Below are 110,554 nucleotides of genomic sequence, written 5' to 3'. Positions count from 1 at the left end.
CGCAATTGCTCGACGCTCTCGGGTGGGATGCTCGGATCGAGGTCGCCGTAGTGGCCGAGCCATGGGACCTGCAGTTGCGCAGCGAGTTCGGTGCCTGCGGCAATCCCATCCCATCGGGCTTCTGCAACGCCGCCACCGTAGTACGTGACAGCGGAATCGACGAGGGGTACGGCGGCACACCACAGGGATGCGCTGCCGCCCATGCAGAATCCGAGGGAGCCGACTTTCTCTGCTCCCTCGGATCGGCTGTAGTCGACGGCGGCACGTACGTCGTGGCCGATGCTTGTGCTGTCGAGTGCCATGAGCGCATCCTTCGCGGACGGGAAGTCGGTGAAGGAGGTCTGTGCGCCGCGGTGGTAGAGATGCGGGGCGACGGCAAGGTAGCCGGCATCGGCGAGACGCTCGAGGATGCTCTCGATGTGCTTGTTCACGCCCCACGCTTCTTGGAGAACCACCACCGCATGCTTCGGTTCTCCTGGCGAATCCGGTCGGCTGACGGTCAGCGGCACGTCGTGTGTGGTCGTCGTGAAAGTTCCCATATCCAGACTGTAGGCGAGCCCAGACTGTAGACGGACCGTCGAACTAGACTTGTCAAATGTTGAGTTCCGCCGTACAGCCGATCATCTTGGGCGGTTGGCCGACGCCCGTCGAACCTCTGGCGCGTTGCGCGCAGGCACTCGGATTGGGGCCGGAAGACCTGTGGATCAAACGTGACGACGTCACCGGCCTGGGCGGTGGCGGCAACAAGATCCGAAAGCTGCAGTACACCTGCGCTCAGGCTTTGGCCGTCGGCGCGACGACTCTGATCACTACCGGTGCACCGCAAAGCAATCACGCTCGATTGACTGCATCCGCAGCAGCCCGTTTGGGATTGCGTTGTGTGCTGGTGCTCGGTGGTGCCGAGCCGGAATCCGCGCAGGGAAATCTCGTTCTGGATGCACTCGCGGGCGCTGAGATCGTCTGGGCCGGTGGGGACACGGCATCCGCGGTCGGCGCCGCGGCGCAGGCCGTTGCTGACTCGTGCGGAGTTCCTTTTGTCATTCCCTTCGGTGGTACCAGCGCGGTGGCCGCGCAGGGTTACGTCGACTGCGCACGCGAGATCGAGCAGCAACTCTCCGGCGTCGATCGCGTCGTGGTTGCACTCGGATCGGGTGGAACGATGGCAGGCCTTGTCGCGCATCTGGGCGTCGACAGAGTTGTGGGCGTCGACGTCGGGGCTGTTGCCGACCCGGTGTCGACTGTCGCTGGGTTGTTGGACGAGATGCCTGGTCCGACCGTGCGAGCCGCAGATCTTCAGATCCTGCGAAACCAAGTTGGACAAGGATATTCGACGCTCACGGAAGCATCAGCCGGCGCGATCCGATGTTTGGCTCGTACTGAGGGCATCTTCCTCGACCCGACGTACACCGGCCGAGCCTTTGCGGGATTGATCCAACTCGTGAAGGACAAAGCCATCACGGCGGGATCAAAAACGGTCTTCCTGCACACCGGTGGGTTGCCTGGCCTGTTCGGACATCCCGAACTGTCGACGCTGCGGTGAGCGAGCAGATCGACTACCCGCTCAGCAGTCCGCTCGACGAACTGTCCGAGTGGCATCGCGTAATGCGACCGCTGCGCGTCAGTGCCGACGGGTATCTGCGTTTGGCGACCAATCGGCTGTCAGTCGACTCCGACTACACGTGGGAGATGCACCGCCACAGCGATCACGAATTGCTGTGGGCGATCGACGGTGTTCTCGAGGTCCGTACTCCGGAGACTGTGTACACGGTGCCGAGCGGGGTCAGTCTGTGGATCCCGTCCTATGTTCCCCACGAGGTGACGGCGCGTAGCGGCACAGAATTGTCGTGTACGTGGTTGGTGGCATCCGATGTGACCGGGTTGGATCGTGTGGTGGCCTTGTCCACCCCTCCGCTGCTCGAACAAGTACTCGATCACCTCACCCGAGACGACTTGACGGACGCGGCGCGTCGGCGAGCCGAGGCGTTTGCCATCGACCTCGTCGAACCCGTTCCGCGACTGATTTTCGATGTGCCGCTGCCGACGACGCCGTGGCTTCGGCAGATCGCAGATCAGTTGGTTGCCAGCCCGGCCGACACCCGATCGGTCGAGGAGTGGGCCACCGACGCGAAGGTCAGTACGAGGACTCTCACACGACGGTTTCCGGCCGAAACCGGATTGACCTTCTCGGAATGGCGTATGCGACTGCGGGCTCATCATGCGATGCAACTTCTGGCACTCGGTCGAAGCATCTCGTTTGTGGCGCGGAAGACGGGTTTTCGTTCCGAAAGCGCGTTCGGTGCGGCTTTTCGTCGAACGATGGGCGTGACGCCGGGGGAGTTTGCAAGCCTGATCGATCATCCGCGCGCGCCAATGACCGATTGGCTACAGGACTAGTCCGAACAGCGACTCTAAGTGCCTCGATCGGACTTGTGCCGTGCCGCAGAATGAACTTAGGGTTGGCTAAACAATCACCCTGTAGGAGTTCTGCGTGCGCGCAATTCGATCATTTTCTTTCGGTTCCAGAGTCATCGCAGCGGCGGCGGTTGCCGTCGTAGGTGCGATGGTGGTGACCGGCTGTTCCTCGTCGTCGGCCGACTCCGAGCAGACGGACGTCCGGACCGTCGCGTCGGCGTACGGGGACATCGAGGTGCCGGTTTCACCTGAGCGCGTCGTCGCCGCGTCGTACGACACTCCTTGGCAGCTCATGTCTCTCGGAGTGAAACCGGCTGCTGTGCAGGACTACGGCAAGTGGATCAGTGAATTCACGCCGGAGCAGCAGGCCTTCGTCGACGGGCTCCCGACCATCGGGCCTTTCGGGGAAATGAACTTCGAAGCGATCGCTGCGGCGGATCCCGACATCATTGTCGGCGACGCCGACGAGGTGGACCAAGCGGCGTTCGACCGTCTGTCCGGCATTGCACCCACCGTCATCGTCAAGGGAGAGAGCCGAGGCGACTGGAAGAAGATCACCACCGAGCTTGCTGAGGCAATTGGCAAGACCGACGTGCTCGAGTCGACGCGGACTGCTTACGAAGAGAATCTCGAACGTGTCCGTGGCGAGTACGCCGACGTGATCGCGACCAACAAGTGGATTCACATTTCACTCGGAGACGCGCCCGGCGCATTCTCGGTTCAGCAGCCCACCGGTGCGATCGGCAATTTGGTGGTCAACGAACTCGGATTGGCGTACGGGCCCGGTGTTCCGACCAATTACACCGATGCCGGATACGCGTCCTATCCGATGGAGCAGTTGGCCGACATCCTGAACGGCGTGACGGTCGTGCTGTATCCGCTGAACGCGGACGGGTCGACCAGTGCGGCGGTTCAGGCGGTCCTCGACGACAACCTCTTCACGAGGCTGCCGGCGGCGCAGGCCGGGCACGTCTTCGGATTGCAGTCGAGCGTCACAGACTTCGTGACCGCGAACGGTTGGCTGAACGAAGTGAAAACGAAGGTGTTTGCAACGCTCTGACGCTTGCTCACCTTTTCACTGCGTGCCCGCAACTGACCAGTTGAGGGCGCGCAGTCTTTTTGGTCGCCACTACGAGCGGAAATCCTGTCCTCTGCTTATGATTTCTGTCACTGCCGGTTACCGTTACTTCGACGAGGGCGACGCGGTTCGACCTTGCCTTGGCAGGGATCATCGATCCTCGGCGACGTGCGGAGGTGGTCGCCATCCCCGCAGATCCGTGGGGTATTTTGTCCGTATCTACTGTCGGGGTGAGCAGTGATGTGCGGGGGAGTTTCTGGTGAGTACAAGCGCTCGTGCCGTCTTTCGAGCAGGGCGCTCTGGATTTCGGGACCATACCCGTCCGGGCATTAGTTCTGGTTTGCTGAGCGTGAACGGTGCGTGGGGCGAATCGTTCGAGGGGACGAAAGGCGAGATCGGCGAATGACAGCGACTTCCGACGCACGGCGTACCGAATCGAACGCTGTCCAGAACACCGACTCGCCGTCCGGCGAAAATCCGCGCTGGCGCGACCGCAAGAGGTACCTGTGGCCGCTCGGATTGCTGATTCCACTCAGCCCGTTCATCTCCTGGTTTCTCGTCGACAACCTTCGTCTCGGATTGTTCTGGGCGACCGGCGCGTGGCTACTGGTCATCGTCATCCCGATCATCGACATGCTGGCCGGTGAAGACGGCGAAAGTCCGCCGGACGATGCGATCCCACGACTGCAGAAGGACCGCTACTACCGCTGGTGCACTTACGCGTTCCTCCCCTTGCAATACGCCGGTCTGGTCTTCGCCTGCTGGTGCTGGATCAACGCTCCGATGGGAATCGCGGAGAAGATCGCGATGTCGTTCACGGTGGGCGTCGTCGCCGGCGTCGGTATCAACGCGGCCCACGAGCTCGGCCACAAGAGCGAGAAGATCGAACAGTGGCTCGCGAAAGTGGCGCTTGCGCAATCTCTCTACGGGCACTTCTACGTGGAACACAATTTCGGCCACCATGTGCGTGTAGCTACTCCGCAGGACCCGGCCAGCTCACGGTTCGGTGAGAGCTTCTGGAGGTTCTTGCCACGAAGCGTGTTCGGCGGGCTGCGTTCGGCATGGCGCATCGAGAGCGCTCGACTCCAGAGGAAAGGCAAACGAACCTGGAGCTTCGAGAACAATATTCTCAACGCTTGGGCGATGAGTGTTGTCCTCTTCGCGACGCTGATCGGTATCTTCGGTTGGGAGGTCGCGCCCTGGCTCCTGCTGCAGGCAGTTGCCGGATTCACCTTCCTCGAAGCCGCGAACTACCTCGAGCATTACGGCCTGCTGCGTGGCAAGCGTGCCGACGGCTCGTACGTTCGCTGCAGCCCCGCTGACAGTTGGAACAGCGATCACGTCGTGAGCAATCTGTTTCTCTACCAACTGCAGCGGCACAGCGATCACCACGCCAACCCGAAGCTGCGGTACCAAAGTCTGCGTAGCGCGGCCGAAGCGCCGCAACTTCCGGCCGGCTACGCAGTGATGATCGTGATCGCGTGGATTCCACCGCTGTGGCGCCGGGTGATGGATCAGAGATTGTTGGACTACTACGACGGCGACACAGAACGAATCAACGTCGGCTGATCCGCATCCCTCTCTGAACTGTTCGGAGTTGCCGTCTCAGCGACCGTCGTCCCACACGGTGTTGCCGCTTGCAGTCGTCGACGGGTAGTCCTGGACGGCGTCCCAATGCTCGACGATTTTGCCGTTCTCGTCGAATCGGAAGATGTCCATCGAGCCGCTGCCGGCCGTTCCCTCACCGGACGAAGCGAAGGTCTGAACAAAGACGAAGTCGCCCTCGGCTACCGTCCGTGGAAACTTGGTGGCCTTGTCTTCGGTAACGGGTTCGATCCCGGCCAGTGCGGTGACAAATGCGTCCTTGCCGTCAGCGAACGAGGGGTTGTGCTGCGTGTAGGTCGGACCGACCAGCTGGTCGGCAGCCTCGGCGGCTTTGCCTTCGTTGAAGGCGAGCTGCAGGAACGTCAACGCGTTGGCCGTGTTGCGCTCCAAGACTTCTGACGACTTGGACGGCGACGAGGTGGGTCCGTCGAACATCGTGTTCGGATTCGCGGACGTTTCCGGCACGTCTTGAATGGCATCCCAGTGTTCGACGATCTTGCCGTTGTCGACGCGGAAGATGTCGAATACCGCCTGGCCGCGGTCGCCGGGTGCAGACGTGGTGTGGGACTGGAGGGCAACCAGATCGCCCTCGGCGAAAACGCGAGTGATCTCGGCATGCAATCCGGGTGTGGCCTCGACGTAACCGCCTATGCCGCTGACAAATCCGGCTGCCCCATCGGCGGCGGTGGGGTTGTGCTGGATGTAGACGTCGCCAAGGTACCGGTCGGCGGCTTGCTGAACCTGACGGCCGTTGAACGCCAGTTCGTAGAAGTCCGTGACGACGGTCTTGTTGGATTCGAGTTGATCGCCCTGTTCGGCAACAACGCTCGTGGACGTCGTAGAACTGCTGGGCGTTGCGGATTCCGCGTCGTTGGAGCACGCGGTGAGCAGGAGTGCGGCGGCAGCGGGAACAGTCATCCAGGCTGCGCGCCTACGAAGGTTGCTCATATTCAGTGTGCGACGGTGAAACGCTGGCGACGGTGGGCCGGAGTCTCGATCTCGTCGACAAAAGCGTGTGCGTAGTCTTCGCCCGCGATGGCGGAGTTGCCCTCGGCGTCCGTCAGGAGAATGTCGCCACCCAACTGGAACGATCCCTTCGGGGCGACGCCGGCATGGGCACCGAACGCAGCGGCCGGGCTCACGTAGAACCAGTCGACATTGCTGTCGGTCGCGCGGAGCGCATCGAGGACGTCGGCGTGAGCGAGTGCCTCACCCTTGTATGCGTCCGGGAAGTCGGGGGTGTCGACGACGCGTGGCCCACCCTCGGAGACCAACAGGCTGCCGGCGCCACCGACTACGGCAATGCGAGCACCGTTGCGTGCGGCGGCATCTGCGAGGGGAGTGACGGCGTCGAGCAGGCGCTTGCCGTCGATCTCGCGAGCGGGGATGGCAACGACAACGACGTCGTTGTCTGCTGTGATCTGCTCCACGATCGTGTTGTCGTGAACAGAACCCTGCACGACATTCGTGTCGGTTCCGGACTGCGCGCTGCGAGCGACGACGGTTACCTCGTGGCCGCGTGAAGCGGCTTCTTTCGCGATTGCGCTTCCTGCAAAACCGTTTCCACCGAATACTGCGATCTTCGACATGGGGTGTGCCTTTCCTTGATGTCGTCGTTGTGCTTGTAGTAGTAAATTTATTCACCCCGAGGTGCATTGTCTCGGTCAGATGCGGGCATTCCTTGGTGAAAAACAGACATCATGATGACGATGGGCCGACTGCTTCGGGTCGACGTCGCGAACCGTAGGGTTGGTACATGACTCTCACCGCCGACAACAATGCAGGTCCAGTGGCAATCGAGCGCTCGGACGTCGAAGCTGCGCGGACTCGTATCGCAGGACTGGCGCGGCGTACTCCGATCTTTCGCTCTGCGCTACCGACGCCACAGGGTGAGGTACCGGTTCTGTTCAAGCTCGAGTACCTCCAGCACGGCGGTTCCTTCAAAGTGCGCGGCAGTCTCAATGCAGTGGAACGAGCGGTCGCCGACGGCACCATGCCCGATGCCGGCGTGGTGATCGCGTCTGGCGGCAACGCTGCAATCGGGGCCGCGTGGGCAGCGCGGCGACGAGGACTCACCTGCACAGTGGTGGTGCCGGAGACAGCGCCTGATGCCAAGGTGAAGGCTCTCGGAGAGTTGGGTGCAACCGTTCACAAGGTAGGCGACCGGTATGCACTCGCTGCTGCCGCTGCGGCGGACATCGCACGCACCAGCGGTGCGCTCGAACTGCATGCCTACGACCTGCCCGACATCGTCAGTGGGGCCGGCACCATCGCTCTCGAGATCGAAGACGACGCATCCGGACCGATCACGTATTGCGTTGCAGTCGGCGGCGGCGGATTGGTCTCTGGAATCGTCGCGGCGGCTCGTCCCGAAGATCACGTGGTAGCCGTCGAGCCGACCGGGGCTGCCACCTTGCGCACCTCGCTCGATGCGGGGCGTCCGGTGGATATCGAAGTAAACAGTATCGCCGGAGACTCGTTGGGGGCTACACGAATTGGTGCCATCGCCTGGGAGACACTGCATGAGAGTTCGGTAGACAGTGTTGTGGTCGAAGATGATTCGATCCGGCAAGCGCGGGCATTCCTGTGGCGGGAGTTCCGGATTCTGGTGGAGTTGGGAACCGCGGCAGCATTGGCTCCGGTTCTGAACGGAACGGTGTCGCCGCCGTCCGACGGTGAACTGTGCGTGGTTCTATGCGGAGCCAACACACATCCGACCGACCTGTAATTTCAGCGTATTTGTATGCCTGCGTGTGAGAAAGTCGCAGGTGGGTACCTCTCGCAGTATGAGTACCAGCAGCATTATCTGGATAATTGTTGCCGTGGTCGTGGTGATAGCGATCGTGGCCGCACTCCTGTGGGTGGCGCGAAACAGGCGTGACGAGCGTCGTCACATCGAGGCAGAACAGATCCGCGAAGACGTCGCAGACAAGTCACTGCAAGTAGGCGAGCGCGAGGCGCGGGCAGAAGAGACAGCAGCCAAAGCGCGCATGGTGCAGGCAGAGGCCGACGCCAAAGCGGCGGAAGCGTCTGCGCTGCAACATCATGCAGCGCAGCATCGGAAAGAGGCGACGAGTTCTCGCGAGGAACTGAACCAGCAACGAGATCATGCAGACACGATCGACCCCAAGGTTCCCAACCCCGAAGAACCGCGGTCGACGCCGGATCAGAACCCTCGAAACCCTTGATCTCGAAACACTTGATGCAGGCGTTCGAGGGAAGCGTCTGCCCGTATATGGTTCGACGATCATGATGAATAAAGAATCGTCACCGCACGACCAGAAGAGCGTCGCGTCCACGGCGGCTGACGTCGCACAGAACAATGTCTTCGAGCGCTTTGCCCGTGCCGGATTCGTCGTCAGCGGTGTGGTTCATCTGCTGATCGGATATATCGCGATCCGCCTTGCTCTCGGTGGATCCGGGTCTGCGGACCAATCGGGTGCGATGGCCGAGTTGGCAGGAAAGCCAGGGGGTGTCTTCGCTCTGTGGGTCGGCGTCGTGGCCTTCCTTGCCATGGCGTTGTGGAGATTGGCCGAAGCTGCGTTGGGAAGCTCGTCGTCGCCGTCCTCTGACGACAAGAAGAAAGAGTTCTTCGACCGCGCAAAGGCTCTGGGCATTTCGCTCGTCTATTTCGGTTTTGCGTTCACTGCATTCGGATTCGCCCGCGGTAGCGGGAAGTCCAGCAGCGGTCAGAGTGCGGGGATCACGGCGCGTTTGATGGAGAACACGCTTGGAACTATCGCATTGGTGATCGGCGGGATCGCGATCATCGCCGTTGGTGTGTACCACGTGTACAAGGGCGCGAGCCAGAACTTCCTCGATGATCTGAAAGGCACACCCAGCAACTTCGTGCGCCGACTCGGAACCGTCGGGTACGTCGCCAAGGGCTTGGCCATCGCTGCAGTCGGCATTCTGGTTCTTCTTGCGGTCAACAGTTCCGAACCCGGCAAGTCCTCCGGACTCGACGGAGCGTTCAAGACGCTGGGCGCGCAGCCGTACGGAGTGGCGCTGCTGATCCTTGCCGGATTGGGCATCATCACCTACGGGCTCTACTGCTTCGTGATGGCACGCTCGACGAAGATGTAGCGCCCGTAGGTAAGTGGGTCTATCCGAATGACCCGGTCTGGAAGCCGACGTCGCTGCCCGACGAACTTCCCGTCGAGCTACCGAATATCGGTCGTCTCGGAACCAGATCATGCATCAGGTTCACGGCTGCAGGGTCGATCATCGCCGCATTTCCACCGTTCGCCAGAATCGTGATCGACCAGCCGCTGTCGGGAACCAGCAGGGTGATGCAGTTGGATCCCGAGCTGTCTCCGTTTTTCTTGGCGAACCGTTGTGGGAAGTTCGGCGTCGGGGGTTGGAGCTGCCACGCCATTCCCATTCCGAATGCAGGATTCTCCGGAGCTTGCGTGTCGATCTGCTCGAGCATCGAGGTCAGGACTGGTTTGAGCGGGTTGTTTCCGTAGCCGAGAGTTGTTGCAGCCCAGATCGACATGTCCTCGGCGGTGCTGACCAGCCCACCCCCGCCTGCGATCGCACCCGTGTTGTTCCACAGAGGCGCTCGTGTGCCGTCGAGGTAGTACGGAACGGCAAGGTCGGTTGCTTTGGTCTCGATCACGGTACCCATCATCCCGAGCGGGTCGGTGATTTCGCGGGCGACTGCCGCCGCGAATGGTGGCTTCTCTTGTCCCGGAATGATTTTGTCGGCCATGAGTGTGCCGAGCAGTCCGAACCCGAAGTCCGAGTACAGCCAGTGGCTACCGGGGGCGAACTCCAAGGCGCCGGCGTCTTGGAGTCCTTTCCAGAGCATATTTCTGGTGTACTTCGCCTTCTCGTCCGTGCACGATCGTGTGGGATCGGCACACCCCGCCGAAAGATTGGGCGGGTCGTCGCTCAGGCCGGAACGGTGGGTGACCAGTTGGCGAAGCGTGATCTCCTCGCCGCCGATGCCTTTCGGCAGCGGGTTGCCATCCGAATACTTGCTCGCCAGGTCGTCCAGTCCGACTTCTCCCCGAGAGATCAGTTTCGCCAGTAGTGAAGCGGTGAAGGTCTTGGTCTCCGAGGCGATCTCGAATTGCGTTCGTGGAGTGACTCTCACGCCGTTTTCGACGTCGGCCTGGCCGTAGTGGTACGTAGTGGTGACACTCGCCTTGCGGTTCTTCTCATCCGGTTTGACGATAGCGAAGGCAAGGCCGGGAACGCCGCTGTTCAGCAGTGTCTCTGCGACGCGTTGCACCGCTTGGGCTTCAGCAGGATCGCCGACCCGCGAACCTGGATTGGGTGCCGTGGGGCCGGCGGCGCCGGCGGTCGAGGAGGTCGCGAGGGTTATGACCGCGGTTGCCGCCAGCCCTGCAACGCTGATGAACTGCCGTCGTGACGTCCGGGCGGACCCTCGATCCTGGTTATCCATTGTTTGCACATTACAACCAAAGTTGACTGGTTTGACTGTTTTGTCGGAATTGCCAAGGTGTGGTCCTTAGACGATGGTTTTGCTAAATCACGCCGCCGTTGACGTAGATGACCTGGCCATTGACCCAACGAGCTGGGCCGGCGAGAAACGCGACAGCCTCCGCGATGTCCATCGGTGTGCCGAGGCGTTCCAGGGGAGCCAGCTTGGACAGGTTCTCCACTGTAGCTTCGTCTTTCCCGTCAAGGAACAGATCGGTGGCCGTGGGGCCTGGGGCTACGGCGTTGACCGTGATATCGCGTCCCCGTAGCTCTTTCGCGAGAACCAGAGTGATCGCGTCGACAGCACCTTTGGTGGCGGCGTACGCGGCATAAGTCGGAAATGCCAGCTTCTTCACGGAGGTGGAGAAATTGATGATCGCACCACCGCGCCGGACACGTCTGGCTGCCTGCTGGTCGACCACGAAGGTCCCTCGGACGTTGGTCCGATGCATCCGATCGAAATCGTCGAAGTTCAGTTCTGCGACGGTGGAGAGAATCATGATTCCGGCCGCATGGACGACGACGTCGATGCCCCCGAACTCCTCCTCGACCGTATCGAACAGGGCCGCGACTTCACCTTCGTCGGCGACGTCCGCATGCACCGCTATGGCGCGACCGCCCGCAGCGACGACGGCGTCAGCTGTTTCCTGGGCGCGTTGAATGTTTCCTGAATAGTGCACGGCGACAGCCATTCCGTCGGCGGCGAGCTTCTCTGCAGTCGCTCGCCCGATGCCGCCGGAAGCGCCAGTGACGATGGCGACGCGGGTGGTGGTGTCAGTCATGATGTAACTCCTGAACTGGTTTCGGTTGCATCGGACAGCTTGCGAAGCCACTCTCGTAGTAGGCCGACTTCGTTGGCGGAGAGAGAAGTTGAATCTGCGGCGGCCAGTTGGGCGTCGAGAGTAGATGCAACTCTGTTGAGTGAGGTTTCCGGGTGGGCGACGGATTCGTCGATGATGGACGCGAAGATTCCGTCGCGAACTCGCTGTGACAGCGTCGGATCGGGGTACTGTTCCGGCCTGACGACGAGCATCAGAGCGACGCCCGCATTGGCGGACATCACCATCTGCGTAGCCACGTCGACCGATACAGTCAGAACACCTGCCGCAGCGCATCGTTCGAGAACGGATCGAAGTAGTGCCTGGGCCTGCAGAGCGGTGTCGGCACTCTGGGCGGAAGGTGAGTGCATCAGTCGGTAATGAGCGGGATGTGCGAGCGCGAAGGCTGTATGCGCATCCCAGCCGGCCCGTAGATCGGCGACGGGGTCATCGGAAGGTGTCGCAGCGCGTTTGCCTTCGAGGTATTCGGAGAATCCTGCCTCGACGACGGCTGCGAGCAGTCCGTCCTTGTCGCCGAACTGACGGTAGAGCGCGGGGGCGCCGACGCCGGCCATCTCGCACACGGCGCGGGTGGATATGTCGCCGTTGGGGGAGGTGTTGAGCAGCTCGGTTGCCGCGGCCAGAATCTTTGCTCTCGAGCTCATAAAAACAACGCTAACACAACTATGTAATCGTTGCTATCGCCGGTTTGGTCGTGCGAACGAACTACAGACACAGGCGCCAGAACTTGATCAGATGAGTGAGCCGGTCCGGCCACGGTTCTGTGTGGAGTGACGGCTAGAGCCGTTCTGTTCTCACACTCTGAACGAAGGAATCCTGGTGATCGACTCGGAAACTACTGTTGCGCAGAATAATTCGCATTTCGGTTATCTGGGGTGGATTCTGCGGGTCATCAGTGTCGTGGCGTGCGTTGCGGTTGCAACGGTCGTTGTCTCGCTGACGCTCGGGCCGCCATTCGCGCGGGCCTGGGCACAGTGGGTTGCTCGTCATCTAGGTGGGGACTTCGAGACGGGAGTCGTTGTCGGATTTGTGACTGGGCTTCTGGGCACCGCTGTGACTTTGTTTGCAGCGCTGATGAGTTCGTTGGCGTGGCGGCGACGCGGTGGCCCGGCATTGTCGCTTGGTGTCGGTGCCATTGCCATGCTTGCCGTTATTCCTGGCGCAGTGAATTTGAGTATCGCGGTCGGTGCAGCAGGATCCGGTGTGAGGGCGGCGGGGAGGATCCTCGACGTCGACGGGCCGGCGTTTCGTGGAGCCTGGATAGCCGGATCTGTGGCGGGGCTGTTGCTGTATATGGCCGCGGCGCTGCTGTTAGGGAGGAGCCTTCGTTCGACGTTCGGGCCTGTCAGGCAGGTGGCGGCACCGCTCCCTGGGGTGGTCGGCGGCACGAATGCCTTGGCCATCGTCGCACTTGTACTTGGAATCTTCGGTGGAGTTCTTGCTATTCCAGTGGGCCATGTGTCGTTGAACCAGATTCGCCGTTCCGGCGAAAGTGGGCGCGGATTGGCAGTGGCCGGACTCGTTCTCGGCTATCTGTCCCTGGTCGTCGTCGTAGGTGTCGTATTCGTGGCTGTGTCCGCGGCCTATCGATAATTTGGGTCGCGCGTCAGAGTTGGGTGGGCTGGAGTGGCTCGATGTCGGAGGTGCGAGGTCCGAACAGGCCCATAGCCCGGGTGCGAATGGACGGTAGTGCTTCGTGGATGCTCCCGCCGAGGCGGTGGAGAGAGTTGAACGAGCGTGATTCCCAAACCGGAAACTCTCCGTCGGTGTCGCGTGATGCTGTGTCCCACAGGAGGGCGTCACCGTTTTCGCTCCATCCGAAAACCTGCAGCGAGTCGGGGAGTGACCAATCGCCGTCGGGTTCGATCATCCAATCGAACTCGTCATCCTGTCCTTCTCTGTAGACCGAATGAAGATGGGCGGTGAGGTTGCGGGCGCGCCCTTGCCAGCCGTCGGCAAATCCGGGAAGGACGGGCGGATAGATGAGCCAGAGTCCGAAGGTCCGCGCCCAACCTGCGTGCCTGATGAATGCGCGATATGAATCGGGGAAGCCCTGCCGGTCGGGAAATCGATAGGAATCCATAAGGGCAAAATCGATATGCGCGAGCGTCGGTCGGCCGTCTACCGTCAGCGCGTTGGTTCCCTGTGCAAACACACCCTCAACGCTAGCAATAGGGGATACCGTGCCGCCCTTTCCGGTTATCGAAGCACGCCGGAATGGGTCACCGAGGCGTTTGCTCGGTGACCTCCGGGTTCAGAGTCGTGTGGTGGAGCGGCGGGGTTTCCGGTCGGGGTCGATGCCCGGTGGTGGGATGAACCAGGGCAGGTGATCGGTGCCCATTCGGATTTCCCATTGTCCGGTGAATCCGGGTTTTCGGTGCATCAGGGTGTGGTGGGTTCGGCAGAGCAGGACCAGGTTGTCCATGACGGTTGGTCCTCCTTTGGCCCAGTGTTTGATGTGGTGGGCGTCGGTCCAGGCGGGGACGCAGTCGCAGCCGGGGAAGGCGCACCCTTTGTCGCGGGCGATCAGGGCGGTGCGTTGTGCCGCGGTGACAAGCCTTTTGAGTGGGGTGACGTCGAGTGGGGCACCGTTTCCGTCGAGGAGGACGCTGGACAGCATGCAGTCGCAGGCGATCATGCGGGTGCGGCCGACGCTCAGTGGTCCCATCCAGGGCATGTGGCCGACATCGAGATCTTGTTTGTCGAGATCGTGAAAGTCGAGATCGAGCATACCGGGATCGTCGTCCTCGGAGGGGACAGGTGTTGAGCCATCACCCGTTGTGGCGCATTCACGGTGGTGGGCCAGGTCTTTGGCGTTGATGTGCACGTTCAGGTGTGGGCGTTGGCCGCCGTCGATGCCGGTGGCAGCGTTGTCGAGGTAGCGTCGGATGAGTTCTGCCATGGCGTCTGCGTTGCGTGTGGCGGCGGGTCGTTTGTCGGGTGTGCCGTCTTCGGCGGGGGTGGGCATGGAGAGGTTGGAGAGGGCGGAGAGAAGCATTTCGCCGGTCACTCCGTCGAAATCGCCTCGGACGGCGACTCTTCCGTTGAGGGTGGGGGAGATGCGCAGTTCGTTGCGGTCGGTGTCTTCGCTTGGTGGTGGGTCGTCGGATTCGAACATGTGCTCGAGGACGCTGATGGCGTAGCGCAGTTTGACGGTGGTTGCTTCGGTTCCCGATGCTGCGGCGAGGAGTGTGTCGCGGCAGTACGGTAGTGCGGCGTCGGGCATTGCCTTGGGTGGGGATTCGCAGAACGCCACGATCAGTGCTGCGTGCTCGAAAGTGAGGTCACCGGCATCGAATTGGTCTTCGATCTCGGGAAACGACCGTAGCGCTTTTCCCAGGGCTGCGATTCTTCTGCCGGTGGAGATCTGCAGCATGGTGTGGTTCGCGAGCCATTGTCCGGTGCCGCGGTAGCAGAGTACTTGTTCGTCCGGGTTCAACGTCAGGGTGTCGACAGCGGCGACTCGAATGGCTTCCAGGCGAAGGATTTCCGCTGACGCGGTGATGGCGATCTCGCGGACGTCGCTGGGGTGAAGCCGCCACAATCGTCCGCGCACACCCACGGCGGAGTTGTTGACCACGTCGGTGACAGCATCTTCGGTGATGTTGATCGTCATGAGAACCCCCCGTTCCACCTCCCATCATACTCGAACATACTTTCGAGTCAAGGGCTTTTTCGAGAAGGTGAGGTGGGCCCGGCCGTCGTGATTCTATTGTTCGAGAACAGGTTCCGTCGCTACTCGACTCGTTGGAGGAAGGGGCGAGGCCAGGCGCCGAGTGCGAGAACGGCGAGGATCGTCTGGACTAGTCCGGTGGTGAAGAAGATGCCCTGCAGTGGCGACCAGGCGAGAACGATGGCGATCTCGACGAAGATCCAGATCATCATGGTCAGGCCGGCGGCCGCGTGCAGGCCCCACGTCAGACGGAACCTGTTGTGCTGAGCGAAGAGCGCGGCGGCCTGGATGCCTCCGACGACAACGCCGAGGAGGATTCCGGGCCAGAAATATGAAGGGAAGACGGTTCCCTCGATCCACTCAGGAGGCAGGCCCATCCCGCCGCCGATCGTCAGGCCCGCCATTCCTACGAGCGCAGAGAGCAGGTTTAGCCACGCGATGGCGGACAGACCGATCCGGAGACCCCGTGGAGGGAGCGATGTGGACGTCATGCCTGACAACGATAGAGAGGGTCAGTCGAGCCCGTCCATGTTCCTGCGCGTTGCCGCGCTGGCAGCGTCGGCATCACCCGCGACGATGGCTTCCACTAGATCTCGGTGGGCAGCGGCTTCGTCGTCGATCGATTCGGGGTCCCGCGCCGCGACGTCGGTGATCACGTCGAGGGCCGAGTTGCGGAGCGTTTCGATGAATGAATCGAACACCATCGACAACACGCTGTTGTGCGCAGCATTCACCACGGCGCGATGTAGTTCCATGTCAGCGTCGACAAATTCTGTTGGTGTCGAAGCATTTTCACGGGCTTCGAGTGCTGCCTGTAACAGATCGACGTCGGCGGAAGTCCGGCGCATGGCAGCCAGGCGGCCCGCTTCCACTTCCAGGAGTCTGCGTACTTCGTAGACTTCGCGGCGGTCCGAGCGTTTGAGTTCTCGCTCGAGTTCTGTGACCGGTGTCGAGGACATGACGTAGGTGCCGGACCCTTGATGCGAGTAGAGCTGGCCCGACGCAATCAGTGCGCGAACTGCCTCTCTGCCGGTCGAACGCCCGACTCCGAGGAGTGTGCTCAGATCCTGCTCGTTCGGGATTTTGGTCCCGACCGGCCACTCGCCGTCGCCGATGAGGCGCGCAAGTTCGTCCGCGGCTTTCTGTACCAGCGACTGCTGCTTGATCTGGCGCACTGCCATGTGACTGCTCCTGACTGACTCGGTGAACCGCAATGGAGCGGCTCACCGAGTAATACTTCATGTCCTCCGATGAATCTTCAGACTACGGGGCCGTCTTATGGTTTATCGAAGGGCGATGACGTCCAGTTCGCGCTCCGTCTCGTCTTCCGGGTCGAGGCGTCGATCGCGCAACGTGAATGCGATGACGGCGCCGACGAACAGCACTGCAGTTGTCGCCCCGATCGCCATGCGCGGTCCGAAGTGATCTGCCAGGTAGCCGAACAGCGGAGATGCGATGCCTCCCACGGACATCGCGAGTCCGAGCGTCACCCCACTTGCTGTGCCGGGGCGATTCGGTAGGTAGTCCTGCGCCAATGTCACCTGTGGCGCGAAGGGCAGGAACATAGCAAATCCGAGACAGACGATTCCCAATTCGGCAACTGCAACGTTCGGAGCGGCAGCGAGCAGCGCCAGTGAAGGTACCGCAAGCAGGTAGCCGAGTCGGATGGATGCGCGTCGACCACGACGGTCCGCGAGGACTCCTCCCAGTAGCGTTCCGGCCGCTCCTGCCAATGTGAAGGAGGACAACACGATTGCAGCGCTCGAGGACGATCCGTTCAGTGCGTTGAGCACGAACGGTGAGACCAACGACAGTGTGGTCACGTACGGAATTGACCAACAGACCGTTACCAGCACGAGTCGTGTGAACGAGCGCCAATCGTCTGACACGGGACCGTTCGCTGCCAGTTGCGCACTCAACGACTGGGCTGACTCGGCCGCACCCGTGTTGGCCGATCGCGACTGGGCGACCATCCACCAAATAGCCGCCACCACTGCAGGAACTGCGAGTAGATAGCCGCCGGACAAACCGAGTGAGCCAACCACGAGCGTGACAAACGGTGGCGCCAGCGAGGCGCCCAACGTACCGCCCACGGAGAACACGCTCATGGCTTTCTGTGAATGACCTCCAGCCGCGCGTGCCAAATTTGTGGCGGGAGGATGGTATGCGGCGATGCCGATGCCGGCCAGGGCAATTGCCAGCCAAGTGACGATGTAGGTGGTGCTCATCGCTGCCACGACAATGCCTGCTGCGGCCGTCACAAAACCTGTGGGTACCAGCCAGTTTCGGCTCTTTCGATCGACCAGCATGCCGAATGCAGGTTGCACGACACTGGATAGTCCGGTCGCGGCGAGCGTGATTCCGGCGACCGCGGAATAGGAATATCCGCGTTCGAGCATCATGAACGGCAACAGCGCAGGCACAGCCCCCTGGTACAGATCGTTCACGACGTGTGTGCCGGTGAGAAATGCAACTTGCCCCTTCTTCATCTCCTTGGGCATCCCTTCGTTCAGGTCTTCAAGTCCTCAGGTCCTCTGAGGACTTGAAAGCTATCACGAACCCGCGGGCGCACGGTTGCGTTGGAGACCTGGATCTCATTCGAGACGACTGACTAACTCTCAGCAGTCGCGGCGTTGCGGGCGGCGAGTTGCGCGAAAGCGTGGGTAAGTTCTGCCGGGCCGACGACATCGATGTCGGTGTCGAATCGGTTGAAGGAGGCTGCCAGCGCCGTCCAAGACCATGATCCGGCTTCGAGACTGCACTGCTCGGGGCCAAGATCTTCGACGATGCCGTCCCCGACAAAGGGAAGAACATAACTGGCTGGTCGATGGAGAACGACCTTGCCATGGCACGGCCAATTGTTGATATGTTCCGATCCTTTGAAGCGCGCGGACACGTATTCGCTGACGTCGCCGCCGGGGATTTCCTTCGGCGTGAACCGGGGACCGTTCGGGGTGCGTGGGGTGATGCGATCGGCGCGGAAGATTCGCCAGTCGTCTCGCGCGAGATCCCACGCGACGAGGTACCAGCGACGCTTGGAGGTCACCAGATGATGCGGCTCCACTCGGCGCGGGGGTGTTATTTCGCTGTTGTCGGTTGAGTGGTCGTTCGAGTAATCGAAGCGGAACACCTCGCGACCGCGGACTGCAGCGGAAATCGCTACGAGCACCTCAGGGGACACGGAGTCTGCGTCGCCGGAACGGGCCGAAATCGTGGTGAAACTGAGCGCGTCGAGGCGATGGCGCAGACGCGACGGCATCACTTGCCGCACAGTGGTCAACGCTCGAACCGCATCCTCTTCGATACCGACGCCGGTCAGCGTCGCCGCCTGCAGCGCAACTGCCAGTGCGATGACCTGATCGTCGTCGAACAGCAGGGGTGGCAGCTCGCTGCCGGCGTCGAGTCGGTATCCGCCGTCCGGGCCCATGGTCGCCGCAATGCGGTAACCCATCTCCCTGAGCCGGTCGATATCGCGGCGGACCGTGCGATGGCTGATGTCGAGCCGCTCGGCGAGTAGAGCGCCCGGCCAGTCGCGTCTCGTCTGCAAGAGGGACAGCAGATTCAAGAGTCGAGTGGTGGTCGCCATGCGGTGAGACTACGACGAGTCTAGGACGAAAACAGTCCTATACGGCTGTGAGAGTCGACGTTGTCAGGGAAAACCCGAGCGACGTTCGTACCAGGAGCAGACATGAGCATCAAGACAACGACCCACCTCAACTTCCGCGGAGACGCCCGCGCGGCTCTGGAGTTCTACCAGTCCGTCTTCGGTGGCCAGGTCACGATCGCAACCTACGGCGACTTCGGGATGCCCAAGGAGGTGCCCGGCGCTGAGAACGTCGTGTTCGGCCAGGTGGAGACAGAGGACGGCTTCTGTGTGATGGCATACGACATCCCTGGACAGTCGGGCGGCTCGGCCGGCAACGCAGGCTCGACACACCGCGAGAACGGCACCACGATCACCGACCAACCGTTCTTCGTCTCGGTTCGCGGCGAAACCCTCGAAGAGGTGCAGAACTACTGGGCCAAACTCTCTGCTGGTGCATCGATCATCGAGGGTCTTGCCGCGGCGGCGTGGAGCCCCGGTTTCGGCATGCTCACCGATGCGTTCGGGGTGACGTGGATCCTCGACGTCGCTGCCGGCGAAAACCCGGCCTGATCATTCAGACGACAAAGCCGCTGGCACCGAAAGGTGTCCAGCGGCTCCAGCGCGTCGGTGCCCGTCTTGCGCCTCTCGGCAAGCGGCCACTCGAAGTGGCAATTCTGGGGTGGTACCCGGGGCAAAGAACCGAACACCGACACCATCTCCAACGAACCTCCACACGGAGTTATTCCATGCTGACTTGTGCCGCGGTCAATCGTGGTCCTGCTCATTGCTCAGCTCCAGCAGAGCTGGCGACAACGGCTTCGATTCTCTGAGGCGCGCGTCGTAGCACCTCGAGGACTGCCTGGGTATGAGATTCCCTGGTCAGTAGGCGAAGCACGAGAACGGCTCAGGCCCTCATCTCGGTGTGAGATGGGGGCCTGAGGTGAGGATCTGAATCAGCCGGTGACACCGGTCAATTCGTTGGGGGCGTGATCGAGAGTGGTCTCGGTCAGGATGCTGCCGTCCTCGAGGTCGACTGCGATCAGCTTCTTCGACGCTGGGTCGGTGACGTAAGCGGTGTGATCTTCTACGAAGAGCGCGGGCCTGGGCTCTTGCCATTTGGTGGGCTCGGTCCATGCGTCTATGACGGCGATCTTCTTGGTGACGACGCCGGTGTTCGGGTCGATGACGTGGATGGCGCCGTCGGTGCCGAGCACCAGTGCCTCTCCGTGTGGTCCGCGGCCGAGTGAGCGGAAGGTGTAGCTGGTGCCGAGGTCGACGAGCTTGAGTTCGGACGTCGTCGTGTTGGTCAGCGAGACCCGTTGCGGACGTTCGAGTTCGGCGTCCTTGTCGGTCTTGTAATCACCCAGCACGATGTCCGACTCCTCCGAGCCTGCCTGATTTCCGATGCGGCCGTACGCATCCGGGCTCTGGACCTTGGTGATCGCTCCGTTCTTGTACACGAGCAACCCGTCCTGGCAGCCCAGCACGATGGCTTCGCCGGCAGCGACTGCTTCGCCGTGGACACCGGGGCACTGTTCGTTGCGCAGGATTTCCCGGCGGTCGGCATCGAGGATGGCAATGCCGTTGCGGGACTCCGAATTTCCGATGGTCGTCAACAGGCTGCCATCGGCAAGTGCGACCGCAACGCCGTGATGGGGTTCTGGCGTGGTGTACGTCTCGACGCGGGGTTGGCGTTTTGCCAACTGCGCCGGATCGAAGATCTCGACGAGTCCCGAGCCGTCGTTGAAGAGAACGGTTTTTCCGGCATGGCGTACAACGTGTCCGGGTTCGTTGGCTGCGAACTCGACCTCGGACATCGCGGGATCGGCTGTGTAGTAATGAGAATGATCACCGTGAGCCGAAGACCACGTGCCGGTGTCGAGCACCTTGAATGCTTCGCCGGCAGAGATCATGACGTGGCGACCGTCGCCGGCCGGGTTGAGTCGGGTGAAGCCGTCGATCTCGGTCTCGCCGACCACGTCGAGGGAAGTTGCATCCAGCACCAGGACGCCGCCGTCGTACGACACGGCGAGACGTGGTGTTGCCGAGGCCTGTTCGGTTGGTGCGGCCGACGTCGTGGTCGTGGTTTCGGACTGGGCGGAGTCCTTGTTGTCGGACGAGCAACCCGTAACGAGGGCGAGTGAGAGGCCTACTGATGTGGCAAGGGTGAGGCGCCGCGACATGCGGGTGTTGAGGTGCATGGGTATAGATCTACTGCTTAATGTAAATGATTGTCAAAGTCGAGTATGCGAATATTCGCATGTCAGGTGTAGTCGGCTCGTTCGAGCATGCGCGAGGCGATGACCCCGAAGACGAGTCCCCAGAAAGCGGCTCCGATATTGAGTAGTTCGATGTCGGAGATCGTCACGAGGAACGCGATCAAAGCGCCGAAGGTGAATTTCCCGCCGAATGCGGTCACGAAGGCTCCCTGTAAGGCCTTGAGCATGGCCAGACCACCCAGAGTGACGATGAATGCCGTCGGAGTTCCCAACATCATCGCGACGAAAGTCGGGGCGAACAGTCCGAAGACGACGGCGAGTAAGCCGCAGAAGATTCCGGCGGTGTATTGGCGTGTCCGCTCTCCCGACGCCGTGAGCAATGCGTTCGTCGGCCCGGTCAGGCACGTCGAGACACAACCCACCGCCGCGTTCACGAGAGAGAACACACCGCAGGCAACCGTTGCTGCCCCGATCGGCGGTTGATGACCCGCTGCGCGGAGGACTGCGATTCCTTGGCCGTTCTGCACGACGACGACTGTGATCGCCAGCGGTACAACCAGTTCGATCATCGCCTGCCAAGACCAGGTTGGCGTGGTCAGCATCGGATGCGCCAGCCACTCGTGCGCGTCGCCGGCGGAGTTGAATCTTCCGGCCGCGAGTATCACGACCACGCCGACGATCAACGCGCCGAGAACCGGCGGAACGAATCTTCCCAGCTTGGCGAACACGCTCAGAGCGACAAAGGTGGCGATCATCGGCAGAGCGATCACCGCGTCGTGGGCAGGCGCTTCGACCAAATCCGTTCCGAAATGAAGGAAAACGCCTGCCACCATTGCCATTACGATGGGCAAGGGTAATGCGGCCATGATCGGTGTGACCCACCCTGTCAATCCCAACAGCAAGATCAGGGCGCCGGTCGCGAAGAACGCTCCGAGCACTTGCTCCCACGGCAGATGCTCCAACGACGCTCCGACGACAACGGTTCCGGGAATCGTCCAGAAGAAGGCCAGCGGCTGCCGGTACAGCCAGGAAGCCGTGATGGTGAGAATTCCGTTGACGAAGAAGGCACCGAAAAGCCAAGAGGCCAATTGAGCTTGACTCAGTCCACCCGCCAACCCCGCAGCGAGAATGACCGCCACCGGCCCGGTGGCCGAGAAGACGATGCCGATGATTCCGTTGGCAATGGACGTTCCGCCGAAGTCGCGCAAGACCCGCTTCGGGCCGTAGAGCGGTTGGGGGAGTGGCTCGGTGACGACGCGAACGGGCGCGGTCGTCGTAGTGTCCGGCATGTTCTCAGTTCTCCTGATGCGGATCCGAAAGCCCTCGGTCGCGGAACAAAGCCGCGAGTTCGCTCCGTGATCGCAGTCCGAGTTTCGCGTACGCGCGCGTGAGGTGATATTGAATGGTCTTGACGGAGAGGAACAATTCGCCGGCAGCTTCCTTGTTGGACTTGCCCGCTGCGACAAGGTCGGCGACGGCTCGTTCTTGCGGGGTCAGGTCGGTGATTCCCTTCTCCGTCCGCGAGAGGTTCAACCCGCCCGCGCGGAGTTCGCGCTCGCAGCGCTCGACGTAAGTAGCGGCGCCCAACGAGTGATACAGCTCGCGGGCGGCGCGGAGGACGACGTCGGCCTCCGCGCGTTTCCCGGCCCGGCGGAGAGTTTGGCCGTAGGCAAAATTGATTCGGGCTCGGTCGTAGGGGAGCGGCAGCGTCTCGATGCCGAGTAGTGCAGCATCGAAACTTTCTCTTGCCGAGTCGAGTTCGCCCCGTGCGCCGTGGATCCGGCCGCGAACGTAGCCGAGACGTGCCGCAGCTGAGCGGTGCTCCCGACGTCGTGCGGTCTGCTCGTGTGGTTGCAGAAAGGCGTCGGCATCATCAGCTCGCCCGACCATGACCAATGCATTGGCGTAGAGATCGACCCACGGCCAGAAGCCCGGCTCGTCGAGCCATTGTTGCGCCTTGCTCGAGGTGAGCGGAGCCAGCGCCACCAGAACTTCGGCGTAGTCGGCGGCGGCCTCGGCGACCTGGGCCCTGGCGAGAAGTGCAGGAACATACATGATTTCGTAGGCGTGAATGCCGGCGTACGCACGTCGCACATGGTCACGGGCCAGTTCCCAGTTGCCGCGCAGAGCGTGAATCTGTGCTCCCGACCAGTGGACCAACGGCCGGATGATCTCGATCTCGAACCGATCCACCTCGGCACCGGCGCCCTCGACGGTCGAGAGCGCTTCGTCCCAGGCGCCGAGAGCGAATTGAGTGCGGGCGAGCCAGGCCTGTGCCCACAGTGAGATTCTTGCCGAACCACTGGAAAACTCTGTGGACACCGCACTTTCGAGGTCGCGTCTGGCGGACTCCGGGTGGTCCAACGCAAGCTCGAGCCATCCGCGTCCCATCTGGAAGCGCTGTGCTTGGGCTCCGGGGCGGACACGATCGGAGAGTTCGGCGTATGCCGCGAGCGCATTCTCGGTTCTTCCGGTAGCACCGAGCCCGAGACCCTTGATCGCTTCGGACTCCACTGCTGCGGGATCAGAAGGGCCCACCAATTCGACTGCGCGGTCAACCCACTCGACGAGCGCCGTGCCATCGAGCCGAGCCAGAGAATGCAGGACCATTCGTTGGGCGATCATCGCAGCGATGCCTGGCTCACGATCCACGCTGCAGCTGTCCCACGCTCTGGTCAGAAGATCGGCGGCCTCGGTCGGTCGCCCTCTATGGATGGCGAGGTAGCCGAGGACGGCGTCGCGGAGAGGCCCGCGCGAAATACTCTCGATCTCCGGCACGAAGACCATGGCGCGGGGGATGTCACCCGATCCGGTCAGCGCGTCGACTCCGCGGAGCAGTCGGTCCTCGTGTTCGGTTCGGGCCGTGGTGAGACGGCTTGCCGTGACCATGGCGTCGGCGACTTCCGACCACGCGCCGTCGGATGCTCGTAGTGATGCGTACGCAACGAGTTCGGCGGCGAGGTCCTCGTCATGGGTGGTGCTGGCAGCGGCAAGGTGGAAAAGCCGTTCACCTTCTCCCCAAGCGATCTCGGCTGCGCGTGTGTGCAGCAGATGCAAGTGCGCGGGTCCCAACGCCCCGCGCACTGCGGCCGTGACCATCGTGCTGCTCAGTGACACCTCGGTGCTGCCGTGCTGCTCGTGGACAGAAAGGAGGCCGCTGGCGAAGGCGCTGTCCAAGGCGCCGACCACGTCGTCGATTTCGGCTAGCTGAGCAAGATGCGACAACGTCGTGCTGCGCCCGACAACTGCTGCGGCTTCGATCAACGTTCGTGCTCCCGCCGAACACGTAGCGAGGGCGGCGGCGATCGATACTGCACGATGGCGAGGGACGGGCAAAGTTCGGTGCCACTGGGTCCAATAGGTAGGTGGCAGCTCGTCGAGAAGCGAGACGATGTCGAGTGTGTTGCCCGCGGTGAAGTCCTGAAGGGCAAGCGCGACGCCGGAGCTGAGGTCGATTCCGCTTCGCATGCGCGCGATGTCGATGATGACGGGTGCGTCGATCGGGCTGATGTGCAATCGCGTCGACCAGTGCAGGTCGAGAATCTGCCTGACATCCTCGCGCAGGAACGGCGTTTCCTCGGCGACGAGGACGAACAGCAGTGGTGCCGTTCGGCCTCGATGGAGGGCGGAGGTGATTGCCTGAAGCGAGCTGACATCGCTGTGATGGGCATCGTCGACGACGATCAGGGTCAGTTGCTCCGCTGCGTCGACGATCTCGTGTGCAACGGCGACCGGGTCCGAGTTGGAAACCGGACGTTCGAGTAGTTGATCGATCACTCCGAAGGCAGTGTTCGATTCCCACTCCAGCCCACGAGCGCGGCGGAGCGTATGAGCGGAAGAGATTTCGGCGAACCGGTCGACGAGAGTGGACTTACCGCTACCGGCATCGCCCTCGACCAGCACGAGAGTCGGCACTCCTGTCTCTGCCGCGGCCAAGGCTCGGCCGAGAACGGCGAGCTCGCGTTCTCGGCCGAGCAACAGGTCACGAAGTGTCACCCGACTACCGTAACGCCGGGCTCACCACGGGTTTCCTTTTCGGCACGGTCTCCATCGGATCGAAGTGCAGTGGCACCCAGGTCGGGTGCTTGCTTCGGCACGAAGAAGGTGACGATGGCGCCCAGCACCGCGATGCCGGCGAAGACGTAGAACGCCGATTCGGAACTGATTCCGGCGCTGATCAAACTTCCGCCGATCAGTGGCCCGAATATCCCGCCCAGACGTCCGAATCCGGCGCACCACGCGACACCTGCAGCCCGAGCGGCCGTCGAATAGTAGTTGGACACGAATCCGTAGATCAGAACCTGAGTACCGATGGTTCCGACACCCGCGATGGCAACGGAGGCGAGGAGTACGGGAAGCGGGAACCCGAATGTGAACAGGAGCAGGGCGAGTGCGGCCAGGCCGAAGGTGGTTGCGACAACCCGCTGTGGACCGGTGACGTCCGCGATCTTGGAGGCGAGAAGTCCACCGATGATGGCACCGCCGTTGAGTACCAACAGGAACGAGAGCGAACCCTTCGCGTTGTATCCCGCGTTTTCCATGATCTTGGGCAGCCAGGTGTTCAGTCCGTAGGTCAGGAGGAGGCCGGCGAAGCTCATGAGGCCGAGAAGCGCGGTGCCCCAGACATATTGTCTGCTCGCCAACGCTCGGAAGCCGACCTTCTCAGCTACGGCGTCGTTGGGTCGATCTGTACCGGCAGGCAATGGAATTCCGGTTTTCGAGGAAATGGCGCGAGCTTCCTCGACACGTCCGCGAGCAATCAGCCACGCGGGAGACTCGGGCAGTTTGAACCAGGCGAGTGGGAACAGGAACACCAATGGCAGCGCGCCGATGAGGAACAGTCCACGCCATCCGATGGAATCACGGAGAACGATCGCCAGGACGGAAGCCATGACGCCACCGGCCGGGACACCGCTGTAGACGATGGCGTTGAACAGATTGCGGCGTCCCGGCGGCGCGAACTCGGCAATCATGGCTCCGGCGGTGGCGACAAGCCCACCGACACCGATGCCGGTGAAGAACCGCAGCAGACCGAAAGTGGTGATGCTGGTGGCGAACGCTGCCAGTGCCATTCCGACCGAGAACCAGATGATGTTGACCAGCATCATCTTTCGGCGACCGAAGTGATCGCCGATCGCTCCACACGTCAGTGCGCCGACCATCACTCCGACGAGTGCATACGAACCCAACGCGCCGGCCTGAGATGCGGTCAAGGTGCCGATATGGCTGGGGTCGTCCATGAGTACGGGCAGGATCGTGCCGTACACGACCAGGTCGTATCCGTCGAACAGAATGGCAATGGCGGCGATGGTGACCACCCACAACACTGACGAGCGATGGCGGGCACTGGCCCAGGAACCACGTTCGATCGAGGACATGGCGAATCTCCGTTCGAGAGATCAGGAATCGGGGGAGGCTGGATTCAGCCGAGGTCGCCACCGGCGACGGGCAGAACCGTTCCGGTGACATACGAAGCCTCTTCGGAGGCAAGGAAAGTGATAGCAGCAGCCTGTTCGTCCAGGGTGCCGTAACGCTTGAGTAGCGACGAGTCGACGGTCTGGTCGACGATCTGCTGGTACCAGGCCTTCTCCTCGTCGGTCTCGGCACCCGGCCCGCGTGCCACGACGCGTGGTGGCGCCTCGGTTCCGCCGGGAGCGGTTGCCACGACGCGTATTCCGTACTGCGCGACTTCCATCGCCAGTGCAGCGGTGATCGCGCTGACCCCGCCCTTGGCCGCCGCGTAAGGAACACGGTTGACACCGCGGGTGGCGACCGAGGAGACGTTGACGATGGTGCCGCTCGCCTGCTCGATCAGATGGGGCAGTACGGCGCGACACGTCCAGAGCGTGGGGAACAGTGATCGTGTGACCTCGGCTTGTATCTGCTGCGGCGTGTAGTGCTCGTAGGGTTTGGCCCAAATGGTCCCACCGACGTTGTTGATCAGGACGTCGATGCGTCCGAAGCGCTCCAATGCGGAATCTATTGCATTCTGGGCACCTTCGAACGTCTCGAGGTCCGCGGTCACCGAATGGGAACGCTCCAGCGGTGTCGCGATGTCGTGAACCAGTTCAGCTCGATCCACAAGCGCGACGGAACCACCTTCTGCGGAAACTCTTTCGGCAACGCTGCGCCCGATCCCCTGAGCCGCTCCGGTGACGACCACGACCCGGTCGTCGAACCGGCCGGCGAAGAATCTCGTGCTCACGACGCCACACTTTCCCGAGCGTCAGTGATGGCGCGGTGCATCGTCGACTTGGCGTGTTCGCTGTGCTGGACGATCAGATCACGGGCCGCGGCGCGATCATTCTGCTCGAATGCACTCACGATACGTGAGTGATCCTCCGCGACATGTTCGTCCACCCAATCGGCGGTGCGGAGCACTCGGTTCATCAGTTGTGTGACCTCGAGACGGTGGTATGCCTGCAGCAGCACTTCGTTTCCGGTGCAGCGGAAGAGGAAGTCGTGGAACAGGGCATTGGTTTCGGTGAATGCCGCTGCGTCCGTGAAGTGATCGCGGTCGATGGAAGCAGCCGAGTTCTCCGCCAGAATGCGGTACTCCGTCAACTGTGCCGGAGTGAGGCGGCCGATCGTGAGTTCCATTGCTCCGAGTTCGAGGGCCATCCGAGCGTCGAACTGTGCGTCCGACTCCGTGACCGGCAGATGTTCTTCACCGATCTCGTACGTGCCGGCAGCTGATTCTTCGGCCGAGGCTGCCGGTGAATCAGCCGGTGCTGCCGCATTGTTGAACTTTTCGAAGTAGAAGTTCGTGGGTGTGATCGATACGTCCTTGAAGTGCAGACGTACGGCTTCGACCATCGGCGGCGGGCCGCACAGGTAGACGTCTACGTTGCCGTCGTCGAGGTGATCGGGCTCGATCAAGCCCGTGACATAGCCCTTGTTCGGTGCTGTGCTGTCGGGATCGGATACGCAGTAGTCGAAGGTGAACTGGGGTAGAGACTCCGCGTAGTCGTGCAGTTTGTCGAGTTCGACGAGATCGGTGTCGGAGCTGACGCCGTAGACCAGATGGACGGGCCGAGTGGAGCTTTCGGTACGAATCTTCTCCAGTATGGAGAGCAGCGGGGCCAAGCCGGTTCCACCGGCAAGCAGTAGGGCTCTCCGTTGACCTGACCGGAGGAAGAAGCTACCCATCGGTCCGGTCAATTCGAGAGTGTCGCCTACCTGCGCACGCTGACTGAGATACTCGGACATCAGACCACCCGGGGTGATCTTGACCAGGAACGACGCCGACGCGACCTCAGGGCCGGAGCTGAACGAGTACGACCGCGTCGCTTCGGTTCCGGGAACGAGGATGTTCACGTACTGACCGGGGAGGAAGACCAGATCTGCGCGGTTGTCGACTGCGACGGTGAAACCCACCGTGGAATCCGAATGGCGAATGATCTCGGTGATGGTGGACGTGTACGAACCGGCAGTGGTCTTGGCGACCGCCGACGTGGTGGGAATCTGCAGCACGAGATCAGATTCCGGCACCATCTGGCACGGAAGGCAGTATCCCTGCTCGGCCTCGTCGTCCGTCAGGGCCTCCTCGATGTAGTCGCCGGCGTCGAAAGTACCTGACTCACAGAGTGATTTGCAGGTGCCGCAAGCTCCGTCGCGGCAGTCGAGCGGAATGTTGATTCGTGCGCGGTACGACGCGTCCGCGACGGTCTCGTCGGTGTTGCATTCGACGAAGCGGGTTATGCCGTCTTCGAAACTCAGGGCTACTTGAAAGGTCGGCGCAGCTTGAATGCTCATGGGAAACAGCTCGATTCGAAGGGAAGTCGTGTCAGAAGTGGTAGATGTCGACCACGTGATGGATGTAGTCGTTCTTGAGGACTACCTTCTTCTTCATGATCAACGGCTGCTCGCCCGCGAAGTCGATCGTGTAGTGCGAGGTGCCGAAGTAGGTATCGACTGTGTTGTAGCGGAAGTACAGCGTGAACCAATTGAAGCGGACGTCGACGACGAAGCCGCGTTCTTCGATCACTTCCACGTTGGTGATGTTGTGACCGGTGCGGGGCTCGGGAAGGCTTGTCGCGCTGGAACGGTCAGTCCTGATTCGGAACACGCGGTCCTCGATACCGCCGCGATTCGGGTAGTAGATCAGGGAGATCTCTGCGGCCGGGTCCGTGGTCAGCTCGCCGTCGTCCGCCCATGCGGGCATCCAGTACTCGGAATCGGGGTGGTAGCACTCGATCCACTTCTCGAACTCGCGATCGTCCAGATAGCGAGCCTCACGGTAGAGAAACTGCTGCACTGTTTCGAGGGCGACGGCATTGGTGGTGGTGACAGTCATGATGATGGTCCTCAGATGGTCCGGTTGGAAGCGGCTTGCTCGGCATCTACGGCCGCAAGCATGGCGTCGCGCCAGTACCCGTGCTGAATGGGATACAAGCCTTCGTCCTCGGTCTTGGCTCCGCTCGAGAGCACACGATTCATGCCGAGATCCTTCGCGACGTCGTTCGGACCGGGAATCTGGTGTGTGACGCCACGGCTGAGGTCGTTCCACGGGGCGCCGGCTGCCTGGTAGGTCTTCTGGCAGGAACGGAACTCTTCGAGATCGTCCGGGGTGGCCATACCGCTGGCATTGAAGAAGTCCTCGTACTGACGGATGCGGTTGCTGCGCGCTTCGGCGCTCTCTCCCTTGGGCGCGATGCAGTAGATGGTGACTTCGGTCTGGTCCACGGAGATCGGACGGAAGTGCCGGATCTGGCTGCTGAACTGATCCATGAGGTAGACGTTCGGATACAGGCAGAGGTTTCTCGACGCACCGACCATGAATTCGGCCTTCTTGGAACCGAACTGAGCCTCCAGTTCTGCTTTGCGTTCGAACAGGGGTCGGTCCTCGGGATTGCCCCACCACATCCAGAGCAGGAGGTGGCCGTAGTCGTAGGAGAAGTATCCACCGCCCTGCTTCCCCCAGGTGCCGGCGTCCATGGCTTTGGTCTCGTTGGACGATTCACCGGCGGTGCGGCGAGCGGTGGTAGCGGCGTAGTTCCAGTGCGTCGAAGACACGTGGTAGCCGTCGGCACCGTTCTCGGTCTGCAACTTCCAGTTGCCGTCGTAGGTGTAGGTGGATGCACCGCGCAGAACTTCGAGTCCGTCAGGTGACTGATCGACGATCATGTCGATGACCTTCGTGGTGTCACCGAGGTGCTCTTCGAGTGGCAGCACGTCGGGGTTGAGGCTGCCGAAGAGGAAGCCGCGATAGTTCTCGAACCGCGCCACCCTGGTCAGGTCGTGTGAGCCGTCTTTGTTGAACTGCTCCGGATAGCCACCGGTGCGAGCGTCCTTGGCCTTGAGGAGTTTTCCGCTGTTGTTGAAGGTCCAGCCGTGGAACGGGCAGGTGAAGGTGGTTCGGTTGTCGGTCTTACGGCGACAGAGCATCGCACCGCGGTGGCTGCATGCGTTGATCAGCGCACCCAATTCGCCGTCCTTGTTGCGGGTGATCACGATGGGCTGACGGCCCATGTAGGTGGTGAAGTAGTCGCCGACGTTCGGGATCTGGCTCTCGTGCGCGAGGTAGATCCAATTGCCTTCGAAGATGTGCGTCATCTCGAGTTCGAACAGTTGCTCGTCCGTGAAGACGCTGCGCCGCACCTGGTAGCGGCCGGTCTCCGGGTCCTCGACGAGCGCGTCGTCGAGGGCGGCGCGGATGTTCGCGAACTGGTCGGTGCCGCGGGCAGCATCCAACATATCCGTCATGGGTGTCCTCCAGATAAGAGTGGGCGCCTACCGAGAAAGCCGAGGGCTGTCGGACCAAATCGGTGGGACCCGCTTTCCGGACGGGGCTGCGTCCGGTACTGAATTCACCTTGACATCGTGTGTCTCGGGTCACACTAGGCAATTGCCTAGTCCTGACCAAGGGTGCAGTGTTCGTCGAATTCTGCTGATGGGCCATGCCTGCTGAAGACGACGAGCAGGGCGGACTCGACATCGCGAGTCCGCCCTACCTGCCGAGGGGATTACCGGTTCTTGAAGAACGAGACGTCGTCGTTGCCGATGAGGTCAGGGACCGTCCAGCCGTCGAGGTCGTATTCACTCAAGCACTGCTCGGCCAGTCCCTTCATGGAACTTGCGTGTCCACGATTCTGGGCTGCGAACAGCAGTTCGGCTTTGACGTTCTCGTGATTGCCGGAGTAGTTGCGCTCGTAGAGTTCGTGTCGGCCGCCGAACTCGGTCCCGATCGAATCCCACAGCGCCTTCATGACTTTCACGCGGTCGACGGCGGTGATGCCGTCGGAACCGCGAACGTACTTGTCGAGGTACGGACGCACGTCCGGGCTCTTGAAGTCGAGTGAACTCGAAGGCAGGTAGATCAAGCCCGACGCGACGTCCTGTTCGATGATCTCCTTGATCCGCGGGTACCCCTGGATCATGAACATTCGATAGGTGAGGCCGTACTCGAGCTTCGGGATCACCGAATCGCCGACCCACTGTTCGGGATCGCGTGCCATCGATTCGGTCAACGACCAGAAGAGGTTTCGCCACCCGATCACCTCACCGACACGGGTCTGGACTCCGCGGAAGCCGCCGGCGCCGGTGGCTTCGAGTGCCTTCATCAACAGTCCGGCGATGAAGTCGAGCTTGACGGCCAGGCGAGTGCAGCCCTGAAAGGTGAAGCGCGGCAGGAAGCCTGATTGAGGGAAGAATGCGTTGATCCGGTCGACGTCGCCGTACATGAAGACGTTTTCCCACGGAACCAACACCTTGTCGAAGACGAAGATGGTGTCGTTCTCGTCCATGCGACTCGACAGCGGATAATCGAACGGACTGCCCATCACCGCAGCATGTTCGGTGTACGAGGTGCGGCAGATCAGCTTCACACCCGGCGCGTCCATCGGTACCGTGCAGATCAGGGCGAACTGCTTCTTCTTGATCGGCAGACCGTAGTGAGCGATGAAGTTGTAGTTCGTGATCGCCGATCCGGTGGCGACCACTTTGGCGCCGCTGACGATCAAACCTGCGTCGGTTTCCTTCTCCACCTTCATGAAGACGTCACCGACCTCGTCCGGTGGAAGTTGGCGATCCACCGGGGGATTGATGATCGCGTGGTTCCAGTACAGAACTTTCTCCTGCGATTCGCGGTACCAGCGTTCGGCGTTGTCCTGGAACGGTGCGTACAACTCCTTGTTGGCGTGGAGGGTGCCCAGGAAACTCGCCTTGTAGTCGGGGGAACGGCCCATCCAGCCGTAGGTCATACGAGCCCACGTCGCTATGGCATCGCGTTCCTTGAGCAGATCGGCCGACGACGTCGGAGTGCGGAAGAACGGCATGGTGACACCGCCGTTGCCCGTGTCCGTCGGAACGGTCAAGGCGTCCACGTGCTCGCCCGTATGCAGAGCGTCGTACAGCCTCGCGGTCATGCGGATCGGATTCCGGAACGCGGGGTGCGTCGTGACGTCCTTGACGCGATCACCGTGAAGCCAGATCTCGCGGCCGTCCTGCAGGCTCGAGATGTACTCGTCACCGGTCATCGGTCGGGTGGCGAAGTTCTTCGTACGGTTGGCTTCGCAGTCGGCGGCCGGATTGACCTGTGGCGCTCCGGAATCTGCGGGATCGACGCCGGTGGGAGGAATTTCGGTGGTCGTCATGGCAAAGCCTTTCAGATCGTTTGGGGTGCGGGCTGAAGATGAATCGGGGTGAACGAAGTGGTGGCGTCGAACCAGCCGCTGTGGGGGTCGTCCTGACTTCCGTTCCAGACTGTGGTCGACGAGGTAGCGCCTAGATCGTGAAAAGTGCTTCGGTAGAACAGAAGCGGATCCTTGCCACTCGACTGAGCGTCGACGATCTCGCCGATGAAGATGATGTGGTCACCGCCGTCGTACTCCCTCCACGGGACGCACGAGATGGTTGCTGCGGCGCCGTCGAGCAGGGGAGCGGTCGGTCCGTCGATCCACCTCGGTTCGGTGCGCTGCGGTCGGCCGGCAAAATGCATGGCCGTGTCCACTTGGTCGGAGGCAAGGATGTTGACCGCAAACGGCGCGTTGCCGAGGTAGCCGCACGCCTTGGACTTGCGAGTCATCGTGATCTGGCACAGCCGTGGTTCCAGGGAAATGGCCGTGAATGCGGTGACCGTGGCTCCGTGTGGTTGACCGTCGGCATTGGTACAGGTGATGACGGTGACGCCGCTCGCGAATTGACCGAAGATTCCTCGAAGCTGATTTTGTTCCATGACCGGACCTCCTTGTCGGATGGCGGTTGAGTGAGAGTGCCGCGAAGTGCGGGAGGGAAGTAGTGGGCGACTCGCGCCGGGAGTGAAGACGAACGTACGGCGGGCGCAGGCTTCGGTCGATCCGTACAGCGCGGTGGCTATCCGGATTGCGCACCCGATCGCGGCCCGTACCCGTTTTCTCTTGGAAGTGACCGGGGACACAGTGTTCAATGATGTTCAGCGCCCTTGCTCGGCAATGTGGCTGGTCACGGGTTTGGAAGGTGAAGAAGGACGATGGTCGACTCCATGATCGGTACAGCTCCCCGCGACTGGGACGAGGCGTGTCATGCGGTTTCGGACGCCTACTTTCCGCACACGCTGACGCCGTTGTCTCGGCATGCGGCCAGTGGAGTCGGGGTGTGCACCACCGAGTTGGGACCGCTGAGGATCGCTCATATTCGGTGGGGAGCAGACGTCGCCGTCGAATCCGATCATCCCGGTGCCTATGGGGTGAACATCCCGCTCTCGGGCGAGCTCGAGTCGGTGTTCGCGGGCTCGCACGTGCTCTCGACGCAGGGTGTTGCGACGGTATGTCCACCCGACATCACGACAAGAATTACGCGGTGGAGTGCGGACTGCGAGATCGTCGGAGTCCGGATGGACCGTCAGTACCTCGACCGTGAGATGGAAAAGGTTCTCGGTCGACCCGGAATGCACTTGCCTGATCAGGTGGATCTTCGGGGGGACGACGGAGCCAGATGGCTGAAATTTGTTCGCTCACTGTCGGATCAGATACTCGGCCCGGTCGGCGTGCTGCACAACGAACTGGTGGCAGGTCAGCTCTCCGGCGCCGTGGTCACGGCATTCGTCCTTGCCGCAATGCCCGAAAGCGAGGACGCGGTGCGACACGCCAGGCCACGCATCGTCAAGCGGGTGCTCGACGAGATGCACGACGACCCGGCCCGCGTGTGGACCGCAGCCGAGATGGCGGAGGTGGCGGGCGTCAGCGTACGGAGATTGCAGGAGGGATTTCGGCAGTACGTGGGCCGGAGTCCGTCGGAATGCCTGCTCGACATCCGTCTCGAGCGGGTCCATGCAGATCTGGTGGATGCCGACGACTCGACGACGGTCACCGATGTCGCTGTGAGATGGGGTTTCACGCACACCGGACGGTTCGCGTCGTCGTTTCGGCGTAAGTACGGATTGCTGCCTTCCGAGGTGTTGAGGCGCTAGCTTCGGTACCCCATGTCCGCGCTGAGTTGGTTCGCCTTTTCGACGAGGAAAGGCGCGACGTCGGCGCGGAAAGCTTCCGGGGATGTTCGTCCGGCCGAGGTCGAACACGCTGTCACTCCGACGACGCTTCCACCGGCGTCGCGGACGGGAGCAGCGAGGGAAATCAGGCCGTCTTCCAGTTCCTCCGATGTGAGCGCGTATCCCTGTTCGCGCACCACCCGGAGGGCGGTATGGAATGTGCCTTCGTCGGTGATCGTGGTGGGTGTGAGGGCGTCGAACGTGGAGTTCGCGATGACGTTGTCGACGATTTCGGTTGGCGCCCAGGCTAGCAGGGCTCGACCCATGGAGGTGGCATATGCAGGCACTCGGGTGCCGACGCTGACGTTGATGCTCATGATCCGCCGGACGGGTACACGCGCGGCGTAGACCACGTCGACACCGTCGAGCACCCCGAGCGACGCCGACTCGTGGGTGTGTTCTGCGATCTCCAACAGACGAGGGAGCGCCGCCTCCGTCAAGGCATGTGATGCCGAGAAGTGCTGCCCGATGCTCAGAACGCGTGGGGTGAGCGACCACCGACTGTTGTTGCCGGTGACGTATCCGAGCTTCTGCAGCGTGAGGAGGATGCGCCGGACCGCTGGGCGGGAGAGACCCGTTTCGGCGGCAAGATCGGCGAGCGACGGGTTGGGGTTCTTCTCGTCGAAGGCCGTCAGCACAGCAAATCCACGCTCGATGCTCTGGATGTAATCGCGATCGTTCTCGCTCACGGAATGGCCTTTCATCTGCGGGTATGCCCGATCGGCGCCTTCGAAGGTTGACAAACCTTGTGACTGGGCGCACAGTACAAGCGTACGCACAGCGTAACAGATGTACGCAGCGCGTACAACCCAAACTTGGGGAGCCGACGCAGCCCAGCAGTACGGCACCCACCCGGTAACAACCACATACGGCCCCGAGGAGGACCACATGACCACTTCCGAGAGCCCCACCGCAGTAGGTTCGGGTACTGCCGCCACCGACAAGTTCCTCCAGGAACGAGTCAGCGCGGACACCCCGCCCGAACGCGTCTCGGCCATCGCCAAGGACGTGCTCGAGGCACTCGCAGGCGTCATCGACAAGCACGGCATCACCTACCCCGAGTACCGCGTCCTCAAGCAGTGGCTCATCGACATCGGCCAGTTCGGCGAGTGGCCCCTGTGGCTGGACGTCTTCCTCGAGCACAACGTCGAGGAGGTCGCGTACCGCGGTCAGCACGGCACCAAGGGAAGCATCGAGGGCCCGTACTACGTTGCCGATGCCAAGACGTTGCCTGCCAAGTGTGAACTTCCGATGCGTGACAACGAGGTTGGATCGAAGCTGGTCTTCGAGGGCCAGGTTCGCGATCTCGACGGCAAGGGGTTGGGCGGTGCAACCGTCGAACTCTGGCACGCGGACGACGAGGGCTACTACTCCCATTTCGCGCCGCACATCCCCGACGGCAACCTCCGCGGAACGATCGTCGCCGACGACGAGGGACGCTTCGAGATCACCACGATTCAGCCTGCGCCGTACCAGATCCCGACCGACGGCCCCACCGGCTGGTTCATCGAGAAGGCCGGCTGGCACCCGTGGCGTCCGGCTCACCTGCACCTCATGGTGAAGGCTCCCGGTAAGCGCACCATCACCACCCAGCTCTATTTCAAGGATGGAGAGTGGATCGAGAACGACGTGGCAACGGCGACGAAGCCCGAACTGATTCTCGATCCGAAGCCAGGTGCCGACGGAACCAACCGGGTCACATACGACTTCGTGCTCGATCCGGCCTGATCCACAACTGCTCTGAAGAAAGTGATTTGATGACAGACCTGTCGATCGTCTCCATCGAGACGACCATCCTCGACGTTCCGCTGGTTCGCCCCCACAAGTTCGCCACCACGTCGATGACGGCGCAGCCGTTGTTGCTGGTCGCGATTCGCACCTCCGACGGGGTGATCGGATACGGCGAAGGAGTCGTTCCGGGCGGGCCGTGGTGGGGTGGCGAATCGGTGGAGACGATGCAGGTCATCATCGAGAAGTACATCGCTCCCGTGGTGGTCGGCAGGCGCGTGGATCACATCACCGCGATCATGGCCGACATCGAAAAAGTTGTTGCCAATGCACGATTCGCGAAGGCCGCCGTCGACGTGGCGTTGCACGACGCCTGGGCGCGTAGCCTGGGAGTCCCCGTGCACACGCTCCTCGGCGGGGCTTTCCGCGAGAGTGTCGACGTCACGTGGGCACTGGGTGCTGCGCCGGCGGACGAGATCATCGAAGAAGCTCACGAAAAGCTCGAATCCCGGCTCAATTTCAGCTTCAAACTGAAAATGGGAGCACTCGATCCGGCGGTCGACGTCGCGCGCATCGTCAGCATCGCGCAGGCGCTGGACGGCCACGCCGGAGTCCGTGTCGACGTCAACGCACGGTGGGATCGCTTCACTGCCCTGCGGTACTTGCCGCAACTCGCCGAGGGTGGAGTCGAACTGATCGAACAACCCACTCCGGCAGACCAAATCGAGGTCCTCGCCGAACTCAGTGGGCTTCTACCGATTCCGATCATGGCCGACGAGAGTGTGCAGACCCCACACGACGCTCTGGAAATCGCCCGCCGGAGCGCCGCCGATGTCATCGCCCTCAAGACCACCAAATGTGGTGGCCTCCAGCGCAGCCGCGACATCGTCGCGATTGCCAAGGCCGCCGGTATCGCGTGCCACGGTGCGACGTCCATCGAAGGCCCGATCGGCACGGCCGCTTCGTTGCACTTCGCGTGCGCCGAGCCCGGAATCAACTTCGGAACAGAGCTTTTCGGCCCACTGCTCTTCAGTGAAGAGTTGCTTCAGGAACCCCTGAAGTATTCCGAGGGTCAGTTGCACCTCCCCGCCGGACCTGGCCTGGGAGTCGAACTGAACATGGACGCCGTCAAGACCTGGACCAGGAACTAGAGGATAGAAGAACATGGCACTCTTTCACGTTCGGATGGACGTCGATATTCCGCGCGACCTGGATCCGGAAGTACGCGCCGATACCGTCGCAACGGAGAAGGCGTACTCGCAAGACCTTCAGCGACAGGGAAAGTGGGTGCATCTGTGGCGAATTGTGGGACAGTTCAGCAACATCAGCATCTTCGATGTCGAGTCGGCTGACGAACTCCATGAGATTCTCTGGAAACTGCCCCTGTTCCCGTACATGACCATCGAGGTCATGCCGTTGACGCAGCACGGATCTTCGATCAAGTAGCCCGCCATGTCTGCCGTGTCTGCCACGCCTCCGAGCCTGCCGGAATCTGTGCAGCAGTGGCACTGCGAGATGTCGGAGACCTTCGGTGGCCTGTGCCCCGAGAGTTTCGTCGATGCCGCGCCTGTCGGTACGGTCAGCGGCGTAAGTCTCGGGGACGTAGGCGCTTTCGACATCTCCGGTTCACCGCAGATACTGCGGCGGAGCGCACGCGCAGCAAAGCGACACGGTAGTGATCTGCTCAAGATCTGCACGGTCCGAACCGGGAGCGCGATACTGCGCCAATCGGACCGCGAGTTGACGGCCCCGCCCGGCGCGATGATTCTCTACGACGTCGAGCATTCGTACGCGCTGCGTTTCGACGGTCACTGGTCGTGCACCGTCATGACCCTACCGCGCAGTGCGGTGAGTCTGACCGAGCGAGAACTGAATTGCGCGCTCGAGCGCACCCACGACGGTCGGCGTGGGTCCGGTGCATTGCTGGAAAATTTCATCTCGGGCGCTGTTGCATCCCAGGTCGACGGCAGCGCAGCCGGGCTTCTCGGAGATGCTGGAGTCAATCTCGCTTCGGCAGTTCTGATGCAAGGATCTGCGCCCGCGACACCCGGACGTGCGACGCGAGAGGAGATCTTGCGATATGCGCTTCGGAATCTCGACTCACCAGACCTCTCGGTCGCGTCGATCGCCGGTGCGTTGCACCTGTCGCCGCGAACCGTTCAGCGTCACTTCGGTGACGGGGATCTGACCCTCAGTGCGCTGATTCGCCGCGAACGGTTGATCCGCGTACGCCGCGATCTCACCGACGTCTCACTGCGGGATCATTCGATCTCCATCCTGGCCGCACGATGGTGTTTCCATGACGCACCAGCGTTTTCGCGTGCGTTCAAAGCGGAATTCGGTGCGGCGCCGTCGGAAGTACGTAACTCGCCTGATCCGAACGCCCGCGAACGTCACTGATCTGTCGCATCCGAACAACAAACGTGTCCGATCACGACAACTGGGAGCCCGAATACCGGGGCAGAGTGTGTTTCAGATCGCTTTTTCAGGCTCGCGAAGAGCTCAGGTCCACGAACAGCGAGGACCGCAGCGAAAGCTACGAATCGAGGAAAGCATGACGAATCTGCTCGCTCATCAGCAATGGCACGGAAAGATTTTCGACGGCCAATGGATCGACGGAGGCGGTGACACCGTCGAGTCGCTCGAACCGGCTACCGGCGAGGTGCTCGGGGTGATCGGCACGGCGACTGCTGCGGATATCGATCGAGCGGCACACATCGCGTCGGCCGCGCAGCCGGCGTGGGCGGCGACGATCGGGCAGGCTCGCGCTTCGGTGATCCGTAAGGCAGCGCAGATTTTGGAAGCCGAGCGAGCCGAGGTGGAGCGCTGGTTGATCCGTGAAGGTGGTTCCGTACCAGGGAAAGCCGCATTCGAAGTTGATCTTGTCATCTCCGAACTGTGGGAAGCCTCGGCACTGCCGACACAGCCGTTCGGGCACCTTCTGCCCGCCAGCCAGGAGGGGCGCACGAGCATCGGTCGCCGGGTGCCCCTGGGTGTGGTCGGCGTGATCAGCCCGTGGAATTTCCCGCTTCTCCTCGCCATGCGCGCTGTCGCCCCCGCCTTGGCGCTCGGAAATGGCGTCGTTCTCAAGCCGGATGTTCAAACCGCGATCAGCGGGGGTGCGGTCATCGCGGAATTGTTCACGTCCGCAGGTCTTCCCGAAGGCCTCCTGCATGTGCTCGCCGGTGACGCGGAACCTGGTCAGGCATTGTGCGAGAGCCCGAGCATCGCGATGGTGTCCTTCACGGGTTCGACCGCCGTCGGCCGTCAGGTCGGGGCAACTGCCGGTCGCACGCTCAAGCGTGTCTCGCTGGAACTGGGTGGGAACAATGCGCTGATCGTCCTCGACGACGCAGACCTGGATGCCGCGAGCTCGGCGGGCGCGTGGGGTTCGTTCCTGCATCAGGGGCAGGTCTGCATGACCGCAGGCCGCCACATCGTGTTGGAATCGGTCGCCGATCAGTACCTGGACCTGCTGGCCAAGCGCGCAGCGGTCCTGCCGGTCGGGGATCCCAATACAGGCGACGTCGCTCTCGGACCGCTCATCAACGCGCGGCAGATTGCGAACGTCGATCGAATCGTCCAGGGCACCAAGGCGGCCGGCGCCGAAATCCGCGCCGGTGGAACATACGAAGGGCTCTTCTATCAGCCGACCGTCCTGGCCGGAGTCACCTCGGACATGCCCGCGTTCCGTGAAGAAATCTTCGGGCCCGTGGCGCCCGTCGTGATCGTCAAGGACGAAGACGAGGCAGTCAGGTCGGCCAATGACAGCGAATACGGTCTGGTTGCTGCCATTCAAACAGGATCGGTTGAACGCGGCGAGCGGATCGCGGACCGACTGCGTACCGGCATCGTGCACATCAACGATCAGACTTTGAACAACGATGCCTATGCACCATTCGGTGGCACGGGTGCCTCCGGAAACGGCGCGAGATTCGGAACTCAAAGCAGTTGGGACGAATTCACCACCTGGCAGTGGCGAACCAGCCGGCCAGCGGCGCAGACCTTCCCCTTCTGAAGTCGAAAGGTACTCCGATGCACACCATCTCGGCTCACGATCTTCCCATCGTGTTGCAGGACGGCGAATTCGAATTGCGGATGCGAGAAGAAGGCGACATGATCGTCAACTTCGTCAAAATTCCTGCTGGTGCAGACTTCGCCGAACCGTTCGCACAATTGGAAGGCGGGCGCTGTCAATGTCCGCACTACGGATACGTCTTGAAAGGAAGGATCTACACAGATTCCGAAGCAGGTCGGCAAACCTACGATGCCGGCGACGTGTTCTACTGGGCACCCGGTCACGTTCCCGGAGCGATCGACGACTCGGAGTATGTCGACTTTGCTCCCAAGGCTGAATTCCTCGAACTGATCGACGGAGTGCGTAAGGCGATGGGCGGCTGAGCTGTTCGGCCGCCACCGAGGTCAGCGTATTCCGTCGCGACGTAGTGCGACGGACACTGCGGCAGAGCGGGTATCGACGCCGAGCTTGGCGTAGATGTGCCCAAGATGGGTTTTCACCGTCGCTTCGCTGATGAAGAGTGCCTTACCCAGCTCGCGGTTGGTCATCCCCTCGGCGAGCAGGCTGAGCAGTTCGGACTCACGGGCGGTGAGCGCTTCCTGCGGGCGCTGCATCTGCTGGACAAGACGAGAGGCCACAGTGGGAGAGAGAACGCTGCGCCCGGCTACCGCGCCGCGCACCGCGCCGAAGATCTCGTCAGGAGTCGAGTCCTTGAGTAGGTAACCGATGGCACCGGCGTCCACGGCCCGCACGACGTCGGCGTCGGTGTCATACGTCGTGAAAACCAGTACGGGAACATCGACACCGTCGCTTCGCAGGCGTTTGATCGCTTCTGCACCGTGCATGCCGGTGCCCATGTCCAGATCCATCATCACCAGATCCGGTGAGGCCGACGGTATCGCCGTGGCCGCCTCCTCGCCGGACGATGCTTCGCCTACTACTTCGACGTCCGGCTGAGTGTTCAGCAGCGCTCTCAGCCCGGCTCGCACGACCAGATGATCGTCGACGAGGAACACGCGAATGGTGGTGGTCACCGGATCCTCCGTTCGAGAGGGAACTGGGCCGCGACGACGGTGCCGTCTCCCGGTGCACTTTCCACGGTGAACGATCCGCCGAGCTGTGCGACGCGGCTTCGCATCGCACGCAGGCCGTATCCACCGTACCGAGAATGGTCGGCGAGCTTTCCCGGATCGAAGCCGACGCCGTCGTCGAAGATGTCTACGGAGACGGAGTGGTCGAGATACGTGATCGTCACGCCCGCCGTTTCGGCGCGAGCGTGGCGGGCGATGTTGGAGGACGCGCTCGAGACCACTCGCACGACGGCATGAGCTACGTCCGAGGGCAAGATGACGGCTTCACCGACGGTGCGGATCCGAACGGCCGGGACGAACTGGCGGGCGGCGGCCACGACCAAGGCGTCGAAGTCGCCCGTACCGCCCTTGGTCGGCGCCAGATCGTGGACGAGGTCGCGACTCTGCATCAAGCTGGTTCGGATGTTCTCTGCTGCGGCATCGACATCGGCTCGAGACGGCGAACCCGTTGTATTCCACGTTTGTTCGGCTGCCTCGAGCCGTAGAAGGGCGCTCGCCAGTCCCTGGGTAACGGTGTCGTGGATTTCGCGCGCGAGGCGCTCTCGCTCAGCGGCAACGCCGGCAGCGCGTTCGGTATCTGCCAATGCAGATTGCGCTTCTGCTACCTGACGCAGAAGCCGAAGGCGTTCTCGGGCATCTCGTTCCATCTGCCCGTACGCGGCCGCGACCAGTGCCGCGGTGCACAGCGGCCCGAGAAGTGTCACCAATTCGGCACGACCGGTGACCCGGTAGAACGCGATACCGGCGAGGACGCCCAGGATCCCGACGAGGGGGTAGGCGATCTTGCTCGGATACAGACGAATGCAAAGGAAGAGAACGGGAAACGCACACCACGCGAAACTCGGGGCAAGCCAGACCAGCGCTGCCCATGCGCTCAGTACCGGCCACATCCACAGCCGTTGGCGAACCACATCTCGCGAGGACACCGTGGCCATGACGGCGTAGAGCAGGGCGAGGACCACGGCCAGGACGAGTACCACCCCGAACCGACCGCTGGTCCCGTGGACTGTGACGTACCGAACTCCCGATGTAGACAGCAGTACGAAGAACGACGCGTGGATCGCATACGCCAACGGGCCGCGTAGGCCGCGTTCGGCGTCGGCGTTCATGGCTCCGTTACTCATCCCTCGAATGTTACGGAGGGCGCCAGGCCGTCGTATCAACCATTCGGATGATATCCGGGTAGCTGTAGGGGGCACGGTTCGTCACCCGAGCGCCCGATGTGCGCACCCGCACCCGGACGCGACGCTGTAGTGGACGGTTTCGAATCATTCGACTGAAAGTGTGCCCGATATGAACCACCGCATTTACACACGACTTCCCCGTACGCTCGCTGTCGCCGTTCCGGTTGTCGCAATCCTTGCCAGCGCCGCGTGCTCGACCACCGAAACACCGGTGGCGAACGCATCGAGCACGACGTCGATTTCTGCTACGCAGCAGCCTGCTGCGACCGGCGATTCGGCGATTGTCACTCAGAATCGACTCAGTGCCGACGCAGCAGTGAAGGCTGCTGGTGCGGCCCTGGCGAAATGCCGCGCCGACGGTCTCGGCTTCGTCACCGTCTCCGTCGTAGACCGTGCGGGAAATGTCATCGCCATGGTGCGCGGCGACAACGCAGCCCAGCACACGGTGGAAGCCTCACGCGAGAAGGCATACACCTCTGCAGCTTTCGGAGCCGACACCAGTGACCTCTCGCAGCGTACCAAAGGCGAAGGATCAACCATCGCCGACCTTCCCGGCACTCTCTTCCTTGCAGGTGGAGTCACATTGAAGGCTGGAGCCGGGTCGATCGCCGGTATCGGTGTCGGTGGCGCTCCAGACGGAATGCAGGACCAAGCGTGTGCTGCCGCAGGTCGTGATGCGATCGCTTCGTCACTCGGCTGAGTGAGCGCATTCAGCGTGCTTCGTGAATTGTGCTTTTCGCCACCTGGATTCGCTCGGCACGACAGTTGTCCGATTGTTGCGATGACCTCGACTTTGTAACACCGGAGCCCCCGGAAAGGGACAAACACGTCGACAGTGGAACCGACGATGCACTTACCGAAGCGAGTTTCTTGATGCGCAGTTTCGGGGAAAGACACAACCTTGCAGAGAATCAGATTCACGTTGCCCGAACGCAATACACGGCGGGTGCGGGTGCTCGTAGCGGCGTTGTTGTCGATATTCCTGCTCGGCGGTATGTTCGGTCCGACCGCTGCGAGTGCTACTCCGGCGCGCTCGGCGCCATGGGGTGGGTACGACGAGTTGTGGGTCCCGTCTTCGATGGGAAACATCAAGGTTCAGGTGCAGTGGGCCGCGCGCGGTGGCAACGCCGCGTTGTACCTGCTCGACGGTCTTCGCGCGCAAAACGACAGAAATGCTTGGAGTTTCGAAACGAACGCACTCGATCAGTACCGCAATGACAACATCACGTTGGTGATGCCGGTCGGCGGTGAGTCGAGTTTCTACACGGATTGGTACGCGCCGTCCAATTTCAACGCTCAGCCGATAACGTACAGGTGGGAAACGTTCCTCACCCGCGAGCTTCCGGACTTCCTTGCAGGGTATGGCGTTTCACCAACCAACAATGCGATCATCGGGTTGTCGATGGGCGGCAGTGCCGCGTTGAACCTGGCGGGGCATCATCGGGATCAGTTCAAGTTCGCCGGCTCGCTGTCCGGCTACATCAATATCTCGGGTCCGGGTATGCGTGAAGCGATCCGCGTAGCCATGTTCGACGCCGGCCGGTACAACGTCGATTCGATGTGGGGCCCGCCGTGGTCATCCGGATGGCTTCGCAACGACCCGTTCGTCAACGCGGAATCGCTTCGCGGACTGTCGATGTACATTTCGTCGTCCAACGGCATCCCGGGACCGTACGATCATCCCTCTGCGCCGATCGATTACTTCCACACGGCGACGGGTATGGGGCTCGAGGCGCTCTCGTGGGTGCACGCGCGTGCATTCGAAATTCGCCTGAAATCCTTGGGAATCCCAGCGACGTACAGCTTTCCGCCCGCCGGAATTCACTCGTGGCCGTATTGGTCTGCTGAATTGTGGATGGCCAGAGGACAAATCCTCGACACCATGAACGCCTGGTGAAGCTGTAGTGAGGATCTCTCCGGACTTGCTCTCGATCGAAAGTCCGGAGAGAACTCGCTCAGAAGGCGATGATTCCACGGAGGTTGCGACCGGCATGCATGTCGGCGAAACCGTCGTTGATCTGGTCGAGGGTGTACCGGTTGGTGATCAGTCCTTCGAGTTCGAGCTTGCCGCTGGTGTAGAGATCGATCATCCAGGGAATGTCGGCGGTGGGATTGGATGCACCGAACAGGGATCCCTGAATTCTCTTCTGGTACAGCGTGAGTTCCATCAGGCTCACGGGAATTCCGACGTCCGTCATCTTCCCGAGGCCGGTGACCACGCAGGTTCCTGCCTTGCGGATCGACGAGAATGCCTGCGCGACATGTTCTCCGGTGGTCACGCCGACGGTGACGATGGCCGAATCCGCGCCCTGGCCGTTGGTGAACGAGTGCGCTATGTCGGTGGCTTCCTCCATGGTGGCCACGGCGTGGGTGGCGCCCAACTTCAATGCACTGTCGCGCTTGAACGCAACCGGATCCACCGCGATCACGTGGGCGGCGCCGGCATGCGAGGCGCCCTGCACCGCGTTGATTCCGATTCCGCCGACGCCCATGACGATGACAGTCTGCCCGGGATACACCTGAGCGGAGTTGACCGCGGCGCCCCAACCGGTTCCGACGCCGCAGCCGAGCAGACACAAAGCGTCGAGTGGCAGGTGCTTGTCGACTTTCACAGCCGAGAGAGTGCTGACCGTGGTGTATTCACTGAAGGTGGACAGGCCGCAGGTTTGTGCGACGGGCTGACCGTCGAGAGACATTCTGTAACTCGAGGTTTCGCCGGGTCTGCTGCCAGTCATGATGGCGGCGCCGTTGTCGCAGAGGTTCTGGATTCCGCTTGCACACCAACGGCAACGGCCGCAGGCGGCGAGGAACGAGAACACGACATGATCGCCCTCGGACCATCCTTCCGTGTTCGGCCCGACCTCGACGACGATTCCGGCGCCTTCGTGTCCGCCGCAGATGGGGTAGCGGCCGACTCCGTGGTCGCCGCTGGCGATGTGATCGTCCGAGTGGCACAGGCCTGAGGCGACCATTTTGACAGTGAGTTCGCCGCTGCGGGGTGAATCGAGTTCGAGATCGACCACCTCGTATGTGCCTGGTGCTTGGCGAATGACGGCTCCACGAGTGCGCAAGGTATCTCCTGAGGTAAGAGTTGTTCTTCGGCTTCCTCAGTTGTCTACTCGAGAGTTCAGGACGGGCTCGAGGCCTATCTCACTGATCGGACGTTTCGTATCTTTCAGACTCGTCCGGGGTGCGTCCCAAGATGGCGAGTTGCAGTTCGGTGAGCAGTCGCGTATCCGGCTCGTCCAACGAAATGCCCATGATCTGTTCAGCGCGCCGAATGCGGTAGCGCAGCGTGTTCGGATGTACTTTCAGAGACGAGGCGGCCTTCTTCACATCCCCGAAAGCTGTCAGGTAGGCCGTGAGCGTGAACTGCATGTCAGAGGTGTTCTTGTCGTCGTAGGAGACGAGTCTGTCGATACGAGGGTCTCGCAATCGCTCGTGATCAGCAACGAGGTCGAGTATCTCGCCCAGCAACACCGCGGTGCGTGACGCCGCGAGTGTGGTGACCTTCGAGGTTTCGTGATCATCGGTGGTATCGAGCACGCGGTCCACTTCTCGACGCGCCTCGGGTACGCCGTGCAATCGCGCGATCGGGACCGCGACGGCGGCGCGCACGCTGATGCCCGCACGGGCCTCGACTACTCGCACGGTGTCGTAAGCCCAGTCGCTGATCGCGACCTCGTGTTCGGCCTGAGGAAACAGCACGTAGATCCGGTTGTCGATGATCGTTGTGACCGCGTCGCTGCGGAATGCGCTGGCGCGCAGGCGCAAGGCGTTGGTGATTCGATCGAGATTCGATCCGGGCGCGAGTGATGTCGCAAATCCGATGACCGCAGACGGTCCGTCGGTGTTGATGCCGAAGGAGCCGGCCAGCGAGTGCATGTCGACTCCGCCGGAGCGAACGCCGAACAGCCTTTGCAATTGGGCATTCTCGCGGCTGGAGGCGTCCAAGGTTCGCATGAGAATGCGTGCGGCGACTGCCGCTGCACCCCGCAATACCGCTTGGGCGTCGTCGGAAAGAGGTTCAGAGGCGCGCTGCACCCAGATGCTGCCGAGATTGTGTTGGTGTGCAACAGAACCCGTCGGCGCTGACAGGTCCGGGCGGGTGATGCTCACAGCCAACCTGTGCGCGGCTCCGATGCTCGGCTCGGAGGGCAGACTGATGACCTCGTCCGATCGCCTGAGATGCTCGAACACGCCTCTGCGCTCTATCCATTCGGTGTATTCGATCGGCCACTCCCGGCCCAGTATGGAGAGCTGACGGAGTTCGTCTTCACCTTCGTGAGCAGCTGAATATGCGATGACATGGAGTGCCGTGTCGTCGATCGTCACGAGTCCGCCGGTCAATTCGGCGATCGTCTCCGAGAGCGCGAACAGATCCGAATCGCCACCGGCCACAGCTCCTGAGACGGCCCGCGAACGGTACATGCTCTGTGTCAGAAGTCGTTGTACGAGTGAATAGACGTGTCCGGAACTAGCCTGCGGATGTACCGCGGCCACTGCGATTCCGATGTTGCGTGCGGCGGTGAGAAGCGTTGTCGCCGCGCGCGCATTCTTGACGAGCAAGAGCTTCGGACGACGCCTCGCCGGCCTGCCTTCGAACTTTCGCAGCCACTGCGTCAACGTCGATTCGGGAACTCCCACGGGAAGGTAAATGTCGGAGATCGCACCACGGCTGTCGGTGCCGTCGATATCGGAGGACTCGACGAGGGCGATCGAACGGATTTCGACATCGAGTCCGTCCGGGCTTTCCAGAAGTTCGATCACGGACTTGTCCGTGGAATGCATGAGGGCGCCGAGGGTGGTGCCGACACTCGGCCCGTTATTCCTCGGACCTGTCGACGCTTGCGGGAGGGCTACAGAAAGTGGCTGCACATTTGCTCCTCGGCCAGTGGGTCACTACAGGCTAACCCCGACAGACGAAATGCAGAATAAGGAAATAGGGGACAAATTTATTCGTCGGGCATGGTGATGCCGAGTTCCTGCACCTTTTCGGCGACTGCCTCTGGAAAAACGTTCTTGAACAGATAAAGGTCTTGTCCGATCACCCAACCAGGTGCCAAAGCCGTCGCATATCGTTCGAAGTATCCGAGTTGTTTACCGAAAAGAACCAATTCCTCGGGACTCGCAACGCCCCACTGCTTGCCCAACTGAATCAGTGCCATGATCAATTCACTGAGCTTGAGTTCACCCAGGTCACGGCCGAGAATCGGGGCCAGGGCCGTTGCGACCTGCATACCGAGCTGATCGTCGTCGACCTCGTAGTCGGTTGCATATCCCAAGGATCGAATTCCGCGGGCGACACGGGCGAAATCACCGTCGATGAGGGTGGCTCGGAACATGTCGGAAAGGATGGATCTCCAGGTCTCGGGAAGGACGCCGACGATGCCGAAGTCGAGCATCGCTATCCGGCCGTCGTCGAGGACCCACAAATTTCCCGCGTGGACATCTCCGTGGAACGGACCGTGAACGATGACTGATTCGAGCCAGACCTTCACTCCGCGCCGGATCAGCATGCGGGCTTCGTCGATGCCGTCCGGACCGGCGACGAACCGATCCAGTGGAACGCCGCGCATGCGTTCCATACAGATGACGCGGGGACCACAGTAGTCCCAGTACACCTCCGGTGTCGTGACTCCTTTGTTGTCACCGAATGCGCTGATGTTGTTCCGGAATGTGGTCTGCCGGTCGGCCTCGACCGCGCTGTTCAATTCCGTCATCGTGGCGTTGTGCAGATCGCGAATGATGGCGGTGGCATTGGCAATTCGAAGGAACTCGACAAATTTCTCGAGGATGTTCGCGCCCCAGTACGCCGCCCGCAGGTCGATCAGCATCCGCGCATAGATGTCCGGACGCTGGATCTTGATGACGGCCTCGCGGCCATCGTGCAGAACGCACGCGTGTACCTGCGCTACCGATGCGGCCGCGAGAGGTACGTCGTCGAATTTCGCGAACAGGTCGTCTACGGAGTAACCGAGGTCCTTCTGCACGACGCTTCTGGCCTGCTCGGCCGGGAAAGACGGAACATCGTCGAGGCAGCGTAGGCATGCATTGGCGACGGGGGCCGGGAACAGGCCGGACGACGACGCGACCAGTTGGCCGAGCTTGACGAAGGTGGGCCCCAGCGCGATGAAGCCGTCGACCATCCCGTCGGAAGCAGCGTCTGCCCAGGTGCGGCCACGCTTGCGGAAAGGCCACACGATCAGTGCCAGCATGATCGACGTGGACAACACGACGGCGATGATCGCGGAACGCCACAACTGGGCGAGGCCGAAGCGTTCGAGGTCCGGCATGCGGACTTCGAGGGCAGTGGCGGGCACTCCTGACGAGTACGGCCCGACAGGTCGCGTTGGATCCAGCACAGCTCTCCCTCGTTCAACGAGCGCATCCAGCATTTTGCCGTGAGATCACTTACGCGACCCCTTCCGTTAGTCAGTATGCCAAGTCACACATAACTGCCGGAACCGCCTACGCATTCAGCCTACGATCGGTGAATGCGTGAGCACTTGATCCCGATCGGCGAGGTTGCAAAATCGTTCGGAATCGCGGCGTCGACCTTGCGGTATTACGAGGACGAAGGACTGCTGTCCGCGCGGTCGCGAACTGGCGGCAAACGCTGGTACGGGCAGCGTGAGCTGCGACGGCTGGCATTGATCCGGATGTACACCGAGACGGGAATGTCCTTGGAGCAGGTGCGGTCCTTCATCGAAACCGACACCACGTCCGAGCAGTTCTCCACGGTTCTCGCAGATCAAGTGTCGACGCTCGAGGCGCAGATATCCGCAGCCAACCGAGCGAAACTGATACTCGAGCATCACCTGACGTGTCGGCAAGAGCGTCCGATGCAGTGCCCGTGGTTGCTCGAGCAGCTCGACATTCGTGTCGAAGCGGCGCTTGACTTCAAGTTCACTTGAACCTTCATAGTTAGGGCGCACTTACCGCCCTACCTGGAGGTTGACCATGTCGGCACGACGATGGCTGCCGCTCATCGCCGCATGCATCGGAACTTTCCTGTTACTGACGTACGCCACGATCACAACGATCGCGGTGCCGGCCATCGCAGTCGGTTTGGACGGCAGTACGGGCGCGATGTCATGGGTCGTCGACGCCTACACGCTGGCTCTTGCCGCGCTTCTTGTGGGCATGGGCGCACTCGGCGATGCGTGGGGACGCAAACGCCTCTACATCTGCGGACTGGTCGTGTTCCTGGTTGCAACGGCCGTGTGCGCGATTGCTCCGGACGTCACGGTTCTGGTCGTTGCTCGCGGCGCGCAAGGAATTGCCGGTGCGGCGATGTTCGCGACACTCCTGCCTCTGCTCGGCGAGGCATATTCGGGCCGCGATCGGCACGTGGCTTTTGCCGCGTGGGGTGCCGTCGCTGGATTGGCGGCGGGAATCGGCAACGTTGCAGGAGGGCTGCTGACGCAGTTCTTCGACTGGCGTGCGGTCTTCTATTTCGGAATCCCCGTGGCCGCAGTGGCGCTCGCAATGGCTGTGTTCTGTTTCGCCGACAGTGAGCGCGGCGACGACAACATCGACTGGGCCGGAATCGTTTTGTTCACCCTCGCTGCCGTTGCCGCGGTTCTCGGCGTGACGTGGGGCGGCGACATCGGGTGGGCTTCGTCGTCGACAGCTCTTGCCTTCCTGATCGCAATCGGTGCGCTGACGGCGTTTGTGTGCTGGCAGCGTCGAGGCAGCAGTCCGATGCTCGATCCGGCATTGTTCCGATCCCTGAAATTCGACGGCGTCCTCGTCGCTGCTTTCGGGTACTACCTCGCGGCCTACGGCCCGCTCGTAGTCCTTTCACTGTGGCTGCAGAACGGGCTGGAACTGTCGGCATCGGCGGCCGCACTCGTGCTCTCGATTCAACCGCTCGCTTTTGTCTTCGTATCGGCCTTGTGTGGATCACGGCTTCAGCGCGTCGACCTTCGACTGTCGCTCGGATTCGGGACGATCCTTTGCGGAATCGGTTGCGTGGCCATGCTGTACGTTCTCGCCGAGCCGGTCTGGCCCGCACTGATCGCCGGGCTGATTCTGACCGGTGTCGGTTCGGCGATGGTGTCGCCGGTGCTGCCGGGTGCCGCGATGTCGGACGCCCCGGCAGAGCGCGCCGGGACGGCTTCGGCAACAGCCAACTCGTCGCGTCAATTCGGGCTTGCCGTCGGAATTGCGTTGTGCGGCTCGCTCTTCGTCGGTCCGGACGAGTTCGCCTTGCTGTGGCCGTTGGTCTTCTGTGCCGGCGTCGGAATGCTCACGGGTTTGGTGTCGATCCTTCTCTTTTCTCGTTCGTCAACTCCTGAAACAGTTCAACCAATCGCCGAAAGGGCACACACATGACCACGCTGTTCACTCCACGACCGCACCGGCGTATCGAGATGGACTGGAATCGCCGCAGGTTCCTCGGCGCTGCAGCAGGATTGGCTGCTGCGCTGGCAGCGGCCGGTTGCTCGCGTTCGGACGCAGACGCCGGGGGCGAAGGCGACGCAGGCTGGTCCTTCACCGACGATCGCGACAATCTGATCGAATTGGATTCACCACCAAGGACATTTGTCACCTACACCGGTATCGCGGGTGCTCTGTGGGATTACGGACTGGTGCCTGTCGGAGTTTTCGGGGCACTGACACGATCGCCGGGATCAACGGACACCAGCATCTCCGGCAATTTGGATTTCGCGAAGACCGACATGGTCGGGCAGCTCTGGGGACAAGTGGAACTCGAGAAGATCGCTTCGCTGGAGCCGGACGTCGTCATAGTCCCTCAGCTGCGTGGTTCGGCACTACTCGACGAGGCGAACTTGGATGCGGTGAAAGGCTTGTCGACAGTACTGTTCGTGGAAACGGCAGCAGGAACCATCGACCGAACCGTGCAAGAGATCGTGGAACTCGCCGTGGAACTCGGGGCGGACCAGGATATGGAGGCTCAGCGAAAAGAATACGACGCTGCGCGTGCACGGATCTCCGAAGTTGCTTCTTCGCTGAATAATTCACAGGTTTTGTTCGCGTCCGCAGATCCGGACACGATTCGTGTCAGTCGTTCGGGATTCCCGATCCTTGCAGATCTGGCGGGATTGGGCCTTGCCGTCGTCGATCCGGCCGCGGGATCGTCGGTCTACGTCGAGAAACTGGCTTGGGAGATGGCGGACCACTATCCGGCCGACATGATCTTCCTCGACGATCGCCCGTCCAGTTTGCAACTGGATACGCTCGGAACCAATCCTGCGTGGTCCAACTTGCCCGCGGTGAAGGCGGGGAAGATCGGGACCTGGAATCCGGAACCCGTGCTCAGTTATGCCGGGATCGCCCGTACGTACAACGATCTGGCTGACCAGCTGCTGGCATTCTCACATTCCTGACCGCCGCGTCGTCTACGACGTATGGACCTCTTCACCGCTCTGTCTGCTCGTGTTGAATCCCTCGATTGGCCTGCGCTGATCGAGGGAATCGACTCCAGTGGGTGTGCCCAGACGACGCCGATACTCGACGAGTCGGAATGTCGCGAAATTGCTTCCTGGTACTCGGAGGTCGACCGGTTCCGGAGCACCGTCGACATGGCTCGATACCGTTTCGGCCAAGGGGAGTACCGGTACTTCGGTGATCCCGTACCGGAGCCGATCACGGCTATGCGATCCGCCTTCTACCGACACCTCCTGCCCGTGGCGCGGGAGTGGGCGTTCAAGCTGGGCGAGGGTGCACCGTGGCCGGATTCTTTCGAAGAATGGATCGATCAGTGTCACGACGCCGGTCAGAATCGCCCTACCCCGATCCTTCTGTCCTACGGACCTGGTGACTGGAATGCATTGCATCGGGACTTGTACGGAGAGTTGCTGTTTCCCTTGCAAGTCGTGATCGGGCTCGACAGACCTCGCATCGACCACGTCGGCGGCGAGTTCTTGCTCGTGGAACAGCGGCCGCGCGCCCAGTCGAAAGGGACGGTGACAGTTCTCGGGCAAGGTCACGCTTTGATCTTCACCACGCGGGATCGACCGGTGCAGAGTTCTCGTGGGTGGTCGAGAGCCCCTGTGCGACATGGTGTCAGCGTGGTGCACTCGGGTACGCGTCGAACATTGGGATTGGTGCTTCACGATGCCGAGTAAGACGTACATTCTCCGCGACGCTCGCAACAAACCCTACGAGAGTTCGACGCCCGGTGTGCTTGGCGGGCACCGGAAAACGAAGATCTACGGGCGACTCGACTGTCGAGGGGCCGCGCAGGCAATCGCGCGTGGCGGGTATGTCGCCAGTCGGGTGTTCTTCGCGGACGAGCCGACCGCGATTGCGGCCGGCTATCGCCCCTGTGCCGTCTGCATGCCCGAAGGTTACGCAGCCTGGAAGGCAGTTGCTACGCGCCGAAGCGGTCGCGGTACTCCTTCGGAATGAGCGGCTTGTCGCCGCGGACCTTCAGCTGCTGGACAGCCCAGGTATTGCCGTCCGGGTCGGCGAATCCGAAGAAGGTGCCCCCGTCACGCTCGTCGAAGACGGTGACCTCACTGGCATCGACGCCGCGGCCGATGAGCTCTTGGCGAGCCGCTGCAGCGTCGGCCACGACCAACTGCAATCCCTTCAACGAACCAGGGGTCATCTCGGTCTGCGACGGCAGGTTCCCGATGACGATCGAGCAGCCCGAACCACGCGGAGTGAGCTGGGCGACCGTCATGTGTTCGTTGACGGTGTGGTGGTCGAGATCGAAACCGACCTTGTCACGGTAGAACTCGATGGAGCGGTCGAGGTCACTGACGGGAACGATGACTACTTCGAGGGTCCAGTCCATGAAACTGCCTTTCGCTGAGGAGGTTCGGGCAAACAGGTGGTCAGAGTTGCGCGACGATCTTGTCCAGGCGTTCGTAACCTTCGGTGACGCCGAGCTCCATATTGCTCTCGATCATTCCGTCTCGCGCTTCGAGGCTCGGATATACGGAATGGCCGGAGAGGCGGGTGCGTCCGTTGCCCAGATCCTCGAACGTGATCGATTCGATGCTGACGACGTCGGGAAATCCCTCGTATTCGAAGGTCTGGATGGCAAAGTCGTTCTCGCGAACGACGTGAAATACACCGTTGAACCGGAACTCTTCGCCCTCGGGGTTGCGATGGACGTACTTGTATCGACCGCCGCTCACGAACTCGTATTCGTCGATCTCCATCTCGTATCCGTTGGGGCCGAGCCACTGCTTGACCAGATCGGGATTCGAATGAGCTGCGAAGACGGCACTGACGGGTGCGTCGAATTCGCGGGTGATGTCGATGTACGGCACGCCCTCAGGAGCCGTGATGGTGACGGGATTGGTGGTAGCCATGGCTAAGTCTCCTTCTGTGTGGTGCTGAGTAGGTGATCGAGCTTGCGGAACTGTTGTTCGTGGATCAGTCGATAGCGGTCGATCCAGGCGGTCAAAGCCTCGAGAGTTGCGGCGTTGAGATGTACCGGCCGCCTCTGGGCTTCGCGGCTGCGAGTGACCAAACCCGCGGCTTCGAGTACCTGAATATGTTTGGAGATGGCCTGTTTCGTGATCTCGAACGGCTCGGCCAACTCGTTGACCGTTTGGGGGCCGGAGCTCAGGCGGGCGATGATCCGCCGTCGTACCGGGTCGGCAAGCGCCATGAACGCTTTGTCGAGACGCTCGTCTGCCCCTGGATCCACGATCACTTGTCAACCATCTCCTTTATCAACCAACCTGTTGATTACGGTACGAGCCCATGCCGAGGGTGTCAATGCTTCGAAACCGATTAGCGTGGAAACCATGAACGCTCTGATTCCTCGGCCACGATTGGAAGTGGCGCCGGGGGCGATCCTCGTTCCGGATTGGCTCAGCGTCGAACAGCAACGCTTCTTGGTGGCCGAGTGCCGACGGTGGGCGACCGCACCCGTACCGATGCGCTCCGCTGTTGTCCCTGGTGGGCACAAGATGTCGGTGCAAACAGTCTGTCTCGGTTGGCATTGGCAGCCGTACAAGTACACGCGCACCGCCGACGACGTGAACGGTGCGCCTGTCGCAGCGGTGCCTGACTGGCTCGTCGACCTCGGCCGGGCCGCAGTTGCCGCTGCCTATGATGATCCGACTGCGGGGGAGCGGTACACGCCGGACACCGCGCTGATCAATTTCTACGACGAGGGCGCTCGGATGGGCATGCACCAGGACAAGGACGAGCGCTGCGACGCTCCCGTCGTCTCACTGAGCGTCGGGCAGAGTTGTGTCTTTCGATTCGGGAATTCCGAGAACCGGAACAAGCCGTACACCGACGTCGAACTCCATTCGGGTGATCTCTTCGTCTTCGGTGGAGAGTCTCGGTTCGCATATCACGGAGTGCCGAAAGTTATTGCGGGAAGTGCAAGTCCCGACATAGGTCTGCCGTCCGGGCGGCTGAACATCACCCTGCGGGATACCGGAATGTCGTGACTGTCTCACCCCTGCTGTGCCACTGGTGCAGCAGGGTCGAAGTCTGCGCTCGAAGGTCCGTCCCCGACCATCTCGATCAACTCGGTCGACGGTGGAGTTGGCAGCGTGCGCCAGCGCTCTCGTTCGAGGTTGTGGGGTTGTGTCTCGTTCAAGCCCTCATTATCGACTTCCGGCTCCGATCCACCAGTCGGGGATGGGCCGGGTGCAATTCGGTAGGCCGTTGAGGGAGCCCCGCTGTCTCGTCGACATCCTCGGACCTCAGCACGTCGACGACAGCTCGGGTCGCGTCACGGGTCTGGGGAGGTTGGTGGGTGGATTCGAGGCGACCGTGATTCGCTTATCCCAGTGTCTTGTTGCGGCCGGCGAGGGAGCCGAAGACGAGTTGCACGGCCAACAGCACCAGCAACGCGATCAGAGGAGTCGTCCAGGAATCGACGGCGTCGTGCAGTGCACCGAAAACGAGGGGACCGGTGGCGGCCAGAAGGTATCCGACGGACTGTGCCATACCCGAGAGTGCCGCTGCTTGACCGTGATTGACAGTGCGTATTGCGAAGAAGGACAAGGCAATGACAATCGATCCGCCGATGCCGATGCCGAGGAATGCATTCCACAGCAGGGCCCAGGAGGGGAGGAGGAGTTGGCCGAGAACTGCCACTGCGGCGACCGACACCAGCCCGAGGACGGCTCCTCTCTGATCCTTGGGCAGTTTGTGCAGGAGCACTGCTGTGAGGAGGCTGCCGACGATCGAGAATATTTGCATGATGCCTTGATGCAGTCCGGCGGTAGCCGCGGTAGTGCCGTGTGATTCTTCAATGGTGGGCCACCATGTCAGAACGGTGTAGAAGAAGAGAGATTGGACGCCCATGAATATTGTGATCTGCCACCCGAGTGCTGAGCGCCAGGGGGAGCGATGGCCGCCTGGATGGGGATCCAAAGCCGCAGCGTGATCGTGTTTCGGAAGCGTGCGTCGGCGAAGTTGGGGAAGGAAAACCCCAAATCCTATGAGAGCCATAGCAGCCCAGATTCCGAATGCGATCCGCCAACCGTGATCGGTGAGACCGGCGATCGGCACGGCAAGTCCGGATGCGGTTGCGGCGACGGCTGCAGAGACCGCCGAGAAGATGCCGGTCAAACGGCCGGCTTCGGTCGGGAAGTCTCGTTTGAGGAGCGCCGGCAGTAGAACGTTCATTGTTGCGATGGACATGCCGAGCGATACGGTACCGATCCACAGCGCAGGCATCCACGGAACAGAGCGGATCACGATCGCTACGGCGAGCATGCCGAGTGCTGCCGCGAGTGTCCGTTCCATTCCCCACCGAGCTGCGATGACCGGGGCAACGGGGGAGAACACTGCGAAGCACAGCAGTGGAAGGCTGATCAGCGCTGATGCTGTTGTCGACGAGATATCGAGATCGGTGCGTACCTCACCGAGTAGCGGGCCGACGACTGTGATTGAGGCTCGAAGATTGGCTGCGATGAGAAGAATGCCAGCGATAACGAGTCCTCGGCGCATCATCGGTATCGCGCTCGGGGCAGACGCCACGTTTTCGGTGTCGGAGATGACGTTAGCCATAGGTGTGCCCTTCTGAGATTGTCTGTGCGCTGAACCTCTTGTGTGTCAGCTACTTCGGCATGTTTTGCAGAAAGAGGGATCGGCTGTGGTCCATCAGTCGGACCACTGCGGCGGCTGCGCCGTCCGGATCGCGGTCACGGATGGCCGCAAGCAGCTGCCGGTGTGGGTCGTCGTCGGTCCAAGGTCCGATGAACAGCTGTCGAGTCTCCTTGTCGGACTTACCTTGTGGGATGCTCATGGTGTCAGAGCGATCGAGACTGCGGTAGATGTCCGTGATCAGTTGGTTCCCGCTCGCTGCGAACATCTCCAGGTGGAAGTCGAGGTCGTACTCGACGGATTTGGCGACGTCGGGCTCAGCGTCTCGGCCATCCAAAGCCCGAGTCATTCGGTCGATGTCTTCGGGCAGGGCTCGTTCGGCTGCGAGTCGGGCGGCGTAGAGCTCCAAAGCTTCACGGGCTTCGAAGATTTCGAGCACGTTCTCCGCCGCTGCACGTCTTTGAAGTGCAATTTCGAGTTCTGAGCTCGCGCAGACGTAGGTTCCGTCTCCCGGGCGTGCTTCGAGGAGGCCGGCATGGACGAGGCCGCGAATGGCCTCCCGGACCGTATTGCGGCTCGCGCCGGTCATTTCGACAAGTTGATGCTCGCCGGGGATCTTCTCCCCTAATTCCCAGTTGCCAGAAGTGATCTGGGACCGCAGTTGTTCCGCGATCTGCACTGAAAGTGGGATGTTGCGTGCGGTGGGTGCGATACGGGAATCCGGCATGAGTCAAATGTAGGACATTTGGCGATTTGTGGATAGGTTTACCTTTGTGATCTAGGGCACTCGGGTTCGGATCGGCCTGGGCGGGGTACCGCCCTTCCGCATGTCTGCGTGCACGTGAGTGCTCCTGCCGACCGCGCACGGGGCAGTTGACTCGACTCGAAGGGCAACTGCGATCGATTCCTCACGGAACCTCATGCCTAGCAGACCCTCACGTGCGGGTCATTGCTGCGATTCCAGCGTCCATGCGGGCTGGTCGGTCACTTCCGGGCCGTCGTGCAGCACCCAAGCACACGGCTCGGAAATGTAGGTGGCAGCATCGGTGAACCAGTATGTTTCGTCGGGTGCCCAGCCCGCGATGACGCTCGCCGTCTCGGTATCGACCTCGATCGCGGTTCCTGCTGCCGCGAGGTATCCCGTCACGGTAAGGTGCACTCCCTCAAATCTTTCCGCGACCTGCACCCAGTCGGGGATGACCCACCCGCCTGATCGGCCGGTAGTCCGATACCAAACCTGCCGCGTTTCTGCGGTGACCTCGAGCGGGAACCGTCTGCACAGCTCCGACCAGGCTTGCGCGCTGTCGATCTCGTAGATGCGTGCGCCAGTCGGTGGCCGCAATGCTCGGACGACGACCCGTTCCCATCCCATGCTGTCTTCGACGAACCACAAGCCCGCCGGAGTCCCGTCGAACAGCGCCCTCGTCGAACCCTGAGTGGGTGGATTCGACCACCAATAACCTGACCAGTTCGCCGCGGGGTCCACCGGGCGGTCACGTTCAGCTCTCGCTTCCGATTCCAGGGTGCTCGTGCGCCACTCGCTGAGGAGTTGTTGCGCAGCAGGCACTTCGTCTGTGTCCGGAGATTCCTCACCTCTGCTCAGAATCGACCATTGGTCGGATGAGGCGAGCGAGGTTGACCACCACCGCGCGCATTCGGAGCCGGCGATGTGCTCGGCGACGCGTCGAAGCTCATCTCGCATAACTTCGGTGGCGACGAGGACGTCTTCTCCGTCGGGATCCTGCCAGTAACGCGCCGCATCGACCGCTTCTGCGAGGGCGGAGCGTAGATCGACGGCGGTGACGTCGGGGAGCGATATTTCCGTGAGGCTGCGCGCCACGCCCTCCGCGGTGACTATGGTCTGCCGGGCCTCTTCGGCGCCCGGGCCGAACAACACTTGGGAGGTTCCTTGTCCGATGTCGAGGTGATACGCCGCCCGGTGAGCGTTGATGCGGAACATGTCGTCGCCTGGCTCGGGACGCAGGGCGCGTTCGGCGTCGATCGCATACGCGAGCAGCATCCGGCGTCCGCGCGGGCCCGACAGCAAAATATCCGCAGTGAGCATCTGTTCTCCCGTTTTCTGGTTCAGATGACGGTAGCCGAGGTCGTTGAGACGGAGAACTTTCTCCTTTGATGTCGGAAATCCCGACGGTCCCGTCGCGCACGACATGATCGCCACACACTGCATTCGGCGGCGAAGGCGGACGGAAGGGAGCCCCAGGCTGCTGCCAGTCGCGTGAACGCCGCTTCTTTGGTGTGCGCGATCACTGCCGTCTTTGTGTAGCCGTGGTTTTCGTCGATCAGAGCTCTCTGTTTGCCTGTAGTGACTGCGAAATAGGTCGTATTGATCGCTGAGGCTGAACAATGGAGAGGGCTGAAAAGGTTGGGAGACAGGTGTTTTGGCGAGAGTGATCCGTGTGCCATCAGTACAGTCTCGACCGGAACCAGTGATCGAGGCTGATCATGTCGATCTGGTGCATGTCGAGACTCAGCTGGGCAGCAGCTTTCACCGCGTCGGCGCGGGGGATAGAGTTCTGGGGCAGAGTCCAGTTGGTCTCCCGCGCATGTTGCTCGAGAAGGTCGATGACTGTCCGCGGGACAGGCTCGTTGACGTGAAGTGTTGAGCCGTAGCGAAATTGCTGTTCTATCGACAACTCGTAGATGGATCGGGCGAGTAGGTCTACGTCGACTACCGACAGGACAGCGCTACCGCCGTCGATGATCGAGTCGAGGCGAGAGACAATTCGCGTCAGTGTCGGAAGAAACCATCTGTCGCCGGGTCCGTACACGAGATGCGGCCGGACGACCAGGCCTCCGGCGTCGCGCACGAACTTCTCGGCGAGAGCGCGCGTGCGACTGGCAGGTGAGAAGGGGCTGAGAGGTGCGCCGTTGACCGGCAAGTCTCGAAACGGTCCCGGCCCGTACACGGCCGCGGTACTGACGTAGAGCAAGCGTTCGACGCCGACGGTGGCGGCCATCGACGCAACGTTCTGTACGCCGTGTTGGTTGACGTGAACGCACCGTTGTTCGTCGTCGCCCACGTACGACACGCAACAGATGACGGTCGACGCCTGACTCATTGCAACTCGTAGAGAAGCACTTTCGTTGATGTCGCCGATCACGGTGGCGATTCCTTCACGGCCGAACTGTTTGGCTGCGGTGGCCGTGCGAACGAAACCGATTGCAGCGTTTCCGTGGCGGGAAACCAGCTGTTTCATCACTGCCGAGCCGATGAAACCAGTGGCCCCGAGTACCAGAGTCGTCACGGTGTGTCCGTGTCGAGAGCGTTGCTGCGGGCTCTTTCGACGTATCGTTGAGATTCATTCCGTCGGCAACGAGAGCTGGGTAGATCATGCAGGAGCGTGCTGTCCTGACGCGCCAGGCCGTCATTTTGGGTGCTGCGAAGAGCTTCGAGAAGTTCGGGTACTCCGCCAGTTTGGGCACGATCTTGCAGCACGGGGGTGTGTCGAAGGGGGCGATGTATTTTCATTTCGCGTCCAAGGAGGAGCTTGCGCACGCGGTCATCGCAGCGCAGCACGGTATGGCGATGGAGGGTACCCGGCGGGTTGCTGCGCACTCCGACATCGCGGTCGAAACCCTGGTGCTCGTTTCGCAGGAGATGGCTCGGCAGCTTGTGACCGAGCCCATCGCGCGAGGTGGCATGCGGTTGACGATGGAGATCGGCAGTATTCAAGGCCCCATCGAACAGCCGTACCTCGATTGGATCGAGGCTATCAAGCAGGTGGCAACCCAAGCGGCCGAAGCCGGCGATATCGTCCCGGGCACCGATATAGACGCGTTGGCTCGATTTGTGGTGGGGTCGTTCACCGGAGTGCAGATTCTCTCGGAAATGCTGACGGGCAGAACCGATCTGTACGAGCGGTTGAGTCAGATGTGGAACCTGGTGCTGCCAACGATCGTCCGCGAGGACAAGTTGGCGCACGTCATGCAACTGGCGGCGCTTGCACCGAGAGAGTGGGAAGCACCGAGCGCTTGACGTGGTAGACGCGACGAGAAGAACGTGTTCGTTCCCTCTCATGATTGGTCCGCAACTGTAATTTCGAGTTCCGCGGTGGTTTCCAGTTCTTGAGTGAACCGAACTCGGTGCACATGGCCCGACGCGTCAAGGGGGATCGTTGACACCTCGCACGGCGTTTCCCATTCAGTGAACCTCGGAAAGACCGCCGAGAGTGAGGCGATCTTTGTTGCTGGGTTGCCGATGTGAAATCGGAGCGCTTGTCGGGCGGCCTCGAAAAGAATCATTCCTGGGATGTGGTCGACGGGGTGGTCGAAAAGGGAGTGGTTGCGCGGATCGGGAGCGCAGAACATCGCGTGCCGAGCAGGATCAGTGCTGATGAGCACATCTCCATCGGTTAGGCGTCCGACTCGCTCCGATCCGACCACCGCGGCTCCGGAAGGAAGGATGCGTCGGCTCGGGCGGTGGTCTTCTCGTCCTTGCCGAATTCGACGGTATCCCTCGGGGCTGACTCCTCGCGCAACAGCGTTGCATCTGGCGACGTGCCGGTTGCCCTCGCTGAGGATCCCCGACACTTCGACCCCCGAAACCGCTCCGTCGCGATGAGTGAGGTTGTCCACTGTCATCGAGAAACTCAACGGCTCCGCGACTGATTGCACGTCGAGCGCGTCCAGCATCTCGAAGCTGAACGTTTCCATGACGAACTTGTAGTGCAGTGGAATCTCGTATCGGGTGTGGCACAGAAGCACCACTGCCTGTCGAAATGCTTCTGCCACCCCGAGCGGATCGTGTTGCTCGCTCGATACGTCGAATATCCGGTGCGAGACCGGGAGTTGCACAGCAACCTGGTACGCCGAGTCCGATTCGATCCGGTAGTCCGTCAAGAAAACCTCGGCAACAGCATGTCTGTGGACGAGATGCCGCGGCACTGTGCGTGTGTATTCCATTGATTGAATGCACCTTTCGATGTTCACTCGTGTCTTCGGTGTCGTGTAGGACCTAATATTCGACGTCCGGGCGCGTCATCGAATCGTCAAAATTGACGATCTTTTCGAAGGTCGAGTTCGATCAGGGGCGGCACCCCATCTCGGCGAGTGTGTCTGGGGCACTTCCTGCTAGAAGCGTCCGATCCGAAGTTCCAGTGGGTGTCTGCGTGCGTCGTGACCAGAGCGGCGGAGCATCGCGCATGCCTCCAGCTGGGAATGCACCCCCAGTTTTTGCAGGATGCTTCGGATGTGGGCGCGAACCGTGGTCGGTGCGATGTGGGCGGTTCGAGCAATCGAGTCGACATTCGAGCCTCCGTAGAGAAGGCCCACGATCTCGAACTCGCGATCGGTGAGACTGCTGATTCGTGCGAATTCTTCGGTGCGCAACCGGATGCGTTGTACGAGCGAGGACTTGTCGTGTGCAGACCGAGCGGAGTTGGGGTTGATCGCGGCCTGCAGCTCATCGAGCAGGGATGTGAATGGCAGTTGAGAGTTGAGCACGGCGTGGGCGCCCGCTGCGAGCCCCCGAATCATGGAGTTGCCGCTACTGAGATCGCCGACCAGGACCGATCCCTCGAGCGCGGAGAGCTCCTTCACCTGCCAATCGACGCCCCCGAGTGGTAGGAGAACGAGCGCTCTACCGTGATCGCTGGTGTGATGCCTTAACAGGCTCATGTCTGCGGTTTGTGGCTCGGAATAAGCCCTGGCGCTGATTCCGGCAGCGATTGCATTGGCGAACCCTCGATTGCTATGAGTGGTGTACACGGTGACTGTGCTGGAGAGTGTCATAGCGACTACATCTCCGGTGGAGGTCCGCTCCGCCCGCTCTCTTCGCTGCGAAACCAAAACCGTTGCTTTCAGCGTGGTTTCGTCAGCAGGTTAGCTATCGCAGTGACCTTTCCGCTGATGCGCACGAAGGTTACGGCGATATCGCAGTTGCCCGTCTTCCCATGGAAACTCGCGCGTTCGTCACCTGATCATGGACCTTCGAATTATGCTGGGGCGCTGAATATTTGGGCGATGAGCATCCCGTGTAGACGAGTCATTGGGCGTTCCGTCGACGACGTGAACAACTCTCCGGTGTCTCGAGGCATTCAGGCGTCTCGATCGAGTTCCGCGAGGCCGGTGCGTCGCGCCTCAATGTTCCGTGCGCGGCCGGGTCGAGATATTGACTGTTACCGTCAGTTGCACATACCCTGTTCATTGGCGCTGACCTTAGGGAACCCGGCCTGAACCGGCCGATCGTTCTCGGTCACTGCCGACGCCAGAAGTAGCTTCGCGACGACCGACGAAACGAGTTTCCTCATGACACAGCATGTCGACGTACTGATCATCGGCGCTGGCTTGTCCGGAATCGGCGCGGCTTGCCACCTCATTCGTGAGCAGACCGGAAGCACTTACGCGATCCTCGAACGCCGCGAGAACATCGGTGGCACCTGGGACCTGTTCAAGTATCCCGGCATCCGTTCGGATTCCGACATGCTCACCTTCGGATTCGGTTTCCGTCCGTGGATCGGAACCAAAGTGCTCGCAGACGGCGCCAGTATCCGTGACTACGTCGAGGAAACCGCCAAGGAATACGGCGTCACCGACCACATCAACTTCGGCCGCAAGGTCGTGGCAATGGACTTCGATCGCGCGACTGCACAGTGGTCCGTGACCGTCCTGGTCGAGGCGACGGGGGAGACCGAGACGTGGACCGCGAACGTCCTCGTCGGCGCCTGTGGTTATTACGACTACGACAAGGGATACCGCCCCGCCTTCCCCGGTGAGGACGACTTCCGCGGTCAGATCGTGCACCCGCAGCACTGGCCGGAGGATCTCGATTACACCGGAAAGAAGGTAGTGGTCATCGGTTCCGGTGCCACCGCGATCACGCTGATCCCATCGATGGCCCCCACTGCCGGTCACGTCACCATGCTGCAGCGCTCGCCCACGTGGATCCAGGCGCTACCGTCCGAGGACCCTGTGGCCAAGGGTCTCAAGCTTGCACGCGTTCCCGATCAGATCGCTTACAAGATCGGTCGAGCCCGCAATATCGCACTGCAACGCGCCAGCTTTCAGCTCTCACGCACCAATCCGAAGCTGGCGAAGAAGCTGTTCCTCACCCAGATCCGCTTGCAACTCGGCAAGAACGTGGACCTGCGTCACTTCACCCCCAACTACAACCCGTGGGATCAGCGCCTGTGCGTGGTTCCCAACGGGGACCTGTTCAAGGTGCTCAAGAGTGGCAAGGCCGACATCGTCACCGACCGTATCGCCACGTTCACCGAGAAGGGCATCGTGACCGAGTCGGGCCGCGAAATCGAGGCCGACGTCATCGTCACGGCGACCGGCTTGAACGTACAGATCCTGGGCGGGGCGACCATGAGCATCGACGGCGAGCCCGTCAAGCTCAACGAGACGGTCGCCTACAAGAGCGTGCTCTACTCCGACATTCCGAACTTCCTGATGATCCTCGGCTACACCAACGCATCCTGGACGCTCAAGGCCGACCTGGCCGCGTCCTATCTGTGTCGCGTACTCAAGATCATGCGTAAGCGCGACTACACGACTTTCGAGGTTCACGCCGAACCTGAGGACTTCGCGGAAGAATCTCTCATGGGCGGAGCCCTGACCTCGGGCTACATCCAGCGCGGCGACGGAGAAATGCCGCGTCAGGGTGCCCGCGGCGCGTGGAAAGTGGTCAACAATTACTACCGCGACCGCAAGCTGATGCACGACGCCGAGATCGAAGACGGTGTGCTGCAGTTCAGCAAGGTAGACATTCCTGTCGTGCCTGATAGCAAGGTCGCCAGCGCCTGAGCCGGCTCCACTCGAATGAACGGGGTTGCGCCCCCTTGCCTGAATCCGTGATCTTTTCGTTTTGTCGGAGAGTCGAGGTTCGCGTTCGTGGCGTTTCGAAAGTTGCTGCAGGAAGAGCGAGTCCAGACTTCGGTCTGCCATCTGGGCGGCTGGGCATGCTTGCCGCGGTCCGAAGCTCGATTGAGACGACCACCGCTCGCTGACAATATCCAGGCGTTTGCCGGCTGACGGCAATCAACGGCGGCGCGAACGCGTCGCGACCTGCCTAACCGTGCCGTCATCGACACGAAATGCTTTTGGCTGCAGCAATTTTGGCGCGAGTCGAAGGTTTGGCAGATCGGGGAGAACGTCCTGATGGTTCGGTTATTGTCGGTCGCGCATCGCTTGTCGATTCAGCACGTCTACTTCGCAGCCCGGCGCGGCTGGATCGAAACCATGCTCGACCAGCCAGCGCACGCCTCTCAAGCTGCGCAACGACCACCACGCCTGGATGACCTCGAGGTCGACGTCAGTGCCGTAGCCCTCAACCACGTCATCGAGATGTTCCGGGTGGCCGAGGGTCAGTGTTGCGAGGTCATACAAGGGATCGCCCTGAGCGGCTTCGGACCAGTCGATGACGCCGGCAACTTCGTCATCGGTCACGAACACATGGGAGGCTTGGAGATCGCCGTGCGTGAATACCGGTGTCCACGACCTGAGCGCAATCTCGGCAATCCGACGGTTGGATGTAATCACTCCGGTGGCAACCACCCCGCTCCTGGTCAGCCATGCACATTCGCGGTCCAGTTCTGAGGCGATGTCGTCGAGACTACGGCCGGGCCAGGGCGGCAACGGTGCGTCGTGCAGCGTTCGAACGGCGGCACCCGCTGCGGCCCACGCCGCTGAAGACGTGGTCGACGGTCTGCCTAGGCGACCGAGCGCGTGTCCCGGCAGAGCGGCGAGCGCGAGCACGGGCGGTGTGCGCCACAGAATCTGCGCTGTCGGGATTGGGGCCCGGAGCATTGCTTCGACCTCGACGTCGGTATTCGACTGATCGGCGTCGATCTTGAGGAACACCTCACCGACGCGCAGAGTCGCGCGCTCGGTATGGGCGACGACGACCTCGACTTCTGTCACGTCGGTCAGTATGGCTGGGATGCGCCTTGGCGTCGCCGGGTTTCTCGCGTGCGGTCATTCGCGATCGGAGCGCGGTATGGTCCGCTGACCTCCCGCACCTCAAACTTTCTCAACAAACTGCCTTACTGCTCCCTTGTTTGCTGCGTGACATCATCAAGGTCCGCCAAGTCAGTCTCACTGAGATCAATTCGCGAAGCAGCAATGTTGGCTTGTAGATGAGCGATGCTCGTGGTGCCGGGCAGGGGAATGACGGTGGCCGCGACCCCGCGCCCGCGCTGATGGACCCACGCAAGAGCGACCTGGCCAGCCGTCGCTCCGACACGAGAAGCGATGCTGGCAAGGGACCGAGCGACAAGATTGCCGGTGGAATGGTTGAGGTCGCCGTGCCCCATCGGCGAATGTGCGACCAGTGTGATCCCGAGGTCGGCGAGCGTTGGGAGGAACAGTTCAACATCTCGCCGTATAAGGGACCATTGCTCTTGCACGGCAGTGATCGGGTGTACGGCATGAGCTCGTCGGATGTCATCGAGCGTGACATTGGACAGCCCCAGAGCCCGGATCTTCCCTGCCTGGCGGAGCTCGGCCATAGCGTTGACGGTCTCCTCGATTGGTGTGTCCTCGCTGCGGTGATGCAGGTAGTAAAGATCGAGGTGATCGACGTCGAGGCGCCTGAGTGAGCCGTCGATGGCCGCGCGCACCGTTGCAGAGTCCGCCCGAACATTCCAGTCATCAGGACGACCGGACGGCCCGCGGTAGACACCGAATTTACTGCACAACGTGATGTGTTCACGGTTGGTGCCAATTGCCCGACCAACCAGCTCTTCGTTTCCATACATCTCGGCTGTGTCGAGCATGGGCACCCCGGAGTCGATCGCGGCGCGAACCAGTGCGGCGGGGTCGCGGTCAGCATCACCCCACCCGCTGTCGGTCAATCGCATCAGGCCCAGGCCCTGGATGGGCCCGTCATCGAATGTTTTCGGCGCGACAGTCATGAATGAGTACATTATCGGGGCCGCTGATCAGAACCAGGTCGCCAAAGAGGCCGATTCCGGCGACTTCGACATCTCGCTGCATCGCCCGTTCAGCGCTTGACGCGGTGCAGCTGTCGATCGCTGTTTGGAAGTGGGCGTACACAGCTGAATATCACGCTGCGAAATGTCGAGTGTCCTGACGTGCTCAGGATGATTCTGTCCGCTTGACCCGCGCGTTATGCACAACCATCGGGACAGTTATTGCCAGGACCATCGCTATCACGAACACCGATATGAAGACCCAGGGGCGCGCTGCTTCGGATGCTCGGACGGTCAACACAGCTCCACTCGTAAGCAGGGGCATCCCTGCTGCCGCGAGTAGATCGACGTGCCGCGGGGCGACGGGAGGTCCGGCGAAGTATGGAACTCGAACCCCTGAGTTCTCCCGAAGCATCCGTCGCTCCGACATCGCGTAAGTGGTCGCGCCGACTACGAAAATGGCCAGTCCGAGTACGACAAGACCAATTCCCGTTCGGGTGGTGAGCGCGGCAAACATGAACACCGATGTCACTGCCGGATAGAGCACCACCATCTTCCAGAGTGGAGTCTTGGACCGCGTGTCGACTGCAACACTGACCGGGCGCATCGGTTCGAGAGGCTCCATCAGCTCAGCGTGCCATGCGCCGCTCGGGAAACAAACTGCCTGTGCCGTTTCTGGCAGACTCCGGCTGCCTGGCCTGGATGTCGGGACCCCTCACTACGATTCTCATCGTGACCGATTACGACGATCTCGACATGTTCGGTGGCCTCGACGCCTCCTCCCTGCCGCTCCGCCAGCAGCAGATTCTGATGACCATCCGGGATCTCGTGGCTGCCAACGGGTGCACGCCGAGCACACGGCAGATCGGAGACGCGGTTGGTCTGCGCTCGACGTCGACGGTGTCCAAGCACCTCAAGAGTCTCGAAGAGAAGGGCTTCCTCCGTAGGGGAGCGGCCATGGCTCGGCAGTTGGACGTGCGGCCGTTCCTCGTAGGCGCGAAGGAACAGTCGTCGTCGAATACGGTGACGGTTCCGGTCGTCGGTGACATCGCGGCCGGCGCGCCGATCCTCGCGGAGGAGCACGCCGACGAGGTGCTTGCGCTTCCTCGCGAGCTCGTCGGCTCTGGCACGGTGTTCGGACTTCGGGTGCGTGGTGAGTCGATGGTCGACGCAGCGATCTGTGACGGTGACGTCGTCGTGGTGCGCCGCCAGGACGAAGCTCATTCCGGTGAGATCGTCGCCGCGATGATCGACGGCGAGGCCACGGTGAAGGTGCTCCGGCGTCGCGACGGTCACGTGTACCTCGAGCCTCGTAATCCCGCATACAGCGTCATCGACGGCGATCGCGCGGTCATCCTGGGCAAAGTTGTTTCCGTGATGCGACGTATCTGAGAGGTGTCCGGTCTCAGCGATGGTTGGCGCGGGGACCGCCGTATTCCTCATCGGTGACTTTGTCGCCCCATGTAGTTTCGGTGCCTCCGTCGCCGGGTCCTTCCCACAGTGCGAGGTGGCTCATGAAACGGTCGGGTGCCGCGCCGTGCCAGTGTTCCTCTCCCGCTGGGGTGTAGACGGTCTCACCCGGGTGGACTTCGACGATCTCGCCGCCGCGAGCTTGAACCAGCGCGGTCCCGGAGACGATGTGGAGGGTCTGTCCGACTGCATGGGAGTGCCAGTCGGTTCGCGCGCACGGTGCAAAGCGAACCATGTTGGCGCGCATCCTCGACGGCTCCTGTCCGGCGTAGATGACGTCCCACCAGACGTCGCCGGTGAACCAGTCGCTGGGTGCTTTGCTGGTGGGCTGGGGCTTCAAGATTTCCATGAGGTCTCCTCGGAATCGAAAGGGGCGGTTCAGTTCTGCGTCAGCGGAACAAGTCGAATGGTGTTGGGTGCGGCGGCGCGGCCGGTGACGGAGCCGACGATCTGCGGGCCGTAGCGGTCGTACTTGGTGTGATAGGCGGAGTCGATCGACGAGTGGGCATCCGGTGCGGCGGACTCGAACGCCACGTCCCGCTCGATTCCTCCTGCTCGGATTCGGCCCGTTCCACTTGCCGTTGCTCGGACGAACCACGGGTTGTCGGTTCCGTAGGCCGAGCGAACGTACAGTTGGTTGTCGGTACGGACAACCCAAATCGTGACGTACGGCCTTGCGGTTCCGTCTCGGCGGTACGAGGAGACCTGCAACTCCTCGGCGTCGCCGATCTTGGTCAGTTCAGCCTCGGTCCACGAGTGCGACATCTCGGCTTCCTTTCTCCTGGTCGAATTGCTTTGCGGTACTTCGCGTTCTCGTAGCCGGGACGATCAGTGCGAGGACGATGACGAGACAAGCGGCGAGCAGGGCGGTGCCTGCGGTGAGAGCCGTTGATACGTGATCGGTGAGTGCCGTTGTAGCGTCGTCGGCAGAGGATCCGGCGCCCGCGGAGACTGCGACGAGGATGCCGAGTCCGAGGGCACTGCCCAGTTGATGTGCAGTGTTGACCAATCCTGATGCGGCACCGGCATCTTCGGCCTGTACCCCGGAGATGCCAGCAGAAGTCAGTGGGGCGAAAGCCAACCCCTGTCCGGCGCCGATCAAGATCATCGGAAGTGCTATCGCAGTGAGGTACGTGCTGCCGGGATGGACCAGACTGAGCCACGCCATCCCGGCTAGGGTGACGGCAATGCCAACCGACAGAATTGCGGAATTTCCGAATCGCGGTGTCAGTCGCGGAATAAGCATCGCCACAGCAAAATTGACGATCGTCATCGGGAAGAAGGCGATGCCTGCTTGGAACGCGCTGAAGCCCATGACGCCTTGGAGTAGCTGAGTCGTGAAGTAGAAGAATCCGATCATGGCACCCAGATAGAGCATTCGGGCGGCGTACGCCCCGGATCGCTCCCGGCTACGGAACAACCTCAGTGGCATGATCGGCTGCTCCGCTCTCGCTTCGTTGAGGAAGAGCAAGGTCAGTAGTATCGCCCCGGCCGCCAGTGTCGCAACGGTGATCGGTGAGGTCCACCCCGCTTCGGCCGAGTTGACGGTGCCGAAGACGAGTGCGGTCATGCCGAGTGTGGCGAGAACAGCGCCGGCCACATCGAAACGTCCGGAGTTGGGCTCGGTTTCCGGAATGAACCGGGGAGCGAGAGCGATCATCGCGATACCGATCGGAACGTTGATGAAAAAGCCTGCGCGCCAAGACACCCAGTCGGCAAGGGCGCCGCCGATCACGAGTCCGAGGCTGGCGCCTATTCCCGCAGCAGCGCCGTACCAGGCAACAGCGCGCGTTCGCTCCGGGCCGGGCGGGAAACTGGCGGTCAGCAGTGACAGCGACGCCGGGGCGACCACTGCTGCTCCGACGCCTTGGAGAGCGCGCGCTGCGATGAGCCACCAACCGTTCGGCGCGACCCCGACGAGAAACGACGCAATCGCGAAAATCGCGAGACCGGCCACGAATACGCGACGACGGCCGAAGATGTCCCCGAGACGAGCACCCAGCAGGAGAAGCCCGCCGAACACCAGGGTGTAGGCGTCCTGGACCCAGGACAGCCCGGTTGCCGAGTAACCCATGCTGCTTTGGATGCTGGGTAGCCCGGTGAAGATGATCGAATTGTCGAGCAGGATTATGAAATAGCTGATCAGAATGATCGCCAGGATCGCGGTGGGATTGATGCGACCGGCAACAGGACGGGTGGCAATGTGGGTCACGCGCTTCTTCTTCGCAAGTGGTGGACTTTCGCAAGTGGTGGACTACGGGCGGACGAGGACCTTCAACGATTCACGGGAGTCCATGGCTCGGTAGCCTTCCGCTACGTCGTCGAGTCCGACGGTGTGGTCGAAGACCTTGCCCGGCTCGATCTTTCCGTCGAGCACATCCGGCATCAGCTCTTCGATGTACGCGCGCACCGGGGCCGGTCCACCGGTGAGTGTGATGTTGGGTCCGAAGAGTGTCCCGAATCCGATTGGAGCTTCTTCGTATTGGGGTACCCCGACTCGGCTGATGACGCCGCCCGGTCGGACAACTCCGAGCGACTGCTCGTAGGCAGGCATGTGACCTACCGCTTCGAGGACGACATGAGTGCCGTCGCCTCCGGTCAGTTCGCGGACTTTCTCGATGCCCTCATCTCCACGTTCGGCAACCACGTCGGTGGCTCCGAACTCGAGACCGAGATCCGTGCGGGTCTTGTGGCGCCCCATGAGGATGATGCGCTCGGCGCCGAGGCGTTTGGCGGAGAGCACTGCCATCAGCCCCACGGCTCCATCGCCGATGACCGTGACCGTCGTGCGTTGGTTGACGCCACCCTTGACCGCCGCGTGATAGCCGGTGCCGAAGACGTCGGAGAGTGTGAGCAGTGACGGTAGGAGTTCGGAATCCTCACCGACCGGCGCCTTGACCAGGGTGCCGTCTGCCAACGGCACTCGGATGGCCTCTGCCTGACCGCCTCCGATCCCGTTTCCGGCCCAGAATCCACCGTGTCGGCAAGACGCCTGCAAGCCTTCGCGGCAGAAGTCGCACGTCCCGTCGGACCAGGCGAAGGGGGCGATGACGAAGTCGCCCTTCTTCAACGTGGACACCTCGCGACCGGTCTCTTCGACCACTCCGACAAATTCGTGGCCCATCGGGGAACCACCGGGCGTGGCCGGCATGTTGTGGTAAGGGTGCAGGTCAGAGCCGCAAACGCACGCCCTGACGACCCGCACGATCGCGTCCGTCGGCTGCTGCAGTGCCGGATCGGGCACGGTCTCGACTCGAACGTCTCCGGCGCCGTACATGATGGTTGCTCGCATGGTGTCCCCTCTTGCTTCTGGTGTCGCGTGCTTCGAAGTCGACGTTTCGGCGTGGACCGGTCGACTGCAATCAGTCAACGCCGCGCCTCGCGGGCGCGGGAGTGTCTGTTGTTCCAGGTAACGGCAGTACCTCCCTCGGTCTTCTCCGCTCGAGTAACGTGAACTGCATGGACAACCGAGCCGAGATCCGCGAATTCCTCAGCTCCCGTCGTGCTCGCATCACACCCGAGCAGGCAGGGCTGCCGGCCTACGGCGGGAACCGTCGCGTCAAGGGGTTGCGCCGTGAGGAAGTCGCTCTGCTCGCCGGTGTGAGCATCGACTACTACGTGCGCATGGAACGCGGAAATCTGGCGGGAGCGTCGGACTCGGTGCTCGAAAGCCTTTCCCGAGCACTGCAACTCGACGAAGCCGAAACTGCCCATTTGTACGACCTCGCGAAGGCCGCCAGTGCAGGCGCACCGAGTAGAAAGCGGCCCGCCCCCAAGGGCGTGAGCCCGGCGATTCAGCAGATACTCGACGCCATCACCGACGCGCCGGCGTGGGTACGTAATGCCAGGCACGACATGCTGGCGGCCAATCGTATGGCGCGCGCGTTGTATTCGCCGGTGTTGGCCGATCCACGTAGGCCGGCGAACAACGCCCGGTTCGTGTACCTGGACCCGGCATCGCAGGACTTCTTCGTGGATTGGGAGCGCGCGGCAGACGACATCGCCGCGATGCTCCGCTCGGAAGCGGGGCGCAATCCTCATGACAAGGCGTTGACCGAGCTCATCGGTGAACTTGCCACTCGCAGTGAGGTATTCCGCACCCGGTGGGCGAAACACAATGTGCGCTTTCATCGGACGGGATTCAAGAAGGTTCGTCACCCCGTCGTCGGAGACCTGGAGCTGAACTTCGAGGCGATGGAACTGCCGTCCAATCCCGGGCTGACACTGCTGGTCTACACCGCGGCGCCGGGGACGCCCACGGCTGACGCACTCAAACTCTTGGCGAGTTGGGCGGCAACCCAGGATCAGCTGGATCCGGCGAACGACAGCGAAGCGGCGCTCTGAATTCGATCGGCAGGTAGTCGTGCCGATTCAGCTCAGATGCGTTACTGCCCAAGCTACCTGGTCTCCACCTCGTCGTTTCGCCCGATACATCGCGTTGTCGGCATCGGCAAGAATCCGATCGATGGTTCCCGAAGCGTCCGGGATTGTCGAGGACAGCCACACGCTGGCTCCGACGCTCACGGAAATCGACTGCCGGCCGGCGGGCCGCGATATCGAATTGTGAATGTCCACCACGGTTTGTTCGATGCGACGTGGCTCCACGGGCATGAGAATCACGAACTCGTCGCCGCCAGTCCGCGCAACCAGCCCGACCTCTCCGACCACCGAGTTCAGGCGCCGGCCGACTGTCACCAGCATCCGATCGCCTTCCGCGTGACCCAGTTTGTCGTTGACGCTCTTGAACGAATCGACATCGATCACCACCGCAAGGACTACGTGTCCTTGGAGTTCGCCGACACCGAACAACTGTTGCCAGACATTGTGCAGCCCACGTCGATTCAGGGCAGCGGTGAGTGGATCGCGCCAAGAGTGTCGTGCGTCGTCGGTCAAATACAGGACGAGGAAATGCACGGTCATCGAAGCTGAAGCGATAACACACCCGATGACGAATCCAGTGGACACCGACAGCGAAGAGTCGGTATCCGGATCGGTTACAGCTCGAATTGTCAGTAGCGCAACGACGAACAGCGCGCCGGTGATCTGTGCTGTGACTATTCGAGGGCTGTGGAATACCGACGAATAGTTCGCGACGACCACGAACAGAACGGTGCCGGTCAATGCCAGGAAGCTCGAATGGATTCCGGCGAGAAGTATCAAGGACAAGCAGATATTGGTGAGCGAAACGAAACGAACGGATTGATGGTGACTCGGCCAAGACCGTCCGAGTGACCAGCGAATCATGCAGTAGAGCGCGATCATGCATGCTGCGCCCGCCGCGAGCCGTTCAGGGAGCTCGGTTGCGCCACCCTTCACGAATTGAGCCAGTACGGCGAGTGCCACGAACACAGCACACCAAAAGGTGACGACCACCCTGGCTGTCCCCAACATCGATCGAGCAGCCAGGAACCTCGGGAACCATTCGCCGTCGTACGCAAGAGACCACCAGCGACTCAACAGTCCAGTTGTTTGACGAATGTTCTGCCCCAACCCCGCAGCGCCACTGACTCCCATGAAACCCCCTCCGAGATCTTGCGAAAATTCCCGGAAGATTCTTCGTCAAGATTTGATCCCCGAACAAGGTACCCGATAGTTGAACGATGGATTGCCGTCTCGTGGGGTGTGGGCTGCTCTAGGGTGTGATCGGTGTGATCAGGATCTTTCTGAGTGCCGGAAGGTCCAGGGTTGCAGCAAGATCTGCAATAGTGACCCCCGACAGCGATGCGCGCCAGGCTTTTTCGGCGTCGGCCATGACCTTGGCGATTCCGCAGGCGGAACGGCACTGTTCCGGTGGGGCGGCGAGGATTCCTTGCTGTCGAATCTCCGTGCACCGGAACGCAGGTTCGGTGCCGTCAACGGCCTGTACGACGTCGAGAACGGTGATCTTCTCGGGAGCCCGGGTGAGAACGTACCCGCCGTCTCGGCCCTCGGTCGGATTGACCAGACCGGCGTGCGCGAGCGCTCGCAGATGCTTCGCCAGGTATGTCTTCGACACCCCGTGAAGTTCGGCGAGTCTGGCTGTGGGTACCGGCCCCTCGGACTGGCTCAGAACCACGCAGCAGTGGAGTGACCACTCCACGCCTCCGGAAAGCTTCATGATTGGACTCTATCGACGCCGCGGAAAGCGGTGAGGGCCGGACGTCGCTCGAGTTGTCGACGTCAGGCCTTCTCGGCAAGCCACGCGTCGTATGTTGTCGGCGCGATCCATGCATCTGCACCGGGTGTCGGGGTCAGTGCCGAGTTGTCGAGTTTCGCGCCGAAGTAGCCGGCTTCGGGATCGGAGATCACCGAACGCTTGTCGCCGGTGACGAGGAACAAGCGCCGGACCAGTTCGTCGATGCCCAGCGGTTCGGGTCCGGCAATCTCGACCGTGCCGTTTCGCGGCGCGGCGGTCACTACCTCGGCGACGTGGGACACGACGTCTCGAGACGCGATGGGTTGCAGATGTCCCGGCGTTGCGTGGACGGCGCCGTCGGTGGTTCCCGCGTCGGCGATTCCGGCGACGAACTCGAAGAATTGGGTCGATCGGACGATCGTGTAGGGGGTCGGGCCCGCTTTGACCAGGTCTTCCTGGGCGACCTTGGCTCGCATGTACCCGGAATCGGGCAGTCGATCGGCACCCACGATGGACAGTATGACGTGGTGCCCGACGCCTGCCTTCTCCTCCGCGGCGAGGATGTGGCCGGTTCCGTCGCGGAAGAAGGCCAAGACGTTGTCGTCCGACCACGAAGGGGAATTGGTCAGATCCACGACGACGTCGGCACCCTCGACTGCCTCGGCGATACCTGCGCCGGTGGTGATGTCGATCCCGTCGCCGCGACCGAGCGCCTTCACGTCGTGCCCGGCGTCAGCGAGCTTGGCGGCGACCTGGCTTCCGATGAGTCCGCTTCCGAAAATGACGATCTTCATGTTTTTCTCCTTTACTCGGATAAGTAGTGTCCAAGTATACTCGGACACTACTTATCCAAGTCAAGGGTTGCCCGGTCAGTCGAAGAGTTCGGCGGCCAGTGCTTCGTAGGTCGCGATCGGATCACCTTCGGCGGGAAGTGCTTGGATCGCAACGTGATCGGCACCCGCCGCGACATGCTCCCGAAGTCGATCCGCGATGGACTTCGCGGTACCCCGCGCAACCAGGGCGTCGATGACGCGATCGTTCCCCTCGTTGGCCAACTCTTCGGGCGCAAAACCGAGGCGCTCGAGATTGCTCGTGTAGTTGCGCAGATACAGATACGGGTTGGCGACGGCGGGGCGACCGATTGCTCTGGCCTTCTCCGGATCGGTTTCCAGGACCACCTTGTGCTCGGGGGCCAGGATCTTCGAAGGGCCGAGGATTTCGCGAGCTTCGGCCGTGTGTTCGGGGGTGGTCAGGTATGGATGCGCGCCGGCGGCGCGAGCGGCGGACAGTTTCAACACCTTCGGCCCCAGTGCGGCGAGGACGCGCCGCGCTTCCGGGACCTGGGCCGCGTCGAGTTCGTCGAGGTACGACACGAGTGAGGCGTACGGCTTGGTGTAGTCGCCGGTAGCCTCCGGATGTCCGACGCCTACGCCGAGCAGGAATCGACCTGGGTGCGCGGCTTCGAGTCGGTGATAGGACTCCGCCACCTCAGCCGCAGGTGAGGACCAGATGTTGACGATTCCGGTTGCCACGGTGATGTGCTCGGTCGCGTCGAGAAGTTTCTCGGCGATCCGTAGATCGGCGCGTGGGGAGCCGCCGATCCAGATGGTGCCGAAACCGAGTTTCTCGATCGCAGTTCCCAGCTCGGGCGGCAAACCAGCCGCTCCTCGCCAGATTCCGTAGGTGCCCAGGTCAGGTGTTTTCGTAGTCTCCGTCACAGCGGGTGCAACTCGGCTGCTGCCGGGATCTATTCCTTCCGTCGTCATTTGCCCGGCGCGCGGTAGTCGGTCGGTCGCTTGACTGCCTCGTCGATCTGCTCCGGCGTGAGCAGTGTGATCGACTCCGAGCGTGCTGCACCTGCCGCAGCCGTGCGAATGCTCAATGCGGCTGCCGCGACGTCGTCCGGCAGGTTGCCGATCACGAACATGTCGTGACCGCCCAGTGCGAAGTGGCAGGATTCGACAGTGCCACCGATGCTTTCGACCATTCGCGTTATCGCGTCGCGCCGCGCAGTGCCTCCCTCCTGCTGCAGACCGGCGGCGCCGGAGGGTGAGTACGTCACTTGCCAGAGGTATTTCGGCATTTCCACTCCTAGCTCGGGATGGGTACTTCGATCGTGTACCCGTAGGGCGCTCGGTGGCAATGGGTAGGGGACAATCACGGCATGGTTGGAACTCCGGTGATCGTGACTATCGTGTCCGTGTGTGTAGGTTTTGTGATCTTCATGCTCGCTGCCAGTGGTGCACGCGGAAAGTGGGACCGTCGCCTCGTGATCGCGTTGTTCATCGGTGCGGTGGTGTGCCTGACCGTCGTACCGGTATCCGTCGCGCTCAGCGCCGGAGTTTGAAACACGGAGTGCCAAAACGCTCGAGTGCCGCTTAGTCTGAATCGATGGCAGATATTCGGGTAGGTATCTCCGGGTGGACGTATCCCGCGTGGCGCGGAGATTTCTATCCGAAAGGTCTTGCTCACCGCAAAGAATTGTCTTATGCCGCAGAGAGATTGACGTCGATTGAGATCAACGGCTCGTTCTACGCGCTGCAGAAGCCGGAAAGCTACACCAAATGGCGCAGCGAAACTCCCGAAGATTTTGTGTTCGCGATCAAGGGCGGCCGGTACATCACACACATGAAACGGCTGCTCGACGCCCGTGACGGACTCGCCAACTTCTTTGCCGCCGGAACGCTCGCCCTCGGCCCCAAGCTCGGGCCGATTCTGTGGCAACTACCTCCGACGCTGCAGTTCGAATCGCAGCGATTGGCCGACTTCTTCGACGGTCTTCCCCGTACCACGCAGGCTGCAGCCGATCTGGCAGCACAGCACGACGACAAACTCACCGAAGACCGAGTGTTCGCCCAGACCGAGAGGGACGTGCCGATTCGCTACGCGGTGGAAGCGCGGCACGCCAGCTTCGAGACCGACGAAGCCGTGGACCTGATGCGCGAGCACTCCATCGGTTTTGTCGTCGCAGACACAGCCGGCAGGTATCCCCGCATCACCACTCCTACTACCGATTTTGTCTATGTGCGGATGCACGGGGACAAGGAACTGTATGCGAGTGGGTACACCGACGAAGCTCTGGACAAGTGGTCCAAGCGCTTTCGGGATTGGATGGACGAGGGCCTCGACGTGTACGTCTACTTCGACAACGACATGAAAGGCTTTGCGCCGCACAACGCAATGTCCTTGTTGGAGCGGCTGCGCTGACGGATCGCCTGGCCTGTCGGTGGGATGTGGAAGGCTTCCGCATGAAACACGAGGACCGAGGAGATACCACGATGACGCCAGAACAGCGGACGCCAGAACAGAGCTGGCCGACGCATTGGCCGAAGGTCGCCCGTGACATCGCCGATGCCACGGCCGACGCACTCGCCGCGGTGCGGGCGGCAAATCGTGACGGACTACTCGTGGCTGTCGAGGAACTGCGCGGGCTCTCTTTCGAGCAGGTCAGCTCGGTTCACGCGGCGATCGTGCGCGAATTGCTCGAGGACACGCATCCGGACGGCTTGTCCAGCGAGGACGTGCAGGATGCGCTCACCGCCTGCGCCAAGTCCACGATTGTGTGGCTGCCGGATCTGGACGTGCAGGCGCTCGCTGCGGTCTACACCGGGGCGCTCGGGATCTCGGATCTGGAAGACGATTCGTTCCGTATCGGGCACGGCGCGTACCTGCGTTCGGCGGTTCTGGTCATCGGGAGTTTGTCGACCGGAGTGAAGAAAGCTCAGAGCGCGTACATCATTCGTGCAATCGGCGAAATCGCACGTGCTCAGACCATCGAGATGCCCTGAGCGTCAGTTCGTAAATCGAATTAGGCTGAGGTCATGTCCAAGATCGCCAGCGCAGATCGTGTGTCGTTTGCCGAGCTCCTCGAATTCGTCAGGCCGCGCCATCGGGCCACGTTCGTCACGGTGAAGAAATCCGGCGAGTTGCAGATCTCTCCGGTGACGTGCGGGGTCGACGACGAGGGTCGGATCGTCATCTCCACGTACCCGGAACGGGCCAAGGCCGCGAATGTCCGCCGCACCCCGGCGGTGTCTCTGTGTATCCACTCCGACGAGTGGAACGGCCCGTACGTCCAGGTGAACGGAACCGCGGAGTTGATCGACCTCCCGGACTCGGTGGAACCGTTGGTCGACTACTACCGATCCATCGCCGGTGATCATCCCGACTGGGACGAGTACCGCGAAGCCATGCGCAAGCAGGGTAAGAGCCTGATCCGCGTCACCGTCGACTCCTGGGGTCCGATCGCAACAGGCGGGTTTCCGCCCGGACGCTGACGCTATCGAGCAGGCGGCGAGAGTTCGACTACATGCGCGTCTTTGGCGGCCAGCGGCTCTTTGCAGTGCGCGCACACAACTTGGGCGTGCAGGATCTCACCGCAACGGTGTTCGACGACGGTTGGCGGTGGACCCGTCGTCGCAAAGGCGTCCCCCCATTCCATGAGCGCCATCAGAATGGGATAGAGCGCCTTCCCTGATTCGGTGGCGACGTATTCGTAGCGCGGTGGATGGTCTTCGTAGCGTCGCTTCGCGAGGACGTCGGCGTCGACAAGGGTGCGTAGACGCGCGGCGAGGATGTCGCGGCTCGCACCCGTGCCCGCGGCGATCTCGTCGAACCGTCGTTGCCCGAGGGCGATTTCTCTGAGCACCAACAGTGACCACTTCTCGCCGACGACCTCCAAGGCGTTGGCGATGGAGCAGTTGCGTCCTTTTGTCGCCGTCATCTCTGGGCCCCTGTTAGTTGGAAATGTTAGTTGGGAATTCCAACTTAGCACTTGACGGCATGTATTCGAGGGCGGAAGGTAGGTCGAGAAATCCAACGGAGCAGATGAGGGGTCGTCATGACGGAATTGAATCTCGAGGCAGCAAGCGGATTTGTCAGCGCTGCCGGATTGCAACTGGACGAGGTGTCCGGCACGAAGGTTGTCGGGCACATCGATCTGTCCGAGGAGCATCACACGCCGTGGGGCGTAGTCCACGGCGGTGTCTACACGACCGCCGTCGAGTCCGCCGCGAGCATCGGGGCCAGCACTGCAGTGGCGGACCGTGGCGAATTTGCCGTCGGAGTGCACAACGGAACGGATTTCCTGCGGGCGCGTACGGGTGGGCGCGTGGACGTCGTGGCTGTGCCGATACAGCAGGGCCGGGTTCAGCAGTTGTGGTCGGTGGTCATCACCGATCCGGAATCGGGCAAAGAGGTGGCGCGCGGTCAGGTGCGTTTGCAGAACGTACCGCTGCCGAAGTAGGTCAGTCCCAGATCCCCGAGTCGATGTTGAGTGAGATGCGTTTGAGCAGTGCCGTCAGTTGGGCACGTTCGTCCTCGTCGAGTCCGGTGAGTACTTGACGGTCGCGCTCGACGCGTCGGGGAAACTCTGCCTCGACCAATGCGCGACCGGCATCGGTGAGTTGAAGCAGAACCACCCGCCCGTCGTGTTCGAAACGTTGACGCTCGACAAAGCCCAGCTTGGCCAGGCGGTCTGCGTGTTTTGTGGTGGCGGCGCCGCTGACCATCGTGACGGCGGTGACCTCGCTCGCCCGCAGGGGACGGTCACTGCGAGCGAGTGCACTCATCACGTCGAATTCGGCGCGAGAGACCCCGCTGGACGCCAGTGCGCGGTCGAGCTGGTGAAGAGACTGCGCGTTGATGCGGGCGATCCGGCCCATCACCTCGACGGGAGCAGTGTCGAACTCGGGGTAGGCGCGCTTCCATTCGCGACGGACTTTGTCGATGAAGTCGTCTTCGGATCTGTTCGCCGCGCCCATGTCCCTATCTTAGCGACAGAATTCACATTACTTCACAAGTAATTTACTAGTGAAATAAATGTATGCTGATTGGGTGAGCCGAACCGAAACCGCAGCCAGGACGCCCAGCCGTCTCACTCATTCGAGTGAGGCCATTGCACATACCGTCTCCGGGGCGACGTGGCGAGCGGCTTTTCGCGTCGGATCTGCCGACGCGACCATCGCCCCCGCGATCAGGGTCGGGCTCGCCACCGCCGTAGTCCTCGTGGTCGGCGGACTGCTCGGGCATCGGGAATTGGCCGGCTTCGCGGCCTTGGGCGCGCTGTGTGCCGCGTTCGGCAGGTACGAGCCGTATCCACGGTTGGCCGGCAAGCTGGCAATGGTGGGTGCTGCACTGGTGGTTTCGATTGCCTTCGGCGGCGCCATGGGTGTCGCGGGCGTTCCGATGTGGTTGCAGATCGGCATCCTCTCTTTGCTTGCGGGTGCGTCGTACTGCTTCATGTCAGGCTTCCGGATCACCGGGCCAGGGCCCGTCATCCTCGTCTTCGCGGCGACCGGTGCAGCCGGATATGCCTCCAGCGTCAATGATTTGGCGCGGTTGGTCACTGCCGGTGCGCTCGGAGTTCTGGTCGGTTGGGCGGCCGCGATGCTCCCAGCGCTCGTACTGCCGATGGGACCTGCCCGCCTGGCAGTTGCCCGTGCAGTTTCTGCGGTGGGGCGTCTCGAACAGTCCGGCGCAGACGGAGTGGAACCGGCGCTCGGATCGATTGCCAACGCCCGCTTGGTTATTGCGTCGAGTGGCCGGATCAAGTCGACCGTCGATCACGGACGCGAACTGGTGGCGGTGCTCGACGAAGCAGAAGCGGCAGTTCAGGAGTGGCAGTTGCACGGCGACGCCACCCTGATTCGCAGCATCGCTCGGCACGAGAAGGAGCTTCGGAAGCTCAAGCGTTCCAGCATGATCGAACACGATCTCGCACCGGCAAAGAACCTGGCCGCGCCCGAAGGCTATTTTCTCGAAGGATTGAATCGGCTGTATTCGCGCCCGGTGCGGATGAATGCTCTCCGCATCGTGGCAGCGTCGGCTCTGGCCGGTTGGCTCGCGGCGGGAGCCGGGTTGGAGCATCCGCTCTGGGCGTCGATGGGTGCCATCGCCGCGATGCAGGGGCTGAACTACAAGCAGACCGTCCAGCGTGGGATTCAGCGGTTGGTGGGAAATGTCGGTGGCGCCGTCGTCGCTGCTGCTCTCATCGCATTGACGCTCGGCTACTGGCAAGCGGTTGCCGTGGTCGTGATTCTGCAGACTGCTGCTGAGCTGCTCGTGATCAAGAACTATGCACTGACATCACTGGCCGTCACCCCGATGGCACTGCTCCTCATCGGTTTCAGTGCTCCGATCGGGACCGAAGCGGCAGTGGCTCGCGTCGCGGACACTCTCATCGGCGTGGTGATCGGTGTTGTCGTCGCCGCTGTGACGATCAGTCGATCGGATCGCCACCACGTCACCGTGTAACCGGTACTGCCGTGTTTCCGGTACTGCTGTGTTTCCGGTACTGCGTAGGCTCCTGCAGGTGGAGGACAGCACGCCGGTCGACGGCCGGAAACTGCGTTACCAGCATCGCCGTGCCGAATTGCTCGAGCAGGTAACCGCGTACGTCACGGCGAACGGCGTCGGTGAACTGTCCATGCGGCCATTGGCCAAGGATCTGGGGATCAGTCATGCGACACTCATCCATCATTTCGGTTCGAAGGAACAACTGCTCACTGAAGTGGTTGCCACCCTGCGAGACAGCTCTTCTCTCGACATCTCTTCCGGGACCGACATCGTCGAGATGTTGACGAGTTACTGGAATGGGCGCACATCAGCGGAATCGTTGCCGAACTTTCGCTTGATGTTCGAGATCTACGGACAGGCGTTGTTGCATCCGGAGCGGTATCGCGAGTTTCTCGACCATGTGGTGGGGGACTGGTTGGGTGGTTTGGCGGAAGCTGCGCTCGCGCACGGATGTCCACCCGATCGCGCTGATCGCTACGCGACGATCGTGTTGGCGCAGATTCGCGGGTTGACGCTCGATCTGGTGACCACCGGTGACCGCGTCAGAATCGACGCGGCGTTCGCCGAATTCGCGGCTGCGATGGGCGCTCTGGCCAGCTCCTGGAAGGCGATCTGACGCTCCGAATGCCGTGACGCTTCAGGCGATCTGCTCGAACAGGGACACGATGATCCCTTCAGGCCCCCGGACGTAGGCCATGCGCACGCTGTTCTCGTACTCGCCGATCCCGCCGATGAGTCCGTAACCGTCCGCAGCCACCGCGTCGACCGCAGCCTGGAGATCGCCCACCTCGAAAGACACGTTGCGTATCCCGATCTCGTTGGCCATCGGAGCAGGCGATCCGGGTACGTGCTCGGGCGTGACGAAGGACGAGAGCTCGAGCCGTGATCCTTCGCCCGGCGGGCGCAGCATGGCGATTTCGCACTTGGCTCCAGGGATACCGCAGACGGTTTCCACGAACTCACCCTCCACGGATCCGGTGCCCTCCACCTCGAGACCCAGACCGACGAAGAATGCCGTCGCTGATTCGAGGTCCGCGACGGTGATGCCGATGTGGTCGAAACGCCGTACGTGTGCCATGGACACATCCTCCTACTGTTTTTCGTGCGGTTCGATGCTAGGTCGGAGTTGGGGCCGGAATCTCGACATATACGTTTCACGAAGCTGCAAGATTTTGCTTGACCGATCGGTTAAACAAAATCTACGATAACGTCCAACGAGGTCGCCCACCGCACGAACCGGAGTCGTCAGACGTGAAATTCCAGTCGAAGTCGTTTGCCCGCATATCCATCGCAGCCCTCTGTGCTGCAACGATCGGCTCCGCCGTTGCTGCGCCCATCGCGTCCGCACAGGCACCGAGCGCGTCGCAAGCCACCGGCACTGTGGTGTCGAGTGAGCCGCTACCGAAAGATCTGTGGATTCCGGGTACCGCCGACGCCAAGCGATTCACGTACTGGACCATCGGTTCCAACGGCGGGCCTGCGCTGAGCAGTGGCGCGTACTACGTCCCGGACGGTCCGGCACCGGAAGGTGGTTGGCCCGTCATTGCGTGGGCGCACGGCACCACGGGACTCGACGATTCCTGTGCCCCTTCGCTGGTCGGTCCTGGCCTGCCCGAGCGCGACTACCCCTACCTGGGGCGTTGGCTCTCCGAGGGCTACGCCGTAGTCGCCACCGACTACGTCGGTCTGGGAACGCCGGGGCTGATGCCGTATCTCGACGGAAAGGTGGAGGCGCACAGCGTAGTCGACTCGGTCAAGGCGGCACGGGTCATCGACTCCTCGATCTCGAATCGTTGGGCAGTGGTCGGGCAGTCGCAGGGCGGCGGTGCGGCCATCACGACGGCCCGCTACGCAACCGAGTATGGAGGGGATTCGCTCGACTACCGCGGTGGCGTGGGTACCGGAGTGCCGGCCAACATCGAGTTGACCCTCCTGCCTGCCGGTCCGGGCTTCCCTCCCATCGCCCTCGGCGGCGGGTTGACGTCGTACGCGCTCTACATCCTCGCGGGCTTGCGGGAAGCGCACCCCGAGATCGACTTGAATTCCTACCTGAACGACTTGGGAAGGGAAAAGGTCGACTCGGCCGAAAAGCTCTGCGCCGCAGACCTGGACGAGGCATCCAAGGATCTGGTCCTCGGTGACATCTTCTCCCGCCCGCTCAGTCAGATCCCGAACTTCCAGGGTCTGCTGAACGATTACATGGGTGTACCGACCAGTGGATACGATCGCCCCATCTTCATCGGCCAGGGCTTGCTCGACGTGGATGTCCCTGCACCGTCTGCGCTTTCGCTGGTTGCAGCGTTGGTGGCCAACGGTGAACCGGTCACGTTCAAGACATACAACACCGACCACAGCGGCGCTTTGGTCGAATCACAGGCTGACACGATTCCGTTCGTCGCGAACCTGTTCCGTTAGACATATCGAGAATCCAACTCATCCGAGGGTCGCTGTCGCACAACTGCGACAGCGACCCTCGGTCATTTCTGTGACTCCTTGATTGCGTTCAGCCGCGCCTCGAGGCCGTCGAGGACACGGTCGAGTGTGTAGCGATAGTGTTCTGCCCGTGTTGCTTCCGCAGCATCCGGTGGACCGGCGAACTTCCCGATCAGTGTCTCCATCGATGAACGAGGATCTGAGGGTCCGTCGTTACTCAGTCGTTCCAGCATCGCGCTGTGATCGGGTGAAGGCTGTCCGCTGGGAATGCGCCTGGCGTCGTTCATGGCGATCAGTGTGATTGTCGAGGTGAAGGCGACGGTGTAAGCCTGAGCGGCTTCTTCCCCGAACCCGGCGTCGATCAGCGATGCCAATCCGGCCTCCATGAGTTCCCGGCTGCGCTGGGTGGCAACTCCGTTCATCAGCAGCCACTGTGCCGCGCCTGGACACTCGATCAAGGCCTCTCGCATCTGCAAGAGCAGATGCGTCAGCCATTGACGCCAATCTTCTTGTGCGGATGGCACGTTGACGGCCGACACCGCACTGTCGACCACCGCAGCCGAGAGTGCGTCCCGATCTCCGACGAGTCGATAGACGACGGAGAACGACGTATCGAGTTCGCCGAGCAGCTGCCGCAGCGACCAGCCCTCGACTCCGTGCTCGCGACTGAGCCCGAACGCCACGGTCAGCACCGCGTCCGCAGTGATCCCGGTGTTGTAACTCCGGCGGCGCTGTGATTTCGCGGCGGACTTCTTGTCAGGTGATGGCGCAGTCATGGTCCGACCGAGCTTAGTGGCGTCGGATCGCGTCGCGTAGTCGACGCAACCGATTGACGGATGAACTTAGGTGAGGTTTACTTGCCAAATCCGAGCAGTGCTCCGATTTGTATCGAACCCCCGATTTTTCGAAGCTGAAGGACATTATGAAGTTGAAAACGCGACCCGGTTACCTATCGAGGCTGGGAGCTTCGCTGCTGGTCAGTGTCGTTGCCCTGACTGCGGCCGCCTGTAGCTCGAGTGAGGCGGGACCGACGAGGGAACCTGCCGAGGGAACGCGTGTTGTGTCCCACGAATTCGGTGAGACGTCGGTTCCGGGCGACCTCGGGCGAGTTGTTTCCCTCGACGAATACGCCGCACTCGGTCTCCTTGCCGTCGGCATCACCCCTGATGTGGTCTTCACGTCGTGGGGATCGGAGATCGGCCAGGACATCTTGGCGTCAGCTGGTACCGAGGTGGTCACGGTGCCGCCGCTCGGTGCACCCCCGATCGAGCAGGTCCTCGCCCAGGATCCCGGACTGGTCATCTTCACGTCGATGGGCGATCGGAGCTACTACGACTCCCTCGCATCGACCGTCCCCACAGTGCCGGTCCCGGCCGTCACCACTCCGTGGCGTGAGAATCTTGCCTTCTTCGGACGCGCCTTTGATCGTCAGTCGGTTGCCGACAAGCTGACCGTCGCCTTGGAGGGCAAGATCGCTGACGTCTCTGCTCGGTCCGGTGGTGAAGCGAACACCGTGTCGGTGCTGATGAGCAGTTCTGGAATCCTTGCCACCACCACCGAGCAGGCGCCGCCGTCCTTGTTGTTGGCGGAGAGCGGCTTCGGGCGTCCGGAATCCCAGCGATCGAATGCCGCTGGAGGACTGCCGTATGCGCCCCTGTCCGACGAGGCGATCCCGGCGCAGGATGCTCGGATCGTGGCCGTGTTCGACGAGGGCGTGTACGAGTTCGGCAAGGTTGCCGGTGTTCCCGGGTTCTCGAGTCTTTCAGCGGTGCAGGAGAACCGAGTGGCCAAGGTCAACGGAGACATGTGGCTCGCCACTCATCCCTTCGCCACTTTCTGGATGATCGAGGACATGGATGCCATGGCTGCCGGCAATCTGACCGGCACCGGAACCGAAGCTGTTGCCGCGACGCGCTATCAGGAATTCACGGCGCTGACGGCATGAGTTCGAGTGCGTTGAGTCGGCGCCTGGCTCTGCGATGGGGAGCGGTGACGCTCGGCTCTGCGGCTGTGGGTTCTGCGGCTGTGGGTTCTGTGGCATTGAGTGCGTGCAGCCGTGGCTCGGCGAACGAAACCGGTTCTGAGATTTCACCGTTCGACGACGAAGTTCGTGCTGCCGAACAGGCGAGATTTCATAGCGGGCGCACAGTCGAACGGAATCTGACAGCTGCACCGGCTCGAGTGAGTCTGGGCGCCAGAGAGGTCGACACATGGTCGTACGGTGCGGAAGCAGTTGGCCCGGAGCTTCGAATCTCCAAGGGAGACCGGCTCAACGTTCTTTTGCAGAACGACCTTCCGACGGAGACCTCGGTGCACTGGCACGGCATTGCGATCCGCAACGACATGGACGGCGTCCCGCCGGTCACCCAGGAACGAATCCAACCAGGTGCCGAGTTCACCTACGACTTCGTGGCCCCGGATCACGGAACATATTGGTACCACTCCCATTCAGGATTGCAGGCCGATCGAGGGTTATTCGGTGCACTCGTGGTCGAGGACCCGAACGACCGGACCGGAGCCGACGAGGACGTCGTCATCGTGATCGACGACTGGCTCGACGGGCTGGGAACAACCCCGGATGCAGTGCTTCGCGCATTGTCACCGGACGTGCAGGGAGGACACCACGGGCACGGCGGCACTCCACCGGAAGTCGATGGTGCAGAGATTGATTCTGCCGCAGAACTTCTCGGCAGTGGTCACGGAAATTCCGAGGCGCTCGGTGGAATGGCAACGCACATCACGTATCCACTGCACCTGATCAACGGACGGCCTGTGGAAGATCCCTTCGTCGTCAGTGCGACGGCCGGAACTCGGCTTCGATTGCGGGTGATCAATGCCGGGGCGGAGACTCCGTACCGTTTCTCGGTCGCCGGGCACGAGATGACCGTTGTCAGTGCTGACGGGCAGGACGTTGCCTGCACAGCCGGAGACGAGATTCTGATCGCACCCGCGCAGCGATACGACGTATTGGTGACGGTGCAGTCCGGCTCGTGGCCCATCGCCGCGAAGGTGGAAGGGAAGTCAGGTGGCGTCGCGTGCCTGCTTCGGACGCCGGATTCGGTAGCGGTCGTCGACCTGACTTCGCCTGCAGTGCTGTCAGGTTCCGGCGGTCGGCTCGTTCTGGAATCGGAGCTTCGCCCGTCAGGAGCGCTGGAGCAGAGGGCACCGGATCGTGCGTATTCGGTGGATCTCATTCAGGCCGGCGATCGATACCTCTGGGGAATGGCGGGCGCCGATGCAGGTCGGTTGAGAATGAAGCAGGGCGAGCGAATACGAATCGTCATGAACAACGACACCGACATGTGGCACCCGATGCACACCCATGGGCACACCTTCTCGGTTCCCTCCTACGGCGGGCTTCGCCGAGACACCGTGATCGTACTTCCGCGTACACAAATGGCGATCGACTTCGACGCCGACAATCCAGGACGGTGGATGTTTCACTGTCACAACGCGTACCACTTCGAGGCCGGGATGACTGCCGACCTCCACTACGTTCGATGAGGAGAGCAGAATGTCAGTTCGCACCGGATTGACCACATTGATCGCTGTTGCAGTGGTATTCACACTGACGTCGTGCGGCAACGATTCGACGGGATCTACCGAGCAAGCGCCGGTCGAGATCTCGGTGAAAAACCTTGCGTACACACCGAACTCCGTCACCGTGCACACAGGACAGACCGTCACGTGGATTTTCGAGGACCAGGGAATGCCGCACGATGTCGTGTTCGCCGAGTTGGGGATCAAGAGCGATCTCCAAGGAAGCGGAACCTACAGTCAGACCTTCGACAAAGCCGGAACGTTCACCTACACGTGCACACCACATCCGAACATGACCGGCACGATCATCGTCGAAGAGTGAGTGCGGCAATGAAAGTGAACGAGTCCGCAGCCCCGGAAGACTCGCCTGGACTCGTCGACCGAGACGCTTTGGGCAGGATGATCGCGCCGGTGAGAAATCAACTCCTCCTAGGGGCGGGTCTGTCGGCACTGTCGGTGCCGTTGCGATTCCTGCCCTACGTTGCGGTGGTCGAGATCGCGCGGGTGCTCCTGACCGACTCGTCGTTGAACCTGGTCTGGCTGTGGGCCGCAATCGGTGCAGCGGGCACAATTCTCGGTTTTGTCGTCTACAACGCAGCGCTGACCGTGTGCCACACCGCCGACGCGCATTTCAAATACTCGATCCGCTCGCGTATCGCTCGGCATCTGTCCCGAGTTCCTCTGGGGTGGTTTGCAAATGGTGGCACCGGTGAAGTGAAGCAGGCGATGACGGACGACGTGAAGCGGATGCATCTTCTCGTCGCTCACCTTCCCGCCGACGTGGTGCCCGCGATCCTGTCGCCGATAGTGGCCCTGATCTATCTGGTGGCGATGGACTGGAAGTTCAGCCTGGTCCTGGTCGGCTACATCGGAGTGTGTCTCGCTCTCGCCGCGCCGTCGATGCGCAGAGCCTATCGAACGAACGTCGACTCCTGGAATCTTGCAATGTCGACATTGACCTCTGCGACAGTAGAACTGGGCGACGGTATCGAGGTTGTCAAGACGTACGGGAGTGGGAGTCGCGCATTCGCGCGCTACTCGAGCGCTGTCGATTCGATGGTTGCGGTGTGCGTGCGATGGATGTCGGGGATGGGAAGGCCGGTGGTCGCGATGTCGATCCTCCTCTCACCGGCGGTACTCATCGTGGTCATCACGGCGACGGGAACTGCAATGTTGTCCGGGGGTTGGATTACCCCGGTAGCTCTTGTTGCCTTTCTGGTCGTCGGAATCGGTGTTCCGTCGTCGGTTCTGCACATGGGAACGATGGCCAACCTCTACCGCGAAGGCCAACTGGGAGCGACTCACGTCGAGAGCATCCTCGGCGAACCAGAGCTGGCCGAACCTCAGGATGCAGTGCCTGCTCGCAGCACTTTGGTCGAATTCGACAGCGTCGGCTTCGAATACACCACTGGGCAGCGCGTCCTCGAGAACATCTCCTTCGAGATGCAGCCGGGCACCGTGACCGCGATCGTTGGCCCCTCCGGCTCCGGAAAGACCACTTTGGCGCGTCTACTTCCGCGGTTCTGGGACGTCACAGACGGGTCTATTCGACTGGGCGGAAGCGATTTACGAGATCAGTCCAGTCGCGAAGTCTTGAGATCGATGGCCATCGTCTTCCAAGATGTTGTGCTCCTGCGGGACAGCGTGCGCGAGAATATTCGGCTCGGTCGACCGGATGCAACGGATCTGGAAGTGGAGACAGCGGCGAGGCGGGCGCAGATTCACGACGTGATCATGCGACTGCCGGACGGGTACGACACCGAGATCGGTGGTGGTTCGGGCGGTGAGCTGTCGGGTGGGGAGAAGCAACGCCTGACGATCGCCCGCGCCATCCTTCAGAACCCGCCGATCGTCATCCTGGACGAGGCGACTTCGCAGGCCGATCCCCACAGTGAATCGGCCGTTCAACGCGCACTGGGTGAGATCAGTGCGGACGGCGGCACCCTGATGGTGATCGCTCATCGACTGCACACCGTCCGATACGCAGATCAGATACTCGTTCTCGACGCCGGACGGATCGTGGAAAAGGGTACGCACGAACAGTTGTCGGCGCTCGGCGGAACCTACGCGCGGATGTGGGCGCTCCAGAACCCCCTCGTCGAAGACATCTCTCCGCGAAAGGCGCTGCAATGATTCGCGACCTGGACGAAATCCTCGGACGCGGCAATGGGATGCGAGGTCAGATAGCAGGTTTCACGCTCGCTGGGATACTCGAGGGTGTCCTCTTTGCACTGATGATTCCGATCCTGAAAGCGGTGGTTCGCGGCGATTACGACGCCGCAGTGCCGTGGGTTGTCACGGCTGCTCTCGTGGCGGTGGCCTGTGGCGCCGTACGGTGGATCGCCGAGAATCGGGCGTACCGCATCGGAATCGATGGTTTTGCCGGTGGAATCATGCATCGCCTCGGTGAGCACTTGGTGCAGGTTCCGCTCGGGTGGTTCAGCAAGGCAAATCGTGGAGCGTTCACTCGCCTGGTCACCGAGGGCACGGCAATCTTGATGAGCATCCCGGGAATGATCATCGCGCAACTCGTCACCGTCACGGTGACTCCAGCGACAGTGGCGATCGCTGTCTTGTTTGTGGACTGGCGACTGTCTCTCGCGATGGTCGTCTTCGTTCCACTGGGGATTCGGGCTTACCGCAACGTGCAGCGTGCGGTTGTTCCCGAATACGAGGCGATCGGCAAGAGCGAATCCGAGTTGGCATCGCGCGTCGTCGAATATGCACAGGCGCAGCAAGTTCTACGTTCGGCCGGTAAGAGCGGCGAAGGCTGGACTCGGTTGGACGAAGCTCTTGTGTCCAACCGGGACGCACACCTGCAGGAAATCGGATCGGTCGACAAGTATCTGCTGCGCTTCATGATCGTCGTTCAGGTTGCCTTTCTCGCCGTCCTGGTTCTGGCGGCGCTGCTGGTCACCACCGGGTCCATCGACACAGCAAGCGTGATCGTTGTTCTCGTGTTGGCCGTGAGGTTCGTGGAGCCGATGCAGATGCTCGCAGGATTCGGTGAAGGTATCTCACTGGCCCGGGTGTCGCTCGGATCTGTCCGAGAGATGATCGATGTACCGGTGCTGGCGGAACCTGAGGTGCCGAAAGAGCCTACGTCGTATGATATTCGGTTCGATTCGGTCTCCTTTGGCTACGGCCCGGATCGCGTGATTTGTAACGTGAGTCTCGAATTCCCGGACTGCTCGGTCACTGCTCTGGTCGGTCCTTCCGGTTCCGGAAAGACAACTCTGGTTCGGCTGATCTCCAGATTCTGGGACGTCGACGAAGGTGCGGTATCCATCGGGGGAGCCGATGTTCGCGACATCGGAACGAGAGCATTGATGTCTCGGATATCGACTGTCTCACAGCAGGTTTACCTGTTCGACGGAACCATCCTGGAGAACCTTCGGTTGGCGAGACCGGATGCCACCGAGTCGGAGGTCCGTCAAGCAGTGGTGGATTCCAGGCTAGGCGAAGTGATCGACCGTTTGCCGAGCGGTGAGGCGACCAGGGTAGGTGAAGGCGGATCGCTGCTGTCCGGCGGTGAACGTCAGCGGGTCTCGATTGCGCGGGCATTCCTCAAGGACACTCCGATTGTTCTTCTCGACGAAGCGACTTCCGCCCTCGACGGAGAGAACGAAGTCGCCATTACCGAGGCAATTCACCGATTGGCCCGTGGTCGAACGGTGGTGATCATCGCTCATCGCCTGTCGACTATTCAGGGAGCAGATCGCATCGTCTACCTCGAAGACGGTGGGGTGGAGGAGGTCGGCTCCCACGAAGACCTGATCGCGCGAGGTGGGAAGTACTCGGATTTGTGGGCCGAGCGCAGTGGCGCGGAGGGATGGAGGATCGACCGAGCGCCTAAGCGGTGAAGAAACCGTGTGGTTTGATCGACGAATGGACGAAGCTGCTGCAGATCCAGTGAAACCGCCGCGCAAGCGCAGGTGGCCTCGTTGGGTCGCAGGCATTGCGGTGCTCGGAGCAGTTGTCTACGCGGGCTCGATCGTGTGGATTTCCGTGGCGTCGGCCGGCCATACGTCGGACGCCGCCGATGCTCCCGATGCTCCGGTAGTGATCGTGCTGGGCGCGCAGATCAAGGACGGTAAGCCGATGGCTTTCCTGAAAGGGCGGCTGGACGCAGCAGTCGAACTGGTGGAAGCGGGAAAGGCTAAAGCGGTCCTCGTCTCCGGCGACGCGAACGGCGGCTCGGGTGACGAGATCGCGGCGATGACGAACTACCTGGTGGAGCAGGGAATAGATGAGCGTCGCATCGTGGGGGATCCGTACGGCCTCGACACCTATGACACCTGCTTCCGGGCCATACATACGTATGGGGTGACCAAGGCGTTGATCGTCACTCAGGGGTATCACGTGCCCCGCGCTGTTGCATTGTGCCGAGACGTCGGCATCGACGCAGACGGTGTGAACAGCGATTGCGGGTGCGCAACTCCGACGCTGATCAAGAATGCCGCGCGGGAGTGGGTTCTTGCCAAGCCCAAGGCAGCGCTGGACATGCTTTGGAGTCGGGACGCAAAGGTGACGTCGCCGTCGGAGGACTCGGTCCAGGTGGCGCTGTCGATTCCCTGACGCGGGGTGAGTGCGCACGGTTTCTGTCGAGTGAACACACGCTCCGGAGAGTCGGAGCGTGTGTTCACTCGAGGTGAAGGGTGCTAGCTCGACAGTCAGATCAGTGCTGCGGCGGCAAATGCTCCCAGTGCGATCAATGCCGCGCCGGTGACGCTCTGCACGCGACGGTCCACGACGCACATGATCGAGAGGAATCCCGGCATCGAGCCACCACGCTTGGTGTGCACGATTGCCGCGAGGCTGGGCATGCAGCGGCCAAGGGATACGACCGTGAACAGCGCCGCCCCGAGAGCCGGTGTACCCGAAGCCATGACGCCGAGTGCCAAGAGGTAGTACGCACTCGAGCGGATGAAGATCAGAAATCCCGGACCGATGATCGCGCCGAAGATCAGCGAGACCTTCCACGGCGCCATCGTGCGGCGCAGATGGCGCGGAAGCTGTTGGCGCCGCATCGGAGTCGGCATGCTCACCGCACCCAATTCATGCAGCCCGTATGCAACCGCGACGACGGCCCAGACGCCCAGTGCCCAGCCGATCGGCACGTACCCGGACATCGCCGCACCGAGAGCGCCGATCAATGCCCCGGTGACGGCTCCCGTCGTGACCGAACCCAGAGCGTGCCAGCCGAGTCGGCGGACGGGAGTCGAGGATCCCTTCCGATCGACTTGCTTCGGCGCCGCAACAACTCCGGCGACGGACATTCCGCAGGTCGACCAGTTCGCGGCCAGCGACGTAACCAGTCCGGCGCCGATAACAGCTGTGGTCAAAGCTGTTGTCGCAGATGGCGTGGCCACGAGTGCGAGGCCGGCACCCGCAGCGGCGCCCGCCGCGACGAGGCTGACACGGGTCGCGGTGCCGACCGAGCCTTGAAGGGTCGGCCGGATGTCAGGGACGTCGGTCTGCAGTGGGCCGTGTGAGAGAACAGTAGTCATCAGATCCTCCGAAGTGTTTGTGGTTCAGGAAAAGTGTCGAGCCGAAGTCGCAGCGAAAAGTGATGAGCCAGAGTTCACAGCACTGTGATGACTCCGATCATGTACGGGTGCACGGAGCACGAATATTCGTAGACTCCGACGCTCTCGAACGTGTGCCGGAACGTTCCGTCTCCGGTGATACCGCTGTCGAACAGGCCGGGTGATTCCACGTGATGCAGGAGTCCGCCGTCGTCGAAGCGCCACTCGACGGTGCCGCCGTGCTCCACGGTGACGTCCATCGGACTGAACTGAACATTGCTGATCTCGACCACCACGTCGGGGACGGGATCTTCTGTGCCGCATGCTGGGACACACGTCGCCGCGACGGCGAGGCCGAAGCCGGCGATCCACCTCCTCACTATTGAACGATCACGGTGCCCACCATCATCGGGTGGGGCGTGCAGTGGTAGGTGAAGGTTCCGGCGTCGTCGAACGTGTACGAGAAGGTTCCCTCGGTGAGCAACTCGCTCTTCAGTTTCCCGTCGAGATCACCGTTGCCGACCACGTCGTGGGGGAGTCCGCTGTCGTCGAACTTCCATTCGACGGTCTGTCCCTTCTCGATGGTGACCGATGCCGGTGTGTACGCCATGTTCTTCACCTCGATCACGACTGCAGGTTCGTCCGACGACGCACCGGCATCACTACTGCAGGCGGTGAGGCTCAGGGCAGCGCACGCGGCCAGGAAAGCGGGAACGAGTTTCTTCATGAGGTGTTCTCTCCATTCTTCGACTTGTCAGCGGACGTAACGCAGATTTGCCGTCATGCCGGCCTCGAAGTGGTAGGCGTTGTGGCAGTGGAACATCCACTCGCCGGGATTGTCGGCGTCGAACTCGATGGCAAGCTCGGTGCCGGGTAGGACGTTGACGGTGTCGCGGCGAAGTCCGCCGTAATCCGGTACCGCAAACGTGTGGCCGTGGGTGTGCATGGGGTGCCACATCGTGGACGCGTTCTTCATCGTGATCCGGACCCGTTCGCCCTGTTTCATGACGAGCTTGCCTGCATCGGCCCCCGCCATTCCCCAGACGTACCGATCGCCGGCCTGGATCAACTCGATGCGGTAGTCGCGATCAGGCGATTTCGTCTCGAGCCGTGCGGATTCCGTGGGCCGGAGTTCGCTTTCGGTGACCAGTCGGCCGGCCAGTTCCGAGAGGTTTCCGCCGACATCCAGGTTCGCCAGCGCCAACGCGTCGGTGCTGCGTAGGACGGTCGACGCATAACCATCTCGGCCCTCGACCTTCGCCACCACCGGCCATGTTCCCGACTTCACCGTCACCAGCACGTCGTAGCGCTGCGCCATTCCGACGATGATGGTGTCGGCGGGAGTTGGTTCCACGTCGTAGCCATCGGTAGCGACAATTGTCATCTCGTGACCGGCCACAGCAAACCGGTACGGAGTTTCGGCGGCTGCGTTGATGATTCGCAGTCGCAGGGTCGAACCGGGCGCTGCAGTCACGACAGCAGGATCGTTGGGTGGCCGCCCGTTGATCAAGTGCAGTGGATACGCGATGTGTTGAGTCATCCCGCCGAGTGGTTCGGAAGAACCGTGTCCGCCGCTCACCAACTGTTGCGCGACGGACATGTCGGCTTCCGAGTGTTCCGCCGGAGTTGTTGCCCCACCGCCGTGTCCGCCGTGCCCGCCCGAAATTGCCGGGTTCAGGGCCATCAGGACGGAATCCGGTGTGGTACCCAATCCGTCGAGCCAGTCGTCGAGCACCAGAACGGCATCGATGTCGGCCCCGGTGATGTCGTTCGGGTTCTCGACGATCAAGGCGCCGAACAGCCCCCGATCGGCTTGTAATCCGCTGTGCGAGTGGTACCAGTACGTTCCCGGATCCGGTGCGATGAAGTTGTACTCGAAACTCGAACCGGCGCCGATGGGAGCCTGCGTGGTGGGTGCCGCGCCATCCATGTCGTTGCGGATTCGAATTCCGTGCCAATGCAGTGTTGTTTCGGCGTCGAGGCCGTTCTGGACGCTGACGTTCACCCGGTCACCGGACTTCAGGCGAAGTTCCGGAGCCACCGCAGCGCCTCCGTACGTCCACGTGTCCACGAGGCGTCCGCCAAGATCTACCGTCGAGAATCCGGCGGCAAGGGCAAACGCAGCGGTGGTCCCGTTCCAGGCTCGCGCCGATTCTGCGGCGGCAACTTCCGGGTCGGTGGGCAGGATGTAGTCGAGATCGGTCGTCGGCGTCGGAGATGCTGCAGTGGAACTGCATCCGGCAATCGTCCCCATTGCGCCGAGTCCGAGTGCTCCGGCGCCGAGTGCTCCCAAACTCAGGAAGCGGCGCCGGCCCATCACCACACCGGATCCGGGACGACTCATCGGAGTACTTCTGGTGTGATCAACCCGCTGACATCCCCGACGTTGCCCGAGACATCGACGGAACTGACCTGCTCGCCGGTGCTCGCGTTGTAACCCACGATCTTCTGCGGAGCGGAGCCTTCGACCTCAGGTCCGGTACCGAGCACGTAGAACGTGGCGCCGTCGACGGAAAAGGTCATGCTCTTGATGTCTGTCAAGCCGAGGTCTGCAAGCGTCAAGCTCTTCACCGGGGCGAAGGTCGTTGCATCGGACAAGTCGATCTTGACCAGTGAGCCTCCCCGAGCAGAGTCCGGATGAATAGCCGTGTCCGTGTACGCGATTGCGAGCCGGGTTGCGTCGGCGTTGATGACGTTCTCCGAGAATCGACCGGAGTCCTGCCCGGCGTTTCCGATCGGCTTGACACCTTCCTGAGGTAGTCCGTTGGAGAAGTCGAAGACGTACACATCGCCGTTCTCACTGACCAGCAAGGCTTTATTCGCTTTCGAGGCCCACGTGACCTTGCGGGTGGAGACAAAATCCTCGGGTAGGACCTTGCTTCGGGCGGTTTCCTTCGGAACACCGTCGTCACCGATCGTGACGTGCAGCAGTTCCCGGGTGTCCTCGCAGACGCTGTACAGCTCGTGATCGACCATCCACGTGAACGGACCGCAGCCGACTATCTGGAGTGCACCGGTCGCTTCCTTCTTCTCGAGGTCGACCACTCTGATGCCGTACAAACCGTCGTCCCACGTGACGAAGAACTTGCCGTCGGAGGTCACGGCGTTCGAGCCGGGACGGGAATGTACGCGTGCGACGTCCGGAAGCATGACCTCGGCTGGTTCCAGTAGGTTCCCGGAGTAGGTGCTGACCGTGAAATCTGCCGCGCCGCGGGAACCTCGGGGCCGCCACACCTCGGCAGCGAGCACCGCAGGATCCTCGGCGGAATCCCCGACGAATCCGTGAATGACCGGATCCCAGATACCCGGGCCGACGGTGATCCGGCTCTCGGCCACACCGGTTTTCGGATCGATGACGTTGACGCTGAGCTCGAGTTGGCCGAATCCACCTTCGACGCCCAGCAAGCGGTCAGCTGCGATCGGGGTGATCGAACCGACGTGCAACGGCTCGGGAATGGTGTCGTCGATTTCCTGGTCGTCGTGACCGAGGGAGATTCCCTCGCCCGGTGCAGTGAACGGAACTGTCGGATAGGTGACATCACCTGCGCTGGAGGGTTCGTCGTTGTCGGACGAACTGCAACCGGCCAGCGCGAGTACGACGGTGAGTGGGATGACGGCAACGGCGGGTCGCGCCAGTTTTCGGGTTCGCGGACTGCTCATGATCCGGCACCGACCTTGGGGCGCTCGGCCGGTCGAGTCTGGCAGTCCTCACCGATGATGGGCGCCATCGTGCAGGTGTATGCCTGGGACTCGTCGGAGACACACCAGATGATTTCCTGGTCGTAGCTTCCGGAGACCGGGTTGTACATCACGGCCTGCATGTCCGGTTCGCCGCAGAATGCGTTGGAACACGAAGGCGCACCGCAGCAGTCGTAGTAGGCGATCAGATAGGTCTTGCCGGTATCAGGGTTGGTGCAGCATCCGACCCAGAACTCTGCGCCGGGCTTGCTGCCGGGGGCACAGGTGGTGACACCGCCGCCGTTGCATGCGGCACAGGACGTTCCGTCCATGTTGCACCAGCGCCAGTACTCGCACTCGGCCGGATCTTTACCGTCGTAGACAGGGACAAGAGGTTCGGGGCCAGGTGCCGGCGCAGGAACCTCGGGCTCTTGGGCGAAGGCACTACGTGTCACGGGAAGTGTGCTGATCAGTGCCACTCCTGACACACCCATGGTCCACTTGCCGATCCGACTGATCATGGATCGCCGCGAAACTCGTTCGGAGAGTTTACGTCCGGTTCGGCTGGTAAGCGAACCGCCCTGGCCCGCCATCCATTCGGCCTGGGCCTGAACTGTCGCCTCGTCGACGGGATATCGATTCTCCGTCATGTTGTGCTGCGGGAATTCATTGTCGTCCAACGATTTTCTCCTGATTCGTGAAGAGGATCGAACTGTGCAGGAAGATCAGGCCGCGCTGCCGGATTTCGCCTGGGCATGAAGGTGCTGGAGTGAGGGGGTGCCGGATTCGAGCGCATTGAGGAGGCTTTCCACCTGAGCCATGTGATTGCACAGGCCCTTTCCTCGGATCTTGCCGTGCTCGTCGAGAATCACGCCGTACGGAGTGGTGCCCACCTGGTATGCGATACCGACGTCTCGAGCGTCGATGTAACTGAGCTCGGAACCGATCCCGCTGCCGGCCAGGAACTCGCGATGCTCTTCGGGTGTTCCGTCGGAGATGATGATCACGTCGAGATCCGATTCGGCTCGGGCCATTGCCCTTACGCCGGGAAGAAGGCTCTTGCACGTCGAGCAACTCGGTGCTGTGAACAGCAGGAGTTGAGGTTTGTCGCGGTGACCACCGACTCCGACGGTCCGTCCTTCCTGATCGATGAGACCGGCAAACGATGGGCCGGCCTGTTCGACCTTGGGCCCGGTATCCATCATCCGGGCACCGAGAGGTCCGAGACGTACTTGTACGCGGCCGATTTCACGAGCCAGAGCAAGAACCATCAAGAACAGTACGGCTACGGCGATCACCAGGATCACTGTCGCGACAAGGAGGAAAGTGGTCATCGTGGTAGTCCTGCCTTCGAGTTTTCAGTGGTGGGGATGTAAGTTCACGAGCCGTACCGGGACGCGGTTTCGGCGGTTCGGAGGCGGATGGAGGCGCTCGACAGGTAGTCGTCGACCGGGCGTCGTCCGAGGTGGACCACCGAACGAATCTGTGCGAGCGCAACTCCCGCCAGAACGAGGAGGAATCCGAAGGTCGTCGCCACGACCTGGACGCCGATCTCAGCCTGTCCGGCGGTGACCGACAGTGCCACAGCGATCACCGCGAGTGTTCCGGCGCGAACGGCGTGGAACCATCCGATACGCGGAATCTCGCCGACTCCGAATGCAAAACATCCGCAGTCCAGATCGCGTCGCCCACGCAGGAGGTTGATCGTGAGGCCCGTGAAGAACGACGCGAACATGACGGCAGCAACCAAGGCGGCGAGGCGATGGGCCACGCCGAGAACCAGAAGGATGCCTACGACGGTTTCCGCGACGGGAAGGATGCGAGCGAGCGGTACTTCGAGTCGCACCGGCAACACTTTGTATCCGCGCAACGAACGAAGGACCCCGTCGTGGTCGTTCAGCTTGGGAATGCCGGCGAGCAGGAGAACAAATCCGATGATCGCCGAAGTGGTGGCGCTGACCAAGTCCATGCTTCCTCCGTTCCTCTCGGGTAGTGCCGGTGGTGTGTGGGACACATCCTGTACGGGCTATGCTGCGAATCCGCGTCGACCGCGCTACGCCTGGACGAGGTGCAACTGAGAGAGCAGTTGTCGTGTGAGAATCGGAGAACTCGCAGGTCAAGGTGCTCCCGGAGGGGCCGGATACCGTCGGCCGCCCTTGATCCGGCATGACGCTGGGTGGGAAACAGAGTCGGATTCTCACTTGAAAGTTCTGTGCGCGCCATCGTGGAAACTGCGCGGAAACATAAGCGGACTAACTTGACCGAATTCTGACAATTCGCTCGTAGGTTCGGGCCTGGACGCGACGGACGGTGACTCATGGCCGTGAGTGCGGCACTGCGTGCGGCGATCACGCGAGCGCAGAATGCGGATCAACACAGTGAGCCCGTGTTCTCCCCGCTCCGTGGTCTCGGACGAGGACGTCTGACCCCGATCGACCTGTTGGGGCAATCACTTTCCACGATCGCTCCGGCAACGGGAATGGTGTTCATCGCCCTGTGGATGATCACCTACAGTCCCGGCTACGTCGGGTTGGCTGCGATTGCTGCGACAACTTCGGCGGTGTTTCTCGTTGCGTTCTGCATCACTCAGTTCACGCGGAGACTGGCCGCAGCAGGATCGTTGTACAGCTTCGTCTTCCAAGGCTCCGGTATCCGGGCGACACTGACGGCGGGTGCCGCACTGGTACTCGGGTATCTCGGAATCTCGGTTTCGGTTTTCTCGCAGGCAGTTCCGAGTCTGCTCGATACCATCGCCATTGTCGGCCCCGACGTGCGAGGGCCTGCCGCGACGGTGATCACGACGGTGGCGATTGCCCTGGCCGTCGCGTGGATTGCAGTGCGAGGCGTCCGGTTCGCCACCCGAGCGATCCTGGTCGTCGAAGCGTGCTCGTTGATTCTCATCGTCGTGGTCATGCTGGCGACGCACAGTGACACGATAACTGCTGTTGCCCTGCCGAATCCGTCGCTGAGTGCAGTTCCGTTTCTCGCGATGCTGACGGTGCTCAGCATGGCGGGCTTCGAAAGCTCGGCCTTCTTCGGCCCGGAAGCGAAACGACCACTCATCAGCGTCACACGCACGGTTCTCATTTCGCCGATCATCTGCGGGGTCCTCTTCGTTTTTGCAGCCTGGGCGGCGATGACCGGCCACGGCGCAACGATCGTCGGAGCGTACTTCGAAGGAACGGCATCCGGAGCCAGCGCGGAAGTGGTTCTGGCAGTCAAGATCGGAATGACGTGTTCCTGGTTCGCATCCACTCTCGGTTGTGCGCAGGCGGGTTCGCGGTTGTTGTACTCGATGGGGATCGAACGGGTACTGCCTGCGCCGCTCGCTCGCGTACACAGACGGTTCCGCACCCCGTACGTTGCGGTACTTGCGTTCGTCGCGGTAAGTGCGGCGGGCGTATTCATCTATTCGGATACGGTTCGCGACGATTCGGGATCCTTCGACGGCGTGGTGGAGACCGCGTTGGTCTGCGCTTACACGCTGGTGGCCTTGGCTTCGTGGAAGTTCTTGCGCCGAATCGGGGAACATACGTCGCTGACCCGGATTTGCACCCTGTCCGTGAGTGCCGCCGGTGCCGGTCTACTGGTTTACATCGTTCTCGACGGTGCGGTTCACGGGATGTGGGCACTGCCGATCGCTGCTCTTGCTGTTGCTGTGTCGGGGACAGTGTGGAGCGCATTGCTCCGTAGAGCCAGACCGGAAAGCCTTCTGATGGTCGGAGCTTTCGACAGCGTCGAGACGGCGGACCTGTTGCCCGGTGCGGGCACTCTGCTGATCGACGGTGACGGGCGAAGGCGACTCGTGCCGGATCGTGGGGCCGCCGAGGGTAACTCGCCGGAGCATGGGCGGTGACCGCGGACCGTGCAACCGCTGGTCCACGATCAGACAAACGGATCGGCGAAGAGACCCACTTCAGTGGACAACAACCGCGTGCGGTTCAGAAGGCGCTGGGGATGCTCGAGGCGGTGGCTCATCTGGGACCGGGAACAACCGCGAAGGAGATCGCCACTTTTGCAGGCGTCCCTTCGGCAACGGCTTATCGGATGCTCAATCTGCTGGTGGCCGAGGGCTTTCTCGTGCGGGTGCCAGACCTGTCAGGGTTCGCGTTGGGGCGTCGAACTGCCGAGCTCTCACATGCAGCGTCGGCGAGCGGTCCGGGGCCGACCCTGCACGAGCGCGTCGAAGACATGCGGACACACACGAGGTTCGGTCTGCACGTAGCCTCGTTTACCGGTGGGCGCTTGAGGTTCGTCGACAAGGATCCCGACCACGAGATCATCGGAATCGCCGCACTGGCCAAGAACCTTCACGCGAATGCGCTGGGGAAGGTTCTGTTGGCGCACGACGAGCGGTTGCTTTCGGGTTTAGAACTTCGCCGGGTCACGGAGTTCACCCTCGGTGATTTCGATGCGTTGTATGAGCAGTTGAGGTCTGTTCGCCTGCAGGGTTTTGCATTCGAGAACCAGGAATGCCGCCTGGGTCGATCCGCGGTGGCAGTACCGGTTCGAGATCACGCAGACCAGGTGGCAGGCGGGTTGTGTGTTCAGGGAGCGAGCGGGCGAGTGACGGACGAGGATCGAGAGTTGGTCGGTTTCCTACTCGATTGTGCGCGTCAGCTCACCGGATTGCTCTGACGTCACACGCGCAGGCTCAGGGGGAGCCCGGCGGTCATCAGGACCACGGACTCCGATTCACTGGCGATTCGGCTGTTCACCAGACCGAGTAGATCGCGGAACAGCCTCCCGGACTTCGTGTCCGGGACGACGCCGCTTCCCACTTCGTTCGTGACGGCGACAATCGGAACCGGACAGGCGGTCCAGGCGTCGGCCAACCGGTCGATATCTGCGTGGACGGCGCTGAGATCTTTTGTCGCCCACGCCTGGTGTCGATCCAGACGTGCGGTCAACCACGTGCCGAGGCAGTCGATCAGGATCGGTGTTGTTGCGGCCACGAGAATTTCGGCGACCTCGGAGGTCTCTACCGTCGTCCACGTCGGCGGCCTCCGCGCGCGATGCGACGCAATTCGTTCGATCCAGTCGGGATCGTCGTCCAGCGGATCCCCGGTGGCGATGTACGTGACGTGCCGGTAGCCGGCAAGCAGGCCCTCCGCGTAAGTGGACTTGCCCGAGCGGGCGCCACCGGTGACCAGAGTTCGATGGCTCTGTCCTACCCCGATCTCGAGCACAGCTCCATCCGGAACCGCTCGCGCCCCTGACACACGAAGTGCTTCCGAGAGTTCGTTTTCGACGGGGTTGTGGTGCCCGAGGTGTACGGCGACCACATCGGTTCGATCGGTGATCGCGTCGCAGTTGCGGAGCCGCAACACCGTCTCCGCGAAACTCGACAGATCGTGGTGCCCGGTGCCGTGGTCGGTCTTGTAGCCGAAGGTCTCTTCGAGAAAGACGGCGTCGAAACGCGCGTCGGCAAGGGCGTCGACAATTGATTCGGGCAAAGGCCCGGTGTCGGTGGCCCAGAAGATTCGGGTTCCGGATGCGTCGGTGATGTCGTAGAGAAGGGTGGGTACTTCGTGCGCGGCCTCGAGTGCGCGAACACGATAGGTGCCCAACATGATCGACTGGTCGGTCTCGAGCGGTGTGAAGGTCACCGGGTCATCCGGGCCCACCCAGTCTCGGCAGAGAGCGAGCGCGTCGGGTGGTCCGAGAACCTGGAGCGGTTCGGTGCGAGACGCCCAGGACCGGAACAGCAATGCCATCGGGCCGAGGTGATCAGGATGAGAATGCGTCAGCAGGATGTGTTCGACGTGTGCCAGCGTGCGACCGAATCGCGACGCGGCGCGCGGTACTTCGGGTCCACAGTCCAACAGGATGCGGTTGTCCAGCAAGGCAGCGGTGTGTCCGCGAATGGTTTCATTCGACAATGCCGCCAGGCAGGAAGGGCAAGTGCAGAACGGGTTCGGCCAACCGTCGGCAGCGCCGGTGCCGAGCATCACCAGTTCCATCAGCGGGTGCCTTCCTGCCGAATCGGAACAACGATGGGACCGCTGGGCCGTTCCAGGATTTCGACGCGAGCGCCGTACACGCGGCCGAGGAGGTCTGCCTCCAGCACCGCTGAGGGTGTACCGTCGGCAACCACGCTGCCCTTGTCCAGCAGCACAATTCGTCGACCGTATTGACCCGCGAGAGTGAGATCGTGCATCGCGGCGATGACCGTGATGTTGTCGTCTTCTCGCAGTTCCTCCACCAAGTCGAGAACCTGCTGCTGGTGACCGATGTCGAGGGCGCTGGTGGGTTCGTCCAGGAGCAGTACCTGCGGCTCTTGAGCCAGTGCCCGAGCCAGGACCACGCGTTGCAATTCGCCGCCGGAAAGTTCGGTGGCTCGTCGATCTGCGAACTCGGTGAGGTCGAGCCTTTCGATCACCGAAGTGATCACCGAACGATCTGTGGCGGTTTCGGTTCCGAATCGTCGTAGATACGGAGTACGGCCGAGCGCAACCAGTTCCTTGACCGTTGAGCCCTCGGGTACTACCGGACGCTGAGGCATCAACGCGACGACGGCGGACATCGCCTTGCGGCTGGAATTGCGAGGACTCAGTCCCCCGACCGAGAGCTCACCGGTAGACGGAATCAATCCAGCGAGGGCATGCATCAAGGTTGTCTTGCCGGCGCCGTTCGGCCCGACCACGGCAACCCAATCGCCCGGTGTCACATCGAGATCGATGCCGTCGACGACGTCCTTGCCGCCGAGGTTGACTCGGAGGTCGCGGCACCGCACTGCGCTGTCGGTCATGCCGAGACCCGGCTGCGGCGCAGAACCAGAAGGAAGAACGGAGCGCCGATCATCGCGGTTACAACTCCGATGGGGAGTTCGGCCGGTGCCATGACCGTGCGGGCGGCAACGTCGGTGAGGACGAGAAACGCCGCTCCGAGCATGAGTGACAGGGGGAGAAGCAGCCGATGAGACGGGCCGACGACCAGTCGAACCGCATGGGGAACAACGATTCCGACAAAGCCGATGAGTCCACTTGCACTCACGACCGCGGCCGTTCCCAGAGTTGCGGCGAGCACCAGCACCAGGCGTGATCTGGCCGGGTCGACGCCGAGGCTGGCGGCTTCGACGTCACCGACGGCCATCACGTCGAGTACACGCCGGTGTACCAGGATGACGGCTGAGGCCAGCGCAACGTACGGCAGGACAACCAGAACTTCCGACCAACCGTCGGTGGACAGTCCGCCGAGTAGCCAGGAATAGACCTCGCGCAGTGAATCGTCGAACCGCTGCTGAACAAAAGTCTGCGCTGCATTCGTGAACGCTGCGACTGCGACACCGGCGAGGATGATGACTACCGCGTTCTGCGGCCCGCCAATGCTTCGACCGAGCGAATAAGTTGCGAACACTGCCAGCACACCACCGACGAAGGCGGCCATGGGAATTCCGAACATGCCCAGCGCTCCACCCGAAACGATGGCGAGGGTTGCGCCCAGTCCGGCTCCGCTGGAAACTCCGAGGAGATACGGATCCGCCAAGGGATTTCGGAACACGCCCTGGTAGGCGGCGCCGGCTACCGCCAACATTGCTCCGACCAACGCGCCCAGGACTACTCGCGGAAGCCGGATCTGCCAGAGAATCGCCTGCTGTGTTGCGGTGAGGCCGGAATCGAGGTGGATGCCGGGTATTCCGTCCAGAAGTTCGAGAATGGTCCGATCAGGCGTCAATCCGGCCGGCCCCACCAGAACACCGATCAGCAATGCAGCGCACAGAATGAGCGCGGCGCCGAGCAGAACGGCGGTCCGATGTTGGGAGATACCGGCTTTGATCATCGAGTGCTCAGGCCGCGGGAACTTGGGCAACGATGGCCGCGACGGCCTTCACCTGGTCGGCGACACGAGGTCCCCAGCGGCTGGAGAGGTCTTCGTCGAGCACATGGATCTGGTTGCCGGTAACCGCTTTCATGCCGCTCCACCCGGGTCGAGCGGCGACGGATTCTGCTGTCACTCCACAGCATTGGGAGTCTGCGAGAAAGATGAGATCGGGATTGGCCTGTACCACGAATTCGGCGGACAACTGCGGATAGTCACCCTGCCCCGCGGCGTCGGCGATGCTCTTCATTCCGAACAGCGAGTAGATCTGCCCGACGAAGCTCGAACTCGTGACGGTGTAGAGCGAGGAGTCGAGTTCGTGGAAGTACGTCAGCGGCTGTTGGCGCGCAGGAACACTGGCGACAGCGGCGTCGATGTCCGAGCGCATGGTGTCGACAACTTCGGTGCCCTTGTCTTCGTGGCCGGTGGCCTTCGCGACGCGCTCGATTTGGGCGTAGACGTCGTCGATGCTCGTCGCTGCCGGTAGTAGGAGTGTCGGCACCTTCGCCTTTTGCAGTCCGGAGACAAGATCGTTCATGTCATCCGATGCGATCACCAGATCCGGTGCGTAGCCGAGGATGGCTTCGACGTTCGGTTGAAAGCCCGAGAGATCGGTGACCGGGATACCGGCCGGGTAGTCGGACTGATTGTCGACGGCCTTCACCTGATCGCCCGCGCCGACGGCCCACAGGGTCTCGGTGGCGCTGGGACTGAGTGACACGATCGACTGCGGACGTGACTCGATGGTGATGTCCGTGCCGGAATCCGTGGGACCGGAAACAACAGTCACCGGGAACGAGCCGTCCGAGGCCGCTGTGGTTGCGGGTGCATCGGACGTCGAGCTACTGCAGGCACCGGCAAGCAGTGCGGTGCTCACCGTCAGTGCTGCAAGTACAGATCTGAATTTACGTGTCGGCCGAGTACTCACAGCCACCCCTCCGCTAGTGGTGAAGGGTCGCGAGCAGCGCGGCCGCGAGGCGAAGCGCCACGAGCGGTCCTTCGTCCGAGAACCATCGTGTCGCCACGAGGCCGGTGACCTGACTCGTTCGCCTCGAGTAGTGACGGGCGAATTCACAGTTGCGTCGACAGTGCCGGGGTTTCACCGAACTTCACACGAGCAGCGTGGCACCCCGGTGAACCGGGGCATCTGCACTTTACAGGGGTCGTCTGGCTTGACCCGGGAGGTCAAGGCAGGGTAAATATCTATTCCACTAATGAACTAGTGAAAGGGTTCGGATGAGCGACTTCCGTATCGACCGCCGATCCGGCATTCCCACTTACGTGCAATTGGTCCTTCAGGTGAAGCAGGCGCTCAGGCTCGGTGATCTCCAAGTCGGGGATCGGCTGCCCACAGCCAAGGACGTCGTGGGAGCGCTCGCGATCAACCCGAACACAGTCCTGAAGGCCTACAAGGAACTCGAGCGCGACGGACTTGTTGCTCCGCGGCCCGGATTGGGCACGTTCGTCGTCAAGTCCCTGGCCAAGCCCGGTATGGCGGAAAGCTCTGCGCTACGGCGCGAGTTGGCCCGCTGTGTGGCAGATGCCGTGGCCGCCGGACTCGAGCGCACGGACATCGAAGCGTTGGTGAGTTTGGAGCTCGAGAAGACGTTCATCGAATCGGATCCGTCCGGAAAGCAGGGGGAGACATCATGACTGCGCAAGAATTGGCACTGACGATGCAGGACGTGGACAAGCGCTTCGGCAAGAAGAAGGTGCTCGACGCCTGCACATTCGAGGTCGCGACAGGAAGCATCACTGCCCTGGTCGGGGTGAACGGAGCGGGCAAGTCCACACTGATGTCCTTGGCGGTCGGGTTGACGATGCCTGACCATGGTTCGATCTCCGTCCTGGGCAGCACGCCGGATCAGGACGGCATCTGCCCAGGCCTGTCGTACCTCGCTCAGCACAAGCCCCTGTACCCCAAATTCACTGTTGCAGAACTTCTTCGATTCGGCGCATACACCAACGACGAGTGGGATGCGAAGTACGCTCTGGATCTGGTGGAGCGCGCTGGGATTTCTCTCGATGCAAAGGCGAAGACACTGTCACCAGGTCAACGAACCAGGGTTGCACTGGCTTTGGCGCTCGGACGCAGGCCGCAGTTGCTTCTACTCGACGAGCCTCTGGCAGATCTCGATCCCGTGGCGCGGCGGTCTGTGGCGACCACTCTGCTCGAAGACGTTGCCGAGTACGGCACCACAGTTCTGTTGTCGTCACACATCGTTTCCGAATTGGCAGACGTCTCGGATCGACTTCTTCTGCTGGGCGGCGGAAACGCGAGATTGTCCGGTCCGTTGGATGAATTGATCGCTGCCCATTACGTATTGATCGGGGACGGCGATCCCTCGGACGTGGTCGGCGCCGGTGCGGTCATTCATACCGAGAAGGGGGTGCGGTCGAATTCTCACGTGGTGGAGGGAATCCGTCCGAGCCCTCGGGCCGGCTGGGTGATCGACGACGCAACTCTCGACGACGTGGTGCTCGGGCACCTGAGCGCAGAAACGATGGTGGCGGCATGATCTGGGTTACGTGGCGGCACCACCGGACATCGCTCGTTGTGTCATTGGGATTCATCGCGGCACTAGCAGTCATTGTCTTGTCGAGTGGTGCGATCATCAAGAGCAGCGGACAAACCCAACGCTTCGGATCGCCACTCAGTTGCTTCGACGACATCACCGCGATCTGCACGACAGAGACGGCTCTCACCCTGACGACAGTGGTTGCTACTGCTCTGCCGGTGTTCCTCGGCGTGTTGATCGGGGTAACCGTGTTTTCGCGGGATGTCGAACAAGGAACACACGTACTGGGGCTTACTCAATCGGTCAGTCGGACTCGGTGGTTCTGGACCCGTGTGTTGATCGTCTTCCTGCCGATTTCTGTGGCTTCCGCATTGCTCGGATTTGCATTGCAATGGGCTCGATCCCTCCCGGATAACTCCCGGTATGGATTTGTTGCCGGGCGTTCGACTTTCGTCGAGATATCGAACCTGTCGTATCCACTCTTTCAATCCAGCGGACTGGTCTTGGGTGCGTACACATCCATGTCACTCTTGCTCGGAGCAGCACTGGCTTTGCTGGTGCGCAGTTCGATCGGCGCAATGGCGATCACGATGGTCGGTGTTGTTGCGATCCTGGCAGGATTTCAGTTGGTTGCACGACCCGATTACGCCGAGCCGAGTGTCCGAACATCACCCGTCGCCGGATTCAGTTCCTACTATTCGAGCGATACCAGTATCCCCGCGGTCAATTGGGAACTCGCGCAGGGATATGTCGACCTCCGAGGTAACTGGGTCGACATCGGATACGACGAGTGCATGTGGGGTGGATCAGGCGATGAGGACCCGTACGACCAGCGCCCGGAGGAGACCGGCGCCGAGTACAGCCTCCGCATGGATGTGCTCTCAGCGCAGCAGAACAGAGAGATGGAGATCTGTTTGCGGCAGCACGGGGTCGACCACTACGAAGTTCGCTACCACTCGGATGATCGGTTCTGGCGTTTCCAGTTCACGGAAGCTGCACTCGTCCTGATCCTTTCAGGCCTGTTCCTCCTGCCGGCGCTCTGGGGTCTACGACGCCTCAAGCCGTGACTCAGCGGGCGACCGGCGCGACCGTCAGCTGGTTGATGTTCGCGCCGGTCATCGAGCAACCCTTTGTGGGATAGGCAAGGAAGACCGAGTCGTAGCTGTTGGGCGGGTAAACCCTCAGTCCCGCAACGTCGGTCACGCCGCACTGATCTGCCGGGTAGTTCTCGACGTTCGTAGCTCGCACCAAAGACGTTGCGGCAGAGCCAGGGGCAAGGGAGACGAGTGAACCGGATCCGGAGCGGCCGGCTGCAGCACCCACTTCGCTTCCGGACGCTCCCGTGACATACGAGACGCCGGGGAAACCGTCGAGTGTGCACGTGCGGCCGCCCGTGTTGGTGAAGACCACCGGAAGCTCCACAGAACCGGCGGCGCCACTCGACTCGCCGAGGGTGACGTTCAGTTCCCCGATCGTGCAACCCTCGGGATTGGGTGCCGTCGAGGTTGTCGTTTGGGTGTGGTCGGTAGGGGTCGTCGAAGGTGAAGCGGTGCCGGTCTGGGTCGTCGGCGCAGAGGCGGTCGTTGTTGAGGCGGGTGCCGGTGAACTCTCGGCCGTTCCCGTTTCATCCGAGCCGCAACCGCTGAGAAGGGCGAGAGCAGCAAGTGGAGCCGCCAACAAGCCGACGTTGCGCATGCGGTTGGGATTCATCGCTCTGTACTCCTCAAGTTGGTCGACAACTGGCCCCGGAACATCCGTGTCCGGTATATCCGAGTTTGAAGCCGGATGTCCAGAAACGAATCAGGCTCGCCGGTGATCAGGACCTACTTCCCGGATGGATTGCCGCTGCGGATCTAGCATGAGAAATGACCTGTCCGGATCGCGACCACCGGGAGTAGCGCATGTTCACCTTCACCAGCGACGACGGAGTGGTCATTCATGTCCACGAATGGCCCACCGAGCAGGAACCTCGAGGGGTTGTTCAACTCGCGCACGGTATGGGTGAGCACGCAAAACGCTACGCACACGTTGCCGAAGCCCTGAATGCTCGCGGTTTCCAGGTCTACGCGGCGGACCACCGCGGCCACGGTGAGAGCATGCACGCCGGCCCAGGCAACATCGGCGACGATGGCTGGAACCGCTTGGTGGCAGACATGGTGACCCTCACGGGCATCATCCGCGACAAACACCCCGGCCTGCCCGTCGTACTGCTCAGCCACAGCCTCGGTTCGTTCGCTTCGCAGCAGTACATCCTCGATCATTCGCACCTGATCGACGCCGTCGCACTGTCGGGGACCACCGCGGTCGATCAACTGATCGAGAGCCTCGTCAACGACGGCCCGGACGTCCTCGCCCAGTTCAATGCGGAATTCGAACCGGCCCGTACTCCGCACGACTGGCTCAGCCGTGACGAAGCGCAGGTGGATTTGTACATCAACGATCCGCTGTGCGGTTTCAGCCTGGACGACGCCGGCATGGGTGGACTTATCGCAGCGGGACCGAGGTTCGTCGACGTCGAGGGCGTGCGACAAGACCTTCCGATCCTGGTCTTCGTCGGCACCTCGGATCCTCTCAACGCCGCGCTGAGCCGTACCGACGTCGCAGTCGAACGGTACAACTCGGCGGGGATCGAAGACGTCACCTACTACACCTATCCGGGTGCCAGACACGAGATCTTCAACGAGACCAACCGCGACGACGTCATCAACGATCTGACGACGTGGATGGACCGCGTACTCGAAGCGTGACCGCCTCACCGGAAAGGGGAACACGATGTCCACAGTTCCGGCCGCACGACCCGATCCAGACCCGCGAGATGTCAAGCGCTGGAGACGATACCTCGCCGACGAACAAGCCGAGGCCGCCGTCTACCGAGACCTCGCGAGTAGGCGCAGCGGCGAGGAGCGCGAAATCCTTCTCGCACTGGCCGACGCGGAGGGGCGACACGAGGCGCACTGGCGAGCGCTACTCGGCGATCACGTCGGCAAACCACTTCGCGGCGATATCCGCACTCGGATACTGGGCTTTCTGGCCAGGCGCTTCGGCTCCGTCTTCGTGCTCGCTCTTGCGCAGCGCGCGGAGACGCGATCCCCGTATCCCAACGACGCCGACGCGACTGCATCGATGGGCGCGGACGAGAAGATCCACGAAGAAGTGGTGCGGGCCTTGGCCACTCGGGGTCGGAACAGACTTTCGGGGACGTTTCGTGCCGCCGTCTTCGGAGCCAACGACGGCCTGGTCAGCAATCTCGCCCTTGTACTCGGCATCAGCGGTAGCGGCGTCTCCAACCAGATCGTTCTGATCACCGGCATGGCCGGGCTTCTGGCCGGCGCCCTGTCGATGGGCGCCGGCGAGTACGTTTCAGTCCGCTCGCAGCGAGAGTTGTTGGAAGCGTCCAATCCTGGTCCGGCTGCCAGCGAAGCTGTCGGCCTGCTCGACGTCGACGCGAACGAATTGGCCCTGGTCTACCGGGCCCGCGGTATGTCCGCCGAGGAAGCGGACCAGCGCGCCGCCGAGGTCCTCGCGAACAGCACCTTCGGCGCCGCGGACGTTGTCGACGACCATGAAGCCGTCGGAACCGGGTTGGGCGCAGCGGCGGCAAGTTTCTGCTTCTTCGCCTCGGGCGCAATCATTCCGGTGCTGCCGTATCTGTTCGGCCTGGAAGGCATGACGGCTCTGATCGTCGCATCTGTTCTCGTGGGGATCGCGTTGCTGACGACGGGCGTTGTGGTCGGGTTACTCTCGGGCGGGCCGCCATTCAAGCGGGCGCTACGCCAACTTGCGATCGGCTACGGCGCTGCCGGCGCGACGTATCTGCTCGGCATGCTGTTCGGGACTTCGCTCTGAGCGTCTGCTTACGCGCGTAGGGCGGGATCGCGGTGAGCCGGATCGATCCGGACCGGAATTTGGCA

Annotated in this window: 117 protein-coding genes (2 of these 117 running past the window's edge); 49 read left to right on the top strand and 68 right to left on the bottom strand. The window is 61.9% G+C overall.

Annotated features, from left to right (window positions below):
- Positions 1-539 carry the 5' portion of a dienelactone hydrolase family protein gene (locus P0M12_RS09280; RefSeq protein ID WP_277377618.1) on the bottom strand. 148 nt of this gene lie to the left of the window's left edge, so only the first 539 of its 687 coding nucleotides appear in the window; its start codon is at positions 537-539; its stop codon lies off the left edge, out of view.
- A gap of 56 nt (positions 540-595) precedes the next feature.
- Here P0M12_RS09280 and P0M12_RS09275 point away from each other — a divergent pair, with 56 nt between their 5' ends.
- From P0M12_RS09275 to P0M12_RS09260, 4 genes are all read left to right on the top strand, one after another.
- Positions 596-1,540 carry a D-cysteine desulfhydrase family protein gene (locus P0M12_RS09275; protein WP_161120577.1) on the top strand — a complete coding sequence of 315 codons (945 nt, stop codon included), beginning with the start codon at positions 596-598 and terminating at the stop codon, positions 1,538-1,540.
- Positions 1,537-2,394 carry an AraC family transcriptional regulator gene (locus P0M12_RS09270; RefSeq protein ID WP_161120578.1) on the top strand — a complete coding sequence of 286 codons (858 nt, stop codon included), beginning with the start codon at positions 1,537-1,539 and terminating at the stop codon, positions 2,392-2,394. The genes P0M12_RS09275 and P0M12_RS09270 overlap by 4 nt, the downstream gene beginning before the upstream one ends.
- A 94-nt stretch (positions 2,395-2,488) precedes the next feature.
- The gene (locus tag P0M12_RS09265) at positions 2,489-3,472 is read left to right on the top strand and encodes an ABC transporter substrate-binding protein (RefSeq protein ID WP_030536016.1); all 984 of its coding nucleotides are present in this window, start codon (positions 2,489-2,491) and stop codon (positions 3,470-3,472) included.
- 420 nt (positions 3,473-3,892) lie between these two features.
- The gene (locus P0M12_RS09260; RefSeq protein ID WP_030536015.1) at positions 3,893-5,059 is read left to right on the top strand and encodes an alkane 1-monooxygenase; all 1,167 of its coding nucleotides are present in this window, start codon (positions 3,893-3,895) and stop codon (positions 5,057-5,059) included.
- Between the two features lie 36 nt (positions 5,060-5,095).
- Here P0M12_RS09260 and P0M12_RS09255 read toward each other — a convergent pair whose 3' ends face one another.
- Positions 5,096-6,013, bottom strand: coding sequence for a nuclear transport factor 2 family protein (locus P0M12_RS09255; RefSeq protein WP_225320166.1), 918 nt, complete (start codon positions 6,011-6,013; stop codon positions 5,096-5,098).
- A gap of 32 nt (positions 6,014-6,045) precedes the next feature.
- On the bottom strand, positions 6,046-6,684 hold the full coding sequence (locus P0M12_RS09250; RefSeq protein WP_030536013.1) for an NAD(P)H-binding protein: 639 nt from the start codon (positions 6,682-6,684) through the stop codon (positions 6,046-6,048).
- A gap of 167 nt (positions 6,685-6,851) precedes the next feature.
- On the opposite strand from P0M12_RS09250, the gene P0M12_RS09245 reads away from it, so the two are divergent.
- From P0M12_RS09245 to P0M12_RS09235, 3 genes are all read left to right on the top strand, one after another.
- A complete protein-coding gene (locus tag P0M12_RS09245; RefSeq protein ID WP_161120581.1) occupies positions 6,852-7,823 on the top strand; it encodes a serine/threonine dehydratase in 972 nt (323 codons plus the stop codon).
- Positions 7,824-7,881: 58 nt separating this feature from the next.
- Positions 7,882-8,283: a hypothetical protein gene (locus P0M12_RS09240; RefSeq protein WP_020971062.1), complete on the top strand. Its 402-nt coding sequence runs from the start codon at positions 7,882-7,884 to the stop codon at positions 8,281-8,283.
- Between the two features lie 61 nt (positions 8,284-8,344).
- Complete coding sequence (locus tag P0M12_RS09235; RefSeq protein WP_277377617.1) at positions 8,345-9,181, top strand: DUF1206 domain-containing protein; 837 nt, start codon at positions 8,345-8,347, stop codon at positions 9,179-9,181.
- 19 nt (positions 9,182-9,200) lie between these two features.
- Here the strand turns inward: P0M12_RS09235 and P0M12_RS09230 are convergent, their stop codons facing one another.
- The 3 genes from P0M12_RS09230 to P0M12_RS09220 form a co-directional block, all read right to left on the bottom strand.
- Complete coding sequence (locus P0M12_RS09230; protein ID WP_007730888.1) at positions 9,201-10,508, bottom strand: serine hydrolase domain-containing protein; 1,308 nt, start codon at positions 10,506-10,508, stop codon at positions 9,201-9,203.
- 82 nt (positions 10,509-10,590) lie between these two features.
- Complete coding sequence (locus P0M12_RS09225; RefSeq protein ID WP_277377616.1) at positions 10,591-11,328, bottom strand: SDR family oxidoreductase; 738 nt, start codon at positions 11,326-11,328, stop codon at positions 10,591-10,593.
- On the bottom strand, positions 11,325-12,029 hold the full coding sequence (locus P0M12_RS09220; RefSeq protein ID WP_277377615.1) for a TetR/AcrR family transcriptional regulator: 705 nt from the start codon (positions 12,027-12,029) through the stop codon (positions 11,325-11,327). Before P0M12_RS09220 ends, P0M12_RS09225 begins: the two co-directional genes overlap by 4 nt.
- Before the next feature lie 175 nt (positions 12,030-12,204).
- Between P0M12_RS09220 and P0M12_RS09215 the strand changes: the two genes are divergently transcribed.
- The gene (locus P0M12_RS09215) at positions 12,205-12,978 is read left to right on the top strand and encodes a DUF4190 domain-containing protein (protein WP_277377614.1); all 774 of its coding nucleotides are present in this window, start codon (positions 12,205-12,207) and stop codon (positions 12,976-12,978) included.
- 13 nt (positions 12,979-12,991) lie between these two features.
- On the opposite strand, the gene P0M12_RS09210 is transcribed toward P0M12_RS09215, so the two are convergent.
- From P0M12_RS09210 to P0M12_RS09185, 6 genes are all read right to left on the bottom strand, one after another.
- Positions 12,992-13,540 (bottom strand): SMI1/KNR4 family protein, encoded by a 549-nt coding sequence (locus P0M12_RS09210; RefSeq protein ID WP_228401412.1) that lies wholly within the window; start codon positions 13,538-13,540, stop codon positions 12,992-12,994.
- A gap of 99 nt (positions 13,541-13,639) precedes the next feature.
- Positions 13,640-15,001: an HNH endonuclease signature motif containing protein gene (locus P0M12_RS09205; RefSeq protein WP_277377613.1), complete on the bottom strand. Its 1,362-nt coding sequence runs from the start codon at positions 14,999-15,001 to the stop codon at positions 13,640-13,642.
- Positions 15,002-15,120: 119 nt separating this feature from the next.
- Positions 15,121-15,549, bottom strand: a complete 429-nt coding sequence (locus P0M12_RS09200; RefSeq protein ID WP_225320164.1) for a hypothetical protein — start codon at positions 15,547-15,549, stop codon at positions 15,121-15,123.
- A 21-nt stretch (positions 15,550-15,570) separates the two neighbouring features.
- Positions 15,571-16,239, bottom strand: a complete 669-nt coding sequence (locus P0M12_RS09195; RefSeq protein WP_003939850.1) for an FCD domain-containing protein — start codon at positions 16,237-16,239, stop codon at positions 15,571-15,573.
- Between the two features lie 102 nt (positions 16,240-16,341).
- Positions 16,342-17,547 carry an MFS transporter gene (locus P0M12_RS09190; RefSeq protein WP_277377612.1) on the bottom strand — a complete coding sequence of 402 codons (1,206 nt, stop codon included), beginning with the start codon at positions 17,545-17,547 and terminating at the stop codon, positions 16,342-16,344.
- Positions 17,548-17,669: 122 nt separating this feature from the next.
- Positions 17,670-18,644: a WYL domain-containing protein gene (locus tag P0M12_RS09185; protein WP_277377611.1), complete on the bottom strand. Its 975-nt coding sequence runs from the start codon at positions 18,642-18,644 to the stop codon at positions 17,670-17,672.
- Positions 18,645-18,746: 102 nt separating this feature from the next.
- Between P0M12_RS09185 and P0M12_RS09180 the strand changes: the two genes are divergently transcribed.
- Entirely contained in the window at positions 18,747-19,214 is a 468-nt protein-coding gene (locus P0M12_RS09180; RefSeq protein WP_007729793.1) for a VOC family protein, read from the top strand.
- A 383-nt stretch (positions 19,215-19,597) separates the two neighbouring features.
- Here the strand turns inward: P0M12_RS09180 and aztD are convergent, their stop codons facing one another.
- The 10 genes from aztD to P0M12_RS09130 form a co-directional block, all read right to left on the bottom strand.
- On the bottom strand, positions 19,598-20,845 hold the full coding sequence (gene aztD, locus P0M12_RS09175; RefSeq protein WP_075834584.1) for a zinc metallochaperone AztD: 1,248 nt from the start codon (positions 20,843-20,845) through the stop codon (positions 19,598-19,600).
- A 62-nt stretch (positions 20,846-20,907) separates the two neighbouring features.
- Entirely contained in the window at positions 20,908-22,152 is a 1,245-nt protein-coding gene (locus tag P0M12_RS09170; protein WP_054188474.1) for a benzoate/H(+) symporter BenE family transporter, read from the bottom strand.
- A gap of 4 nt (positions 22,153-22,156) precedes the next feature.
- Complete coding sequence (locus P0M12_RS09165) at positions 22,157-24,859, bottom strand: LuxR C-terminal-related transcriptional regulator (protein ID WP_277377610.1); 2,703 nt, start codon at positions 24,857-24,859, stop codon at positions 22,157-22,159.
- A complete protein-coding gene (locus P0M12_RS09160) occupies positions 24,856-26,241 on the bottom strand; it encodes an aromatic acid/H+ symport family MFS transporter (RefSeq protein ID WP_166502720.1) in 1,386 nt (461 codons plus the stop codon). The genes P0M12_RS09165 and P0M12_RS09160 overlap by 4 nt, the downstream gene beginning before the upstream one ends.
- A 44-nt stretch (positions 26,242-26,285) precedes the next feature.
- Positions 26,286-27,068, bottom strand: a complete 783-nt coding sequence (locus P0M12_RS09155; protein ID WP_007729779.1) for a 1,6-dihydroxycyclohexa-2,4-diene-1-carboxylate dehydrogenase — start codon at positions 27,066-27,068, stop codon at positions 26,286-26,288.
- Positions 27,065-28,618 (bottom strand): benzoate 1,2-dioxygenase electron transfer component BenC, encoded by a 1,554-nt coding sequence (benC, locus tag P0M12_RS09150; RefSeq protein ID WP_277377609.1) that lies wholly within the window; start codon positions 28,616-28,618, stop codon positions 27,065-27,067. Before benC ends, P0M12_RS09155 begins: the two co-directional genes overlap by 4 nt.
- 31 nt (positions 28,619-28,649) lie before the next feature.
- Positions 28,650-29,159, bottom strand: a complete 510-nt coding sequence (benB, locus tag P0M12_RS09145) for a benzoate 1,2-dioxygenase small subunit (RefSeq protein WP_065351507.1) — start codon at positions 29,157-29,159, stop codon at positions 28,650-28,652.
- An 11-nt stretch (positions 29,160-29,170) separates the two neighbouring features.
- Entirely contained in the window at positions 29,171-30,568 is a 1,398-nt protein-coding gene (benA, locus tag P0M12_RS09140; protein WP_042447174.1) for a benzoate 1,2-dioxygenase large subunit, read from the bottom strand.
- 260 nt (positions 30,569-30,828) lie between these two features.
- Complete coding sequence (locus P0M12_RS09135) at positions 30,829-32,457, bottom strand: 4-hydroxyphenylacetate 3-hydroxylase N-terminal domain-containing protein (RefSeq protein WP_003939685.1); 1,629 nt, start codon at positions 32,455-32,457, stop codon at positions 30,829-30,831.
- Positions 32,458-32,468: 11 nt separating this feature from the next.
- Complete coding sequence (locus tag P0M12_RS09130) at positions 32,469-33,038, bottom strand: flavin reductase family protein (protein ID WP_007729773.1); 570 nt, start codon at positions 33,036-33,038, stop codon at positions 32,469-32,471.
- Positions 33,039-33,311: 273 nt separating this feature from the next.
- Between P0M12_RS09130 and P0M12_RS09125 the strand changes: the two genes are divergently transcribed.
- Positions 33,312-34,250: an AraC family transcriptional regulator gene (locus P0M12_RS09125; protein ID WP_007729772.1), complete on the top strand. Its 939-nt coding sequence runs from the start codon at positions 33,312-33,314 to the stop codon at positions 34,248-34,250.
- On the opposite strand, the gene P0M12_RS09120 is transcribed toward P0M12_RS09125, so the two are convergent.
- Entirely contained in the window at positions 34,247-35,017 is a 771-nt protein-coding gene (locus tag P0M12_RS09120) for an IclR family transcriptional regulator (RefSeq protein WP_042447244.1), read from the bottom strand. The two genes, P0M12_RS09125 and P0M12_RS09120, sit on opposite strands and share 4 nt — an antisense overlap.
- 199 nt (positions 35,018-35,216) lie before the next feature.
- Between P0M12_RS09120 and catA the strand changes: the two genes are divergently transcribed.
- From catA to P0M12_RS09090, 6 genes are all read left to right on the top strand, one after another.
- The gene (gene catA, locus P0M12_RS09115; RefSeq protein ID WP_003940427.1) at positions 35,217-36,056 is read left to right on the top strand and encodes a catechol 1,2-dioxygenase; all 840 of its coding nucleotides are present in this window, start codon (positions 35,217-35,219) and stop codon (positions 36,054-36,056) included.
- Positions 36,057-36,085: 29 nt separating this feature from the next.
- On the top strand, positions 36,086-37,207 hold the full coding sequence (locus tag P0M12_RS09110; protein ID WP_277377608.1) for a muconate/chloromuconate family cycloisomerase: 1,122 nt from the start codon (positions 36,086-36,088) through the stop codon (positions 37,205-37,207).
- A 13-nt stretch (positions 37,208-37,220) separates the two neighbouring features.
- A complete protein-coding gene (gene catC, locus P0M12_RS09105) occupies positions 37,221-37,502 on the top strand; it encodes a muconolactone Delta-isomerase (protein WP_007729770.1) in 282 nt (93 codons plus the stop codon).
- Between the two features lie 6 nt (positions 37,503-37,508).
- Complete coding sequence (locus P0M12_RS09100) at positions 37,509-38,456, top strand: helix-turn-helix domain-containing protein (protein WP_192712157.1); 948 nt, start codon at positions 37,509-37,511, stop codon at positions 38,454-38,456.
- A 154-nt stretch (positions 38,457-38,610) separates the two neighbouring features.
- Positions 38,611-40,074 (top strand): benzaldehyde dehydrogenase, encoded by a 1,464-nt coding sequence (locus tag P0M12_RS09095; protein ID WP_065351504.1) that lies wholly within the window; start codon positions 38,611-38,613, stop codon positions 40,072-40,074.
- Positions 40,075-40,091: 17 nt separating this feature from the next.
- Complete coding sequence (locus P0M12_RS09090) at positions 40,092-40,457, top strand: hypothetical protein (protein ID WP_003939951.1); 366 nt, start codon at positions 40,092-40,094, stop codon at positions 40,455-40,457.
- A 21-nt stretch (positions 40,458-40,478) separates the two neighbouring features.
- Here P0M12_RS09090 and P0M12_RS09085 read toward each other — a convergent pair whose 3' ends face one another.
- Together P0M12_RS09085 and P0M12_RS09080 are read right to left on the bottom strand one after the other, a co-directional pair.
- Positions 40,479-41,108: a response regulator transcription factor gene (locus P0M12_RS09085; RefSeq protein WP_007729766.1), complete on the bottom strand. Its 630-nt coding sequence runs from the start codon at positions 41,106-41,108 to the stop codon at positions 40,479-40,481.
- Entirely contained in the window at positions 41,105-42,274 is a 1,170-nt protein-coding gene (locus P0M12_RS09080; RefSeq protein ID WP_030536467.1) for a histidine kinase, read from the bottom strand. The genes P0M12_RS09085 and P0M12_RS09080 overlap by 4 nt, the downstream gene beginning before the upstream one ends.
- Positions 42,275-42,458: 184 nt before the next feature.
- Between P0M12_RS09080 and P0M12_RS09075 the strand changes: the two genes are divergently transcribed.
- Complete coding sequence (locus tag P0M12_RS09075) at positions 42,459-43,049, top strand: heme-binding protein (RefSeq protein ID WP_058226663.1); 591 nt, start codon at positions 42,459-42,461, stop codon at positions 43,047-43,049.
- A gap of 270 nt (positions 43,050-43,319) precedes the next feature.
- On the top strand, positions 43,320-44,246 hold the full coding sequence (locus tag P0M12_RS09070; protein WP_306671697.1) for an alpha/beta hydrolase family protein: 927 nt from the start codon (positions 43,320-43,322) through the stop codon (positions 44,244-44,246).
- A 58-nt stretch (positions 44,247-44,304) separates the two neighbouring features.
- Here the strand turns inward: P0M12_RS09070 and P0M12_RS09065 are convergent, their stop codons facing one another.
- The 3 genes from P0M12_RS09065 to P0M12_RS09055 all read right to left on the bottom strand — a co-directional run bounded on the left by P0M12_RS09065 (position 44,305) and on the right by P0M12_RS09055 (position 48,714).
- Positions 44,305-45,420, bottom strand: coding sequence for an NDMA-dependent alcohol dehydrogenase (locus tag P0M12_RS09065; RefSeq protein ID WP_277377607.1), 1,116 nt, complete (start codon positions 45,418-45,420; stop codon positions 44,305-44,307).
- 79 nt (positions 45,421-45,499) lie between these two features.
- Entirely contained in the window at positions 45,500-47,227 is a 1,728-nt protein-coding gene (locus P0M12_RS09060; RefSeq protein ID WP_269610762.1) for a helix-turn-helix domain-containing protein, read from the bottom strand.
- 77 nt (positions 47,228-47,304) lie between these two features.
- Positions 47,305-48,714: an AarF/UbiB family protein gene (locus P0M12_RS09055; protein WP_003940433.1), complete on the bottom strand. Its 1,410-nt coding sequence runs from the start codon at positions 48,712-48,714 to the stop codon at positions 47,305-47,307.
- Between the two features lie 132 nt (positions 48,715-48,846).
- On the opposite strand from P0M12_RS09055, the gene P0M12_RS09050 reads away from it, so the two are divergent.
- From P0M12_RS09050 to P0M12_RS09030, 5 genes are read left to right on the top strand one after another with little or no spacing between them, the layout of a single operon-like run.
- On the top strand, positions 48,847-49,266 hold the full coding sequence (locus P0M12_RS09050) for a MerR family transcriptional regulator (protein WP_277377606.1): 420 nt from the start codon (positions 48,847-48,849) through the stop codon (positions 49,264-49,266).
- 46 nt (positions 49,267-49,312) lie between these two features.
- On the top strand, positions 49,313-50,689 hold the full coding sequence (locus P0M12_RS09045) for an MFS transporter (RefSeq protein ID WP_277377605.1): 1,377 nt from the start codon (positions 49,313-49,315) through the stop codon (positions 50,687-50,689).
- Positions 50,686-51,705: an ABC transporter substrate-binding protein gene (locus P0M12_RS09040; RefSeq protein ID WP_042925153.1), complete on the top strand. Its 1,020-nt coding sequence runs from the start codon at positions 50,686-50,688 to the stop codon at positions 51,703-51,705. The genes P0M12_RS09045 and P0M12_RS09040 overlap by 4 nt, the downstream gene beginning before the upstream one ends.
- Positions 51,706-51,726: 21 nt before the next feature.
- Positions 51,727-52,446, top strand: coding sequence for a 2OG-Fe(II) oxygenase (locus P0M12_RS09035; RefSeq protein WP_042925149.1), 720 nt, complete (start codon positions 51,727-51,729; stop codon positions 52,444-52,446).
- Positions 52,436-52,729, top strand: coding sequence for an Ada metal-binding domain-containing protein (locus tag P0M12_RS09030; protein ID WP_007729748.1), 294 nt, complete (start codon positions 52,436-52,438; stop codon positions 52,727-52,729). The genes P0M12_RS09035 and P0M12_RS09030 overlap by 11 nt, the downstream gene beginning before the upstream one ends.
- Here P0M12_RS09030 and P0M12_RS09025 read toward each other — a convergent pair.
- From P0M12_RS09025 to P0M12_RS09015, 3 genes are read right to left on the bottom strand one after another with little or no spacing between them, the layout of a single operon-like run.
- Entirely contained in the window at positions 52,692-53,120 is a 429-nt protein-coding gene (locus P0M12_RS09025) for a VOC family protein (RefSeq protein ID WP_007729747.1), read from the bottom strand. The genes P0M12_RS09030 and P0M12_RS09025 overlap by 38 nt on opposite strands.
- 40 nt (positions 53,121-53,160) lie before the next feature.
- A complete protein-coding gene (locus P0M12_RS09020) occupies positions 53,161-53,643 on the bottom strand; it encodes an SRPBCC family protein (protein WP_003940319.1) in 483 nt (160 codons plus the stop codon).
- Positions 53,644-53,645: 2 nt separating this feature from the next.
- Positions 53,646-53,990: a metalloregulator ArsR/SmtB family transcription factor gene (locus P0M12_RS09015; protein WP_277377604.1), complete on the bottom strand. Its 345-nt coding sequence runs from the start codon at positions 53,988-53,990 to the stop codon at positions 53,646-53,648.
- Positions 53,991-54,084: 94 nt separating this feature from the next.
- On the opposite strand from P0M12_RS09015, the gene P0M12_RS09010 reads away from it, so the two are divergent.
- Positions 54,085-54,741, top strand: a complete 657-nt coding sequence (locus P0M12_RS09010; RefSeq protein WP_037128920.1) for an alpha-ketoglutarate-dependent dioxygenase AlkB — start codon at positions 54,085-54,087, stop codon at positions 54,739-54,741.
- A gap of 5 nt (positions 54,742-54,746) precedes the next feature.
- On the opposite strand, the gene P0M12_RS09005 is transcribed toward P0M12_RS09010, so the two are convergent.
- The 5 genes from P0M12_RS09005 to P0M12_RS08985 all read right to left on the bottom strand — a co-directional run bounded on the left by P0M12_RS09005 (position 54,747) and on the right by P0M12_RS08985 (position 59,616).
- Complete coding sequence (locus P0M12_RS09005; RefSeq protein ID WP_020723613.1) at positions 54,747-54,893, bottom strand: hypothetical protein; 147 nt, start codon at positions 54,891-54,893, stop codon at positions 54,747-54,749.
- 185 nt (positions 54,894-55,078) lie between these two features.
- Positions 55,079-56,314, bottom strand: coding sequence for an MFS transporter (locus P0M12_RS09000; RefSeq protein ID WP_277377603.1), 1,236 nt, complete (start codon positions 56,312-56,314; stop codon positions 55,079-55,081).
- Between the two features lie 49 nt (positions 56,315-56,363).
- Positions 56,364-57,077 (bottom strand): FCD domain-containing protein, encoded by a 714-nt coding sequence (locus P0M12_RS08995; protein WP_003940486.1) that lies wholly within the window; start codon positions 57,075-57,077, stop codon positions 56,364-56,366.
- 219 nt (positions 57,078-57,296) lie between these two features.
- Complete coding sequence (locus P0M12_RS08990; RefSeq protein WP_065352781.1) at positions 57,297-58,415, bottom strand: hypothetical protein; 1,119 nt, start codon at positions 58,413-58,415, stop codon at positions 57,297-57,299.
- Positions 58,416-58,773: 358 nt separating this feature from the next.
- Positions 58,774-59,616 carry an NAD-dependent epimerase/dehydratase family protein gene (locus tag P0M12_RS08985; protein WP_065351496.1) on the bottom strand — a complete coding sequence of 281 codons (843 nt, stop codon included), beginning with the start codon at positions 59,614-59,616 and terminating at the stop codon, positions 58,774-58,776.
- An 86-nt stretch (positions 59,617-59,702) separates the two neighbouring features.
- Between P0M12_RS08985 and P0M12_RS08980 the strand changes: the two genes are divergently transcribed.
- Positions 59,703-60,347: a ScbR family autoregulator-binding transcription factor gene (locus tag P0M12_RS08980; RefSeq protein WP_003940238.1), complete on the top strand. Its 645-nt coding sequence runs from the start codon at positions 59,703-59,705 to the stop codon at positions 60,345-60,347.
- A gap of 38 nt (positions 60,348-60,385) precedes the next feature.
- On the opposite strand, the gene P0M12_RS08975 is transcribed toward P0M12_RS08980, so the two are convergent.
- Together P0M12_RS08975 and P0M12_RS08970 are read right to left on the bottom strand one after the other, a co-directional pair.
- Positions 60,386-61,273: a ScbA/BarX family gamma-butyrolactone biosynthesis protein gene (locus tag P0M12_RS08975; RefSeq protein ID WP_065351495.1), complete on the bottom strand. Its 888-nt coding sequence runs from the start codon at positions 61,271-61,273 to the stop codon at positions 60,386-60,388.
- Positions 61,274-61,441: 168 nt separating this feature from the next.
- Positions 61,442-61,987, bottom strand: a complete 546-nt coding sequence (locus P0M12_RS08970) for a LuxR C-terminal-related transcriptional regulator (RefSeq protein WP_231915723.1) — start codon at positions 61,985-61,987, stop codon at positions 61,442-61,444.
- 630 nt (positions 61,988-62,617) lie between these two features.
- Here P0M12_RS08970 and P0M12_RS08965 point away from each other — a divergent pair.
- On the top strand, positions 62,618-64,117 hold the full coding sequence (locus P0M12_RS08965) for an NAD(P)/FAD-dependent oxidoreductase (RefSeq protein WP_277377602.1): 1,500 nt from the start codon (positions 62,618-62,620) through the stop codon (positions 64,115-64,117).
- A 363-nt stretch (positions 64,118-64,480) separates the two neighbouring features.
- Here P0M12_RS08965 and P0M12_RS08960 read toward each other — a convergent pair whose 3' ends face one another.
- From P0M12_RS08960 to P0M12_RS08950, 3 genes are all read right to left on the bottom strand, one after another.
- Positions 64,481-65,233, bottom strand: a complete 753-nt coding sequence (locus P0M12_RS08960) for a phosphotransferase (RefSeq protein ID WP_042925138.1) — start codon at positions 65,231-65,233, stop codon at positions 64,481-64,483.
- 122 nt (positions 65,234-65,355) lie between these two features.
- Entirely contained in the window at positions 65,356-66,225 is an 870-nt protein-coding gene (locus P0M12_RS08955; protein ID WP_197487714.1) for an aldo/keto reductase, read from the bottom strand.
- Between the two features lie 184 nt (positions 66,226-66,409).
- On the bottom strand, positions 66,410-66,868 hold the full coding sequence (locus P0M12_RS08950; protein WP_063315607.1) for a hypothetical protein: 459 nt from the start codon (positions 66,866-66,868) through the stop codon (positions 66,410-66,412).
- A gap of 77 nt (positions 66,869-66,945) precedes the next feature.
- Between P0M12_RS08950 and lexA the strand changes: the two genes are divergently transcribed.
- A complete protein-coding gene (gene lexA, locus P0M12_RS08945; RefSeq protein ID WP_174519486.1) occupies positions 66,946-67,635 on the top strand; it encodes a transcriptional repressor LexA in 690 nt (229 codons plus the stop codon).
- Between the two features lie 13 nt (positions 67,636-67,648).
- On the opposite strand, the gene P0M12_RS08940 is transcribed toward lexA, so the two are convergent.
- The 4 genes from P0M12_RS08940 to P0M12_RS08925 are packed head-to-tail and all read right to left on the bottom strand — an operon-like array spanning position 67,649 to position 71,005.
- Positions 67,649-68,062: a cupin domain-containing protein gene (locus P0M12_RS08940; RefSeq protein ID WP_003939933.1), complete on the bottom strand. Its 414-nt coding sequence runs from the start codon at positions 68,060-68,062 to the stop codon at positions 67,649-67,651.
- A 29-nt stretch (positions 68,063-68,091) separates the two neighbouring features.
- A complete protein-coding gene (locus tag P0M12_RS08935; protein WP_007729735.1) occupies positions 68,092-68,478 on the bottom strand; it encodes a DUF2255 family protein in 387 nt (128 codons plus the stop codon).
- A complete protein-coding gene (locus P0M12_RS08930; RefSeq protein WP_065352780.1) occupies positions 68,453-69,925 on the bottom strand; it encodes an MFS transporter in 1,473 nt (490 codons plus the stop codon). The genes P0M12_RS08935 and P0M12_RS08930 overlap by 26 nt, the downstream gene beginning before the upstream one ends.
- 42 nt (positions 69,926-69,967) lie before the next feature.
- Positions 69,968-71,005 carry a zinc-dependent alcohol dehydrogenase family protein gene (locus P0M12_RS08925; protein ID WP_065351494.1) on the bottom strand — a complete coding sequence of 346 codons (1,038 nt, stop codon included), beginning with the start codon at positions 71,003-71,005 and terminating at the stop codon, positions 69,968-69,970.
- Between the two features lie 167 nt (positions 71,006-71,172).
- Here P0M12_RS08925 and P0M12_RS08920 point away from each other — a divergent pair, with 167 nt between their 5' ends.
- Positions 71,173-72,057, top strand: coding sequence for a helix-turn-helix transcriptional regulator (locus P0M12_RS08920; protein ID WP_007729733.1), 885 nt, complete (start codon positions 71,173-71,175; stop codon positions 72,055-72,057).
- A gap of 27 nt (positions 72,058-72,084) precedes the next feature.
- Here the strand turns inward: P0M12_RS08920 and P0M12_RS08915 are convergent, their stop codons facing one another.
- The 5 genes from P0M12_RS08915 to P0M12_RS08895 all read right to left on the bottom strand — a co-directional run bounded on the left by P0M12_RS08915 (position 72,085) and on the right by P0M12_RS08895 (position 75,911).
- Entirely contained in the window at positions 72,085-73,227 is a 1,143-nt protein-coding gene (locus P0M12_RS08915; protein WP_007729732.1) for a GGDEF domain-containing protein, read from the bottom strand.
- Positions 73,228-73,345: 118 nt separating this feature from the next.
- Positions 73,346-73,810, bottom strand: a complete 465-nt coding sequence (locus P0M12_RS08910) for an Rrf2 family transcriptional regulator (protein WP_030536487.1) — start codon at positions 73,808-73,810, stop codon at positions 73,346-73,348.
- A gap of 62 nt (positions 73,811-73,872) precedes the next feature.
- Positions 73,873-74,622 (bottom strand): SDR family oxidoreductase, encoded by a 750-nt coding sequence (locus tag P0M12_RS08905; protein ID WP_065351492.1) that lies wholly within the window; start codon positions 74,620-74,622, stop codon positions 73,873-73,875.
- A 75-nt stretch (positions 74,623-74,697) separates the two neighbouring features.
- Positions 74,698-75,546, bottom strand: coding sequence for an LLM class F420-dependent oxidoreductase (locus tag P0M12_RS08900; RefSeq protein ID WP_039973116.1), 849 nt, complete (start codon positions 75,544-75,546; stop codon positions 74,698-74,700).
- Positions 75,547-75,590: 44 nt separating this feature from the next.
- Complete coding sequence (locus P0M12_RS08895) at positions 75,591-75,911, bottom strand: GYD domain-containing protein (protein WP_007729728.1); 321 nt, start codon at positions 75,909-75,911, stop codon at positions 75,591-75,593.
- Between the two features lie 81 nt (positions 75,912-75,992).
- On the opposite strand from P0M12_RS08895, the gene P0M12_RS08890 reads away from it, so the two are divergent.
- From P0M12_RS08890 to P0M12_RS08875, 4 genes are all read left to right on the top strand, one after another.
- Positions 75,993-76,175: a hypothetical protein gene (locus P0M12_RS08890; RefSeq protein ID WP_003940600.1), complete on the top strand. Its 183-nt coding sequence runs from the start codon at positions 75,993-75,995 to the stop codon at positions 76,173-76,175.
- 44 nt (positions 76,176-76,219) lie between these two features.
- Complete coding sequence (locus P0M12_RS08885) at positions 76,220-77,035, top strand: DUF72 domain-containing protein (protein WP_058226655.1); 816 nt, start codon at positions 76,220-76,222, stop codon at positions 77,033-77,035.
- A 71-nt stretch (positions 77,036-77,106) separates the two neighbouring features.
- Entirely contained in the window at positions 77,107-77,616 is a 510-nt protein-coding gene (locus P0M12_RS08880; protein ID WP_030536492.1) for a hypothetical protein, read from the top strand.
- 33 nt (positions 77,617-77,649) lie between these two features.
- Positions 77,650-78,105: a PPOX class F420-dependent oxidoreductase gene (locus P0M12_RS08875; RefSeq protein WP_030536493.1), complete on the top strand. Its 456-nt coding sequence runs from the start codon at positions 77,650-77,652 to the stop codon at positions 78,103-78,105.
- A gap of 2 nt (positions 78,106-78,107) precedes the next feature.
- Here the strand turns inward: P0M12_RS08875 and P0M12_RS08870 are convergent, their stop codons facing one another.
- Complete coding sequence (locus P0M12_RS08870; RefSeq protein ID WP_030536494.1) at positions 78,108-78,551, bottom strand: helix-turn-helix domain-containing protein; 444 nt, start codon at positions 78,549-78,551, stop codon at positions 78,108-78,110.
- A 117-nt stretch (positions 78,552-78,668) separates the two neighbouring features.
- Between P0M12_RS08870 and P0M12_RS08865 the strand changes: the two genes are divergently transcribed.
- Positions 78,669-79,073, top strand: coding sequence for a PaaI family thioesterase (locus P0M12_RS08865; protein WP_003940256.1), 405 nt, complete (start codon positions 78,669-78,671; stop codon positions 79,071-79,073).
- A gap of 1 nt (position 79,074) precedes the next feature.
- Here the strand turns inward: P0M12_RS08865 and P0M12_RS08860 are convergent, their stop codons facing one another.
- Positions 79,075-79,590 carry a MarR family transcriptional regulator gene (locus P0M12_RS08860; protein WP_003940222.1) on the bottom strand — a complete coding sequence of 172 codons (516 nt, stop codon included), beginning with the start codon at positions 79,588-79,590 and terminating at the stop codon, positions 79,075-79,077.
- Between the two features lie 58 nt (positions 79,591-79,648).
- On the opposite strand from P0M12_RS08860, the gene P0M12_RS08855 reads away from it, so the two are divergent.
- Both P0M12_RS08855 and P0M12_RS08850 read left to right on the top strand, forming a co-directional pair.
- Positions 79,649-81,082 carry an FUSC family protein gene (locus P0M12_RS08855; RefSeq protein WP_065351491.1) on the top strand — a complete coding sequence of 478 codons (1,434 nt, stop codon included), beginning with the start codon at positions 79,649-79,651 and terminating at the stop codon, positions 81,080-81,082.
- 58 nt (positions 81,083-81,140) lie between these two features.
- Positions 81,141-81,740, top strand: coding sequence for a TetR/AcrR family transcriptional regulator (locus tag P0M12_RS08850; RefSeq protein WP_030536496.1), 600 nt, complete (start codon positions 81,141-81,143; stop codon positions 81,738-81,740).
- A 21-nt stretch (positions 81,741-81,761) separates the two neighbouring features.
- On the opposite strand, the gene P0M12_RS08845 is transcribed toward P0M12_RS08850, so the two are convergent.
- Positions 81,762-82,202 (bottom strand): VOC family protein, encoded by a 441-nt coding sequence (locus P0M12_RS08845; RefSeq protein ID WP_064112402.1) that lies wholly within the window; start codon positions 82,200-82,202, stop codon positions 81,762-81,764.
- Between the two features lie 173 nt (positions 82,203-82,375).
- On the opposite strand from P0M12_RS08845, the gene P0M12_RS08840 reads away from it, so the two are divergent.
- Positions 82,376-83,539 (top strand): lipase family protein, encoded by a 1,164-nt coding sequence (locus P0M12_RS08840; RefSeq protein ID WP_065351490.1) that lies wholly within the window; start codon positions 82,376-82,378, stop codon positions 83,537-83,539.
- 62 nt (positions 83,540-83,601) lie between these two features.
- Here the strand turns inward: P0M12_RS08840 and P0M12_RS08835 are convergent, their stop codons facing one another.
- Positions 83,602-84,333 (bottom strand): TetR/AcrR family transcriptional regulator C-terminal domain-containing protein, encoded by a 732-nt coding sequence (locus P0M12_RS08835; protein ID WP_030536498.1) that lies wholly within the window; start codon positions 84,331-84,333, stop codon positions 83,602-83,604.
- Positions 84,334-84,617: 284 nt separating this feature from the next.
- Between P0M12_RS08835 and P0M12_RS08830 the strand changes: the two genes are divergently transcribed.
- Genes P0M12_RS08830 through P0M12_RS08805 form a run of 6 tightly spaced genes read left to right on the top strand, consistent with a single transcriptional unit; the run spans position 84,618 to position 91,675 of the window.
- Complete coding sequence (locus P0M12_RS08830; RefSeq protein ID WP_230793261.1) at positions 84,618-85,502, top strand: ABC transporter substrate-binding protein; 885 nt, start codon at positions 84,618-84,620, stop codon at positions 85,500-85,502.
- Positions 85,499-87,061 (top strand): multicopper oxidase family protein, encoded by a 1,563-nt coding sequence (locus P0M12_RS08825; protein ID WP_277377601.1) that lies wholly within the window; start codon positions 85,499-85,501, stop codon positions 87,059-87,061. The genes P0M12_RS08830 and P0M12_RS08825 overlap by 4 nt, the downstream gene beginning before the upstream one ends.
- 10 nt (positions 87,062-87,071) lie before the next feature.
- Positions 87,072-87,419 (top strand): cupredoxin domain-containing protein, encoded by a 348-nt coding sequence (locus tag P0M12_RS08820; protein ID WP_050656040.1) that lies wholly within the window; start codon positions 87,072-87,074, stop codon positions 87,417-87,419.
- A complete protein-coding gene (locus tag P0M12_RS08815; RefSeq protein ID WP_277377600.1) occupies positions 87,416-89,230 on the top strand; it encodes an ABC transporter ATP-binding protein in 1,815 nt (604 codons plus the stop codon). Before P0M12_RS08820 ends, P0M12_RS08815 begins: the two co-directional genes overlap by 4 nt.
- Positions 89,227-90,960, top strand: a complete 1,734-nt coding sequence (locus tag P0M12_RS08810; RefSeq protein WP_277377599.1) for an ABC transporter ATP-binding protein — start codon at positions 89,227-89,229, stop codon at positions 90,958-90,960. The genes P0M12_RS08815 and P0M12_RS08810 overlap by 4 nt, the downstream gene beginning before the upstream one ends.
- Positions 90,961-90,985: 25 nt before the next feature.
- Positions 90,986-91,675 carry a YdcF family protein gene (locus P0M12_RS08805; protein ID WP_019745580.1) on the top strand — a complete coding sequence of 230 codons (690 nt, stop codon included), beginning with the start codon at positions 90,986-90,988 and terminating at the stop codon, positions 91,673-91,675.
- A gap of 95 nt (positions 91,676-91,770) precedes the next feature.
- On the opposite strand, the gene P0M12_RS08800 is transcribed toward P0M12_RS08805, so the two are convergent.
- The 8 genes from P0M12_RS08800 to P0M12_RS08765 form a co-directional block, all read right to left on the bottom strand.
- Positions 91,771-92,607 carry a hypothetical protein gene (locus P0M12_RS08800; RefSeq protein WP_042925930.1) on the bottom strand — a complete coding sequence of 279 codons (837 nt, stop codon included), beginning with the start codon at positions 92,605-92,607 and terminating at the stop codon, positions 91,771-91,773.
- Positions 92,608-92,681: 74 nt separating this feature from the next.
- Complete coding sequence (locus tag P0M12_RS08795) at positions 92,682-93,005, bottom strand: cupredoxin domain-containing protein (protein ID WP_080712742.1); 324 nt, start codon at positions 93,003-93,005, stop codon at positions 92,682-92,684.
- Positions 93,005-93,352: a plastocyanin/azurin family copper-binding protein gene (locus P0M12_RS08790; RefSeq protein ID WP_003940240.1), complete on the bottom strand. Its 348-nt coding sequence runs from the start codon at positions 93,350-93,352 to the stop codon at positions 93,005-93,007. Before P0M12_RS08790 ends, P0M12_RS08795 begins: the two co-directional genes overlap by 1 nt.
- Positions 93,353-93,379: 27 nt before the next feature.
- A complete protein-coding gene (locus P0M12_RS08785; protein ID WP_277377598.1) occupies positions 93,380-94,969 on the bottom strand; it encodes a multicopper oxidase family protein in 1,590 nt (529 codons plus the stop codon).
- Positions 94,966-96,285, bottom strand: a complete 1,320-nt coding sequence (locus tag P0M12_RS08780) for a hypothetical protein (protein ID WP_277377597.1) — start codon at positions 96,283-96,285, stop codon at positions 94,966-94,968. Before P0M12_RS08780 ends, P0M12_RS08785 begins: the two co-directional genes overlap by 4 nt.
- Positions 96,282-96,953, bottom strand: coding sequence for a methylamine dehydrogenase light chain (locus P0M12_RS08775; protein ID WP_029256402.1), 672 nt, complete (start codon positions 96,951-96,953; stop codon positions 96,282-96,284). The genes P0M12_RS08780 and P0M12_RS08775 overlap by 4 nt, the downstream gene beginning before the upstream one ends.
- Positions 96,954-97,028: 75 nt before the next feature.
- Positions 97,029-97,637, bottom strand: a complete 609-nt coding sequence (locus tag P0M12_RS08770) for a redoxin domain-containing protein (protein ID WP_019745575.1) — start codon at positions 97,635-97,637, stop codon at positions 97,029-97,031.
- 44 nt (positions 97,638-97,681) lie between these two features.
- The gene (locus P0M12_RS08765) at positions 97,682-98,272 is read right to left on the bottom strand and encodes a MauE/DoxX family redox-associated membrane protein (RefSeq protein WP_256082569.1); all 591 of its coding nucleotides are present in this window, start codon (positions 98,270-98,272) and stop codon (positions 97,682-97,684) included.
- 348 nt (positions 98,273-98,620) lie between these two features.
- On the opposite strand from P0M12_RS08765, the gene P0M12_RS08760 reads away from it, so the two are divergent.
- Together P0M12_RS08760 and P0M12_RS08755 are read left to right on the top strand one after the other, a co-directional pair.
- The gene (locus tag P0M12_RS08760) at positions 98,621-100,159 is read left to right on the top strand and encodes an APC family permease (RefSeq protein ID WP_277377596.1); all 1,539 of its coding nucleotides are present in this window, start codon (positions 98,621-98,623) and stop codon (positions 100,157-100,159) included.
- Entirely contained in the window at positions 100,156-100,941 is a 786-nt protein-coding gene (locus P0M12_RS08755) for an IclR family transcriptional regulator C-terminal domain-containing protein (RefSeq protein ID WP_277377595.1), read from the top strand. Before P0M12_RS08760 ends, P0M12_RS08755 begins: the two co-directional genes overlap by 4 nt.
- Before the next feature lie 2 nt (positions 100,942-100,943).
- On the opposite strand, the gene cobU is transcribed toward P0M12_RS08755, so the two are convergent.
- The 4 genes from cobU to P0M12_RS08735 are packed head-to-tail and all read right to left on the bottom strand — an operon-like array spanning position 100,944 to position 105,052.
- Positions 100,944-102,266, bottom strand: coding sequence for a bifunctional adenosylcobinamide kinase/adenosylcobinamide-phosphate guanylyltransferase (cobU, locus tag P0M12_RS08750; protein WP_058226646.1), 1,323 nt, complete (start codon positions 102,264-102,266; stop codon positions 100,944-100,946).
- Positions 102,266-103,054 carry an ABC transporter ATP-binding protein gene (locus P0M12_RS08745; RefSeq protein WP_058226645.1) on the bottom strand — a complete coding sequence of 263 codons (789 nt, stop codon included), beginning with the start codon at positions 103,052-103,054 and terminating at the stop codon, positions 102,266-102,268. The genes cobU and P0M12_RS08745 overlap by 1 nt, the downstream gene beginning before the upstream one ends.
- Positions 103,051-104,085: an iron ABC transporter permease gene (locus P0M12_RS08740; protein WP_019745569.1), complete on the bottom strand. Its 1,035-nt coding sequence runs from the start codon at positions 104,083-104,085 to the stop codon at positions 103,051-103,053. Before P0M12_RS08740 ends, P0M12_RS08745 begins: the two co-directional genes overlap by 4 nt.
- A gap of 7 nt (positions 104,086-104,092) precedes the next feature.
- Positions 104,093-105,052 (bottom strand): ABC transporter substrate-binding protein, encoded by a 960-nt coding sequence (locus P0M12_RS08735; protein ID WP_003940083.1) that lies wholly within the window; start codon positions 105,050-105,052, stop codon positions 104,093-104,095.
- Between the two features lie 308 nt (positions 105,053-105,360).
- Here P0M12_RS08735 and P0M12_RS08730 point away from each other — a divergent pair, with 308 nt between their 5' ends.
- From P0M12_RS08730 to P0M12_RS08720, 3 genes are read left to right on the top strand one after another with little or no spacing between them, the layout of a single operon-like run.
- The gene (locus P0M12_RS08730) at positions 105,361-105,777 is read left to right on the top strand and encodes a GntR family transcriptional regulator (protein ID WP_277377594.1); all 417 of its coding nucleotides are present in this window, start codon (positions 105,361-105,363) and stop codon (positions 105,775-105,777) included.
- Positions 105,774-106,643, top strand: a complete 870-nt coding sequence (locus tag P0M12_RS08725; protein ID WP_007729672.1) for an ABC transporter ATP-binding protein — start codon at positions 105,774-105,776, stop codon at positions 106,641-106,643. Before P0M12_RS08730 ends, P0M12_RS08725 begins: the two co-directional genes overlap by 4 nt.
- Positions 106,640-107,710 (top strand): hypothetical protein, encoded by a 1,071-nt coding sequence (locus P0M12_RS08720; RefSeq protein WP_063892107.1) that lies wholly within the window; start codon positions 106,640-106,642, stop codon positions 107,708-107,710. The genes P0M12_RS08725 and P0M12_RS08720 overlap by 4 nt, the downstream gene beginning before the upstream one ends.
- A 1-nt stretch (position 107,711) precedes the next feature.
- On the opposite strand, the gene P0M12_RS08715 is transcribed toward P0M12_RS08720, so the two are convergent.
- Positions 107,712-108,353 (bottom strand): DUF4232 domain-containing protein, encoded by a 642-nt coding sequence (locus P0M12_RS08715; RefSeq protein WP_058226643.1) that lies wholly within the window; start codon positions 108,351-108,353, stop codon positions 107,712-107,714.
- Positions 108,354-108,544: 191 nt separating this feature from the next.
- Between P0M12_RS08715 and P0M12_RS08710 the strand changes: the two genes are divergently transcribed.
- Together P0M12_RS08710 and P0M12_RS08705 are read left to right on the top strand one after the other, a co-directional pair.
- On the top strand, positions 108,545-109,390 hold the full coding sequence (locus P0M12_RS08710) for an alpha/beta hydrolase (protein ID WP_047271960.1): 846 nt from the start codon (positions 108,545-108,547) through the stop codon (positions 109,388-109,390).
- Positions 109,391-109,415: 25 nt separating this feature from the next.
- Positions 109,416-110,489, top strand: coding sequence for a VIT1/CCC1 family protein (locus P0M12_RS08705; RefSeq protein WP_007729922.1), 1,074 nt, complete (start codon positions 109,416-109,418; stop codon positions 110,487-110,489).
- 8 nt (positions 110,490-110,497) lie between these two features.
- Here P0M12_RS08705 and P0M12_RS08700 read toward each other — a convergent pair whose 3' ends face one another.
- Positions 110,498-110,554: the end of an APC family permease gene (locus P0M12_RS08700; protein ID WP_058226642.1), read on the bottom strand. The gene runs 1,776 nt beyond the window's last position; only the last 57 of its 1,833 coding nucleotides appear in the window; its start codon lies off the right edge, out of view; it ends in the stop codon at positions 110,498-110,500.

The organism is Rhodococcus sp. RCBS9, assembly GCF_029457415.1.
Lineage (GTDB): Bacteria > Actinomycetota > Actinomycetes > Mycobacteriales > Mycobacteriaceae > Rhodococcus_F > Rhodococcus_F qingshengii.
The sequence above is the reverse complement of the archived record's forward strand: the minus strand, read 5'-3'. Positions and strand labels throughout refer to the sequence as shown.

What these genes read in the sequence shown, in the direction of transcription:
- P0M12_RS08810 (WP_277377599.1), top strand. Translation starts at nt 89,227, where the DNA reads ATGATTCGCGACCTGGACGAAATCCTCGGACGCGGCAATGGGATGCGA.
- P0M12_RS08935 (WP_007729735.1), bottom strand. Translation starts at nt 68,478, where the DNA reads ATGTCGCACTCGTGGACCGAGGCTGAACTGACCAAGATCGGCGACGCC.
- P0M12_RS08720 (WP_063892107.1), top strand. Translation starts at nt 106,640, where the DNA reads ATGATCTGGGTTACGTGGCGGCACCACCGGACATCGCTCGTTGTGTCA.
- P0M12_RS08870 (WP_030536494.1), bottom strand. Translation starts at nt 78,551, where the DNA reads ATGACGGCGACAAAAGGACGCAACTGCTCCATCGCCAACGCCTTGGAG.
- P0M12_RS09160 (WP_166502720.1), bottom strand. Translation starts at nt 26,241, where the DNA reads ATGTCCTCGATCGAACGTGGTTCCTGGGCCAGTGCCCGCCATCGCTCG.
- P0M12_RS08995 (WP_003940486.1), bottom strand. Translation starts at nt 57,077, where the DNA reads ATGCCGGATTCCCGTATCGCACCCACCGCACGCAACATCCCACTTTCA.
- P0M12_RS08885 (WP_058226655.1), top strand. Translation starts at nt 76,220, where the DNA reads ATGGCAGATATTCGGGTAGGTATCTCCGGGTGGACGTATCCCGCGTGG.
- P0M12_RS08975 (WP_065351495.1), bottom strand. Translation starts at nt 61,273, where the DNA reads ATGGAATACACACGCACAGTGCCGCGGCATCTCGTCCACAGACATGCT.
- P0M12_RS09010 (WP_037128920.1), top strand. Translation starts at nt 54,085, where the DNA reads ATGAACGCTCTGATTCCTCGGCCACGATTGGAAGTGGCGCCGGGGGCG.
- P0M12_RS08790 (WP_003940240.1), bottom strand. Translation starts at nt 93,352, where the DNA reads ATGAAGAAACTCGTTCCCGCTTTCCTGGCCGCGTGCGCTGCCCTGAGC.
- P0M12_RS08805 (WP_019745580.1), top strand. Translation starts at nt 90,986, where the DNA reads ATGGACGAAGCTGCTGCAGATCCAGTGAAACCGCCGCGCAAGCGCAGG.
- P0M12_RS09170 (WP_054188474.1), bottom strand. Translation starts at nt 22,152, where the DNA reads ATGCCGGACACTACGACGACCGCGCCCGTTCGCGTCGTCACCGAGCCA.
- P0M12_RS09080 (WP_030536467.1), bottom strand. Translation starts at nt 42,274, where the DNA reads ATGAACGCCGACGCCGAACGCGGCCTACGCGGCCCGTTGGCGTATGCG.
- P0M12_RS08835 (WP_030536498.1), bottom strand. Translation starts at nt 84,333, where the DNA reads ATGACTGCGCCATCACCTGACAAGAAGTCCGCCGCGAAATCACAGCGC.
- P0M12_RS08910 (WP_030536487.1), bottom strand. Translation starts at nt 73,810, where the DNA reads ATGAAGCTTTCCGGAGGCGTGGAGTGGTCACTCCACTGCTGCGTGGTT.
- P0M12_RS08905 (WP_065351492.1), bottom strand. Translation starts at nt 74,622, where the DNA reads ATGAAGATCGTCATTTTCGGAAGCGGACTCATCGGAAGCCAGGTCGCC.
- P0M12_RS08980 (WP_003940238.1), top strand. Translation starts at nt 59,703, where the DNA reads ATGCAGGAGCGTGCTGTCCTGACGCGCCAGGCCGTCATTTTGGGTGCT.
- P0M12_RS09035 (WP_042925149.1), top strand. Translation starts at nt 51,727, where the DNA reads ATGGACCTCTTCACCGCTCTGTCTGCTCGTGTTGAATCCCTCGATTGG.
- P0M12_RS08970 (WP_231915723.1), bottom strand. Translation starts at nt 61,987, where the DNA reads ATGAGCCTGTTAAGGCATCACACCAGCGATCACGGTAGAGCGCTCGTT.
- P0M12_RS09230 (WP_007730888.1), bottom strand. Translation starts at nt 10,508, where the DNA reads ATGGATAACCAGGATCGAGGGTCCGCCCGGACGTCACGACGGCAGTTC.
- P0M12_RS09030 (WP_007729748.1), top strand. Translation starts at nt 52,436, where the DNA reads ATGCCGAGTAAGACGTACATTCTCCGCGACGCTCGCAACAAACCCTAC.
- P0M12_RS09125 (WP_007729772.1), top strand. Translation starts at nt 33,312, where the DNA reads ATGGTCGACTCCATGATCGGTACAGCTCCCCGCGACTGGGACGAGGCG.
- P0M12_RS08745 (WP_058226645.1), bottom strand. Translation starts at nt 103,054, where the DNA reads ATGACCGACAGCGCAGTGCGGTGCCGCGACCTCCGAGTCAACCTCGGC.
- cobU (WP_058226646.1), bottom strand. Translation starts at nt 102,266, where the DNA reads ATGGAACTGGTGATGCTCGGCACCGGCGCTGCCGACGGTTGGCCGAAC.
- benA (WP_042447174.1), bottom strand. Translation starts at nt 30,568, where the DNA reads ATGACGGATATGTTGGATGCTGCCCGCGGCACCGACCAGTTCGCGAAC.
- P0M12_RS08765 (WP_256082569.1), bottom strand. Translation starts at nt 98,272, where the DNA reads ATGGACTTGGTCAGCGCCACCACTTCGGCGATCATCGGATTTGTTCTC.
- P0M12_RS08710 (WP_047271960.1), top strand. Translation starts at nt 108,545, where the DNA reads ATGTTCACCTTCACCAGCGACGACGGAGTGGTCATTCATGTCCACGAA.
- P0M12_RS09195 (WP_003939850.1), bottom strand. Translation starts at nt 16,239, where the DNA reads ATGGCAGTGCGCCAGATCAAGCAGCAGTCGCTGGTACAGAAAGCCGCG.
- P0M12_RS08880 (WP_030536492.1), top strand. Translation starts at nt 77,107, where the DNA reads ATGACGCCAGAACAGCGGACGCCAGAACAGAGCTGGCCGACGCATTGG.
- P0M12_RS09225 (WP_277377616.1), bottom strand. Translation starts at nt 11,328, where the DNA reads ATGACTGACACCACCACCCGCGTCGCCATCGTCACTGGCGCTTCCGGC.
- P0M12_RS09205 (WP_277377613.1), bottom strand. Translation starts at nt 15,001, where the DNA reads ATGACGATCAACATCACCGAAGATGCTGTCACCGACGTGGTCAACAAC.
- P0M12_RS08715 (WP_058226643.1), bottom strand. Translation starts at nt 108,353, where the DNA reads ATGAATCCCAACCGCATGCGCAACGTCGGCTTGTTGGCGGCTCCACTT.
- lexA (WP_174519486.1), top strand. Translation starts at nt 66,946, where the DNA reads ATGTCGGGACCCCTCACTACGATTCTCATCGTGACCGATTACGACGAT.
- P0M12_RS08865 (WP_003940256.1), top strand. Translation starts at nt 78,669, where the DNA reads ATGACGGAATTGAATCTCGAGGCAGCAAGCGGATTTGTCAGCGCTGCC.
- P0M12_RS08730 (WP_277377594.1), top strand. Translation starts at nt 105,361, where the DNA reads ATGAGCGACTTCCGTATCGACCGCCGATCCGGCATTCCCACTTACGTG.
- P0M12_RS09190 (WP_277377612.1), bottom strand. Translation starts at nt 17,547, where the DNA reads ATGAAGAAGGGGCAAGTTGCATTTCTCACCGGCACACACGTCGTGAAC.
- P0M12_RS09050 (WP_277377606.1), top strand. Translation starts at nt 48,847, where the DNA reads ATGCGTGAGCACTTGATCCCGATCGGCGAGGTTGCAAAATCGTTCGGA.
- P0M12_RS08955 (WP_197487714.1), bottom strand. Translation starts at nt 66,225, where the DNA reads ATGACTGTCGCGCCGAAAACATTCGATGACGGGCCCATCCAGGGCCTG.
- P0M12_RS09260 (WP_030536015.1), top strand. Translation starts at nt 3,893, where the DNA reads ATGACAGCGACTTCCGACGCACGGCGTACCGAATCGAACGCTGTCCAG.
- P0M12_RS08775 (WP_029256402.1), bottom strand. Translation starts at nt 96,953, where the DNA reads ATGACGGAGAATCGATATCCCGTCGACGAGGCGACAGTTCAGGCCCAG.
- catC (WP_007729770.1), top strand. Translation starts at nt 37,221, where the DNA reads ATGGCACTCTTTCACGTTCGGATGGACGTCGATATTCCGCGCGACCTG.
- P0M12_RS09180 (WP_007729793.1), top strand. Translation starts at nt 18,747, where the DNA reads ATGAGCATCAAGACAACGACCCACCTCAACTTCCGCGGAGACGCCCGC.
- P0M12_RS09000 (WP_277377603.1), bottom strand. Translation starts at nt 56,314, where the DNA reads ATGGCTAACGTCATCTCCGACACCGAAAACGTGGCGTCTGCCCCGAGC.
- P0M12_RS08925 (WP_065351494.1), bottom strand. Translation starts at nt 71,005, where the DNA reads ATGCGAGCAACCATCATGTACGGCGCCGGAGACGTTCGAGTCGAGACC.
- aztD (WP_075834584.1), bottom strand. Translation starts at nt 20,845, where the DNA reads ATGCACCTCAACACCCGCATGTCGCGGCGCCTCACCCTTGCCACATCA.
- P0M12_RS08965 (WP_277377602.1), top strand. Translation starts at nt 62,618, where the DNA reads ATGACACAGCATGTCGACGTACTGATCATCGGCGCTGGCTTGTCCGGA.
- P0M12_RS08785 (WP_277377598.1), bottom strand. Translation starts at nt 94,969, where the DNA reads ATGAGTCGTCCCGGATCCGGTGTGGTGATGGGCCGGCGCCGCTTCCTG.
- P0M12_RS08760 (WP_277377596.1), top strand. Translation starts at nt 98,621, where the DNA reads ATGGCCGTGAGTGCGGCACTGCGTGCGGCGATCACGCGAGCGCAGAAT.
- P0M12_RS08820 (WP_050656040.1), top strand. Translation starts at nt 87,072, where the DNA reads ATGTCAGTTCGCACCGGATTGACCACATTGATCGCTGTTGCAGTGGTA.
- P0M12_RS08895 (WP_007729728.1), bottom strand. Translation starts at nt 75,911, where the DNA reads ATGCCGAAATACCTCTGGCAAGTGACGTACTCACCCTCCGGCGCCGCC.
- P0M12_RS09245 (WP_161120581.1), top strand. Translation starts at nt 6,852, where the DNA reads ATGACTCTCACCGCCGACAACAATGCAGGTCCAGTGGCAATCGAGCGC.
- benC (WP_277377609.1), bottom strand. Translation starts at nt 28,618, where the DNA reads ATGAGCATTCAAGCTGCGCCGACCTTTCAAGTAGCCCTGAGTTTCGAA.
- P0M12_RS08920 (WP_007729733.1), top strand. Translation starts at nt 71,173, where the DNA reads ATGGACAACCGAGCCGAGATCCGCGAATTCCTCAGCTCCCGTCGTGCT.
- P0M12_RS09100 (WP_192712157.1), top strand. Translation starts at nt 37,509, where the DNA reads ATGTCTGCCGTGTCTGCCACGCCTCCGAGCCTGCCGGAATCTGTGCAG.
- P0M12_RS09200 (WP_225320164.1), bottom strand. Translation starts at nt 15,549, where the DNA reads ATGACGTCCACATCGCTCCCTCCACGGGGTCTCCGGATCGGTCTGTCC.
- P0M12_RS08705 (WP_007729922.1), top strand. Translation starts at nt 109,416, where the DNA reads ATGTCCACAGTTCCGGCCGCACGACCCGATCCAGACCCGCGAGATGTC.
- P0M12_RS09240 (WP_020971062.1), top strand. Translation starts at nt 7,882, where the DNA reads ATGAGTACCAGCAGCATTATCTGGATAATTGTTGCCGTGGTCGTGGTG.
- P0M12_RS09090 (WP_003939951.1), top strand. Translation starts at nt 40,092, where the DNA reads ATGCACACCATCTCGGCTCACGATCTTCCCATCGTGTTGCAGGACGGC.
- P0M12_RS08860 (WP_003940222.1), bottom strand. Translation starts at nt 79,590, where the DNA reads ATGGGCGCGGCGAACAGATCCGAAGACGACTTCATCGACAAAGTCCGT.
- P0M12_RS09220 (WP_277377615.1), bottom strand. Translation starts at nt 12,029, where the DNA reads ATGAGCTCGAGAGCAAAGATTCTGGCCGCGGCAACCGAGCTGCTCAAC.
- P0M12_RS09045 (WP_277377605.1), top strand. Translation starts at nt 49,313, where the DNA reads ATGTCGGCACGACGATGGCTGCCGCTCATCGCCGCATGCATCGGAACT.
- benB (WP_065351507.1), bottom strand. Translation starts at nt 29,159, where the DNA reads ATGACTGTCACCACCACCAATGCCGTCGCCCTCGAAACAGTGCAGCAG.
- P0M12_RS08950 (WP_063315607.1), bottom strand. Translation starts at nt 66,868, where the DNA reads ATGGAGCCTCTCGAACCGATGCGCCCGGTCAGTGTTGCAGTCGACACG.
- P0M12_RS09040 (WP_042925153.1), top strand. Translation starts at nt 50,686, where the DNA reads ATGACCACGCTGTTCACTCCACGACCGCACCGGCGTATCGAGATGGAC.
- P0M12_RS08845 (WP_064112402.1), bottom strand. Translation starts at nt 82,202, where the DNA reads ATGGCACACGTACGGCGTTTCGACCACATCGGCATCACCGTCGCGGAC.
- P0M12_RS09250 (WP_030536013.1), bottom strand. Translation starts at nt 6,684, where the DNA reads ATGTCGAAGATCGCAGTATTCGGTGGAAACGGTTTTGCAGGAAGCGCA.
- P0M12_RS08855 (WP_065351491.1), top strand. Translation starts at nt 79,649, where the DNA reads ATGTATGCTGATTGGGTGAGCCGAACCGAAACCGCAGCCAGGACGCCC.
- P0M12_RS09025 (WP_007729747.1), bottom strand. Translation starts at nt 53,120, where the DNA reads ATGGACTGGACCCTCGAAGTAGTCATCGTTCCCGTCAGTGACCTCGAC.
- P0M12_RS09020 (WP_003940319.1), bottom strand. Translation starts at nt 53,643, where the DNA reads ATGGCTACCACCAATCCCGTCACCATCACGGCTCCTGAGGGCGTGCCG.
- P0M12_RS08825 (WP_277377601.1), top strand. Translation starts at nt 85,499, where the DNA reads ATGAGTTCGAGTGCGTTGAGTCGGCGCCTGGCTCTGCGATGGGGAGCG.
- P0M12_RS08800 (WP_042925930.1), bottom strand. Translation starts at nt 92,607, where the DNA reads ATGACTACTGTTCTCTCACACGGCCCACTGCAGACCGACGTCCCTGAC.
- P0M12_RS08940 (WP_003939933.1), bottom strand. Translation starts at nt 68,062, where the DNA reads ATGGAAATCTTGAAGCCCCAGCCCACCAGCAAAGCACCCAGCGACTGG.
- P0M12_RS08725 (WP_007729672.1), top strand. Translation starts at nt 105,774, where the DNA reads ATGACTGCGCAAGAATTGGCACTGACGATGCAGGACGTGGACAAGCGC.
- P0M12_RS09235 (WP_277377617.1), top strand. Translation starts at nt 8,345, where the DNA reads ATGATGAATAAAGAATCGTCACCGCACGACCAGAAGAGCGTCGCGTCC.
- P0M12_RS09185 (WP_277377611.1), bottom strand. Translation starts at nt 18,644, where the DNA reads ATGGCGACCACCACTCGACTCTTGAATCTGCTGTCCCTCTTGCAGACG.
- P0M12_RS08990 (WP_065352781.1), bottom strand. Translation starts at nt 58,415, where the DNA reads ATGCTCACTGCGGATATTTTGCTGTCGGGCCCGCGCGGACGCCGGATG.
- P0M12_RS08780 (WP_277377597.1), bottom strand. Translation starts at nt 96,285, where the DNA reads ATGAGCAGTCCGCGAACCCGAAAACTGGCGCGACCCGCCGTTGCCGTC.
- P0M12_RS08875 (WP_030536493.1), top strand. Translation starts at nt 77,650, where the DNA reads ATGTCCAAGATCGCCAGCGCAGATCGTGTGTCGTTTGCCGAGCTCCTC.
- P0M12_RS09275 (WP_161120577.1), top strand. Translation starts at nt 596, where the DNA reads ATGTTGAGTTCCGCCGTACAGCCGATCATCTTGGGCGGTTGGCCGACG.
- catA (WP_003940427.1), top strand. Translation starts at nt 35,217, where the DNA reads ATGACCACTTCCGAGAGCCCCACCGCAGTAGGTTCGGGTACTGCCGCC.
- P0M12_RS09255 (WP_225320166.1), bottom strand. Translation starts at nt 6,013, where the DNA reads ATGACTGTTCCCGCTGCCGCCGCACTCCTGCTCACCGCGTGCTCCAAC.
- P0M12_RS09075 (WP_058226663.1), top strand. Translation starts at nt 42,459, where the DNA reads ATGAACCACCGCATTTACACACGACTTCCCCGTACGCTCGCTGTCGCC.
- P0M12_RS08915 (WP_007729732.1), bottom strand. Translation starts at nt 73,227, where the DNA reads ATGGGAGTCAGTGGCGCTGCGGGGTTGGGGCAGAACATTCGTCAAACA.
- P0M12_RS09095 (WP_065351504.1), top strand. Translation starts at nt 38,611, where the DNA reads ATGACGAATCTGCTCGCTCATCAGCAATGGCACGGAAAGATTTTCGAC.
- P0M12_RS09135 (WP_003939685.1), bottom strand. Translation starts at nt 32,457, where the DNA reads ATGACGACCACCGAAATTCCTCCCACCGGCGTCGATCCCGCAGATTCC.
- P0M12_RS08770 (WP_019745575.1), bottom strand. Translation starts at nt 97,637, where the DNA reads ATGACCACTTTCCTCCTTGTCGCGACAGTGATCCTGGTGATCGCCGTA.
- P0M12_RS09110 (WP_277377608.1), top strand. Translation starts at nt 36,086, where the DNA reads ATGACAGACCTGTCGATCGTCTCCATCGAGACGACCATCCTCGACGTT.
- P0M12_RS08890 (WP_003940600.1), top strand. Translation starts at nt 75,993, where the DNA reads ATGGTTGGAACTCCGGTGATCGTGACTATCGTGTCCGTGTGTGTAGGT.
- P0M12_RS09130 (WP_007729773.1), bottom strand. Translation starts at nt 33,038, where the DNA reads ATGGAACAAAATCAGCTTCGAGGAATCTTCGGTCAATTCGCGAGCGGC.
- P0M12_RS08740 (WP_019745569.1), bottom strand. Translation starts at nt 104,085, where the DNA reads ATGATCAAAGCCGGTATCTCCCAACATCGGACCGCCGTTCTGCTCGGC.